The organism is Sphingobium sp. B11D3B, from assembly GCF_025961735.1.
GTDB lineage: Bacteria > Pseudomonadota > Alphaproteobacteria > Sphingomonadales > Sphingomonadaceae > Sphingobium.
The window spans coordinates 3,354,604-3,469,946 of the sequence record NZ_JAOQOF010000001.1 but is presented as its reverse complement, the minus strand read 5'-3'; the positions used below and the strand labels follow the sequence as shown (position 1 = coordinate 3,469,946).

Annotated in this window: 90 protein-coding genes, 2 tRNA genes and 2 pseudogenes (2 of these 94 only partly in view); 36 read left to right on the top strand and 58 right to left on the bottom strand. The window is 64.1% G+C overall.

The annotated features are described in order from the left end of the window. From M2333_RS16065 to M2333_RS16055, 3 genes are all read left to right on the top strand, one after another. A protein-coding gene (locus tag M2333_RS16065; protein WP_264612417.1) for a TonB-dependent receptor crosses the window boundary here: on the top strand, nucleotides 1-1,211 show its 3' portion. It extends 1,027 nt beyond the left edge of the window; only the last 1,211 of its 2,238 coding nucleotides appear in the window; its start codon lies beyond the left edge, outside the window; it ends in the stop codon at nucleotides 1,209-1,211. A 68-nt stretch (nucleotides 1,212-1,279) separates the two neighbouring features. Next, a complete protein-coding gene (locus M2333_RS16060; protein WP_264612416.1) occupies nucleotides 1,280-2,449 on the top strand; it encodes an MFS transporter in 1,170 nt (389 codons plus the stop codon). Between the two features lie 24 nt (nucleotides 2,450-2,473). Further along, nucleotides 2,474-3,250, top strand: coding sequence for a helix-turn-helix transcriptional regulator (locus M2333_RS16055; RefSeq protein WP_264571334.1), 777 nt, complete (start codon nucleotides 2,474-2,476; stop codon nucleotides 3,248-3,250). A 28-nt stretch (nucleotides 3,251-3,278) separates the two neighbouring features. On the opposite strand, the gene M2333_RS16050 is transcribed toward M2333_RS16055, so the two are convergent. Next, a tRNA-Ser gene (locus M2333_RS16050) sits at nucleotides 3,279-3,369 on the bottom strand. 223 nt (nucleotides 3,370-3,592) lie between these two features. On the opposite strand from M2333_RS16050, the gene M2333_RS16045 reads away from it, so the two are divergent. Next, entirely contained in the window at nucleotides 3,593-3,778 is a 186-nt protein-coding gene (locus M2333_RS16045; protein ID WP_264571939.1) for a DUF1328 domain-containing protein, read from the top strand. 9 nt (nucleotides 3,779-3,787) lie between these two features. On the opposite strand, the gene rpoN is transcribed toward M2333_RS16045, so the two are convergent. From rpoN to M2333_RS16020, 5 genes are all read right to left on the bottom strand, one after another. Beyond that, nucleotides 3,788-5,287, bottom strand: coding sequence for an RNA polymerase factor sigma-54 (gene rpoN, locus M2333_RS16040; RefSeq protein ID WP_264577305.1), 1,500 nt, complete (start codon nucleotides 5,285-5,287; stop codon nucleotides 3,788-3,790). Between the two features lie 41 nt (nucleotides 5,288-5,328). Further along, entirely contained in the window at nucleotides 5,329-6,096 is a 768-nt protein-coding gene (gene lptB, locus M2333_RS16035) for an LPS export ABC transporter ATP-binding protein (RefSeq protein ID WP_264612648.1), read from the bottom strand. A gap of 173 nt (nucleotides 6,097-6,269) precedes the next feature. Then, entirely contained in the window at nucleotides 6,270-6,812 is a 543-nt protein-coding gene (locus M2333_RS16030; protein WP_264574928.1) for an LptA/OstA family protein, read from the bottom strand. 11 nt (nucleotides 6,813-6,823) lie between these two features. Then, nucleotides 6,824-7,513 (bottom strand): LPS export ABC transporter periplasmic protein LptC, encoded by a 690-nt coding sequence (gene lptC / locus M2333_RS16025; protein ID WP_264612415.1) that lies wholly within the window; start codon nucleotides 7,511-7,513, stop codon nucleotides 6,824-6,826. Continuing rightward, nucleotides 7,506-8,123 carry a ribonuclease D gene (locus M2333_RS16020; RefSeq protein ID WP_181558577.1) on the bottom strand — a complete coding sequence of 206 codons (618 nt, stop codon included), beginning with the start codon at nucleotides 8,121-8,123 and terminating at the stop codon, nucleotides 7,506-7,508. The genes lptC and M2333_RS16020 overlap by 8 nt, the downstream gene beginning before the upstream one ends. A gap of 268 nt (nucleotides 8,124-8,391) precedes the next feature. On the opposite strand from M2333_RS16020, the gene M2333_RS16945 reads away from it, so the two are divergent. Beyond that, nucleotides 8,392-9,210: a cold-shock protein gene (locus M2333_RS16945; protein ID WP_319801314.1), complete on the top strand. Its 819-nt coding sequence runs from the start codon at nucleotides 8,392-8,394 to the stop codon at nucleotides 9,208-9,210. Between the two features lie 104 nt (nucleotides 9,211-9,314). Here M2333_RS16945 and M2333_RS16005 read toward each other — a convergent pair whose 3' ends face one another. Together M2333_RS16005 and M2333_RS16000 are read right to left on the bottom strand one after the other, a co-directional pair. Beyond that, on the bottom strand, nucleotides 9,315-9,806 hold the full coding sequence (locus tag M2333_RS16005) for a Dps family protein (RefSeq protein WP_181558575.1): 492 nt from the start codon (nucleotides 9,804-9,806) through the stop codon (nucleotides 9,315-9,317). A 162-nt stretch (nucleotides 9,807-9,968) separates the two neighbouring features. Next, a complete protein-coding gene (locus M2333_RS16000) occupies nucleotides 9,969-10,286 on the bottom strand; it encodes a hypothetical protein (protein ID WP_181558574.1) in 318 nt (105 codons plus the stop codon). A gap of 278 nt (nucleotides 10,287-10,564) precedes the next feature. Here M2333_RS16000 and rpmG point away from each other — a divergent pair, with 278 nt between their 5' ends. Then, a complete protein-coding gene (gene rpmG, locus M2333_RS15995; RefSeq protein WP_181558573.1) occupies nucleotides 10,565-10,732 on the top strand; it encodes a 50S ribosomal protein L33 in 168 nt (55 codons plus the stop codon). Nucleotides 10,733-10,857: 125 nt separating this feature from the next. Here rpmG and M2333_RS15990 read toward each other — a convergent pair whose 3' ends face one another. Next, entirely contained in the window at nucleotides 10,858-11,241 is a 384-nt protein-coding gene (locus M2333_RS15990) for a response regulator (protein WP_264612414.1), read from the bottom strand. Nucleotides 11,242-11,324: 83 nt separating this feature from the next. Between M2333_RS15990 and M2333_RS15985 the strand changes: the two genes are divergently transcribed. The 4 genes from M2333_RS15985 (at nucleotide 11,325) to M2333_RS15970 (ending at nucleotide 14,041) form a co-directional block, all read left to right on the top strand. Beyond that, nucleotides 11,325-11,594, top strand: coding sequence for a DUF3572 domain-containing protein (locus M2333_RS15985; protein ID WP_264579831.1), 270 nt, complete (start codon nucleotides 11,325-11,327; stop codon nucleotides 11,592-11,594). After that, nucleotides 11,591-12,229: an HAD family hydrolase gene (locus tag M2333_RS15980; RefSeq protein WP_264612413.1), complete on the top strand. Its 639-nt coding sequence runs from the start codon at nucleotides 11,591-11,593 to the stop codon at nucleotides 12,227-12,229. Before M2333_RS15985 ends, M2333_RS15980 begins: the two co-directional genes overlap by 4 nt. A gap of 42 nt (nucleotides 12,230-12,271) precedes the next feature. After that, complete coding sequence (locus tag M2333_RS15975; RefSeq protein ID WP_264571932.1) at nucleotides 12,272-12,739, top strand: RidA family protein; 468 nt, start codon at nucleotides 12,272-12,274, stop codon at nucleotides 12,737-12,739. Between the two features lie 156 nt (nucleotides 12,740-12,895). Beyond that, on the top strand, nucleotides 12,896-14,041 hold the full coding sequence (locus M2333_RS15970) for a GNAT family N-acetyltransferase (protein WP_264612412.1): 1,146 nt from the start codon (nucleotides 12,896-12,898) through the stop codon (nucleotides 14,039-14,041). Nucleotides 14,042-14,047: 6 nt separating this feature from the next. Here the strand turns inward: M2333_RS15970 and M2333_RS15965 are convergent, their stop codons facing one another. Together M2333_RS15965 and panC are read right to left on the bottom strand one after the other, a co-directional pair. Continuing rightward, nucleotides 14,048-14,344, bottom strand: coding sequence for a sel1 repeat family protein (locus tag M2333_RS15965; protein WP_181558567.1), 297 nt, complete (start codon nucleotides 14,342-14,344; stop codon nucleotides 14,048-14,050). A 111-nt stretch (nucleotides 14,345-14,455) separates the two neighbouring features. Next, nucleotides 14,456-15,298, bottom strand: coding sequence for a pantoate--beta-alanine ligase (panC, locus tag M2333_RS15960; protein WP_264585801.1), 843 nt, complete (start codon nucleotides 15,296-15,298; stop codon nucleotides 14,456-14,458). 110 nt (nucleotides 15,299-15,408) lie between these two features. Between panC and M2333_RS15955 the strand changes: the two genes are divergently transcribed. The 6 genes from M2333_RS15955 to M2333_RS15930 all read left to right on the top strand — a co-directional run bounded on the left by M2333_RS15955 (nucleotide 15,409) and on the right by M2333_RS15930 (nucleotide 22,149). Beyond that, a complete protein-coding gene (locus M2333_RS15955) occupies nucleotides 15,409-16,209 on the top strand; it encodes a division plane positioning ATPase MipZ (protein WP_181558565.1) in 801 nt (266 codons plus the stop codon). Nucleotides 16,210-16,212: 3 nt separating this feature from the next. Next, complete coding sequence (locus M2333_RS15950; RefSeq protein WP_264612411.1) at nucleotides 16,213-16,641, top strand: molecular chaperone DnaJ; 429 nt, start codon at nucleotides 16,213-16,215, stop codon at nucleotides 16,639-16,641. A 41-nt stretch (nucleotides 16,642-16,682) separates the two neighbouring features. Continuing rightward, a complete protein-coding gene (gene pgmG / locus M2333_RS15945) occupies nucleotides 16,683-18,065 on the top strand; it encodes a phosphoglucomutase/phosphomannomutase PgmG (protein ID WP_264612410.1) in 1,383 nt (460 codons plus the stop codon). Nucleotides 18,066-18,340: 275 nt separating this feature from the next. Continuing rightward, a complete protein-coding gene (locus M2333_RS15940) occupies nucleotides 18,341-18,544 on the top strand; it encodes a hypothetical protein (protein WP_264612409.1) in 204 nt (67 codons plus the stop codon). A gap of 49 nt (nucleotides 18,545-18,593) precedes the next feature. After that, the gene (locus M2333_RS15935; RefSeq protein WP_264612408.1) at nucleotides 18,594-21,017 is read left to right on the top strand and encodes a ligase-associated DNA damage response DEXH box helicase; all 2,424 of its coding nucleotides are present in this window, start codon (nucleotides 18,594-18,596) and stop codon (nucleotides 21,015-21,017) included. Between the two features lie 73 nt (nucleotides 21,018-21,090). Then, the gene (locus M2333_RS15930) at nucleotides 21,091-22,149 is read left to right on the top strand and encodes a retroviral-like aspartic protease family protein (protein WP_264612407.1); all 1,059 of its coding nucleotides are present in this window, start codon (nucleotides 21,091-21,093) and stop codon (nucleotides 22,147-22,149) included. Here M2333_RS15930 and M2333_RS15925 read toward each other — a convergent pair. Next, nucleotides 22,105-22,953, bottom strand: coding sequence for a rhodanese-related sulfurtransferase (locus M2333_RS15925; RefSeq protein WP_264612406.1), 849 nt, complete (start codon nucleotides 22,951-22,953; stop codon nucleotides 22,105-22,107). The genes M2333_RS15930 and M2333_RS15925 overlap by 45 nt on opposite strands. A gap of 118 nt (nucleotides 22,954-23,071) precedes the next feature. Between M2333_RS15925 and pdeM the strand changes: the two genes are divergently transcribed. Further along, complete coding sequence (gene pdeM, locus M2333_RS15920; RefSeq protein WP_413716509.1) at nucleotides 23,072-23,797, top strand: ligase-associated DNA damage response endonuclease PdeM; 726 nt, start codon at nucleotides 23,072-23,074, stop codon at nucleotides 23,795-23,797. Nucleotides 23,798-23,935: 138 nt separating this feature from the next. Continuing rightward, nucleotides 23,936-26,812 (top strand): TonB-dependent receptor, encoded by a 2,877-nt coding sequence (locus M2333_RS15915; protein WP_264612405.1) that lies wholly within the window; start codon nucleotides 23,936-23,938, stop codon nucleotides 26,810-26,812. Between the two features lie 80 nt (nucleotides 26,813-26,892). Here M2333_RS15915 and M2333_RS15910 read toward each other — a convergent pair whose 3' ends face one another. Genes M2333_RS15910 through M2333_RS15900 form a run of 3 tightly spaced genes read right to left on the bottom strand, consistent with a single transcriptional unit; the run spans nucleotide 26,893 to nucleotide 28,656 of the window. After that, a complete protein-coding gene (locus M2333_RS15910; protein ID WP_264612404.1) occupies nucleotides 26,893-27,606 on the bottom strand; it encodes a M48 family metallopeptidase in 714 nt (237 codons plus the stop codon). Continuing rightward, nucleotides 27,587-28,012, bottom strand: coding sequence for a YcgN family cysteine cluster protein (locus M2333_RS15905; RefSeq protein WP_264579843.1), 426 nt, complete (start codon nucleotides 28,010-28,012; stop codon nucleotides 27,587-27,589). The genes M2333_RS15910 and M2333_RS15905 overlap by 20 nt, the downstream gene beginning before the upstream one ends. Then, entirely contained in the window at nucleotides 28,009-28,656 is a 648-nt protein-coding gene (locus M2333_RS15900; RefSeq protein WP_413715150.1) for an SCO family protein, read from the bottom strand. The genes M2333_RS15905 and M2333_RS15900 overlap by 4 nt, the downstream gene beginning before the upstream one ends. 111 nt (nucleotides 28,657-28,767) lie before the next feature. On the opposite strand from M2333_RS15900, the gene M2333_RS15895 reads away from it, so the two are divergent. Then, nucleotides 28,768-29,370, top strand: a complete 603-nt coding sequence (locus M2333_RS15895; RefSeq protein WP_264612403.1) for an ankyrin repeat domain-containing protein — start codon at nucleotides 28,768-28,770, stop codon at nucleotides 29,368-29,370. A gap of 315 nt (nucleotides 29,371-29,685) precedes the next feature. After that, nucleotides 29,686-30,360: a tyrosine-type recombinase/integrase gene (locus tag M2333_RS15890; protein WP_264612402.1), complete on the top strand. Its 675-nt coding sequence runs from the start codon at nucleotides 29,686-29,688 to the stop codon at nucleotides 30,358-30,360. Between the two features lie 89 nt (nucleotides 30,361-30,449). Here the strand turns inward: M2333_RS15890 and M2333_RS15885 are convergent, their stop codons facing one another. The 10 genes and pseudogenes from M2333_RS15885 to M2333_RS15845 all read right to left on the bottom strand — a co-directional run bounded on the left by M2333_RS15885 (nucleotide 30,450) and on the right by M2333_RS15845 (nucleotide 61,418). Next, complete coding sequence (locus M2333_RS15885; RefSeq protein WP_264612401.1) at nucleotides 30,450-31,010, bottom strand: helix-turn-helix domain-containing protein; 561 nt, start codon at nucleotides 31,008-31,010, stop codon at nucleotides 30,450-30,452. 67 nt (nucleotides 31,011-31,077) lie between these two features. Beyond that, nucleotides 31,078-33,507, bottom strand: a complete 2,430-nt coding sequence (locus M2333_RS15880) for a tetratricopeptide repeat protein (RefSeq protein ID WP_264612400.1) — start codon at nucleotides 33,505-33,507, stop codon at nucleotides 31,078-31,080. Nucleotides 33,508-33,518: 11 nt separating this feature from the next. Then, the gene (locus tag M2333_RS15875) at nucleotides 33,519-48,341 is read right to left on the bottom strand and encodes an Ig-like domain-containing protein (protein ID WP_264612399.1); all 14,823 of its coding nucleotides are present in this window, start codon (nucleotides 48,339-48,341) and stop codon (nucleotides 33,519-33,521) included. 101 nt (nucleotides 48,342-48,442) lie between these two features. Then, the gene (locus tag M2333_RS15870) at nucleotides 48,443-50,563 is read right to left on the bottom strand and encodes a putative Ig domain-containing protein (protein WP_264612398.1); all 2,121 of its coding nucleotides are present in this window, start codon (nucleotides 50,561-50,563) and stop codon (nucleotides 48,443-48,445) included. 101 nt (nucleotides 50,564-50,664) lie between these two features. Next, nucleotides 50,665-55,044, bottom strand: a complete 4,380-nt coding sequence (locus M2333_RS15865) for a putative Ig domain-containing protein (protein ID WP_264612397.1) — start codon at nucleotides 55,042-55,044, stop codon at nucleotides 50,665-50,667. A 54-nt stretch (nucleotides 55,045-55,098) separates the two neighbouring features. Then, complete coding sequence (locus M2333_RS15860) at nucleotides 55,099-56,310, bottom strand: HlyD family efflux transporter periplasmic adaptor subunit (protein WP_264612396.1); 1,212 nt, start codon at nucleotides 56,308-56,310, stop codon at nucleotides 55,099-55,101. After that, nucleotides 56,307-56,972 (bottom strand): annotated as a pseudogene (locus M2333_RS17025) (ATP-binding cassette domain-containing protein); the annotation flags it as partial. The gene M2333_RS15860 and the pseudogene M2333_RS17025, both read right to left, overlap by 4 nt. Before the next feature lie 237 nt (nucleotides 56,973-57,209). Beyond that, a pseudogene (locus tag M2333_RS17020) lies at nucleotides 57,210-57,983 on the bottom strand (ABC transporter transmembrane domain-containing protein); the annotation flags it as partial. Nucleotides 57,984-58,516: 533 nt separating this feature from the next. Continuing rightward, entirely contained in the window at nucleotides 58,517-59,884 is a 1,368-nt protein-coding gene (locus M2333_RS15850) for a TolC family protein (RefSeq protein ID WP_264612646.1), read from the bottom strand. A 226-nt stretch (nucleotides 59,885-60,110) separates the two neighbouring features. Continuing rightward, the gene (locus tag M2333_RS15845; RefSeq protein WP_264612394.1) at nucleotides 60,111-61,418 is read right to left on the bottom strand and encodes an EAL domain-containing protein; all 1,308 of its coding nucleotides are present in this window, start codon (nucleotides 61,416-61,418) and stop codon (nucleotides 60,111-60,113) included. A gap of 149 nt (nucleotides 61,419-61,567) precedes the next feature. Between M2333_RS15845 and M2333_RS15840 the strand changes: the two genes are divergently transcribed. From M2333_RS15840 to M2333_RS15830, 3 genes are all read left to right on the top strand, one after another. Next, nucleotides 61,568-62,212, top strand: a complete 645-nt coding sequence (locus M2333_RS15840) for a tyrosine-type recombinase/integrase (protein ID WP_264612393.1) — start codon at nucleotides 61,568-61,570, stop codon at nucleotides 62,210-62,212. A 912-nt stretch (nucleotides 62,213-63,124) separates the two neighbouring features. Further along, on the top strand, nucleotides 63,125-64,786 hold the full coding sequence (locus M2333_RS15835) for an FAD-dependent oxidoreductase (protein WP_264612392.1): 1,662 nt from the start codon (nucleotides 63,125-63,127) through the stop codon (nucleotides 64,784-64,786). Nucleotides 64,787-64,863: 77 nt separating this feature from the next. Then, complete coding sequence (locus M2333_RS15830) at nucleotides 64,864-65,349, top strand: DUF3237 domain-containing protein (protein WP_181558549.1); 486 nt, start codon at nucleotides 64,864-64,866, stop codon at nucleotides 65,347-65,349. Here the strand turns inward: M2333_RS15830 and M2333_RS15825 are convergent. Continuing rightward, nucleotides 65,342-65,887 (bottom strand): MarR family winged helix-turn-helix transcriptional regulator, encoded by a 546-nt coding sequence (locus M2333_RS15825; protein WP_264612391.1) that lies wholly within the window; start codon nucleotides 65,885-65,887, stop codon nucleotides 65,342-65,344. The two genes, M2333_RS15830 and M2333_RS15825, sit on opposite strands and share 8 nt — an antisense overlap. A 213-nt stretch (nucleotides 65,888-66,100) precedes the next feature. On the opposite strand from M2333_RS15825, the gene M2333_RS15820 reads away from it, so the two are divergent. From M2333_RS15820 to M2333_RS15805, 4 genes are all read left to right on the top strand, one after another. Further along, nucleotides 66,101-67,495: a spinster family MFS transporter gene (locus M2333_RS15820; protein WP_264612390.1), complete on the top strand. Its 1,395-nt coding sequence runs from the start codon at nucleotides 66,101-66,103 to the stop codon at nucleotides 67,493-67,495. Between the two features lie 125 nt (nucleotides 67,496-67,620). Beyond that, complete coding sequence (locus tag M2333_RS15815; protein ID WP_264612389.1) at nucleotides 67,621-69,744, top strand: TonB-dependent siderophore receptor; 2,124 nt, start codon at nucleotides 67,621-67,623, stop codon at nucleotides 69,742-69,744. 8 nt (nucleotides 69,745-69,752) lie between these two features. Continuing rightward, nucleotides 69,753-70,943 carry a PepSY-associated TM helix domain-containing protein gene (locus M2333_RS15810; protein WP_264612388.1) on the top strand — a complete coding sequence of 397 codons (1,191 nt, stop codon included), beginning with the start codon at nucleotides 69,753-69,755 and terminating at the stop codon, nucleotides 70,941-70,943. Nucleotides 70,944-71,039: 96 nt separating this feature from the next. After that, nucleotides 71,040-72,008: a hypothetical protein gene (locus M2333_RS15805; RefSeq protein ID WP_264612387.1), complete on the top strand. Its 969-nt coding sequence runs from the start codon at nucleotides 71,040-71,042 to the stop codon at nucleotides 72,006-72,008. Nucleotides 72,009-72,422: 414 nt separating this feature from the next. Here the strand turns inward: M2333_RS15805 and M2333_RS15800 are convergent, their stop codons facing one another. From M2333_RS15800 to dndB, 13 genes are all read right to left on the bottom strand, one after another. After that, the gene (locus tag M2333_RS15800) at nucleotides 72,423-73,784 is read right to left on the bottom strand and encodes a DGQHR domain-containing protein (protein WP_264612386.1); all 1,362 of its coding nucleotides are present in this window, start codon (nucleotides 73,782-73,784) and stop codon (nucleotides 72,423-72,425) included. Between the two features lie 2 nt (nucleotides 73,785-73,786). Next, on the bottom strand, nucleotides 73,787-74,275 hold the full coding sequence (locus M2333_RS15795) for a hypothetical protein (protein ID WP_264612385.1): 489 nt from the start codon (nucleotides 74,273-74,275) through the stop codon (nucleotides 73,787-73,789). Nucleotides 74,276-74,428: 153 nt separating this feature from the next. Beyond that, nucleotides 74,429-75,178, bottom strand: a complete 750-nt coding sequence (locus tag M2333_RS15790; RefSeq protein WP_264612384.1) for a hypothetical protein — start codon at nucleotides 75,176-75,178, stop codon at nucleotides 74,429-74,431. A gap of 109 nt (nucleotides 75,179-75,287) precedes the next feature. Continuing rightward, nucleotides 75,288-75,812 carry a hypothetical protein gene (locus M2333_RS15785; protein WP_264612383.1) on the bottom strand — a complete coding sequence of 175 codons (525 nt, stop codon included), beginning with the start codon at nucleotides 75,810-75,812 and terminating at the stop codon, nucleotides 75,288-75,290. Continuing rightward, nucleotides 75,809-77,770 (bottom strand): ATP-binding protein, encoded by a 1,962-nt coding sequence (locus tag M2333_RS15780; protein WP_264612382.1) that lies wholly within the window; start codon nucleotides 77,768-77,770, stop codon nucleotides 75,809-75,811. Before M2333_RS15780 ends, M2333_RS15785 begins: the two co-directional genes overlap by 4 nt. Nucleotides 77,771-77,773: 3 nt before the next feature. Further along, the gene (locus M2333_RS15775; protein WP_264612381.1) at nucleotides 77,774-77,956 is read right to left on the bottom strand and encodes a hypothetical protein; all 183 of its coding nucleotides are present in this window, start codon (nucleotides 77,954-77,956) and stop codon (nucleotides 77,774-77,776) included. 59 nt (nucleotides 77,957-78,015) lie between these two features. Next, on the bottom strand, nucleotides 78,016-79,953 hold the full coding sequence (locus M2333_RS15770; protein ID WP_264612380.1) for a DEAD/DEAH box helicase family protein: 1,938 nt from the start codon (nucleotides 79,951-79,953) through the stop codon (nucleotides 78,016-78,018). Next, a complete protein-coding gene (locus tag M2333_RS15765; RefSeq protein ID WP_264612379.1) occupies nucleotides 79,950-80,642 on the bottom strand; it encodes a hypothetical protein in 693 nt (230 codons plus the stop codon). Before M2333_RS15765 ends, M2333_RS15770 begins: the two co-directional genes overlap by 4 nt. 204 nt (nucleotides 80,643-80,846) lie before the next feature. Continuing rightward, complete coding sequence (locus tag M2333_RS15760; protein ID WP_264612378.1) at nucleotides 80,847-82,025, bottom strand: cysteine desulfurase family protein; 1,179 nt, start codon at nucleotides 82,023-82,025, stop codon at nucleotides 80,847-80,849. Next, on the bottom strand, nucleotides 82,022-82,393 hold the full coding sequence (gene dndE, locus M2333_RS15755; RefSeq protein ID WP_264612377.1) for a DNA sulfur modification protein DndE: 372 nt from the start codon (nucleotides 82,391-82,393) through the stop codon (nucleotides 82,022-82,024). Before dndE ends, M2333_RS15760 begins: the two co-directional genes overlap by 4 nt. Further along, nucleotides 82,374-84,380: a DNA sulfur modification protein DndD gene (gene dndD / locus M2333_RS15750; RefSeq protein ID WP_264612376.1), complete on the bottom strand. Its 2,007-nt coding sequence runs from the start codon at nucleotides 84,378-84,380 to the stop codon at nucleotides 82,374-82,376. The genes dndE and dndD overlap by 20 nt, the downstream gene beginning before the upstream one ends. Nucleotides 84,381-84,390: 10 nt before the next feature. Further along, nucleotides 84,391-85,860: a DNA phosphorothioation system sulfurtransferase DndC gene (gene dndC / locus M2333_RS15745; RefSeq protein ID WP_264612375.1), complete on the bottom strand. Its 1,470-nt coding sequence runs from the start codon at nucleotides 85,858-85,860 to the stop codon at nucleotides 84,391-84,393. Nucleotides 85,861-85,886: 26 nt separating this feature from the next. After that, on the bottom strand, nucleotides 85,887-86,945 hold the full coding sequence (dndB, locus tag M2333_RS15740) for a DNA sulfur modification protein DndB (RefSeq protein ID WP_264612374.1): 1,059 nt from the start codon (nucleotides 86,943-86,945) through the stop codon (nucleotides 85,887-85,889). Nucleotides 86,946-87,092: 147 nt separating this feature from the next. On the opposite strand from dndB, the gene M2333_RS15735 reads away from it, so the two are divergent. Then, nucleotides 87,093-87,404: a helix-turn-helix domain-containing protein gene (locus M2333_RS15735; RefSeq protein ID WP_264612373.1), complete on the top strand. Its 312-nt coding sequence runs from the start codon at nucleotides 87,093-87,095 to the stop codon at nucleotides 87,402-87,404. A gap of 33 nt (nucleotides 87,405-87,437) precedes the next feature. Here the strand turns inward: M2333_RS15735 and M2333_RS15730 are convergent, their stop codons facing one another. The 3 genes from M2333_RS15730 to M2333_RS15720 all read right to left on the bottom strand — a co-directional run bounded on the left by M2333_RS15730 (nucleotide 87,438) and on the right by M2333_RS15720 (nucleotide 90,303). After that, the gene (locus M2333_RS15730; RefSeq protein ID WP_264612372.1) at nucleotides 87,438-88,052 is read right to left on the bottom strand and encodes a hypothetical protein; all 615 of its coding nucleotides are present in this window, start codon (nucleotides 88,050-88,052) and stop codon (nucleotides 87,438-87,440) included. A gap of 525 nt (nucleotides 88,053-88,577) precedes the next feature. Next, nucleotides 88,578-88,982 carry an MbcA/ParS/Xre antitoxin family protein gene (locus M2333_RS15725; protein WP_264612371.1) on the bottom strand — a complete coding sequence of 135 codons (405 nt, stop codon included), beginning with the start codon at nucleotides 88,980-88,982 and terminating at the stop codon, nucleotides 88,578-88,580. 139 nt (nucleotides 88,983-89,121) lie between these two features. Beyond that, nucleotides 89,122-90,303, bottom strand: a complete 1,182-nt coding sequence (locus M2333_RS15720; protein WP_264612370.1) for a hypothetical protein — start codon at nucleotides 90,301-90,303, stop codon at nucleotides 89,122-89,124. A 355-nt stretch (nucleotides 90,304-90,658) separates the two neighbouring features. On the opposite strand from M2333_RS15720, the gene M2333_RS15715 reads away from it, so the two are divergent. The 4 genes from M2333_RS15715 (at nucleotide 90,659) to M2333_RS15700 (ending at nucleotide 96,690) form a co-directional block, all read left to right on the top strand. Further along, nucleotides 90,659-91,447, top strand: a complete 789-nt coding sequence (locus M2333_RS15715; RefSeq protein WP_264612369.1) for a hypothetical protein — start codon at nucleotides 90,659-90,661, stop codon at nucleotides 91,445-91,447. 95 nt (nucleotides 91,448-91,542) lie between these two features. After that, on the top strand, nucleotides 91,543-93,756 hold the full coding sequence (locus M2333_RS15710; RefSeq protein ID WP_264612368.1) for a transposase family protein: 2,214 nt from the start codon (nucleotides 91,543-91,545) through the stop codon (nucleotides 93,754-93,756). Further along, a complete protein-coding gene (locus M2333_RS15705; RefSeq protein WP_264612367.1) occupies nucleotides 93,753-94,805 on the top strand; it encodes a TniB family NTP-binding protein in 1,053 nt (350 codons plus the stop codon). The genes M2333_RS15710 and M2333_RS15705 overlap by 4 nt, the downstream gene beginning before the upstream one ends. Then, entirely contained in the window at nucleotides 94,798-96,690 is a 1,893-nt protein-coding gene (locus M2333_RS15700) for a TniQ family protein (protein ID WP_264612366.1), read from the top strand. Before M2333_RS15705 ends, M2333_RS15700 begins: the two co-directional genes overlap by 8 nt. Before the next feature lie 28 nt (nucleotides 96,691-96,718). Here the strand turns inward: M2333_RS15700 and M2333_RS15695 are convergent, their stop codons facing one another. The 15 genes from M2333_RS15695 to hisG all read right to left on the bottom strand — a co-directional run bounded on the left by M2333_RS15695 (nucleotide 96,719) and on the right by hisG (nucleotide 110,525). Beyond that, nucleotides 96,719-97,618 (bottom strand): hypothetical protein, encoded by a 900-nt coding sequence (locus tag M2333_RS15695; protein WP_264612365.1) that lies wholly within the window; start codon nucleotides 97,616-97,618, stop codon nucleotides 96,719-96,721. 67 nt (nucleotides 97,619-97,685) lie between these two features. Then, nucleotides 97,686-97,991, bottom strand: a complete 306-nt coding sequence (locus M2333_RS15690) for an ArsR/SmtB family transcription factor (protein ID WP_264612364.1) — start codon at nucleotides 97,989-97,991, stop codon at nucleotides 97,686-97,688. A gap of 845 nt (nucleotides 97,992-98,836) precedes the next feature. Further along, nucleotides 98,837-98,912 (bottom strand) — tRNA-Phe (locus tag M2333_RS15685). Between the two features lie 158 nt (nucleotides 98,913-99,070). Then, nucleotides 99,071-99,271 (bottom strand): DNA gyrase inhibitor YacG, encoded by a 201-nt coding sequence (locus M2333_RS15680; RefSeq protein ID WP_264612363.1) that lies wholly within the window; start codon nucleotides 99,269-99,271, stop codon nucleotides 99,071-99,073. Beyond that, the gene (locus M2333_RS15675) at nucleotides 99,261-100,298 is read right to left on the bottom strand and encodes a ribonuclease (RefSeq protein WP_264612645.1); all 1,038 of its coding nucleotides are present in this window, start codon (nucleotides 100,296-100,298) and stop codon (nucleotides 99,261-99,263) included. Before M2333_RS15675 ends, M2333_RS15680 begins: the two co-directional genes overlap by 11 nt. Next, on the bottom strand, nucleotides 100,285-100,857 hold the full coding sequence (locus M2333_RS15670) for a Maf family protein (RefSeq protein ID WP_264587943.1): 573 nt from the start codon (nucleotides 100,855-100,857) through the stop codon (nucleotides 100,285-100,287). Before M2333_RS15670 ends, M2333_RS15675 begins: the two co-directional genes overlap by 14 nt. 50 nt (nucleotides 100,858-100,907) lie before the next feature. Continuing rightward, nucleotides 100,908-101,159: a translation initiation factor IF-1 gene (gene infA / locus M2333_RS15665; protein WP_181558542.1), complete on the bottom strand. Its 252-nt coding sequence runs from the start codon at nucleotides 101,157-101,159 to the stop codon at nucleotides 100,908-100,910. 79 nt (nucleotides 101,160-101,238) lie between these two features. Then, a complete protein-coding gene (locus M2333_RS15660; RefSeq protein ID WP_264612362.1) occupies nucleotides 101,239-102,510 on the bottom strand; it encodes an adenosylmethionine--8-amino-7-oxononanoate transaminase in 1,272 nt (423 codons plus the stop codon). Next, nucleotides 102,507-103,154, bottom strand: a complete 648-nt coding sequence (gene bioD / locus M2333_RS15655; RefSeq protein ID WP_264612361.1) for a dethiobiotin synthase — start codon at nucleotides 103,152-103,154, stop codon at nucleotides 102,507-102,509. Before bioD ends, M2333_RS15660 begins: the two co-directional genes overlap by 4 nt. Beyond that, the gene (locus tag M2333_RS15650; protein ID WP_264612360.1) at nucleotides 103,151-104,293 is read right to left on the bottom strand and encodes an 8-amino-7-oxononanoate synthase; all 1,143 of its coding nucleotides are present in this window, start codon (nucleotides 104,291-104,293) and stop codon (nucleotides 103,151-103,153) included. The genes bioD and M2333_RS15650 overlap by 4 nt, the downstream gene beginning before the upstream one ends. A 140-nt stretch (nucleotides 104,294-104,433) precedes the next feature. Beyond that, nucleotides 104,434-106,545: a sodium-translocating pyrophosphatase gene (locus M2333_RS15645; RefSeq protein WP_264612359.1), complete on the bottom strand. Its 2,112-nt coding sequence runs from the start codon at nucleotides 106,543-106,545 to the stop codon at nucleotides 104,434-104,436. A 450-nt stretch (nucleotides 106,546-106,995) separates the two neighbouring features. Next, a complete protein-coding gene (thiL, locus tag M2333_RS15640; RefSeq protein WP_264612358.1) occupies nucleotides 106,996-107,916 on the bottom strand; it encodes a thiamine-phosphate kinase in 921 nt (306 codons plus the stop codon). A 1-nt stretch (nucleotide 107,917) separates the two neighbouring features. Then, nucleotides 107,918-108,379, bottom strand: a complete 462-nt coding sequence (gene nusB, locus M2333_RS15635) for a transcription antitermination factor NusB (RefSeq protein WP_413716508.1) — start codon at nucleotides 108,377-108,379, stop codon at nucleotides 107,918-107,920. 198 nt (nucleotides 108,380-108,577) lie between these two features. Next, nucleotides 108,578-109,873, bottom strand: coding sequence for a histidinol dehydrogenase (gene hisD, locus M2333_RS15630; protein ID WP_264612357.1), 1,296 nt, complete (start codon nucleotides 109,871-109,873; stop codon nucleotides 108,578-108,580). Further along, nucleotides 109,863-110,525, bottom strand: a complete 663-nt coding sequence (hisG, locus tag M2333_RS15625) for an ATP phosphoribosyltransferase (protein ID WP_264612356.1) — start codon at nucleotides 110,523-110,525, stop codon at nucleotides 109,863-109,865. The genes hisD and hisG overlap by 11 nt, the downstream gene beginning before the upstream one ends. 268 nt (nucleotides 110,526-110,793) lie before the next feature. On the opposite strand from hisG, the gene M2333_RS15620 reads away from it, so the two are divergent. Beyond that, the gene (locus M2333_RS15620; protein WP_319801313.1) at nucleotides 110,794-111,111 is read left to right on the top strand and encodes a GIY-YIG nuclease family protein; all 318 of its coding nucleotides are present in this window, start codon (nucleotides 110,794-110,796) and stop codon (nucleotides 111,109-111,111) included. 51 nt (nucleotides 111,112-111,162) lie between these two features. Here M2333_RS15620 and M2333_RS15615 read toward each other — a convergent pair whose 3' ends face one another. Next, nucleotides 111,163-112,452: an adenylosuccinate synthase gene (locus M2333_RS15615; protein WP_181558533.1), complete on the bottom strand. Its 1,290-nt coding sequence runs from the start codon at nucleotides 112,450-112,452 to the stop codon at nucleotides 111,163-111,165. 367 nt (nucleotides 112,453-112,819) lie between these two features. On the opposite strand from M2333_RS15615, the gene M2333_RS15610 reads away from it, so the two are divergent. From M2333_RS15610 to M2333_RS15600, 3 genes are all read left to right on the top strand, one after another. Next, entirely contained in the window at nucleotides 112,820-113,650 is an 831-nt protein-coding gene (locus M2333_RS15610) for an alpha/beta hydrolase (RefSeq protein WP_264612642.1), read from the top strand. Between the two features lie 89 nt (nucleotides 113,651-113,739). Continuing rightward, nucleotides 113,740-114,105, top strand: a complete 366-nt coding sequence (locus tag M2333_RS15605; RefSeq protein ID WP_264573755.1) for a hypothetical protein — start codon at nucleotides 113,740-113,742, stop codon at nucleotides 114,103-114,105. Nucleotides 114,106-114,217: 112 nt separating this feature from the next. After that, nucleotides 114,218-115,343: the 5' portion of an MFS transporter gene (locus M2333_RS15600; protein WP_264612355.1), read on the top strand. The gene runs 176 nt beyond the window's last position; only the first 1,126 of its 1,302 coding nucleotides appear in the window; its start codon is at nucleotides 114,218-114,220; its stop codon lies off the right edge, out of view.

The following is a 115,343-nucleotide window of genomic DNA, read 5'->3' as shown; positions in this document are numbered from 1 at the left end:
AGATCATCGAGCAGCAGCAGCCCGAGCAGATTTCGATGGAAGCGCGGTTCGCCTCGCCATCGGGCAATCGCTTTGGCTGGCTGATCGGGGCCTACTATCTCGACACGCATGTCACCGCCCGCTCGAACACGGAAAGCGCGGCCGCCCTCACCTACAGCGATCAGATCATCGACACATCGGGCAAGACCGCCGCCGGCTTCGGCCAATTGACCTTTGCGATCGTGCCCGCATTCCGCGTGACCGGGGGCCTGCGCTACACCTGGGAACGCAAGACCAGCGACAGCGAGCGGTACACCATCCGCAATGCCCCCGGGCCGGACCCCGTCATCCCGCTCGTTCCGGTCGGCGCGCCGGCATTTGTCGTCGACCGATCGCTGACGTTCGAAGCCGTCACCTGGCGCGCCGGCCTCGAGTTTGACGCGGGACCGCGCTCGCTGGTCTACGCCAATGTCGGCACCGGTTTCAAAGCGGGCGGCTTCTTCCTCGGCCCACCGGGCGCCAACAGCTTCGAGCCGGAAAAGGTTACCGCCTATACCATCGGCACGAAGAACCGCTTCCTCGACAACCGCCTGCAATTCAATGTGGAGGCATTCCTGCTGGATTATAAGGATCAGCAGCTCGGCTATGTGAAGCTCATTCCCCCGGCCGTAGTTCTGGTGACGGAGAATATCGGCCAGGTTCGCACCAAGGGCGTGGAGGCCGAAGCAGAACTGCTGGTCTCCCCGACCACCCGGATTGGGCTGCAGGCCCAATGGCTGGATGCCCGGGTGAAAAAGCTCGTCTACAACTCGGTTTCGACCCCCGGCCCGACCTCACAATGCCGCACCGCCGGCACCACGGTCGATTGCAGCGGGCTTCGCGCGCTCAAGTCGCCGGAGTGGGTGGTCGCTGCCTCGCTGGAACAAAGCTTCACGCTCGGATCGGGCGACCGCATCATCGCGAACATCTTCAGCCGCTATGAAGGGCCGCGCGAGCTGGATCTGGCCTACACGCCGGAAACGCGCGTTGGCGGATCGACCCGGACGGATGCAGTTCTGACCTATGCGTTCGAGGGCAAGGGCCTGAGCATCAGCGCATTCGTCAACAACATCGAGGATGACGTCGTCGTCAACAATGTGGCGCCAAACCCGGCCTATTCGACCATTGGTGTGGTCGCGACGTCGCTGCGCCCGCCACGGACCTATGGCGTGCGACTGTCGGGAACCTTCTGATTTCACCCGCATCGCTCCAACAGCCCGGCGCAAAAGCCTCGACGCTTCTGATCGTGTCGATCTGCGCGATGGTCTATTTTCTGGACGGGCTGGTCCACACGATCATGGGCCCGCTCGCTCCCGAATTCGCGCCCATGCTTGGCCTTGGTGATGCCGATCTCGGTCCGATCTTCTCGGCCAACCTGATCGGCCAGTGCATCGGCCTGATTGCGTTTCCTCCGCTGGCCACGAAGTTCGGCGATCGGTGGACGGTGGGGCTCACCCTCGCCGGCTTTGGCGCCGCTCAAGCCTTGACGGGCCTCGCGAACAGCGCCGAACAATTGTTCTGGATGCGGCTGATAACCGGCGTCCTGTTGGGTGGCTGTCTGCCGAGTTGCCTGGCGATCGTCACCGCAGCCGCCCCCGTTCAACGCCGCGGCTTGGCGATTACCTCCCTGTTCACCGGCTACGGCCTCGGCGCCACCATCGCGGGCATTGTCGCCATCGCCTTTACCGGACTAGGCGGCTGGCGCGTGGCGATGGGCGCGGTGGGACTGCTCTGCCTCGCGACATCCGTCATCACCATCCTGGTTCTGCGGGACGCCGAGGATGTGGCACCGCAAAGCCACGCGCCCCAACCCAGGGCCAACCCCTTGAACCTTCTGGCGCCCGACTATCGGCTGGGCACACTGATGCTGTGGCTCGTCTTCATTGCCATGCTGACCGTCAGCTACTGCCTCAGCTCCTGGCTGCCGGTTCTGCTCGTCCGCCTCGGCTATGCGCCGGCCTTCGCAGCCTTGGCGCTGTCCATCTTTTCCTTTGGAGGCATTGCTGCAGCACTGTGTATGGGCCTTTTAATCGACCGCTACGGCGCGTTTCGCGTTCTCGTCTCGTCCTTGCTCATCGCAGCAGCGCTCTTCTTCGTGGCCGGCCAGATTGTGGGCGCGTCCTCGGCCTTGGTCCTTCAACTCGTTCTGGCAGCCTGCGGCTTCTTCGCTTTGGGCGCTTATGGCGGCGTGAATGTCATCCTCGCCAGCTTCTACCCACCCCGCTTGCGATCAACCGGCATCGGATGGGCCAAGAGTGTCGGCCGCATCGGGACGGTCGCGGCGCCGGTCCTGATTGGCGCGCAGCTCGAGGCGGGCATTGCGGAGAGCACAATTCTGGCCTCCTTCGCCGTGCCGGCCATCGCGGCAGCGATTGCGTTGACCGCCATGAAGGTGTTCAAGAGGCGTGGAGTCGCGACTGAGGGGGTATAATCCCAGAGGCGGCAGGAGAGCTGAATGTCCTACATCCGCAAGATCGAGGAATGGCGCGCCCCCGTCTCCATGGGTGCCATCTATGAACGCTTGCTGGAAACCGCCGGGACCGACCAGTTCGGCACCGCCGTCCATGATTCGGTGATGACGGTCACCGGTGGGGCGCGCAGAATTTACTTGTTCGAGGCGACGGGCAGAGAAACCAGCGAACTGCAATATTTCTTCGGCGAGCCACGCGTGGAAGCGATGCTGCCAGCCTACAGCCAGCATTATCACAATATCGACCCGGTGTGCGACGCCTATAGCGCAGCGCCATGCGTGAGCGACCTTGCCATCCAGCGCATCCGGCCGCCGGACATCAGCTCCGATGAGTTCCGCAGGCGCTTCTTCGATCAGGCCGGTATCGTTGAGCGCGTCTCGATCATCCAGCGCGGACCACAGGCTTGGCGCGTCATCAATGTCGCGCGCCATCGCTCCACCGGCCTGTTTACGGATAGCGAGCTGGACGCATTGGTGGGTCTGGCCCGCCTGGCGCTGCCGATGCTGCCCCTCAACCGCAGGCGCGCCCTTTCCTGCTTCTCCTCCGCCCAGCACATCGAAAGCCGACTGCGGCACCTCTTCCCAAATCTGACACGGCGCGAGCGGCAAGTCTGCGCCCGCGCAACCGCCGGCATGTCGGTCGAGGCAACAGCGCTGGATCTGGGTATCGCGAAAACGAGCGTCATGACCTATCGAAAGCGCGCCTATCAGCGACTGGGGATCAGCAGCGTGCCGGAATTGTGTGCGCTGGCCGCGCATTGATCTGGGTGATGAAAGCCTCAACGATGAATGGCGGAGCGGGAGGGATTCGAACCCTCGATACGCTTTTGACGTATACTCACTTTCCAGGCGAGCGCCTTCGACCACTCGGCCACCGCTCCGCATGCACTGGAGCCGTGCGCCCTAGCCGGGTCGCGCGGCTTTCGCAAGGTGCCTTTGCGCATCAACATTGACGACGCCGCGCCACTCGTGCGCAGGCACGCCGGCTGGGCGGGTTCGGCCGATTTGCGCCTGGAGAGCGCGCGCGCCCCATCCTCCCCCGCCCAGCCGGGAACCGCCGCCCGGCGCGAGACGTTAAAACCCTGTCAGCAACAGGAGCCCGTCATGATCCGTCTTGCCATCCTCAGCCTGCTCATTGCCGGTGCGGCCGCCCTGATGGGCTTTGGCGGCGTGGCGGGGGCGTTTGTCGGGATTGCGAAGGTGCTGTTCTTCATCGCCCTTGCGCTGTTCGGGATCTTCCTGGTGCTCGGCATCCTTGCCGGGCGCCGCATGTCCCGCGTGCTCGACTAAACGGCGCTGTTATCGCCCGCCCAGGGCTTTCTGGCGGCGCCGCTGCACGGACGATCCCAGCCCGATGGCCTCGCGATATTTCGCGACCGTGCGTCGGGCGATGTCGAACCCGCGCTCACGCAGCAAATCGACCAAGGAGTCATCGGAGAGGATCGCATTTGGCGGCTCGTCGGCGATCAACTGCTTAATGTGGCTCTTCACCGCCTCGGCAGACGCGGCCTCGCCGCCATCTGCTGCGGCGATCGCGCTGGTGAAGAAGAATTTGAGTTCATAGGTCCCGCGCGGGCAGGACAGATATTTGTTGCTCGTCACCCGGCTGATCGTGGACTCGTGCAGCCCCACCGCTTCGGCCACCACACGCAGGGTGAGCGGCCGCAGATGGGCAACGCCGTGGCGGAAGAAGCCCTCCTGCCGCCGCAGGATTTCCTCGGTCACCCGTAGGATAGTGCGCTGGCGCTGATCGAGCGCCTTGATGAGCCAGTTGGCACTGGCAAGGCAATCCGACACCCAAGCCTTGGACGTCTTGTCCCGCGCGCCGCTCGCCAATTGGTGATGATAGCGGCGATTGACGAGGATGCGCGGCAGCGTCGCACCGTTGATCTCCACGGACCAGCCATTACCCGCAGGCGCGATGAGCACATCCGGCACCACGGCGGCAGGCCGATCATTGGCGTAGCGCAGGCCGGGCTTGGGATCATAGCCGCGCAGCTCGCGGATCATGTCCGCCATATCCTCCTCGTCCACCCCGCAAATCCGGCGCAGATGCGCGATCTGGCCCTTGGCGAGAATATCGAGATTGGCGATCAGCGTCGCCATGGCGGGGTCGTAGCGATCCGCCTCTTTGGCTTGCAGCGCGATGCATTCGCTGAGGCTCCGCGCCGCGATGCCGGCGGGATCGAACCCCTGGATGACGGCCAGCACCACCTCCACTTCTGCCAGCGGAACGCCCAGCCGGTAGGCGGTCTCCAGCAGGTCCGCTTCCAGATAGCCGGCATCGTCGATCTGGCCGATCAGCTGCTCGGCGATCATCAGTGCCCGGCCGGAGAGCGCTGCGCCGGCCTGATGCATCAGATGCTCGTAAAGCCCTTGCTCGGGCGCGGCGAAACTGTCGAAGTCCGGGCCTTCACTACCGAAGTCGCCGGATGTCCGGCCAGTGTCCGCGCCGCCCGGCAGCGCGCGGTCGCTTGGGCCATCATCGATGAAGGTCTCGGCGCCGTGATCGACATCCAGCGGCCCGTCCGCCTCGCCGCTGCCCTTGCCGATCAGCACGTCGGCCGGAGCGTCGGGCCCCGATTGCGGCTCGACGCCGTCCGGAAGCTCGGCCTGCTCCCGCGCGGGCAGCGCGATGTCCGTGCCGGCTTCCAGCAGCGGATTGCGCTCCAGCTCGCCGCCGATGAATGCCTCAAGCTCCAGATTGGACAGCGCCAGCAGCTTGATCGCCTGCTGGAGCTGCGGCGTCATCACCAGCGACTGGCTTTGCCGAAGATCGAGGCGAGGCGCCATCGCCATGGGTGGTGCTGCCCCTCAGCCTGTCCGCGACCGGCCCGCCATCACAGCGAGAAACTCTCGCCCAGATAGAGGCGGCGGACATCGGCATTGGCGACCAGTTCCGCGGGGCTGCCGGCAAACAGCACCTTGCCATCGTAAATGATGCAGGCGCGATCGACGATCTCCAGCGTCTCACGCACATTGTGATCGGTGATGAGCACGCCGATGCCGCGCGTCTTGAGATCCTTCACCAGATCGCGAATGTCCGCGATCGAGAGCGGGTCGATGCCGGCGAAGGGCTCATCGAGCAGCACGATGGACGGATTGGCCGCCAGCGCGCGCGCGATTTCGCAGCGCCGCCGCTCACCGCCGGAGAGTGCCATGGCAGAGCTGGCGCGCAGGCGGGCGAGGCCAAATTCCTCCAGCAGCGTCTCCAGCTTCTGTGCCCGCGCCGTCTTGTCCGGCTCGGCCAGTTCCAGCACCGAGAGAATGTTCTGCTCCACGGTCATGCCGCGGAAGATGGAGGTTTCCTGCGGGAGGTAGCCCAGACCCAGGATCGCGCGGCGATACATGGGCAGGCCGGTGATATCGGTGCCTTCCAGCAGGATGCGGCCCGAATCGGGCTTCACCAGCCCCATGATGGAATAGAAGCAGGTCGTCTTGCCGGCGCCGTTCGGCCCGAGCAGCCCGACGACTTCGCCATGGCCGACCTCCAGGCTGACGTCGGCGAGGACGGTGCGCTTGTCGTAGCTCTTGGCGATGGAAATGACCTGCAGGCGATGATCCTCTGCCGCGCCGGCGGTGTCGTCCGCGACTGCGGGATCGCGCATCGTGTCTGCCTCACTCATCGCCTTGTCCTCATTTCCAGATCATCCTGATCGCCGGCCCTGTCGAACCGACGTTCCTCCGCAGCTTCCACGATCTGGCAGGAAAATTGCATGGAGACCGAATCGTTCAAGGCAGCGAAAAAGGCAAGCTTTTTGGCGCCGCGTCCGGCCTTTTCCTACTGATCGCCGCTCTGGCGAACCTGGAACGTGCCGGAGACGCGACCACCCGACTGGGTGGTGCCCGGCGCGCCGCCAGCGGCAGAGCCATCCACCGTCGAGCGGCCACTGGCCAGATCGATGACGAGGCGCGAGCCGGTGAGGCGGTTGCCGCCCTGATTGAGCTGCACATTGCCGATCATGGTGATCAGCCGGCGATTGAGATCGTAAATGGCGACCGAGCCGCTGGCCCGCTCATTGCCGCGCGTCACCACGACACCGCCCGAGGCGTCGAGTCGATCGATCTCGATGCCGCCGGTGTTGTGATAGGCCACGGTGAGGCGCTGCGCCGTCATGGTCATGCCGGCCTGCGTCACCTGCACATTGCCGGAGACGACGACGCGATCGGCGCGATCCTGCACCTCGATACGGTCCGCCGAGAAATCCACCGGCGCGCGCGTGTTGTGCCCCCGCAGAACCTGCGCATCGGCAACGCCGGCAATCGCGACCAGAGTGGACCCGGCCAGGGCGCCGGCAGCGACAAGAAGGAAGGGTCTGCGCATCGACATTGCCCTTAGCGCCCGACCTGCTCCATGCGCAAGCGGGCGTTGCCCTCCAGCGTGACGGTGCGCCCCTCCAGATCGGCCTTGAGATGATCGGCGCGGAACGTGCCGGTCGGCATCCGCCCCTCGACATCGCCCCGGCTGCGCAAGTCCCGCTCCTGCAGGCGAATGTCCACATCGCGCGTGGTCAGCCGATAGCCATTGGCGCTCTGGAACTGGATCGGCCCGTTGACCGCGACCGTCTCGTTCTCGATGTTGTAATTGCCTTGCCGCGCGGTGACCACGGCCCCGCCGCCTTCCATCTGCAGGCGCGCCTCAAGCTCGTTGAGCTGCACGATCGGATCGCGCGAGGTCTTCTGCAACGCAGAGCCGGCACGCAGCGAGAAGGGCCGGCCCTCGCCATCTTCGCCGCGATACAGCGCCTCGGTCACCTTCATTCGCTCGCTCGCCACGTCCACCTTGTTCTTGTCGAGCACGAAGCTGACTTCGGTCTGGTGGGTGAATGGCGCTGCCAGCAGGAAGGCACCGAGCACGCCGGCCGAGAGCGGCAGCACCCGCTTGAGGAAGGTCACCAGCCGATCATGGCTCCCACCCGGCGCGGCCCAGCGCTGCAGCCGGCTGTGCTCGGCCCGCGCCAGCGCCGATGGCGCCAGCTCGTCCTCGGACCCGGACGTCCCGCGCAGGGCGCGCCCTTTACGCATGGGCGAAAATATCTGTCTCCGGCCAGCCGGCGAGATCCAGCAGCGCCCGGTGCGGCAGGAAGTCGAAACAGGCCTGGGCGAGCGCCGTGCGGCCTTCCCGCTCCAGCCTTATGTCCAGTTCCGCCTTCAACTGGTGGAGAAAGCGCACGTCAGACGCGGCATAGTCACGCTGCGCCTCGCTCAGCACCGGGCCGCCCCAGTCGGAACTCTGCTGCTGCTTGCTGATGTCCATGCCCAGAAGCTCGCGGACCAGCTCCTTGAGGCCGTGGCGATCGGTATAGGTACGCACCATGCGCGAGGCGATCTTGGTGCAGTAGACCGGTGCCGCCAGCACGCCCAGATAATGCTGAAGCGCCGCGATATCGAAGCGGCCGAAGTGGAAGAGCTTGAGTCGCGTGGGATCGGCGATCACCGCCCGCAGATTCGGCGCGGCATAGCTGCTCCCCGGCGAGAAGCGGACGAGATGCTCATCGCCCTGCCCATCGCTGATCTGCACGACGCACAGGCGGTCGCGCGGGGTGATCAGGCCCATCGTCTCGGTATCGATGGCAACGGCGCCCGGCGCGAGCACATCGGCAGGCAGGTCTTCTTCATGAAAATAAACGGTCATGCCGCTCCTCTTAGCTGCATGACCGGGCCAGGGAAACCTCCGAAAAAGGCAAGACGGCAGAGCGCCTCCCCAACGCTGCGGATCGGGCCGATGTCGCCCGCGAGCGGGATCGACGTTCAGCGCGGCAATTGCGCCAAAATCATTCGCGCTTTGCGAAAAAGGCCGCTATAGCGATGCTTGGCCGAGTGTGGCCTTGGTCGAGTCCCTGTGCATGTCGTCCGGCATGGGTGCGGATCGAGAGTGGACGAGCGAAAGTGATTAACAGGGCATGAGTTTTGATAGAGGGCGCCGCGGTCGCGGCAGGGACAAGCGGGACAGCTTCGGAGAACCCCAGTTCGACGCCTTTCCGGAATATGGTGGCAGCAGTTACGGTGGACCTCGCGGCGGCGGTGATCGCGGCGGCTTCGGCGGCGGCGGCGGTTTTGGCGATCGCGGCGGCTTCGGCGGCGGCGGTGGCGGCGGCTTCGGTGACCGCGGCGGTGGCGGCGGCGGCGGTTTCCGCAGCGGCGGCGGCGGTGGCGGCGGCTTCCGTGGCGGTGGTGGCGGCGGCGGCGGTCGTGGCGGCATGCCCGCGCAGGTCGTTGGCGAAGGCTCCGGCACGGTCAAGTTCTTCAATGCCCAGAAGGGCTTCGGCTTCATCGTCCGTGACGATGGTGCGGAAGACGTGTTCGTGCACATCAGCGCTGTCGAGCAGGCTGGCCTGACCGGCCTCGCCGAAGGGCAGCAGCTCAAGTTCACGCTGGTGGACCGTGGCGGCAAGATTTCCGCAACCGATCTGGTGATCGACGGCGAGCCGCTCCCGGTTCCCGAGCGCGCTGCAGACCGCGCACCGGCCGAGCAGCGTGGCGGACCGTCGCGTCAGCTCACGGGTGAGCGGGCCAGCGGCACGGTGAAGTTCTTCAACGCCATGAAGGGCTTCGGCTTCATCCAGCGCGATGACGGCCAGCCCGATGCGTTCGTGCACATCAGTGCTGTCGAGCGTGCCGGCATGGTTTCGCTGCAGGAAGGCGACCGTCTGGACTTCGAACTGGAAGTCGACCGTCGTGGCAAATATGCCGCCGTGAATCTCGAGCCCAAGTCCGAGTAACAGGCGACTCACTTCGCAAGAAAAAGGGCCGGGATGAAAATCCCGGCCCTTTTTGTGTGTCCATCGCCACAACTGCAGCGCGGCGATGGCTCAGTCCAAATGGATCAGCCGTTGCGGCTCGTTTCGAACAGGAACCACGCCCGCTGCTCGGCCTGATCGGTCCAGTCGTCGATCAGCCCATCGGTTGCATTGTCGCCGGCGGCCTCGGCCAGTTCCTTGGCGGCACGCAGCGATTCCACCAGCGCCATATTGTCGGCCCGCAGCTCCGCCAGCATGTCCGCAGCGGAGACGAAGTCGTCATTGTTATCCTGAATGCTCTGCTTGCGGGCGATGTCGCCAATGGAGCGCAGCGCAGTGTTGCCGGTCTTGCGAATCCGCTCGGCGATCAGATCCGTCGTCGCAAGAATCTCGGCCGCCTGTTCGTCGAACATCAGGTGATAATCGCGGAAATGCGGGCCGGAGACATGCCAGTGGAAATTCTTGGTCTTGAGGTAAAGCGCATAGCTATCCGCCAGCAGGCCGTTCAGCGCGTCCGCGACGGCCTTGATGGCATTTCCCTTCAGGTCCGTGGGCGTCTTGAGCGCTTTGTCTGTCATGAAAGGCCTCCAATGGTTGATGTGTCTGGCGTAAATTTCGGAACGTCGAACGTTCCCCACGCCCCGCTTATGCCAGATGGAACTCGGAATGACGAACAGATAGGCCCGCACAGATTGATCGACGAAATCAATCAACACTTATGCGCCGGCGCAATGAAGCGATCAGCGACACCCCCGCAGGGCGGCCGCGGCAAGGTAGACGCGCGCAGTCTGGGGCGCAGCCGAATCACCCTGGGCAGCGTCCCGCATGAGCGTGAGATAGGTCTGCGCGACCTGGCGGTGGCCGTTATAGGCCACCACCGACTCCAGCAGGCTGGCCAGTCCTTCCACCGCGGCAAAGTCATGCCGGCGCGCGAACAGCCGCAAATCTTCCAGCCGCTCGCACAGGGAGAAGAGGGACAGGCCCGTGCAAGCCCCCTCCAGCGCCTCGATGCGGCCAAGCATCTGATCGCGAACCAGACGGTCCGAGCCTTGATACATCCCGATTCTCCCATCCCGCCTTGTCCATCGCGAATCGGTTCTTGCCAGCCTCGCGAGTCAGGCTTGTGACAACGGCACCATAAGCGCCCATCGTTAAGCTTCGGTTTTGCAGCGAAGAGCGGCGACTGCGGCGACTCCTTCCCTTGACAAGGGCCGGCTTTTCCCGCATTGGCCGCCGCCGAACGGGTCTCGCCAGAGGCGGAGCCCGTCTTTTGCATGTATGTCAGCGCACCGCACCTGCCCGCAGGGAGGTCGCTCAATTATTTGAGGAATTGGCCATGGCGAAGCCCGCCACAGTGAAGATCAAGCTGGTCAGCACCGCTGACACGGGCTTCTTCTACGTGACCAAGAAGAACCCCCGCACGCAGACCGAGAAGTTCACCTTCCGCAAATATGATCCCGTCGTGCGCAAGCACGTCGAGTTCAAGGAAGCCAAGATCAAGTAAGTGCCACGGCGGGCCTGTCGGTCCGCTCGCTTGTGCATGACGCTTCAGGCTCGGATCGCGCGATCCGGGCCTTTTTGCGTGCGGCTGCGTGACGATGAAGTGGGGCGATAGCGCGCCGGGTAGGCTCAGCTGGCCAGCGCAGTCGGCGCGATCAGCCCATTGACGACGTTCATGAACATGAGCACCGAGATCGGCTTGGAGACATAGGCATTCGCGCCTGCCTCCCGAATCCGCGCTTCATCGCCCGGCGCGGCATAGGCCGTCACTGCCATGATCGGCGTCTCTGCCAAAGCCGCGTCCGCGCGGAAGGAGGTGATGAGATCCAGACCGTTCACATGCGGCAACTGGATATCCGTGATGATGAGATCGGGCTGAAAGGCGGATGCACGGGCGAAGGCCTCCCGTCCGTCCCGCACCGGCTCAGTCTCATGGCCATGCGCGCGGAGCAGATCGCAAAAGAGCTTCATGTTGAGCTCATTGTCCTCGACAACCAATATGCGTTTTGACACGAACAGTCCTTATGCCGATTGACGAAGCCATTTTTGCAGCCGCGCAGGGGAGAACCTCCCGCTGCCCGGCATACAGGTGAACAATGCGGACCTATCCGATCCCTCAAGATGATGAAACCATGGCGCTGCGCCTCGTGGGATGGATTGTGGCTGATTCGGTCCGTGCCGAACGGATGCTCAGTCTCACCGGGCTGGAGCCGGATGCGCTGCGGCAGGCCCTGACCGATCCCGCCACGCTGGGTGCGCTGATGGATTTCGTCATCAATCACGAGCCGGACCTGCTGGCCTGCGCGGAGGCGCTGGCGGTCGCACCGGCCGATCTCGTCGCCGCACGCGAGCGGCTCGGCCGATGAGCCGTCCGCTCATCATCAGCGATTGCGACGAAGTGCTGATGCACATGGTCGTCCCCTTCCGGTCCTGGCTGGAAGAGCAGCACGGCATCGACTTCAGCTTCTCCGGCGGCTTCGAGCGCGCGCTGCGCCACAAGACCAGCGGCGACCTGATCGAGCGCGAACTGGTCTGGACCCTGCTCGGCGCCTTCTTCGAGACGGAAATGCATCGTCAGACGCCAATTCGCGGCGCGGTGGAGGCGATGGCGCGAATCGCAAAGCGGGCGGACATCGTGATCGTCACCAACATCGGCGAGGAACGCGCGCAGGCCCGCGCCGACCAGATCCATGCGCACGGCCTCCCCTATCCGGTGATCGGCAATCGCGGCGGCAAGGGACCGGCGGTGCGCAAGCTGCTGGACGAGCGCAAGCCGGGCCTGAGCATCTTCATCGACGATCTGGGCGCCAATCATGTGTCCGTCGCGCGGGACGTGCCGGAATGCTGGCGGCTGCACATGGTCGGGGAGCCGGAATTCGCCCCCCATGTCGAGCCGGTGCGCGAGGCGCATGAGCGGATCGACGACTGGGACCGTGCCGAGGCATGGATCATGGCCCGCATCGACGAGTATGACGCGATTGCCACCGGGGCGTTGTCCTAGCCGGTCTTGACGCGTCTGCGGCCTCATGCTCTGGCTCCGCCCATGAGCAAGATCGACCAACACCTCGCCGCGGAGAACATCTCCCTTCCGCAAGCAGCCGCCCCCGTCGCCGCTTATGTGGCTGCGGTGCAGACCGGCAACCTGCTGCACATCAGTGGCCAGCTGCCCTTCGCGGCCGATGGCGCCCTGATGAAAGGCAAGATCGGCGGCGAGCGCGATCTCGATTGGGGCGTCGCGGCTGCAGAACGCTGCGCCCTGATGCTGGTGGCGCAGATGAAAGCGGCGCTGGGGGGCGATCTCGACCGGGTCGAGCGCATTGTGAAGCTCGGCGCCTTTGTCGCAAGCACCGCTGAGTTCACCGATCAGCCCAAGGTCGCCAATGGTGCCTCGGAAATGATGGTCCGCATCTTCGGCGATGCCGGCCGCCACGCCCGCAGCGCCGTAAGCGTGCCGGTGCTGCCGCTCGATGCATCGGTGGAAATCGACGCCATCGTGCAGATTCGCGACTGAGCTACCGCGCCCAGCCGGCATGTTGGCGGCCTTGGGCGCGATGGACCTGCAGGCACTGGCAATTTCGCGCCAGACGCCCCATGTTCCGCACGTGCTGCACGACGTCGCTCCGTTTCGCTCTCCGCCGTCATTGGCGCACCGAGAGGCGCCGTCCTCATGAGCGACGCGCTGACCGTCCACCTCACCCAATCCGTCGCGGCGCTGGACAAGGCGCAGTGGGACGCTTGCGCCGGCCCGGATAATCCCTTCGTCAGCCACGACTTCCTCTCCATCCTGGAAGAATCGGGCAGCGTCGGCCCGGGCACGGGATGGTCGCCAGCGCCGATCACCATTCAGGACGGCAGCGGCACGCTGATCGCCGCAGCGCCGGCCTATCTCAAGGGCCATAGTCAGGGCGAATATGTGTTCGACCATGGCTGGGCGGACGCCTGGGAGCGCGCGGGCGGGCAATATTATCCCAAGCTGCAGATCGCCGCGCCCTTCTCCCCGGTGCCGGGCCCGCGCCTGCTGCTGCGCGACGCCGGTAAAGGCCCCTCGCTGATCGCGGGCATCGAGGCGGTGGTCGACCAGAATGAGCTGTCCTCCGCGCACGCGACCTTCATCACGCCGGAGGAATGCGCGCTGTACCGCGCGGCGGGATGGCTCATCCGCCAGGGCAGCCAGTTCCACTGGGCCAATGAGGGCTATGCCAGCTTCGATGATTTTCTCGCCCGTCTCTCCAGCCGCCACCGCAAGGATCTGCGCAAGGAGCGCGCCAAGGCGCAGGCCGGGCTGGACATCCGGCACCTGACTGGCGACGCCATTGAGGAACATCATTGGGACGCGTTCTGGGAATTCTACCAGGATACCGGCAGCCGCAAATGGGGCCGCCCCTATCTCACCCGCGCCTTCTTTTCCCTGCTCGGCGCGCGCATGGCAGACCGGGTTCTGCTGATTTTCGCTTATCGCAACGGACGGCCGATTGCCGGGGCGCTCAACCTCATCGGCGGCGATGCACTGTACGGGCGTTACTGGGGTTGCAACGAGGAGGTGCCGTTGCTCCACTTCGAGCTGTGCTATTATCAGGCGATCGACGCCGCCATCGCGCGGGGCCTGGCCCGGGTCGAGGCCGGCGCGCAGGGCGAGCACAAGCTCTCGCGCGGCTATCGGCCGGTGCCGACCTATTCAGCGCATTACATCCCGCATCCCGATTTCAGGCGCGCCGTGGCGGACTTCGTCGAGCGTGAGGCCGCCGCCGTCGCGGATGAACGCGAATGGCTGGATGAACGCGCGCCGTTCCGCAAGGGCGGAGACGCGGGCTAAAGCCGATCAGGCCGCGACGCGCTGACTGGTCTCGATCGTCCAGGCGCGCGCGAGGCGCTGGGCCTCGGCGATTTCCCGCGCGGTCATTTCCTCGGCGATTTCAGCGCGGCAGGTCTGTGCCTCGCGGCTGCCTGCCTGTGCGGCCAGATTGAACCAGCGATGCGCTTCGACAAGATCGACGGCCAGGCCGCCGGTGCCGCAACTATAGGCCACGCCAAGATCGAAACAGGCCTGCGCATTGCCGAGCGCGGCGCGCGTGCGGCTTTCGATCAGGACCCTGGCATTGTTCATGCTTGTACCCACGAATTCCCCCCAAACACAGGTTCGCGATACCGCAACCAAGCACGCCAGCTCTTGCGAAATGGTTAACGTAGCAGAAGGGATGTTTGCGCCCGGATTTGCTCGGGCATGTCTTCAGGGGTGGATGGGGATATTGTCGATCAGGCGCGTGCTGCCGATCCGCGCCGCCACCAGCAGGCGGGCGGGCCGGTCCAGCCGGGTCATCGGCTCCAGCGTGTCAGCATCGCTGAGCAGGAAATAATCGACCGAATCGAAGCCCGAATCGAGCAGGTAGCGGATCGCCCAGGCCTGCACGGCGGCAACATCCTCGCCGGCGCTGATGCCTTCCCCGGCCCCCACCAGCGTCTCCGGCAAGGCGGCCGCGCGCGCGCGCTGGTCGGCGGTGAGATAGGCGTTGCGAGACGAGAGGGCGAGGCCATCATGGTCGCGCTGCGTCTCGACGCCGACGATCTCGACCCCCAGATCGAGGTCGCGCGTCATCCGCCGGATGATGGCAAGCTGCTGATAATCCTTCTCGCCAAAACAGGCGATGTCCGGCCGGACCTGATTGAAGAGCTTGGTGACGACCGTCGCCACGCCCTCGAAATGGCCGGGTCGCCATTCGCCATCCAGCCGGGCGGAGAGGCCATCGACATTCACATGGCTGGTGAAGCCGGCGGGATACATGGTCGCGACGTCCGGCAGCCACAGGGCCGCGACGCCCGCCTGCGCCAGCATCGCGGCATCGCTCTCCTCTCGGCGGGGATAAGCCGACAGGTCTTCATTGGGGCCGAACTGGGTGGGATTGACGAAGATCGACGCGACGACATGGCTCGCCCGGCGCCGCGCTTCCGCGATCAGCGCCATGTGCCCGGCGTGCAGTGCCCCCATGGTGGGGACGAAGGCAATGCGGCCCGCATCCGCCCGCAACGAGGCGAGGCCGGTTCTGAGCGAGGGAAGGTCACGGAAGATTTGCACGCGGCACGAGGCTCCGATAAGGCCGGCGGAGAAGGTCGGGGCTGGCTTCGCTTGTCCTGACCGGACGGTCAAGAGGCCGTAACCACCCAGGAAGAGTTTCGATCCAACCCATGTCCAGCGCCGCGCCGCATCTCATCGTCTTTGCCAATGAAAAGGGTGGCACAGGCAAGTCCACCACCTGCGTCCACACCGCCGTCGCGCTGGCTGCGCAGGACGTGTCCGTGGCCCTGATCGACCTCGATCACCGGCAGCGCACCTCTGCTCGCTACCTCGAGAATCGCGAGGCGACCGCGCGCCGTCGTGAGGTGGACCTGCCCTCCCCCAGCTACGCCGTCTATGATGGCGACAGCACGGCGGGCCTCAACGAGGCGATCGCCAAGGCCGCCAGCCAGGCGCAGGTCGTCATCATCGACACGCCCGGCCGCGATGATCCGATGGCGCGTTATGCGGCGGCGGCGGCGAACACGCTCGTCACGCCGATGAACGACAGCTTCGTCGACTTCGATCTCATCGGGCAGGTCGATCCTGAGAATTTTAAGGTCAAGCGGCTGAGCTTCTACTCGGAGCTGATGTGGGAGACCCGCAAGACCCGCGCGAAGGCCGACGGCGCCTCGATCGACTGGGTGGTGCTGCGTAACCGCCTGCATCACATGGAAGCCCGCAACCAGAAGCGCGTCGGCGATGCGCTCTCGGAACTCGCCCGCCGCGTGGGCTTCCGCGTCATTCCTGGCCTCTCCGAGCGCGTGATCTTCCGCGAACTCTTCCCCTCGGGCCTGACTTTGCTCGATCGCGGCCATCTCGGTGAGCTGGGCGTCAGCCATCTGGCGGCCCGGCAGGAACTGCGCGAGATGATCGCCGGCCTTGCGCTGCCGATGCTCGGCGGGGCTCCCCAGAAAAAGAGCGCCGCCTGAGGCATGATGCTGCTCGCTGTCGCACTGGGCGGGCTGGGCTTCTGGTTCTGGTACCGCCTCCGCAAGAGCGGGCGCAAGGTGCCGGCGGCCTGGCTGGGCATCGCCGGCACGCTGATCGGCACGATCATGATGACCAAGGGCATGGCGGTGACAGGCGCGCTGGTTGCGACCGTCTCCGGCCTGTGGCTGCGCTTTGGGGACAGTCTGGCAGGCGGGCGCGCGCCCTCTCCCGCTCCGCTAAGCGCGCGCGATCTCAGCCGGGCGGAAGCGGCCGACCTGCTTGGCGTGTCGATCAATGCCAGCCGCGACGAGATCATCGCCGCGCATCGCAAGCTCATCGCCAGAAATCATCCGGACGCCGGCGGATCGCCCGGCCTCGCCGCGCGGATCAATGCTGCGCGTGATACGTTGCTAAAATCGCAAGAAACATAAGCTAGTCGTTTCGCTTTCCTTCGACCTTCTCCGGGACTTTTATGACGCATCAATTCCATCCGACCACGCTGCGCGAGTATGACATTCGCGGCATCATCGATGAAACGCTGGGCGAGGCGGATGCCTATGCCATCGGCCGGGGCTTCGGCACCCGCGTCGCGCGGCTAGGCGGACGGGCCGTCGCGGTCGGCTATGACGGGCGCCTCTCCTCGCCGATGCTAGAAGAAGCGCTGGTGCGCGGCCTCAATGACAGCGGCATTCACGCGGTCCGCATCGGACTCGGCCCGACGCCGATGCTTTATTATGCCGAGGCCGTGCTGGATGTGGACGGTGGCATCCAGATCACCGGCAGCCACAACCCGGCCAATTACAATGGCTTCAAGATGGTGCTCCAGAAAGGCCCCTTCTTCGGCAAGGACATCCAGAGTCTGGGCACGATGGCAGCGGCCGGTGATTGGGTCGAGGGCAGCGCCGGCAGCGAGCAGGTCGACATTCTCGACCGCTATGTCGCCCGACTGATGGAAGGCTTTGACGGGCAGGCCTACAAGATCGGCTGGGATGCCGGCAACGGCGCCGCCGGCCCGGTGATCGACCGGCTGGTGAAGCTGCTGCCCGGCGAGCACCACACGCTGTTCACCGATGTCGACGGAAATTTCCCGAATCACCACCCCGACCCCACCGAGGAGAAGAACCTCGTCGACCTGCGCGCGCTGGTCGCGGAGAAGGGCCTCGATTTCGGCCTCGCCTTCGACGGCGACGGCGACCGGATCGGCGCCATCGATGGCGAAGGGCGCATCATCTGGGGCGACCAGCTTCTTGCCATTCTCGCCGAGCCGGTGCTCGCCGCTGAACCCGGCGCCACGATCATCGCCGATGTGAAGGCCAGCCAGGCGTTGTTCGACCGGGTGGCGGAACTGGGCGGCAAGCCGCTGATGTGGAAAACCGGCCACAGCCTCGTCAAATCCAAGATGAAGGAGACGGGCAGCCCGCTGGCGGGCGAGATGAGCGGGCACATCTTCTTTAAGCACGAATATTATGGCTTCGACGACGCCCTGTACGCGGCCGTCCGCCTGATTCGTGCGGCCGGTACGCTGGGGCGCAGTGTCACGCAGCTGCGCGGCGCCATGCCGGCCATGGTCAACACACCGGAGCTGCGTTTTCAGGTCGACGAGAGCCGCAAATTCGCCGTGATCGAGGAAGTGCTGCGTCGACTCGCCGAATCCGGTGCAACGATCGATGCAACGGACGGCGCCCGGGTGACCACGCCGGACGGCTGGTGGCTGCTGCGTGCATCCAACACACAGGATGTTCTGGTCGCCCGCGCCGAGGCACGCGACGCCGACGCGCTGGACCGCCTGCTGGCGCAAGTCGATGAACAGCTTGCACTTTCTGGCCTGGAGCGTGGTCCGGCCGCTGGGCATTAACGTCAACCAGATGCGTAGACTGAAGAGATCGATTGCAAATTGTGCAATCAACACTCTTCATTTCGCAATTGCAGGAAATTCGTATGTAACGCATACAGTTCCTGCCTTTCAGGCATCCTCTCCTAAAACTTCCAGGCCGTCCTTCGGGGCGGCCTTTTTTTCGGCTTAACGCCCGCCATCCGCCACGCAGCGAGGCGCCGAACCGGCTGCGCGGCCAGCCGCGAAACTCAGGCAGCGCCCATGCGTTTAATGGGTTTGGAAAATAGGAGAGAAACATGGGCAGTCTCTGGAGCCTCATGACCGTTGTCGGGCCAGTCCTGTTCGCCGCGGTGCTGGTCTACGCAATCTGGCGCAACAAGCGCGACACCAAGCTGGGCGACGAAGCGCGAAGCGACCGCGCCGCGAAGGACCTGCGCGACAGTCTCGACCGTGAAGACAAGCGCCGGGATGGTAAGGAGCCCTATTCCACGCGGGCTTGAGTAAACATGGCGGGGCATCCACATTGAAGGCATGGCCCCGCGCGCGCACATGACCTCATCCCTGCCGCCCCTCATCACCGAATGGTTCGACCGGCGGGGTTGGTCCGTCCGTCGCTATCAGCAGGCGATGCTGGAGGCAGCGCAAGCGGGGCGCCATGCTCTGCTCGTCGCGCCCACAGGAGCCGGCAAAACGCTCGCCGGCTTCCTGCCCACGCTGGCCGACCTCGCGGAGGCGCCGACAGAAGGCCTGCACAGCCTCTATATCTCCCCGCTCAAGGCGCTGGCCGTGGATGTGCAGCGTAATTTGCTCACCCCCGTCAGTGAGATGGGCCTGCCCATCCGCATCGAGACGCGCAGTGGCGATACGCCGTCCGATCGCAAGGCCCGGCAGCGGGCCAGACCGCCCCACATCCTGCTCACGACGCCCGAATCGCTCTCCCTGCTGCTGACCTACCCCGATGCGGACCTGATCTTCGCGTCCCTTAAAACCGTCATCATCGATGAGATCCATGCCTTCGCGAGCGGCAAGCGCGGCGATCTGCTCGCCCTGTCCCTCGCCCGCCTGCAGAGCATCGCCCCCGAACTTCGCCGCGTCGGCCTGTCGGCAACCGTGGGCGACCCCGATGCCTATCGCCGGTGGCTGGCGCCGGCCGGCGCGCAGGAAGAAGTAGCGCTGGTCGAAGGCGAGCCGGGCGCCGCGCCGGACCTCACTATTCTCATGCCACAGGACCGCGTGCCCTGGTCCGGCCACAGCGGCAAATATGCGGCGGGGCAGGTGATCGACATCATCCGCCAGCACCGCATGACGCTGGTGTTCTGCAACACGCGCGGTCTCGCCGAACTCATCTTTCAGGAATTGTGGGCGGAGAATGAGGATACGCTGCCCATCGGCATACACCATGGCAGCCTCTCCCGCGAGGCGCGCCGCAAGGTGGAGGCCGCGATGGCGGCCGGCAAGCTGCGCGGCCTTGTCGCCACCGCTAGCCTCGATCTGGGCATCGATTGGGGCGATATCGACTGCGTGATCCAGATGGGCGCGCCGAAGGGCAGCTCGCGCCTGCTCCAGCGCATCGGCCGCGCCAATCACCGGATGGATGAGCCGAGCAAGGCGATCGTCATCCCCGGCAACCGCTTCGAATATCTCGAAGCGCAGGCTGCCTGGGACGCCGTGATGAGCGGCGAGCGCGATGCCGACGATTTCCGCCCCGGCGCGCGCGATGTACTGGCGCAGCACATCATGGGGCTGGCCTGCGCCGGCCCGCTCGATCCTGCGGCGTTACTGGCCGAAATCCGCACCGCCACGCCTTATGATTGGCTGGACGCGGCCCAGCTTGAGGACATTCTCCAGTTCGTCTCCACCGGTGGCTATGCGCTGCGCGCTTATGACCGGTTCCAGCGCCTTGTCCGCACGCCCGAAGGCCTCTGGCGCATTGCCCATCCTCGCCTTGCCCAGCAGCATCGGCTCAACGCCGGCATCATCGTCGACCAGCCGGCGCTCGACGTGCGCTTCAGCAACGGCCGCAAGCTCGGCACGGTGGAGGAGAGCTTTGCCGCGACGCTCAGCCCGGGCGATCGCTTCTTCTTCTCCGGCCTCTCGCTGGAGCTGGTCCGCCAGACCGAGGCCGAGTTGTTCGTCAAGGCGACATCGCAGCAGGCCCGCATTCCCAGCTGGGGCGGCACGCGCATGGCGATGTCGACGCATCTGGCCGGCCGCGTGCGCGCTTTCCTGGCCGACCCGACGCAATGGAACCGCTTCCCGCCCGATGTTCATGAATGGCTGGCGATGCAGGCGGTCCGCTCCGTCCTGCCGCAGCCCGAGCAGTTGCTGGTCGAGACCTTCCCGCATGAGGGGCTGCACCACATGGTGGTCTACAGTTTCGAGGGGTGGAACGCGCACCAGTCACTGGGCATGCTGCTCACCCGCCGCATGGAAGAGCGTGGCCTCAAGCCCGTCGGCTTCGTCTCCAACGATTATGCGCTGGCCGTCTATGGCCTGCAGCCCGTTACCGACCCCCGCCCGCTGTTTTCCGCCGACATTCTCGACCGCGAGTTCATCGCCTGGGTCGAGGAAAGCAGCCTGCTCAAGCGCGCCTTTCGCGACGTGGCGGTGATCTCCGGCCTCATCGAACGCCAGCAACCCGGCGCGCGCAAGACCGGACGGCAGGTGAGCTTCTCGACCGACCTCATCTATGACGTGCTGCGCCGCTATGAGCCGGAGCATCTGCTCCTCAAGGCCGCCTGGGCCGATGCCCGCGCGCGCATGACTGACGTGGGGCGCCTTGGTGAGCTGATCGACCGGGCCAGCGCCACCATGCTGCACAAGCCGCTCGACCGGGTGAGCCCGCTGGCCGTGCCGGTGCTGATCATGATCGGGCGCGAGCATGTGGCCGGCCCCCAGACCGACGACAGCCTGCTCGCGGAGGCCGAATCGCTCGCCCGCATTGCCATGACGCCCGACGCGCCGCCCAGCTAGCGTCGCCCGCGCCCGATCCTTTTGGCGGGACCGCAAAACCGTGATAAGCTGCCCGTCTTGGGAGACCTTGGGGATGGTTTTCGGCTCGACGCTTCGGCTGACCCTGGCAAAGGCTGTAATCACGGCCGCTGCGGCTTTGACCGGGCCGTTCGGCATCGCCAGTCAGATCCCGAGCGCGAGCGACCATTTCGTCATCGCGCCGCGTGGTCCTGAGATACCGGTCGATCCCAGCACCTTCGACCTCAACGAACCGGTCATGCCTATCGGCGGCGATCCGGGACTGCGCATGACCATGCCGGTGCGGATCGGCGAGCGTGGCCCTTATCCGTTCATGATCGACACCGGCTCCCAGCGCACCATCATCGCCACGGAACTGGCCACGCGGCTGATGCTGCCGCCGCTCCGGCCGGTCGAGATCATCAGTATGGCCGGGCGCGTCACGGTCTCATCCGTTCAATTGAGCGATCTGCGCTTTGGCGATCATGCGGTCAGTTCGCTCGCCGCGCTCACCATCGCTCGCGCGGACATGGGGAGCCTGGGGATCATCGGGCTGGATAGCCTCGCGGACAAGCGCCTCATCCTCGACTTCAACCAGCGCCGTATGGAAATCAGCCGTAGCCGCCGCTCATCCGCCGTGCGTGACGAGAAGGACGCCATCGTGGTGCGCGCGCGCAGCCGCTATGGCCAGCTGATCCTGATGAACTCGCGGGTGGACGGTCGTAAGGTAGACGTGATTCTGGACACCGGCGCCGAGCAGAGCGTCGGCAATATGGCGCTGTTCCGCAGCCTCAAGGCCAAGCGGCTGGTGGTGCCGCCAACGCCCACTGTGCTGACCAGCGTCACCGGTGTCGATGTGCCGGCCCAGTTCGCCGTCGTCCGCCAACTCACCATCGGCGACGCGACGCTCGACAATGTGCCCATGCTGTTCCTGGATGCCGCGCCCTTTACCGAGCTTGGTCTGGGCGAGCGGCCCGCCATGCTGCTCGGCATGGGAATGCTGCGCCTGTTCGACCGGATCGCGATCGATTTCGGCCAGCGGCATGTCGATTTCCACCTCGCCGGCGGCGATGCCCGGCAGCGTGGCAGGCTAGACTTCGCCGATACCGGTGCAGCGGACGCAAGCGGGCGCTGAGCCGCCCTCATCGGCGCCTCCGACAAGCGGTTGCCCGCAGGCCGGGCACAGCGCGGCCGGGACGACCCGCTCGCCATGGGTGATCCCGACGCGCTCATCGAACAGGAAGCAGGCGCCGTCCCACAGGCTGGCGGCCTCCTCCACTTCCGCGAGATAGGCAAGGATGCCGCCCTTGAGGTGATAGACCTCCTCGAAACCCTGCGCGCGGGCATAAGCCGTCGACTTCTCGCAGCGTATGCCGCCGGTGCAATACATGGCGATCCGGGGCTTGCGGCCTTCCGCGCGCCACTGCGCCGCCTGCGCATCGAACCAGTCCGGGAAGTCGCCGAAGCTCGCCGTCATGGGATCGACGGCGCCGGCGAACCGCCCCAGCGCCACCTCATAATCATTGCGGGTGTCGATGAGGATCGTCTCCGGATCGCTGATCAGCGCGTTCCACTGCGCCGGCGGCACATGCGTGCCCGCGCCCTGCGCCGCATCGACACCGGGCCGGCCCATGGTCACGATCTCGGGCTTCACCTTCACTTTCCAGCGCGCGAACGGATGCCGCTCCGTGCTGTGCAGGCGCGGCGCCAGCGGCGCGAAGCCCGGCTCGGCGCGCAGGCGCGCGAACAGGCGCTCCACCGCATCGGCCGACCCCGCGATAGTGCCGTTCATGCCCTCCTGCGCGAGGATGATGGAGCCGGAGAGACTCAGCGTCGCGCCCAGTGCGCGCAGGTCGGTCGCCAGCGCCTCCGGGTGGGGCAAGGGCGCGAAGCGGTAGAAGGCGGCGACGGTCAGCAGGGATGCGGGTTCGTGCGACATGGGCGCGCGCCTACACCAGCCGAGCGGGGAGAGCCAGAGCCTGCGGGCCATCGCAAAAGTTCCACTTTTGTTCAACTCCCCGATTGCGCCCTGTGCGCGGCGGCGGCATAGCAGAGCCATGAGGTCGTCCCCGCTCATCGATCATCCCATGTCGCGCGCGGCAGGCTGTGGCCCGTCCTTCAGCTTTGCCGGCCAAAGCTGGCAGGCTTTGCCGCAGGGCGCCCTGTTTTGGCAGGAGCGGGCCGCGCTGATCGTTGCCGATCTTCATTTCGAGAAGGCCAGTGCCTTCGCCCGGCGCGGCCAGATGCTGCCGCCTTATGACAGCCGCGCCACGCTGGATGCGCTGACGGCGGTGATCGCCCTCACCCAGCCGCGGGAGATCTGGTGCCTGGGGGACAGCTTCCACGATGGCGGCGCGCACGAGCGGATGAGCGGCGAGACGCGCGCGCGGATCGCGCAGCTGACGGCCACCTATCGCTGGACCTGGATCACCGGCAATCACGATCCCCTCGGCGCCTCGGGCGTTGATTCGCCCCTGGGGGGTGAAAATCGGGCAGAAGCGCTCGTCGATGGCGTCATATTGCGCCATGAAGCCATGCCCGGAGAGGTGCGACCGGAAATTTCCGGACATTTTCATCCCAAGTTGCGGATGAGCCTGCGCGGGCGACATATCTCGCGGCGCTGCTTCGTGAAGGGCGGCAGCAAGATTATCGTACCCGCCTTCGGGGCGTTCACCGGCGGCCTTGACGCAGCGTCACCGGCAATCGCCTCTCTTGTCGGCCGGAACAGCGAAGCGCTTATCGCGCTGGAGGATCGGCTGCTGCGTTTCGCTCTTTGGCGATAAGCGGCCTCCGCCGACTGTAACCCTTATGCAACAAACCGATGAATCCCGGAAATGAGGGAGTTGCGCCCCATGGCTATTGGCATATGCTCTCGAATAACCGGCACAAATGCCGGACCGGACAAACGTGCAGGAGAGCGAATGATGCCCAAGCCATCCCTCATTGCGTCTGCCAGTGTTGCCGCACTGCTATGCGCCCTTGCGACCCCCGCCTTTGCTCAGGACGCCAGCGATGCTGCGGCGCAGAGCGGCGATGAAGGGAATATGGGCGAAATCATCGTCACCGCCACGCGGCGCGCCAGCCCGCTGTCGGATGTGCCGATCGCCGTCTCAGCCGTGACCGCCCAATCGCTGCAGAACAGCGGCGCGAACGACATTCGCCAGCTCAACCAGCTTGCGCCCTCGCTGCTCGTCTCCTCCACCGGATCGGAAGCCAATGGCGCCGCGCGCATCCGTGGTGTCGGCACGGTGGGCGACAATCCGGGTCTGGAAAGCTCCGTCGCGGTGTTCATCGACGGCGTGTATCGCTCCCGCACGGGCGCGGGCTTGACCGATCTCGGCGAGATCGAGCGGGTGGAAGTGCTGCGCGGCCCGCAAGGCACGCTGTTCGGGCGCAATGCCTCGGCCGGTCTGCTCAACATCGTCAGCAAGGCGCCGGAATTCCAGTGGGGCGGCAGCGCGGAAGCCAGCTTCGGCAATTATGAAGCTTGGCGGCTCGCCGGCCGGATCACCGGCCCGCTCAGTGAGACCATCGCCGCCAGCATCGACGGCGTCTATTCGCGGCGCGACGGGTTCCTGAACATCGTGGATGCCTCGGGCGCCAAGATCGGCGACACCAATGACCGCAACCGCTATTTCCTGCGCGGGCAGCTGCTCTTCGAGCCCTCGGATGCGCTCTCCGTCCGCCTGATCGGCGACTACACCAACCGCGACGAAAGCTGCTGCGGCGCCGTCTATATCGATACCGGCGAGGAAGTGGGCAGCTCGCCCACCAATTATACGCAGAACGCCAGCAACCGCATCGTCACGATCCTGAGCGCGCTCGGCACGCGCTTCCCCAATGGCCCCACGCCCTATGCCCAGAACCCCTATCAGCGGAACATCAGCATCACGCCGGGCCGGGACTATGTGAGCAAGCTGGAGGATTGGGGTCTCTCGGGCGAGATCAATTATGATTTCGGCAATGCCAAGCTGACCAGCATCACTGCCTATCGCGACTACAAGTCATCCGACTATGGCGATTATGATTATTCCACCGCCGACCTGCTCTATCGTGACCCAGGCACCTTCCGCCAGTTCCGCACCTTCACGCAGGAATTGCGCCTGCAGGGCTCGGCGCTGGGCGGCATGCTCGACTGGCTGGTGGGCGGCTATTACGCCAATGAGAAACTGACCCTGCGCGACAATATCCGCTTCGGTGCTGATTATGGCCGCTTCGCTGCCTGCCGCCTGATGGCCGGCACCGGCGCCGCCAGCAACCTCTCACCCGCCCAGCTGAGCCTGTGCGCTGCGCCGATTGACGGCAACGCGCTCACGCCGGACGTGGGCAACCTGATCAGCGCGACGCAAGCCAGTCTGAATGCTGGCCTTTATGCCTCCATCTACGCCCGGGCGATCAGCCAGGGTGCCTCGCCGACGGTGGCCAATGCGACCGCGACAGCGCAGGCGGGCGCGATTTCGGGCGGCCTCGGCACCGGCCTCACCGCGCTGGCGACCATCCCCAACGGCGCTGGCGATACCGACAGCCGCTATTATCAGCGCAGCGAGAACTGGGCGCTGTTCACCCACAACATCATCCACCTGACCGATGCGCTCGATCTGACCCTGGGCGTGCGCTACACGCGCGAGACCAAGCGCTTCTCGGGCGATCTCAACAATAACAACGCGACCTGCGCCGCGTTACAGGCCTCCGCCCTGCCGGGCATCGCGACCAATCCGGCGCTCGGCTCGGCCGCGCAGCTGGCCGGCGGCATCCTGACGCTCGGCTGCTTGGGCAATGCCAGCACCGGCCTCAACACGCTCGACCTGCAGGACCGGCAGACCGAGGGCAAATTCTCCGGAACTGCCGTTCTCTCCTACAAGGTCGGCGGCGGCCTGATGGTCTATGGCGGCTATTCGCGCGGCTATAAGGCGGGCGGCTACAATCTGGACCGGTTCGAGTTGGGCAATACCGGGGTCGGCACCGGCATCGCGCCGATCACTTACTTCTCGCCACGCAGCAATGCCGATGCGGCGAGCCTCGCCTTCGGCGCGGAGACGGTGGACGCTTACGAGATCGGCCTCAAATATGCGCGCCGCGAATGGGGCTTCAACCTCGCCGCCTTCCGGCAGGCGTTCAGCAACTTCCAGCTCAACACCTTCAACGGCACCAGCTTCGTCGTCCAGAACATCAATGGCTGCGATGGCGCCAAGGCCGCGAACGGCACCTGCGCCGAGACCAAGCCCGGCCTCATCAGCCAGGGCGTCGAGATCGAGGCCTATGTCCAGCCGGTCCGCTCCCTGCGGGCCACGGCGGGCGTGACCTATACCCGCGCCAAGTTTGCCGACCAGCTTGTCGGCAATGCGGATGGCTCGGTGCCGCTCGATCCTGCGTTGTTCCTGCTCGAAGGGCAGGATAACAGCAACGCGCCGCGCTGGGTGGCGACCAGCAGCATTGCCTGGACACCGGAGCTGGGCGGCGGCTTCAGCGGCCTCGTCTATGTCGATAACCGGATCACCGGCGACTATAACACCGGCTCGGACCTCTATCCGGAAAAGGCGCAGGATGGCTACATCGTCACCAATGCCCGCATCGGCCTGCGCGGTCCCGGACAGGCCTGGGCCATCGAGCTGTGGGCGCAGAACCTGTTCGACAGCGATTATAGCCAGGTCGCTTTCAACAGCCCGCTGCAAAGCTCCAGCCCCAATCACCAGTCGCGCGCCCAACTGGGTCGGTTCGGCGCCATGTCAAACCAGCTCTTCTCGGCCTATCTCGCCGAGCCGCGCACTTATGGCATCACGGTGCGCAGCCGCTTCTGAGCGGGCATAGCCGGAACGACGGAAGGGCGCGGTGCGAGCCGCGCCCTTCGATGTTTTTCACAGATCAAGAACGCGGTCGCTCAGGCGGTATAGCGATGCAGGCTACGCCCTTCAGCGCGCAGCCAGGCGCGGGCCGCATCCGGACAGACCGGCGAAATCGCCCGCACCAGCGCATGGAATTCGGGGCCGTGGTGCATATGCTCGAGATGCGCCACCTCGTGCGCCACGGTGGCCAGCCGCACATGGGCGGGCGCCAGAATCAGCCGCCAGCTGTAGCGGATGTTGCCGTCCACCGAGCAACTGCCCCAACGCGCGCGGGGATCGCCGATCGCCACCTGCCGCAACGGCAGGCCGTGCCGCGTGGCGAGTGCCTGCGTTTCGGTCGTCAGTGCCGTTCGCGCCTGCGCCTTGAGCCAGCGCAGCGCTCGTGCGCCGGCCAGATCGGCAGGTCCGCCCACCAGTAGCTCGCCCTGCTCGGCCAGCACCTGCCGGGTACGCGCGCCGGTCGCAACGATGCGCAGCGGCCTGCCTTCAAAGGGCACGAGCGCGCCATCGGCCAGCGTGACAAGCCCGCCATTGCGGCCCCGCTGCCCCTCGATCCACGCCCCTTGCGCCCGGACCCAGTCCAAGGCGCGCGGCAGGGACGCACGCGGGGGAATGGTCAGCAGGGCACGGTCGCCCAACTCATCGAACCGCAGCTTCATCCGCCGCGCCCGCCCATGGCGCATCACGACGACAGACAGCGCCGCCCCGTCCGCCAGCGTGAGCCTGTGCTCAGAGCGCGCGGTCGACAATGTGATTTTCCAGATCGCCCGCGATCGTCTCGGAGATCGTCCAGCCGCGAATGCTCTGGCCGGCACGATGCACCGCCTCGCGATCCCCGCAGATCAGATAATGCCAGTCCGGCAGGGGCTCGTCATGGGCACGCAGGCGATAGGCGCAGGTCTGCGGGAGCCATTCGATCTCCTGCAGATTGGCCCGGCTCAGCCGCAGGCAATCAGGCACGAACGCGCGGCGCTGGCGGTAATTGCTGCACTGGGCGGTGTTCCGATCCAGCAGTCGGCAGGCGACATTGGTCGGGTAGATGCGCCCGGTGTCGGCATCCTCCACCTTGTGCAGGCAGCATTTGCCGCAACCATCGCACAGCGCCTCCCACTGCGCGCGGTCAAGCGTTTCGAGAGGCTGCTCCCAGAAGCTCATCGGACATAGTGGACGAGGAAATCGTGCACGCCCTTGGCCACCGTCTCATCCGCGGAAGCCAGTTCCTCGACCGGCACAAGCGCGATGGGCTTGCCATCCGGCCCGAACAGGAACGGCGTGCGGGTGTGGTTGACAAGATAATCCTGCTTGGCGGCCTGATCGCCCTCCTTGCTGGCGACTACCACGAAGTCCGTCTTCACCTTCTCGATCTGCTCGGGCGTGCCCGTGAGGCCGATGAGCCGGGGATGGAAATGCGCGACATAGCCTTTCACCACATCGACGGTGTCACGCTCGGGATCGACGGTGATGAAGATCGGCTGGATCTTGGCCGCAACCTCGGGATGGTCCTTCTCCAGCATCCGGTAGCCGAGCATGATTCGGTTGAGATCGAGCGGACACACATCCGGGCAGAAGGTGTAGCCGAAATAGACGAGGCGATATTTACCCTGGAAATCCGCCCAGCGCACGCTCTTGCCGTTCTGGTCGGTCAGCGTGAAATCGCCGCCGATCCGGGCGCCGACGAGATTGCCCTCGGCAGGAAGCGACTCACTGCCGCCGGCCTGGTTGCCGCCGCTCTGGCCCTGGCAGGCGGCCAGCGCCAAGCCGATGGAAAGCGCGAGAATTTTTTTGCAGGCTTTATTCATGACAGGGCCAGCCATGCCCTGCTATTGGAGCCAAGGCAACTGCTTGAGACGAACGCAAGGCGAAGGGGGCACAGGGTGAAGATCGAACGGCGCAGGGGAATGTTGGTCCGCATGGGCAGCCCACTGGCGCTCGCGCTGGCGCCGCTGATCGGCGCGGTGACGGCACAGCCCGCCATGGCGCAATTCTCCGACAGCTACCGCTTCCTCGAGGCGGTGCGCAAAGGCGATACCCCCAAGATTGCCGAAGTGCTCGAAACTCCTGGCGTCACTCCGATCAACACCAAGGATCGCACCAGCGGCGAGACCGCATTGCTGATCGTGGTCGGCCAGCGCAGCGTGATGATGACCAATTATCTGCTCTCCAAGGGCGCGCGCGCAGACCTGACCGACAATAACGGCCGCACGCCCCTGATGCTCGCCGTGGAACGCCGCTTCGTAGAAGGCGCACAGCTGCTGCTCGCCCACAAGGCCGATCCCAACCAGACCAACAGCAGCGGCGAAACCCCGCTGATCCGCGCGGTGCAGATGCGCGATATGGAGATGGTGCGGCTGCTCGTCACCAACGGCGCCGACCCGCTGCGCCGCGATCGCCTAGCCGGCATGTCGGCGCTCGATTACGCAAAGGCCGGCGCGCCGATGAGCGGCCTGATCGATCTGCTCAACAGCGCGGAAAAGCCCAAGGTCAGCGGCGCCGTGCAGGGTCCGCGCCTCTAGGCCACCCCTGACGCTCACAGGCCAGGCTGCTTGGTCCGGCCCGCATGGCAAGCGGGACCGGGTCGACAGGCCATTGGGATATTACGCCATATTGGATGCTTCACCGCACGGCTTTGGCCGCGCGACGCGGCCGCGCGCATCCCGTCCGCAGATCAAGTGTTATTGCATCCATTTCGGATCGGCGGGACCTTCCGCCCAAGTCCAGATTTGTTACTTGATGGTTAACGGAACGATAATTTGAGCAGCATCCGTCATGCTCCAAATCATGACGGAACTGTTCCAGATTAGTATGATCATCAACGGGGGACGAAATCGATGAACTGGTCTGTATTCGACGAATATGGCTGCCGAAAATATTTGAACCAATCCGAAATGAGCTGCTTCCTCGATAGTGCAAAGACTGCCCCGCCTTCCGTCCATGCCTTCTGCCGCTTGCTCGCCGAAACCGGGTGCCGCATTTCGGAGGCGCTCTGCCTGACCTTAGGGCGGATCGACCCCGCCGCCTGTGTCGTCATCTTCGAAAGCCTCAAGAAACGGAAGAGAGGCATTTTCCGCCGCGTGCCGATCTCACCGGGGCTGGTGCGCCTGCTCACCGATATTGCCGGCAGTGATCGCGCCGCCCCCCTCTGGCGCTGGTCCCGCACCACCGCCTGGCGCCACGTCCACGAGCATATGGACCGGACGCATATCAAAGGCCCGCAAGCCTGCCCGCGCGGCTTGCGACATGGTTTTGCCGTCGCCGCGCTAGGAGCCGGCGCGCCGCTCAATCTCGTGCAGTCATGGCTCGGCCACGCCAATATCGAAACCACGAGCATCTATGCCGTGGCGGTCGGCCCCGAGGAGCGTGAGATCGTCGAGCGAATCTGGAGCCGCATCCGCGCCGGCGACCTGGCACCGCGCCGCGTCCCATCCTCCAACCACCGCAATGCCGGATCGCCAGCAGCCCGGCGCAATGCCAGCCCGGCGGCATCCGAGCATTATTTCTTCTGAACACCACAATCTTAGCCCCTCCTCTTCAGAGGAGGGGTTGGGGTGGTGCGGCAACCGCCCCGTCGCACCCCCGCGCGATGCATGTCCCCTCAGGACGGACTCTTGATCCGTCCCAGGCTCGTCTCCTCAAGGGCAAGGCGGGAGATGACGTCCTTGATCAGCGCCGCACAATCGGCCGGTACGCAATAGCCGCGCCGATAGAAGGAGACGATCGGGTCCGGCATATTCTTGTTGCGAAACGCCTTGCGCAGCTCGGACACGAACACCTTGATCGAGCTTTCTGCAAATCCCAGGCTCGCCCGCAGTTCATGCGGCGCGTGGAACACATCCGGATTGGCCATCAGCCACATGAGCAGGCGCACAGCGCTGGGGCTGCGCAGATTCATATGCGCCTGCAGCATCCGCAGGATTTGCGTGTCGCCCTGCCGCGCGGAACGGCGGGCATCGCCTTCTCCCGTCCGGCTGTCGATCAGGTCGGTCGCAGAGGCGTGCTCCATCTTCTCGATGGCTTCCGCCAGCGCGCGCGACCAGATCAGCCGCGCATAGGCCGATTCCATCGTCCCCAGCCGCCGCACCATCAGCGCGATTCCGGCGGCCGATCGCGGTACGGCGGCCCCTACGCTCTCGAAGTCACTATCGAATATGGTCATAACCCTGCCCCCAGCATGAAGCGCGAGGCCGCTCCATTCGTCTCCCCGGTTTCCAACTCTTCGCGGGTCATGCCCCCCCGGCCGCGAAGTCGGTCCACATACGGCGATAAGCGTCTTCCAGCTCGCGCGTGTATCGATCGATGTCGCCGGCCGGCGATGCGGCGAAGCGCGTGCGCAGGCTGCGCTTTTCCTCCAGCAGCGCGGCGCGGTCCGAGGCAAGGCGGACGGCGATCTCCACGAACGCATCCTCGTCCTGCGCCACCCATTCGGGCCGGCCGATGGCGCTCATCAGCCCCGCGCCCATGCGCTGCACGAAGCTCTCGCCCGCCAGCGTGATGACGGGCGTGCCCATCCACAGCGCCTGACAACTCGTCGTGCCGCCATTATAAGGGAAGCAATCGAGCGCGATGTCGATGTCGGCATATTCGGCCATCATCTCATCGAGGCTCGATGGGCCGCGAAACTCCAGCCGGTCGGCGGCAACACCCGCGTCCACGAACAGATCGCCGAAGCGGTTCACCGCCACCGAATCCAGGAAGCTCGGCCCCTTGAGCACCAGCCGCGATCCCGGCGTGGCGACGATCGCCTTGGCCCAGAGGCGGATGGTATAGGGGGTGAGCTTGGAGACGTTGTTGAACGACCCGAAGGTGAGCCGGCGCTCGAGATGCGTCTTGCCATAATCGGGGAACGGAAACTCCCGCTCGGGCGCATAGCAGAACACAAAGCCCGGCACATGCTCGAGCCGCTCGGTGTAGAGATGGGCATGGTAGGCGGGCGAAGTCACCGGATCGCTGATCAGCCAGTCCATGTTCGGAATGCCGGTGGTCGAGGGATAGCCCAGGAACATCGCCTGCACCGGTGCCGCCCGGCGGCCGAACAGCGGCGCCCGATTGCGCCCGGTGTGGCCGATCAGGTCGATCAGCACGTCGATGCCGTCGTCCTCGATCATCTGCGCGAGGCGCGTATTGCTGATGCTCGCGGCATCGCGCCAGCGATCGACATGGCCGCGCGCCTGGCGGGTCATGTCGTCGGTCAGGGGGCTCAGCGAATAGACGGTGATCTCGAACGCCTCGCGATCATGCCGCGCCAGCACCGGCCGCATGAACAGGCTGACCGGATGCTCGCCATGCATGTCGCCCGTCACATAACCCACCCGGAGGCGGCGACTGCGCTTCCCGGCATCGGCAGCGCCGGCCCCGGTCGAGCGATCATTGGCAAACGAGGTCGCCACCCGCGCACCCTCGGCCAGCGGCGCGAACAATGCCTGATGGAAGTCGCGGGTCTCCTCCGCCGTCATCGTCTCGCTGTAGAGCGCCGCCATCGCCGCCGAGCCACGGAACGGCGATTCCGGCCCTTCCTCCTCGCCCAGCTCGGTATAGATATCGCGCGCGGTGTCGACATCGCCGCGCTTGCCGGCAATCGAGCCGCGCATCGCCCGCAGGTCAGGCGCGTCATCACCGGCCAGCTCATCCACCTTGGCGAAACAGGCCTCGGCCTCCTCGGTGCGCATCCCTTCGATGAACACCTTGCCCAGATTGAAGTGACCCCGCCAGTTGTCCGGATCCTTCTCGATCCGCGCGCGGAGCACCGCATCGCACCGGTCGAACTGGTTGTGCTTCATCAGCGTGCCGGCAAATCTGATCTCATCGTCTTCGTCGAGGTCCGTCGCCTCCAGCTGAGCGAACAGCGGCTCGGCCTGCTCGGTGGCGCCCATCTGCATGAGCGCATCGGCCAGATCGATCCGCGCGGCGTGGAACGCCGGATCGGCGGTCAGCGCATGGCGGAAGCCCTCGACCGCGCGGTGCCATTCGCCCCGCTCTGCCCGGCCGAGCCCCATGCGGTGGTGGATATCGGCATGATCGTCCGGCCCCGCGCAATCCAGCGCCTTGAGCCAGGCCAGCACCGCCTCATCCTCCCGCCCGACCTGTTCGAGCGCACGGGCGACGCTCAGATGCGCGCCATAGCGCGAGGGCGCTGCCTCGGCGGCCCGGCGATAGAAGTCGAGTGCTTCCTCCAGCGTGCCATGGTGGCGGCAGACATTGCCCGCCTCCAGCCATGCCGTGAAGTTGTTGGGGTCGCGGCGCAGCACATCGCTGAACAGTCGCCGCGCCTCCTCATATTCGCCCTGCCGCACGGCGCAGCGGGCCAGCTGAATGGTCGCCGGCACGATGGCCGGGCCATCCTCCTTCTCCAGCGCGAGCGCCTGCTCGAAGGCGGCCTGCGCCTTCTCCCACTTGCTCTTGTCGTAGAGCACATTGCCATAGTTGAACCACACGGCCGCCGGTGCCTCCGGGCTCTCGATCGCCCGGCCATATTGCACCAGCGCCTCATCGTCCCGGCCAAGCTTGCGCAGCACCTGGCCGTGATTGCCGAGCAGCACAGGATCGTCCGGCTGCTCGGCAAGCAGTTGTTCGTACAGCCCGGCCGCGGTGGCCCAGTCGCCGCGCGACTGGGCCTTGACCGCCTGCTCCGGATCGGGTCGCTGGCCCTGGAACATGGACCGCGACCTCAGGCTGCGAGGACGGTCGTGGTGACCGCGTTGTCGATCAACAACTGAACCGCAGCCCCGTTGTAGTTGTACAAGCTGTAGCTGACACCGCCGTCGGTATAGTCCTGGCCGCTGTCCACCCACAGGCCGGCTCCGACCAGTTGCACCGAGTCTCCGGCATCGCCGTCGATCATCAACTGCTGTTTCCCAGTCGCGCCGGTGATGGATTGGAACGCGTTGAACGCGCTTTCGTCCGTATCATGCAGGTTGAGCACATCGGTCAGGTTCAGCTTCAGGGTATTGTTGCTCGCACCGGTGATATCGATCTTCTCGATGCCCTTGATCACACCGTCCTTCAGGGTGGTGAGGTTGAGGGTGATGATGCCTGTCCCTTCCAGCGCCAGCGTGTCGATGCCCTGCCCGCCCTGAATGCTGGACCCGGATTGGCCAAGCTTGGCGACATTGTCCGCATCGAGCACGATCCGGTCATTGCCCGTGCCGCCATAGAGCACGTCGATGCCGCCCTTACCGTAGAGGATGTCGTTACCAGCCCCGCCAATGAGGGAGTCGTTGCCCGTGGTGCCGGTGAGCGTATCGGCCGCGGCGGTCCCCATCTGGCTGACCTTACTGGTCGAGAATACACCCGAAGTCGAACCATAGACGACGAAGGCAGCACCGTTATCGGTCAGGCCATTCACATCCGCATTGCTGCTGCCGATGATCAGGTCAGCCAGGCCGTCGCCATTGAGGTCGCTGCCGGCCACCGCGCCGAAGGTGAGCGTACCGGCCTGATTGCCCTCGATGACGAACCCTTGGGTATTTCCGGCAACGCTTAGTGCGGACAGATCCACTGGGCTGCTGTCGGTCTTACCGAAGACGACATAGACCTTGCCCGCGTCAACCCCGAGGCTGGTATCCGCCTGCCACGACCCTATTGCGAGGTCAGCCAGACCGTCGCCATTCATATCGCCGATCACCGACACCCGGTTATGATAATCATACGCGCTTGAGCCGTTGATGACGAACCCGAGCGTGTTCCCGGCGGCCGTAAGCTGGCTGACATTCACCCCTGCGCCGCTGGTCTTGCCGAACAGCACGTAGGTTCTGCCTGCGTCGGTGGCGGAGGGGGTGTCCCCCACGCGCGCCTGGACCACAATATCTGACAGACCGTCGCCATTGATGTCGCCGGCAGCAGTCCATTGCACGGTATTGTCACCCAAACTCGAGCCGCTAATCGCGAAACCGAGCGTGTTGGTCGCTGCGGTCAGCGCTGTAAGGTTAAGCGGTGCTCCACTGGTCCCCGTCCGTCCGAAGACCACATAGCCCCCGCCGGCATCACCCACACCATTCGGGTCGATGATTGCCGAGCCAACCAGGAAGTCGGCCAAGCCGTCCCCGTTCACATCGCCAAGGCCGTTCACCCTCATGCCCAACTGATCGTTGGCGCTTGAGCCATCGATGATGAAACCGAGCGTGTTGGTCGCAGCCGTGAGCGCCGAGAGACTGAGGCTGCTGTTGTTGGACCGGCCATAGACGACATACACGCGTCCCTGCGTGCTTGCGCCTGTTCCAAGCGCCCCCACCAACAGATCGGCATAACCATCGCCATTGATGTCGCCAGCGGCAGAAACCGATGAGCCGACATATTCACTCGAGGTTCCACCCAGCAGCTGGAAGCCCGCGGACACGGCCGTGGACAGGCTCGATACGGCGACCGTTGCGCCCCCAGTCTTGCCATAGACGATGTACGCAGCGCCCGAGAGCGTATTCACATTATCCACGCCGGTGGCACCGACGATGAGATCGCCAAGCCCGTCGCCGTTCACATCGCCCGCACTAACCGCATTGGCAAGATAATCGCTCGCCGACGAGGCCAGAATGGCGAAGCCCGCCGTTCCAGTTGCGACATTGTATATGCTGTCGATCACGCTGCCGTAGATGTTGTTGGGTCCGCCAAAGACGACATAGGATTTCGAGGCGGTCTGGTTGGCGCCGCCGACCGAAACCACGAAGTCAGCATAGTCGTCTCCGTTCACATCACCCGCAGCGCTGACCGATGCCGCGAAGGACTCGGTGCCGCTGGAACCGGCGATCATATAGCCCAGCGAATTGCTGGCCTGCATGATCGCGCTCGCCTGGATGACGGGCGTCACGGTGAAGCTGTTGGCACTGGGCGAGGAGAGATTGCCCAAAGCGTCAACCGCATAGGCCTTGTACGTGCCGCTGGCCAAGCCAAGCAGGCTGAGGTTGGTGTCGGTTCCGGCCGCCGTGATGGCGACCGAGTTCCAGTATTTGCTGTCCTTGCCGGTGATGTCCGCCAGCGTGGTGACCGTGGGAATGGCCGTGGTGTTTACCAGATAGAGCGTGCCCACTTCGGTCGAGCGGACGACGGCCAAGTCCGTGCCGCTTCCGCTGACGCTTGTGTCCGCAAAGCTCGGCGCCGGAGCAGCATTGTCCTGCACCGTCACGGTGACCTGATTGTCCACCAGCAACTGCACCGCAGCCCCGGCATAATTGTAGACGCTGTAGCTGCGGGTGCCGTCCTGCACGTCCACACCGCTGTCGAGCCAGCTACCGACGAGCTGAAGGGCATCGCCGCTGTTACCATCGACCATCATCTGCTGCTTGCCGACCTTGCCGGTGAGCGCCTCGAACTCGTTGAACGCGCTCTCCTCCGGATCGTGCAGGTTGAGCACGTCCGTCAGGTTCAACTTGAGCGTATTGTTGCCCGAGCCGGTGAGGTCGATCTTCTCGATGCCCTTGACGAAGGCATCCTTCAGTGTGGTGAGATCGAGCGTAATGCCCGCTCCGTCCAGTGCCAGCGTATCGGTGCCGAGGCCACCCTGGATGCTCGCGCCCGAGACCCCCAGCTTGGCGACATTGTCCGCGTTGACGATGATCCGGTCATTGCCCGCACCGCCATACAGCACGTCCGCGCCGCCGTTACCGCGCAGCACGTCGTTGCCTACGGCACCCACAAGCGAGTCGTTGCCGGACGTGCCGATCAGCGTGTCGGCTCCGCTGGTTCCCATCTGGCTGACCTTGGCCGCGTTGGAAAATACGCCCGAGGTCGAGCCATAGATGACGAAGACGCCGCCGCCCTCGGTATTCCAGTAGTCGTAATAGTTCGCGCCAATCATCAGATCGACCAAGCCGTCGCCATTGAGATCGCCCGCCGACACGGACTTGCCCAAAAACGCACTCACCTGCCCCGTGCCATTGATCGCAAAACCTTGCGTATTGCCGGCCACCGAGAGGGCGGAAAGGTCCACGGCGCTGCTGTCCGTCTTACCGAAGACGACATAGGCCTTGCCTGCATCTGTGCCGCCGTTCGAATCGGAAACGCTTGAGCCGACCAGCAGATCGGCCAGCCCGTCGCCGTTCATGTCGCCGATCACCGAGATGCTGGTCGCATTATCGTCAGTGCTGGACCCATTAATGACGAAGCCAAGCGTGTTGCCGGCTACGGACAGGGCACTGGCGCCAACGCCAGCCCCGTCCGACTTGCCGAAGACTACGTAGAACTTGCCTACATTCGATGCAGACGTATCCGCATAAGCGGCGGCAAAGGCCAGATCGGACAGGCCGTCACCATTGATGTCGCCGGAACCCGCGATGGAAAAGCCCAAATTATCGCCTGCACTGGACCCGCTGATCATGAAGCCTCGAGTGTTCGTGGCAGCCGTCAGGGCAGACACGTTCAGGGTCGCGCCGCTGGTGCCCGTCTGGCCGAAGACGACATAGGCCGCGCCGGAATTGTTGCCGGGGGTATCGGCCGTAAAAGATGAAACGATGAAATCGCTCAGGCCGTCGCCATTGACGTCTCCCGCGTCGCTGACCGTATATCCCAACTGGTCACCCCCACTCGACCCTTCGATCATGAACCCCAGAGTGTTGCTGGCCGCACTAAGGTCTGAAAGCTGGATCGTGCTGTTATTGGAACGACCATAAACGACGTAAGCTCGCCCCGTGTCAGTCGCCGTTCCGTCCTGCGCGAAGGCACCGACAACAAAATCGGCGTAGCCATCGCCGTTAATATCGCCTGCAACAGAGACTGAGAAGCCTGCGCGACCATCCGCGTTGCTGCCGATCAGAACAAAGCCGTTCGATTTTGTCGCGCCGACCGCACCGGGAAGCTGCGCGAGATCGACGAAGGTTCCGCCGGTCTTGCCATAAACGATATAGGCACCGCCGGCCAGGTCATTGGTATTGTCGCGGCCGTAGGCGCCGACCAGAAGATCGTTCAGGCCGTCACCATTGACGTCGCCGGCATTGGACACGGAATGGCCTGCATATTCAGCATATTGAGAGGCACTGATGTAGAAGCCCAGCGTGTTGTTGCTGGCTATGAGCGAACTGACATTATACGGGCCACTCAGATTGGTCGGGCCGCCGAAGACGACATAGGCACGGGCCCAGTTGCCCGTTGCCGTAGAGCCCACGATGAAGTCACCATAGCCATCGCCGTTCACATCGCCGGCGTAATCGATTGAGTTACCGACGAACTCGTTGGTCGACGAACCGAAGAAGCCAAAACCTATCGAATTCGACGCTTGAAAGACGGCGCCGGCCTCAACCACGGCATTCACCGTGTAGGTATTCGCGCTAACCGCAGAGATGTTCCCGGCATTATCGACCGAATAGGCCTTATAACTTCCGCTAGCCAAGCCAAGCATTTGCATGGTCGTGTTACTGTTTGCGGTGGTTATGTTGACGGAGTTCCAATATTTCCCGTCGATGCCAGTAATGTCCTCTAGTTTCGTCACCGTCGGGATCATCGCCGTATTGACGATATAGACCGTACCGAGTTCCGAGGACTGCACCGTGGCGCTGTTGGTGTTTGCACCACTACCGGTGCTTAGAACGACGGTCGGATTGACGGTATCGAGTACGAAGGTGCTGCTGGCGCTTGTCGCCGAGATGTTGCCCACGGCGTCGGTCGCTGTCGCCGTGACGGTGACAGTGCCGTTGCCCAGCGTGGTGAGCTGGGACGCATCGAGCGTCACCGCCTGTGCCGAGCCGGTGCCGATCACCGTCCGCACCACAGGGCCAAGTGTGCCGGCGAACGTCACAGTGACCACCGAACCGGCCTCGGCCGTCACGGTAACGGCACCTGCGGCATTCAACGCCTCGGCGCTCGAAGCACCGCCCGTGAAATAAGACGGCAGGGTGATAACCGGCGCGGTCGGCGCGACGGTATCCAGCAGGAAGGTCAGTGGATCGGCGGTGGTGACATTGCCTGCGGCGTCCGTCACCTGCGCCGAGACGAGCACATTGCCATTGCCCAGTGTCACGAGATCGGCCGCCGTCAACACGATCGGTTTGGCGGTTCCATCTGCGGCAACCGTCTTGGTGACGGGGCCGCTGTTACCGATGAAAACCACCTGGATCGTGCCGCCATTTTCAGCAGCCACTGTAACCACGCCGCCCGCGGCTACCGCCTCCGCAGAGGAAGCGCCATCGGCGACTCCCGCTCCGAGCGCGATGACCGGCGCTGCCGGCGCCACCCGGTCGAGCGTGAACTGACGGGTCGGTGAGGCGGCAGAAATATTACCCGCGGGGTCCCGCGCCAACGCCGAGAAGGTGATGGCACCGTCCGCAAAGCTGGCCACGTCGGTCGCCGTGAGGACGACATCCTGTGCCGCGCCCGTGCCGACCAGCGTCTTGGTGATCTCGATCGAGCCCTGGATGAAGGTCACGGTAACGGTCGCGCCCTGTTCGGCGGTCACCGTTGCCACCGTGCCGGTCGCTAGTGTCGTGTTCTTCGATGCCGTGCCAGAGAGCAGCAGCGTGGGGCTGGTCGGGGCCACGGTGTCGATGGTGAATGTGCTGGTGGCGGCTGCCGACTGGTTGCCGACCGCGTCCGTCACGAAGCTGGCGACCGACACCGCACCGTTGCCCAGCTTCACCACATCGTTCGCGGTCAGCGACACCGTCTGTGTGAGGCCGTTGCCGGTGAACGTCTTGGTGACGCTGTTGGCTCCCGCTGTGAAGACGACCGTGACCAGCGCGTTGGCCTCCGCCGTCACCTTGACCACACCCGTGCTCGCAAGCGCCTCGAGGGCGGTAGCGCCACCGGCGATGCCGTCCGAGAGGGTCATGGTCGGCGTCGCCGGTGGCGTCCGGTCGAGCACGAAGCTGCTGGCCGTTTCGGCCGACTCGTTGCCCGCCGGATCCTTCGCCTGCGCGGTGACGGCAATCGTGCCATCACCCAGCGCCTGCAGATCAGCCGTGGTCAGCACGACAGCCTGAGGCGAGCCAGTCGCCGTCAGCGTCTTCACGATACTGTTCGAGCCGTTCGAGAACACCACCGAGATGCTGGAACCGATTTCGCCGGTGATGCTGATCACACCGCTTGCCGCAGTGGCCTCCGCCGCCGAAGCGATGTCGGCGACGCCCGTGCCGAGCGTGATCGTGGGTGCACCCGGCGCTGCACGGTCCAGCGTGAACTGGACCCCCGAGGCAATAGACGAAGCGTTGCCCGCCGGGTCAGTCGCCACGGCCGTGATGGCCACGGTGCCATCGCCCAGGGCGACCACTTCGGCCGCCGAGAGCGCGACGCTTTGTGCGGTCCCAGTTCCTGTGAGGGTCTTCACGACCGTGTTGCTGCCACGCGCGAAGGTGACCTTCACCACGGCGCCGGCTTCCGCCGTCACCGTCACCACGCCCGAAGGGGCCGCAGCGCCGGTGGACGACTTGGTGGCATCACCCAGCAGCGCCAGCGTCGGCGACGTCGGGGCGACCATATCCAGCGTGAAGCTGGCGGTCACCGGCGTCGAAGCGTTGCCCACTGCGTCCTTGGTTACGGCGGAGACCGAAATCGTGCCATTGCCCAGCAAGGTGAGATCCGATGCCGAGAGCGTCACCGGGTTCGGACCACTTGCGGCCACGATCGACTTTTGCACGGTGGCGCTGCCGTTGGTGAACGTCACCGTGACGGTCGTGCCGACTTCCGCCGTCACCACGACGGCGCCGGTCGCAGCTCTGGCTTCCGCCAGCGTGGCGCCATCGCTCATGCCCGCGCCCAAAGCGAGCGTTGGCGAAACCGGCGCGATGCTATCCAGCGTGAAGCTGCTGGTGCTGGCCGGAGAGGTGTTCCCGGCGGCATCCTTGGCGCTAGCACTGACGGCGATCGTGCCATCCCCCAGCGTCGCAAGATCAGCGAGGCTGAGCACCACGGCCTGCGCCAATCCCGTGCCGGTCAGCGCCTTGGTGACGCTCTTGCTGCCGTTGGTGAATGTCACCGTGATGGCGGCGCCGGCTTCCGACTGCACCGTGACGACACCGGTGGCCGCCGTAGCTTCCGCCGCCGAGGCGATGTCGGCCACGCCGGTGCCCAGCACGATGACGGGCGCATTGGGCGCGACATCGTCGATGGTGAAGCTGGTCGTGGCAGCGGTCGAGAGATTGCCGACTGAGTCTTGTACCTGGACGGAAACAGTCACCGTGCCATTACCCAGAGCGGCAGCGTCCGCGGCAGACAGGAGAACCGTCTGCGCCACGCCGGTGCCCAGAAGCGTCTTGGTGACGACGTTGGCCGCGCTCGTGAACTTGATCGTCGCCGTGGCACCCGGTTCGGTGGTGACCTTGATGACACCGCCCGCTCCGGTTGCCTGCGCCGTCGTCTTGGCGGGCGAGCCCACCAGCGCGAGCACAGACGGGTTGGGCGGCGTCATGTCCAGCAGGAAGGTGCGGCTGGCTTCGGCCGATTCATTGCCGACCGCATCCGTGGCGACCGCCGACACCGAAATCGTCCCATTGCCAAGCACCGTCAGATCCGCCTGAGTCAGCGTGACGGACTGGGTGAGACCGGTGGCGACCACATTCTTCACCAGGGTGTTGGAGCCGTTGACGAAGGTTACGGTGACCAGCGAGCCAGCATCGGCTGTAACGGTCGCGACGCCCGTTTCGGCAAGCGCCTCGGACATAGAGGCACCGTCGGCAATGGCCGCGGCGAGCGTGAGGGTGGGCGCATTCGGCGCGACCCGATCCAGCGTGAACTGCACCGAACCGCCGCCAGCGGAGACGTTGCCCGCCGTGTCAGTCGCCGTTGCCGTGACGTAAACGGAGCCGTCACCAAGGGTCGCCAGATCCGTGGTGCTGAGCGTCACGATCTGCGGGGCGCCGGTGCCGGTCATGGTCTTGGTCACGACATTGGCGCCATTGGTGAACGTCACGGTCACAGCCGAGCCGAGTTCGGCCGAAACCGTCACGGCCCCTGCCGAGCTGCTTGCCGCCGCAGCGGACTTCTCCGTGGAGCCAACCACCGTCAGCGTCGGATTGTTGGGCGGGGTCATATCGAGCGTGAAGGTCCGGCTCGTCGCCGCCGAGTCATTGCCGACCGTGTCACGGGCCACTGCGGACACCGAGATGGTGCCGTTGCCGAGCGTCGCCAGATTGGCGGCGGTCAGCGTGACAGCCTGGGCCGAGCCCGTGCCGGTCAGCGTCTTGGTGACGCTGTTCACGCCATTGGTGAAGGTCACGGTGACGGCAGCGCCAGTTTCCGCCGTGACGGTCACCACGCCCGTGGCGGCCTTGGCCTCGGCGAGCGTCGCGCCATTGGAGACGCCGGCGCCGAGCGCCAGCACCGGCGCCGTGGGCGGCGTCCGATCCAGCACGAAGCTTGCCGGTGTGGCTGCGGCGGAGGTGTTGCCGGCCACATCCTTGGCAATGGCGGAGACGGAGATCGTTCCGTCGCCGAGCGCTGCCAGATCGCTGGCCGTCAGGACCACAGCCTTTGCCGTGCCAGCGCCGGTGACCGTCTTGGTCACGGTATTGCCGCTGCGGGTGAAGGTGACAGTCACCGTCGCGCCGTCCTCCGCCGCGACGGTTACGACGCCCGTGCTCGCCGTGGCTTCCGCCAGCGAGGCGGTATCCGCCACGCCTGCACCCAGCTCGATGACGGGGGCAGCAGGCGGCGTATTGTCGATGACGAAGGTCGCATTGCCGGACTGCGAGATGTTCCCCACTGCATCGATCGCGGTGACGGACACGGCAATGGTGCCGCTGCCGAGCGATGCGACGTCGCCGGCTGTCAGCACAACGGATTGCGCCGCTCCCGTACCGGTCAGCGTCTTGGCCACGCTGTTGATGCCATTGGTGAACGTCACCGTGACAGCCGATCCATTCTCCGCCGTCACCTGAGCGACGCCGAGCACATTGGCAGCCTGGGTGCTGGTCTTGGCCGAAGCGCCGATCAGCGAGACCAGCGGAGCCGCCGGGGCAACCGTGTCCAGCGTGAAGCTGGACGTAGCGGCCGTTGAGGCGTTGCCCGCCTCGTCGCGGGCCAGGGCACTGACCGAGATCGTGCCGCTGCCCAGCGTCGCCAGGTCGTTTTCGGTCAGGACCACCGCCTGCGCCGCGCCCGTGGCCGCCACTTCCTTGACGATCTGGTTGCTGCCATTCTTGAACGTGACGCTCACCGTCAGCCCGGCCGTGGCGGTGACCAGAGCCACGCCCCCCTGCGAGGAGGCTTCCGCTGCCGACGCACCGTCTGCGATGCCGGTGCCGAGCGCCAGGGTCGGCGCACTGGGCGCCACTCGATCCAGCGCGAACTCGAGCGGCGTGCCCACAGGCGAGGCATTGCCGGCCGCGTCCGTTGCCGTGGCGGTTACAGAAATGGCGCCATCCCCCAGCGTGGTGAGGTCAGCCGCAGTGAGAGTCACCGCCTGAACCGCACCCGTGGCAACCAGTTGTTTCGAGACTGTCCCTAGCGACCCGGCAAAGGTGACCGTGATGGCCGACCCGCCTTCTGCACGCACGGTGACCACACCGGTGCTCGCGAGCGCTTCGGCCTGCGTCGCACCGCCGGCAACGCCGGCACCGAGGGCGAGAGTTGGCGAAAGGGGCGCCTGCCGGTCCAGCGTGAAGCTGGACGTCGCCGAGGTGGAGACGTTGCCGCTGGCATCGCTGGCGACAGCTGACACCGCCACAGCGCCGTCACCGATCGTCTGCAGTTCCAGCGCGGTGAGGACAATCGTCTTGGGTGCCCCATCGCTGACCAGCGTTCTGGTCACGCTGCCGACAGACCCGCTGAAGGTCACCGAGACGACGGCACCGGGCTCAGCGGAGAGTGTGAGAATGCCGGTCGGGGCCGTCGCTTCCGCTTCCGTTGCGCCGTTCGCAGCAGCAGTGGCCAACGTCAGCGTCGGTGCTTCCGGTGCGCCAGCGTCCAGATTGAACGTCAGGCTCTCGAGCGAGGACTGATTGCCCGCCAGATCGGTGACGACCATCGAGACCTGGACGACGCCGTCACCCAAGGCCGCGATTTGGGCTGCCGTCAGCGTCACGGCCTGTGCCGTGCCGGTGCCGATCAGATTGACCGTTTCCGTGCGGCCCGAATAGCCGTTGAACGTCACCTTGATCGCCGCGCCGTTTTCGGCAGCGGCAAGCACGACGCCGTCGACCGAGAGCGCGTCAGCCGAAGACTTGGTGCTGCCGCCGACCAGCGTGAGGCCAGCAACCGGCACGGCAGTGTCGAGAATGAAGGCCGCCTGGGCCGGATCGGATTGGTTGCCGGCGACATCCGTGGCGACGGCCGTCACCTGGATCTGTCCATCGCCCAGTCGGGCCATGTCGCCAGCCGTGAGATGGATCACCTGCGAGGCGCCGTTGGCCGTGATGGCCTTCACAACCTCATTGCTGCCATGGGTGAAGGTGAGCGTGACGATGGTGCCGGTATCGGCCTTCACCAGCACGGCGCCGGCGCTGGCCTCGGCTGAGGTCGCACCGCCATTTTCCACACCCACGCCGAGCGTGAGCAGCGGAGCCGCGGGCGGCACCGCATCCAGGCTGAAGTCGAGCGTGGCGGGCGCCGAAGCGTTGCCGGCCACGTCCAGCGCAAGCGCGGTCACGAGAATGGGGCCATCGCCCAGCGTCACGAGATCGCCGGACGTCATCGCAATGATGTCCTCACCGCCGCTTGCTGCGGCAATGACCTTGACGACCGTGCCGCTCACGCCGGTGAAGACGAGGCGGACGCCGAGGCCCGCTGCAGCTGTCACCGTCAGCACGCCGTCGGTCGACAGGGCGTCGGCCAGCGACTTGGTCTCGCTCCCCACGATTTGCAGCAGCGGCGAGTCAGGCAGCGCCGTCATCAGGGTGAAGCTGGCCGTACCGTTCAGGGAGGTGTTGCCGGCTGCATCGCTGGCCACGGCCATGACCGCCACCGGACCATCGCCGATCTGGGCCAGTTCGGCAGCCGAGAGGAGAACCGCCTTCGGGGCACCGGTGCCGGTCATCGTCTTTTCCACGACGCCGTCGGCGCCGGTGAAGGTCACCACCACGGTGGACCCGGCTTCCGCAGTGACGCGCACGATACCGCCGCTCGATGTGCCTTCATCCAGCGAGGCGCCATCGGCGACGCCCGCGCCCAACGTGACCGTCGGGGCGGCAGGCGGTGCTGTGTCGACCGTCAGGCTCATCATCGACGCGGCGGAGAACTTGCCGCTTACGGCATTGAACTGCCGGACAGCCAGCAGGGTCGCCCCGTCCAGATTGCCGATGTCGTAACTCCAGCTTTCGCCGCCATCGAGGCTGTATTGCAGCGCAGTGTCGCTCTCCTGGCCACCGACCACCAGGCTGGCGTCATAGGTCACGCCATCCGTATTCGAGACGCCGGTATCATTTCCGAGCGAGAGGGACAGCGACGTCAGGGTGATCGAGGGATCGAGCGTGAACTCCTCCAGCGTCGCCGGCGAGATGTTGCCGGCCACGTCGGTCTGGCGCACCATTACCGAATTGGGCCCGGGATTGGCCGTGAAGCTCTTGCTCCAGGTCGCGCCACCATCGACGCTGAACTCGATCAGTGCACCCGACTCCTGCCCGGTGATGCTGAGGATTCCGGTATATTCATTGCCTTCGACGACGAGCGCATCGGGCAGACCCGTGTCCAGAGCGAAGCTGAGCGCGGATGCTGCAGACACATTGCCGGCGCCATCCTTGGCCGTGGCGGAAACGGCGACAGTGCCGTTGCCGAGCGTGATCAGCTCGGCCTGCGTCAGGCTGACCGAGACCGCCGAGCCAGTGCCCTGCACGAGCTTCGTCACCGTCCCGCTGGTGCCGTTGAACACCAGCCGCACGCTGGTGCCGACATCCGCCGTCACCGCCATGGCGCCCTCGGTGCCCGTCGCCTCCGCCGCTGTCTTCTGCGCATCGCCGATCAGGTCGAGAAGCGGTTCGCTTGGGGCCGTGGTGTCGAGCGTGAATGCGCTCGTCGCGACAACCGACGCATTGCCGGATGCATCGGTCGCGATAGCGGAGACCGCCACCTCGCCATCACCCAGAATGGCGAGATCCGCAGCATCGAGAACGACCGCCTGCGCGGCGCCGATCCCGAATACGGTCTTCACCACGCTCCCCTGCGCGGTCGCGAAGGTCACCGCGACGGACGTGCCGAGTTCGGCCGCCACCTGCACGGCGCCGCCGGAATAGAGCGCTTCCGCAGCGGTCGCGCCGTTCGCGACATTCGCAGCGACGGTGATCGCGGGCGCCTCCGGCGCGACCGTATCGAGCGTGAACACCAGCAGCACGGGCGGGGAGAGGTCCGCACCGTTCACTTGGCGAACGTGGACATGGTTGAGCCCTTCCACCGCCGTGAAGGCGCTGGTCCAGCTCTGCCCACCGTCGATGCTGTACTCCACCGCGGCACCCGCGCTCACGCCGGATACCTGCAGGCTGCCATTGCTGGTCAGCCCGTCAATGGCCGAGAGGCCGCTATCCTGCGCCAGCCCGACCGACAGCGCGGGCAGCGCCGTCACCAGATCGAAGCTCAGCGACTGCGGCGCCGAGGCATTGCCCGCAGCGTCCACCTCGCGCACCTGAACGGCATTGGTCCCGGCCCGCGCCGCGAAGCTCTGGCTCCAGCTCTGCCCGCCATCGATGCTATATTCGATGGTCGATCCGGCTTCCTGACCGGTGATCGAGATAATCCCGCTCTGCGCATCCGCGCTGGCGACCATCGCGCTGGGCGCGACGGTATCGAGCGTGAAGGCAACCGGCGTCGCCGCCGAAACATTGCCCGCAGAATCAGTCGCCGTGACCGACACGGCAATCTGGCCATCGCCCAGCGTCGCAAGATCTTCCGCCGTCAACACGACAGCCTGCGCCGTCCCGTCGGCGCTCAGTTGCTTGGTGATGCTGTTGGTGCCGTTGGTGAACGTCACCGTCACGCTGGACCCGGCCTCGGCGGTCACGAGGACCACGCCGTTGGAAGACGTGGCTTCCGCCGCCGTCGCGCCCGTGCCGACGCCCGTGCCCAGAGACAGCACCGGTGCGCCCGGCGCCTCGCCGTCAATGGTGAAGCTGAGGTCGCTCTGCGCGGACACATTGCCAGCGGCATCGGTGACCTGCACGGAGACCTGCACCGGGCCATCGCCCAGCTCGGCCAGATCGGCGGCGCTGAGCGTGATCGCCTGCGCGGCGCCTGTGCCGGTGACGGTCCGCACGATCACGCCGTTGGCGCTGCGGAATTCGATCTGCACGGTCGCCTGATTTTCAGCCGTCAGCGAGAACACGCCGTCCGCAGAGAGCGCCGCATCGACGCCCTTGATCGCATTCCCGACAAGGTTGAGCGTCGCGGCATCCGGCGCGCCGGTATCGACGCGGATATTGGGCGCCTGAATCGCCGGTGACGTCAGCACGACGGGCAGGCCGCCGTCGCCCTTGAAGTCGTCCGTGGTCGCGGTGCCGAGCGCGAGGCTGTCCGCCTTAAGCGTGATGCCGTCGCCATCATAGAGATTGCCGGCCAGCGCGGCTGTGAACTCCAGCCCGCGCACGCCAGCGGCCGTTGCGCTGGTGCCGGTTGCCGTCAGCAGCACTTCCTGCCCGCCGATCAACGCCACGACCGTGACGGTCTTGCCTTGCGCCAACACGACCGGCTGAGAGAAATTGAGCGTGAGGCTGAGCGTGTCGCCAACCTTGAACCAGCTCGGCGCGGCCGGCTGAGCGATGGACTGGATCGCCACGTTGAGGCCGGGCGTCACCGTGGCGGGATCGTAGCCGGACAGGTCGGCGAGGGCGACGGTGGCATTGGCTTTGACCGCTGTGCCCGCGACCTGCGAGCGCACCGCGCCATCGGCGAAGACGAGCAGATCGTTCAGCGTGTTGCCCGCTGCCGACACCGTCACGGTCTCGACGTTATCGCCCACCGTGCGGGTTAGCGTCATACGCGAGCCGCTCACCGTCTTGGTGTAATCGCTCCACCGGCCGCGGAAATAGATGACGTCCGTACCGCCACCCAGCGCCGATGCATCGATGGTCGTCCCATCTGCCACATAGACGACATCAACACCGTTGTTACCGAGAATCTGGAAAGTCACGCCCGGCTTGGAGAGGGAAATGGTTTCACCGTTGGCATCGAAGGACACGACCTTGACGGTGGCGGACAGGTCCGCGCCCGGCGCCGCAGCACCGGTCGGCGCGGTCGAGGTCTCGCCGGACGGCACCGGGAGCGGGTCGCCCTTCGACACATAATTGTACAGCGCGTTGGTCGCGACCGTGCCGTCCGCGAAAATCAGCGCGTCGGGCGTCGTGGCCGAGTTGGCACTGGCGAGATTGACCGTCTCGACCTTACCTTCGACCGTGCGCGACAGGGTCAGCGTCGCACCGGTCCGCGTTACCGTATAATCCGCCAGCGATCCTTCAAAATAGATGCGGTCCGCGCCCGCACCTGTGCTCAGCGAATAGGTCGCGCCGGGACGGATGAAGATGGCGTCCACAAAAGAGGAGCCCAGAAACTGAATTTCTTGCCCATCCAGAGACAACGTTCCGTAATTCAGCTCGAAATCGATGAAGTTTCCACCATTGGTGGTGTTCATGATGATATATTTCGACGTGATTGCCATGACCTTTGACTCCGGAAGAGAATTTCAAAAAAATTCTGCTAGAAAATGTTCTCGAGGAAACGCGTTAAGGCGGGCCAGATTTCGATCTGGCCCGTCATGATTTAACCGCCTACAAAAAGAGCTGTTTGTGACTGTAGGAAAGCCTGCGCAGCGGCCGGCGAATCTTGCCACTCGCCACCGATATCGAGATCGATCCAGGCCTGACTACTGTTTGGGAATGGCGCAGTTGCGCTGTAGGTGCCGAAGTCGACGCGCGTGTCATTCGGGTTGGCGGCATCGCCGCTTCCGAACGAGGTGCTTGCCAGATCCCACCCACTCGTTCCGTTGTGCTGGTTGTCCAGATAGACGAGATCGTCAGCGCCAAAATTGGTCGCGCGGACCCAGAAGTCCCAGGTACCGACCACGCTCGAATCGTCCCTGTCCGTCACAATCAGCGCATAACCATCCGCGGCAAGGCTACCGATCGACGTGGCAGCCGAGACCGCCGTGTTGCCAATACCGTCGAGGCCGACCCATTTGTGGCCTGCGGTCAGAGAGCCATCCGCCACCATGGTCTGCGAAGCCGCAGCGCCGGTAACGAGCGCGGCTCCGGTGCCGCTGGTGTTGGGCGTGACGGTCGAGAAGGTCGCGCCGCTGAGCAAGGCCGCATTGCCGAGACCCGAGGTCGCGCTAACGAGCAGGCCCGCATCGATCTCGACATGATAATTGTTCGAGAAATCGAGATCATATTTGGGATTGATGATCAGCTTGTCGCCCGAAATGGTGAGGACATCCGCAATGGCGACGGTCGCACCGTTCCAGGTCGCCGAGACCTCGCCGTCGACGACGGTGACGACCAACGTTTGTGTGTTATCGATCGCTTCACCCAACGAGCCGGAATATCCCGCCTTAGCGGACGTGTTGGCATCGTTGACGATCTTGATCTCATAAACGCCGTCGACAGCGGTCAGAGCGATGTCCTCGCTCGAGGTGAAGACGAGGTCGGACCGCACATCAAGGTTGGTCACGCCATCGACATTGGTCGAAAGCAGCGGCACAGGATGCGCTTCGATGGTAAAGTCGTCGGATGCCGACAGGCTCCCATCCGAGGCCGTGACGCGAACGGTGATCGGACTGGCCAGTGCCGGCGCGGACGTGGACGAGAAGGTGCCGGTCGCGCCATCGAAGCTCAGCCAGGACGGCAATGCGGAAAGATTGCCCTGCGCATCGACCAGCTGCGCCGTGTAGGTCAGCGCATCGCCATCCGGGTCCGTGAAACTTCCGGCCGCGATGCTGTAAGTGAACGCCTGCCCCTCGACCGTCATCTGATCCACCAGTGCCTCGGCAAGCACCGGCGCCTCGTTGAGACCGGGCGTGATCGTTGTTGCGTCGTAGCCGGAGATGGCCGCAATCGCGACGTTGGCGTCCGCCTTCACAGCCGTGCCGGCAACCTGTGAGCGCACGGCGCCGTCAGCAAAGACGAGAAGATCGTTGAGCGCATTGCCGGCGGCCGAGACGACAACTGTTTCGAGCTGACCGCCAACCGTCCGGGTCAAGGTCATCTTCGAGCCCGAGACCACTTTGGTGTAATCGGCCCAGTGACCACGCATGTAGACAATATCGGTGCTGTTTCCGAGCGCCGACGCATCGACCGTCGCACCATCAGAGACGTAAACGACATCGACGCCGGCATTGCCCAGCACCTGAAATTTCATGCCCGGTTTGGACAGCGCAATCGTCTCGCCGGTCCCGTCGAAAGACACGACCTTGACCGTCGCGGACAGGACTGCCGCCGGCGCGGCCGGTCCGCTCGGCGCGACAGATGTTTCGCCGGACGGTACCGGCAACGGGTCACCCTTCGAGACATGATTGTACACTGCATTGGCTGCCACGGTGCCATCCGAGAACACCAGCACATCAGGGGTCGTCGCGGAGTTAGCGCCGGCGAGACTGACCGTCTCCACTTTGCCCTGAGCCGTCCGCGTCAGCGTCAGCGTCGCGCCAGATCTGGTGAGCGTATAGTCGGCCAGTGCCCCTTCAAAATATATGCGATCTGCGCCCGCACCCATGCTGAGGGAATAAGTCGCGCCCGGTCGGACGAAGACGGCATCGACCAGGGCCGAACCGAGAAACTGCATCTCCTGCCCGTCCAGCGAAAGCGTACCGTAATTCAGGCCGAAGTCGATAATGTTGGAATTATCGGCAGCAGTGCTCATAATGATATATTTTGAAGTCGTAGCCATGTTCTTGCCCCCTACGAAAGTAAAACTGAAGCTTTCGTCTTTCGATTATCCCACAAGTCCCACTGTTCAGGGCCGGATGCTCATCCGGCCCTGATGGATATTCATCCGCCCACGAAAAGCGGCGTCGCAGATTGGAAATAAGTCTGAACAGCGTCAGGCGTTTCACGCCATTCACCACCAATATCGAGGTCGATGTACGACTGGCTGCTGTTCGGGAACGGCGCCGTCACGTTGTAAGTGCCGAAGCCGACGCGCGTATCGTTGTCATTGGGCGAATCGCCACTGGCAAAGGATGTGGTAGACAAATCCCAGCCCGCAGTGCCGTTCTGCTGATTATCGAGATACACCAGATCGTCGGCACCGAAGTCGGTCGCCCGCACCCAGAAGTCCCAGGTGCCGATGTCAGCGGAGGCGTCGCGGTCACTGACCACCAGCGCATAGCCCGCGGCAGAGAGGCTGCCGATGGACGTGGCCGAAGCAACCGCCGTGTTGCCGACGTTATCGATCCCCACCCACTTATGGCTGGCGGCCAGCATGCCGTCTGCATGCATGATCTGCGAGGCCGCTCCGCCCGAGACCAGCGCTGCCCCCGAACCGGTGGTGTTGGGCGTGACGGTCGCGAAGGTCGCACCGCTCGCCACCGCCGCGTTGCCAAGGCCAGAGGTCTGCCCGATGAACAGTCCCGCGCCGATCTCGACATGATAATTGTTCGAGAAATCGAGGTCGTAGACCGGATCGATGATCAGCTTGTTGCCAGAGACGGAGAGTACGTCGTTGACGTTCACCGTCGCGCCGTTCCACTTGGCGGAAGCCACCCCGCCGCTGACAGTGACGACCAGCGTCTGCGTGTTGTCGACGGATTCCCCGAGCGTGCCGGAATAGCCCGTCTTCGATCCGCTGTTGGCATCATTGACCAGCTTGATCGTGTACGTGCCGTCGACCGTCGTCAGTGCGATATTCTCGCTCGCGCTGAAGACCACGTCGGACCGCACATCCAGATTGGTGACGCCATTCAGGTTGGTGGAGAAGACCGGGACCGAGGCCTGCGAGACGGTGAAGTCGTCCGAGACCGACAGGCTGCCGTCCGATGCGGTCACCCGCACCGTGAGCGGGCTGGCGAGCGCCGGCGCGGACGTCGAGGAGAATGTGTGGGTCGCCGCATTGAAGGTCAGCCAGGACGGCAAGGCCGACAGGGCGCCGCCGCTGCCCACCAGCTGAGCCGTGTAGGTCAGGGTCGTGCCGGCATCCACGTCGGAGAAGCTGTTGGATGGCACGGTGTAGCTGAACGCTTGCCCCTGCACGGTCGCCTGATCTGCGAGCGGATGCGCGACGACCGGCGCTTCATTGACGTTAGCCAGGTTCACCGTGACAGCCTGCGACGTCATGTTGCCCGCCAAGTCCGTCATGTTGACGTTGATGGTGTAGCTGTGGGCCTGCGTCTCGTAATCGCGCGGCGCGGTAAAGCTCAGCGCCCCTGAAGAACTCAGCGTGAACAGGCCAGCATCGCCGCCCGGCGCCAGGGCCCAGCTCACCGCTTCGCTGGCGGAGAGGGTCCCCACCGCAGTGGCGTTCTCGTTCACGGTGAGCGTCGCGCTGGTCAGGGCAGGCGCCGTGCTGTCGACAACGAACGGCAGCGCCCCGTAGGTCACGAGCTGACCTGAGTCCGAAGAGACCGGCTCGCCGGACACCAGACCCGTCACGTCCGTGAAGTTCAGTGCCAGGATTCGCACTTCTGTGGTGTCCGTCACCGGCACTTGAGCCGTGAACACCAGCTTCGTCGGGTCGTTCAACGCGGCCGTGGCGGCTCCGTCCAAAGTGGCTGTCGCAAGATATGTGTTGGTCGCAATGAACCGCAGCACAACCTCGGGAACAGGGCTCGACGGATAAGTGACCCCCTCGCTGAGCGTGACCGTGAACGTCACGGTGCTCGCTCCCATCGCAACTGCCTTGTCCGCGACGATTTCTGTCACGACCGGCGCGCTCGCGATCGACAGGGTAAAATCGTCGGTGGCTGTGAGGCTGCCATCGGACGCTGTCACGCGGATCGTGATCGGGTCGGTCAGCGCCTGGGCGGCCGTCGAGCTGAGGGTGCCCGTCTGCGCATTGAACGTCAGCCAGCTCGGCAAGGCCGAGATATTGCCCTGCGCATCCACAAGCTGCGCAGCGTAGGTCAGCGTATCGCCGTCGACATCGTAAAAGGCGTCGCTGGGGATGATGTAGCTGAACGGCTGATTGGCCGTGGCGACTTGATCGGCGAGCGGATGATCCAGAACTGGCGCTTCGTTGACATTGCCGACGTTCACGGTGACCGCCTGAACGCTCTGATTGCCCCAGAAGTCCGTCGCTGTAACCTCGATCGACCAGCTGGCGCGATCCTCATAATCGAGGGTCTGGACCGTCTTGATCACGCCGGTCTGTGGATCGATGGTGAAGAAATCTGCGATATCATAGGCGGCAAAGGGCGCGGGACCGCTGCCCCAGGCGATCGAATAGCTCGTCTTGCCCGAGGGATCGGAGGCGGTGGCGGTGTAGAGTAGTGTACCGGGGGCCGCCGTCTCAAGGACGGACACGCTGACCGTGCTGCCGCCGCTGAATGCCGGCCCGGTCGTGTCGTTGATCATGCCGAGCTGCTGCAATTGGGCCTGCGGCAGCGAGGCATTGGCCAAGGCCGGATTGACCTGGGTGACATCGTGAAAACCCTGGATCAGAATGTCGGCGAGCAGCTGGCCCTGAGCCTGTCCCAGATCGGCCAGCGTCGTGTTGGCACCGTTGGCGGTGGTGGTGATGGCATCGACGATCTGCTGGATCGCCTGATCCAGCGTCAGGCCTTCACTATGCGCCCAGCCCTGAAGCGCGGCGAGGTAGACGCCATAGACATTGGCGTTGGCAGCAGTGTTGGCGCCCGTGCTGTCGATCACCAGCTTCATCAGTTGCGCGGTCAACGGCGTGTCGACATTGTCGGTGAATAGGGTTCCGACGGTCGCATTGGCCTTCGCCGCGACATCCGCGGAGAGATTGGCAAGGTTGGTGGCGCCACTGGTGGCAAGCCCCGACGACATGAGACGCGTGGCGACTTCCGTAAACGGGCTGATGTTGATCACGACATCTTGGCCCGCCGTCACCGTGGCAACGGCGCGGAGCATCACATCGATATCGGCCTGAGTGCCAGTGGCTTCGTTGAGATAGCCCTGCGCATTTGTCGTCGGGTCCGTGGCGGCGACCAGCACGAGGCCAGTATAGCCCTTGAACGCCACGCGGAACGCGCCACTGGCATCCGTGACCGCAGAACCGAGCAGCGTACCATCCGCCTTATAGGCCTTGATCTCGATGCCGGCGATCACCGGGCCTGCAGCGACCGTGCCGGTGATGTAGTTGCTGCTGTCGATCGTAACCGGGCGAGAGCCGGTTGCGGAGATGTTGCCTGCGGCGTCGGTTGCCTTGGCGGTGATGCTGGTGGCGCCATCGGCGGGCAGTTCGTTGGCAGCAAAGCTGGCGGTCCAGGTGCCGTTGGCGGCGGTGGTGACCGTCTTGGTGGCGGTGCCCCAGGTGACCGTGATGCTGGTGCCGGCCTCGGCGGTGCCCGAGACGCTGACCGGGGCCTGGGTTTCGGCCTGGTTGACCAGGTCGTCACCGGCGACCGCGTTGATGACCGGTGCGGCGGCGGCGGTCTTGTCGACCGTGATGGCGTTGGCGATCTTACCGGCCTCGCTGGTCTTGCCGCTGGTTGCATCCTTCTGACGGACCTGAACGGCGCCGGCGGCGTAGCTGCCCTCGGCCAGCGTGAAGCTGGTGCCGGTGCCGGCCGTCCAGGTCGAGCCGCCATTGGTGGAGTATTCCCAGGCGTTGGTGCCGGTGATGGCGGTGACGTCGATCGTGCCGTCCTGGGTGATGAAGTCGGTCGCCGAAGCGCCGGTATCGGTCTTCAGCGCGAGCTTGGGCGCAGCGATGCTCGCCTCGTCGCTGCCGCCGCCGAAGATCGCGAACCCGGCGCCGATCGCACCGGCGGCCCCCAGCACATAAAAGGCGGGCGTGGAGAAGAAGCTGCCCGATCCGCCGCCAGCGCCGGCACCCGCAGCACCCTGGGCATAGACGCGATCGGCCCACTGGCCTTCACCGGCCGGACCCTGCGTACCGGCCGAGGCCTGTACGGCGCTTTCGGGCTGGTCTGCGTCGGCCTGCGCGGCGTCGGCATCCTTCTGGTCGCCATTCTGGGCGGCGTCGTCTTCGTCGTCCTTCTTGTGCTTCTTGAGCTTTGCCTTCTTGGGCGCGGCGCCGTGCGCGGCCAGAGTGGCGTGTGAGGCCGCGGGCGCAACCGGTGCGTGACCGGCGGCGGAGGGAGCCGGTGCGGCTTGGGCCGGTGCAGCTTGGGCCAGAGCCGGGGCCTGCTCGGCCGGAACGGCTGCGTTTGCCGGAAGCTCTGCCTGCATCTGGGCCGGCATCTCGGCCTGCATCTGGACCTGCGTCTCGCTCTTGTTGGTCATGTCATTGGCTCCCTGTATTCCAAGCTGTGTCTTCAAAGCTGTGTGCGGTTGAGGTCAGCGCTCGCCGAGCGCCTCATCGACGGTTTTGGTGATGGGTTTGGTGAGGTAGGTGAGCACCGAACGCTTGTGGGTGCGCACTTCCACGGTGGCGGTCATGCCGGGGCTGACCTGGATGGGCTTGCTGCCCGCGTTACCCGCGCCATGATCCTTCAGGCGGATGTGGACGCGGTAATAGAAGTGCTCGCTGCCCTGCGGCCCGGGTTCGCTCAGCGCATCCGGGCTGATGTAGACGACCTCGCCGGCAAGGCTGCCGTAGATGCTGGGATCATAGGCATCGAGCTTGACCTGCGCGGACTGGCCGACCTTGACCGAGCCAAGATCGGCCGGGCTGAACTTGGCCTCGACGATCAGTTCGCTGGTCGTGGGCAGCATCTCCATGATCGCATCGCCCGGCCGCACCGAGGCGCCCAGCGTGGTCACGTTGATCTTGCGGATCTGCCCGTCATGCGGCGCGCGCAGCTCGGTAAAGCCGAACACCGCCGAGCGCTCGCGCAGCGCCTCTTCCTGCGTGGCGAGATCCTCCTCGGCCTTGGTCATCTCGGCCTGGGCGTCCTGGAAGTATTTGTTGCGGGCATTGACGATCTGCCCGTCGAGCTCAGCGACCGCGCGCTTGAGGCGGATCACCTCGGCCTGCCCGACGTCGCCCGCCGCCAGCAGCGGCTGCGTGATATCGAGCTCGGCCTGGACGAGCCGCCGGCTCTGAACGAGCGCGCCAATGCCCTCGTTGAGTGCCTGACGGCGCCGGTTGAACAGATCGGTCTGGTTCCTGCGGAACGCCGGATAGGCCTCCAGCTCGGGCGGGAACACCAGCGCCTGCCCGTAAACCTCGGCCCGCAGCCGGGCGAGCGTCGCCTTGAGCGCGGCCACCTTGTTGCGGCTGTCGTCATAGGCGGCCGAGGCGCGGCTCTGGTCCATGAGAGCCAGCAGCTGACCCTTGCGGACCATCTGCCCTTCCTCGACCTTCATCTCGGCCAGCACGCCGCTGTCCGCCGCCTGGATGACCTGCGTGCGCGCCAGCGCGATCACCTGTCCCCGGGCGCGAGCCAGCTGGTCGATCTGCGAGACGCTTGCCCAGATCAGCAGCGCCACGATGCCAAGGCCAGTGATCACGATGAACCAGCCCCCCGGCCCCAGCGGAAGCCGGGCCAGCTGCTGGCGCACGCTGCCCAGGCCCGCGCGCATCGCCCTTGGATCTTCCATCTTCATGCCACGCTTCCCTTGTGATGCTCAGCTTGCGCTGCCGGACCCTGCCGCAGCCGCTCGATCACCGCGTCGCGCGGGCCATCCAGAGCGATGCCCTGCGGGGTGAGGACGATCAGCCGGTCGATCAGCTCGAGCAGCCGCAGCTTGTGGGTGACCAGCACCAGCGTCTGGCCAGGCTGGATGGCGGCGCGCAGGGCCGAGAGGCAGCGCTCCTCGGTGCCATCGTCCATCGACGAGGTCGGCTCATCGAGCAGCCAGACCTGCGGGCGGGCCAGCAGCAGCCGCGTCAGGCCAATGAGCTGGCGCTGACCGCCCGACAGGCCCCCGCCGCCCTCGGCAATGCGCAGATGCACACCCTCCGGACGCCCGGCGAGGAAGCCGGCGAGACCTGTCGCCTGGATCGCCGCGACCAGCTCTTCATCGCTCACATAAGGCAGACCCATGGTGAGGTTGTCGCGCAGCGTGCCGCTGATCATCCGTGCCTGCTGGGGCAGATAGCCGATCAGCTCGGCCCGCCGCTCGCTGGCGATATGCTGCAGATCCAGGCCATCGAGCAGCACATGCCCCCGCTCGGGCTTGACCAGCCCGGCGAGCAGCTTGAGCAGCGTGCTCTTGCCCGATCCCACCGCGCCCAAAATGCCGACCCGCTCGCCCGGCGCGATGGTCAGCGCCGGCAGCTTGAGCGGGGCAGGCTGCGAGGCCCAGGCGAACTCCAGATTGGCGACCTCGACCCGGCCCTGGATCGCATCGGGCACCAGCGGCGCATCGATGCCGTCATTGTCCTGCTCGGCGGCATAGAGCCGCTCGAGATTGTCGAGCGCCACCTTGGCATTGGCGCCCTGCACCAGCAGCCCAGGAATGGCGTTGACGGGGGTGAGCACCCGGCCCGAGACGATCGAGCAGGCGATGATCGCGCCGACGGTCAGGCTGGTGGTCGTCGCGGCGAGATAGGCGCCGGTCGCCACCATGCTGACATAGCTGATCTGCTGGACCAGGCCCGAGATATAGCCGGCCGTCTCGTTGAGATGGCGGATTTCGGTCATCTCGTCGGCGGTCCGCCGCGAAAGGTCGTTCCAGCGATTGCGCATTTGCCATTCGCCGCCGCTGGCCTTTAAAAACTCGGCGCCCTGGATGGTCTCGACCAGCAGGCCATAGCGCTGGTTACCGACCAGATTTTCCCGCGCGCTGTGCGCCTCGATCGCCCGGCGCGAGCGCAGCCCGGCAGCGACCGCCACCACGAACGCCAGGGCCGGCACCGCTGCCACGAACGGCCCGCCGATCAGGAAGATGACCGCCAGGAAGAACAAGGCGAACGGCACGTCGGTGAACAGATAGAGCTTGCGCGCGACGATGAACGCCCGCACCCCCTCATAGCCGCGCACCTGCGCCGCGAACGTGCCCACGCTCGGTGGATATTGGTCGAGCCGCGTCGAGAGCATCCGCTGGAAGACGTTTATCGCCGCTTCCAGATCGATGCGATGCACCGCCTTGTCGACTATGGCCGAACGCGCCAGCTTGAGCGCGAACTCAATGCCGATGGCGATCGCCGTGCCGACCGTCAGCACGATCAGCGTCGAGACACCGCCCTGCCCGATTACCCGGTCATAGACCTGCATCGAGTAAAGCGAGGTTGCCAGCACCAGGATGCTCGCCAGCGTCGAGGCCAGCGCCGCCATCACCACCCAGGATTTGTCGACGGCCATGATCGCCTCGAACACGCCCTTGGCGGTGCGCGCATGGGCGATCTCGCCACGCGGGGTGACCCCGGCGAACATCGTGCCTTCGGGCCATGCCGCCATCCGCTCGCGGCCCTGCGGCCCCTCGCACAGCCAGGTGCCGTCGCTGCTCAGGCTCAGCACCATGCGATAGCCGGCGCCGGGCACCAGCGCGATCATCGGCAGGTCCGCTTCATGCGGTTCGCGCCGCCAGCGCGAAAGCTTGAGCCGCAGCGTCTCGCACAGCGCCAGCGCTGCGCGCGCCGCAATGCGGCTTTCCTCGCCCGATGCGCCAGCACTGAACAGCGCGCGGATGCGGCGACCGTCGCGCCGCGTGAGGCCGCCCTGGCACTCCAGCGCCGTCGCCAGGCGCCCGCCCAGCCAGAGCACGCCATCGGCAAAGGGGGTCGCGGGCGGCGGCCCCATGAAGAGGACGTCCTCGGACGCACTCTCAGGCGCGCCGGCGGGAGTCTCGGCCGGTGAGGGCCCTGCAATCAGTTCCATGGGAAGGCCCCTTCCTTGAGGCGCAAGCGGTAGCGGGCGATCAAAAGCTGGACCTGCGCATCGCTCAGGCTCCGCTCGATGTCGGTCTGCTCTCGGGTGACATTGAGAACGTCCAGCCAGCTGCGCTTGCCGGCCAGGAACATCCGGTTGTAGGATTCGAAGGTCTGCTGCTGCACGCCCCGGCTGACCTGCAACTCGCGCACCAGGCTGCGCGCCGCGCGCCAGCTCGCCAGATCCGCCGCGACCTCCGCCGTCAGATCGGCCCGATAGGCATCGCGGGCATTGCGCGCCGCGCTCTCCAGCGCCTGTGAGGCCCGAATGCGCTCCACCGAGGCGAGCCCGGAGCCGAAGGCGAACTTCACGCCCACCACCACCCGCGTGTCAGGCAGCGAGGACGGATAATATTTATCGTCGGCAAAGCGCTGTTCGGCCCGCGCATAAATGGTCGGCATCATCGCCCTGGACGCCACCCGCGCCTCGGCCTTCGCCACCCCGATCTCCTGCTCGGCGCGCAGCAGCGCCGGGTTGGTCTCGATGGTACGCGCCAGCAGATCCTCGCTGCGCACGTCCAGCGGCTCATCGCCTGCCGCCACGTCGAACGCGATCCGCGCCGGATCGATCGGCCGCCCGGTCAGCTGGCTCAGCGCCTCGGCCGCCGATTGCTCGATTGCCTGATAGTTGGTCAGCGTGTTGCGCGAGAGGCTCAGCCGGGTGAGCACCAGATTATGATCGACCGGCGCGGACAGGCCCGTGGCCACCCGCCGGCGCATCATGCCTTCCAGCGCTTCCAGCCGGGCAATGTCGGCCGCATAGACCTGCGCGCCCAGACGCGCCGCCACGAACCGGCCATAGCTGTCGATCACTCGCAGCGCGACCTGGTAGCGCGTCGCGTCGATCGCCGCTTCCGCCGAAGAGAGCCGCGCCTTGGCGGCATCGACGTTCGCGCCGATCCGTCCGAACGTCCACACAGGCTGCGTCAGCGTGCCCGTGACGACATAGCCCCGCCGCCCCCGCTCGCTCTCGAACGCCGGCTCGGGAAAATACGCCCAGCGCGCGCTCGCCACTTCATAAGCCGAAGCCCGCGCGCCATCGGTCTGCGACAATACCTGCGGATTGTTCCGCGCGGCCTGCGCCATCAGATCATCCAGCGACAGAGAGGACGGCTCAGAGACCGGGCCCGGCGCTGCGGCCACAGCCACAGGCGCGCGAACATCGCCCTGCTGCGCAAAGGCCGTAAGCGGAGCAACAAGCACCGCCCCCAGCACCGCGCAGCCGATCAGCCCGCCCCCGCGCCCTGCGGGACCGCGCAAACCACGACACAGCGTCGCAGCGCGCCTCGTCCCAACCCCCTCAAACATCGAACTCACCCCGAATATCCTGATCTTGTGCCGACATCGCCAACCACCCCGCGCCAAAGCTACGAAGCGACCCGCACAACCAGTTGAAGAAGAAGCCACCACAGCAGCAAACTGACCGGAGCACCCAGGAGAATGCCCCGCGCCAGCGAAGGCTGGACCGCTTCCGACGCAGCCCAAGGATCACCGAGGGGCGTGCCTGTCCGGGCGCGAACATCCGCAAGGCCGCTCATCCGACCGCCCTCCGCGTTTCGGACCAGCCGGCTTGCGGCTGATCGAACAGCGTCAGCACGTTGGTGCCGCCCATAGGACCGGACCAGGAGCGGACGACGGAGGGATAGCCCGTGTGATAGCCTTGCAGCCACACAGCACCGGCGCGCAGGGCCAGATCGGCCTCCGCGCGCGTTTCCACGCCCTCGACTACGACATCGCGGACAAAGCTGCCCGCCAAGCCGATCAGATGATGCAGCGCAACGCGATCCGGCTCGGAACTGGCGGCCCGGCGCAGGAAGAAGGCGTCGATCTTGATAATATCGGGCTGCAGCGCCAGCAGCGAACGCAGCGAGGCATGGCCGACGCCGAAATCGTCCAGCGCGACCCGCACGCCGAGCTTGCGCAACCGCGCCGCAAAGCATGTCGCCTCGCCAATATCCGGATAATGCGCGGTCTCGGTGATCTCGATGACCAGACGGCGCGCGACGGACGGCATGTCGCGCAGGCGCGGCATCAACTCATCCCACCACCCACCGGGACAGGCGCTGTGCGCGGAGATGTTGGCGCCCAGGCACACGTCGGGATCGCGTTGCAGTTCCTCGATCACCGTCGAGACCACATAATGATCCAGCACGCCGACCATGCCCAAGCGCTCCAGAGCGCCGATGGCAGGGCCGGCTGTCTCCTGGCGCCCATCCTCGAGCATCCGCAGCAGACATTCATGATAGAGCACAGCATCGCCCTGCGCGCCGCTGCGCACCGGCTGCCAGACTGGCAGCAGCCGCCCGTTCGCCAGCGCCGAGAGCAGGGACGCAGCCTGCGCCATGTCGGCCCGGTAACGCTGCGCCCAGTCAGCCTGCGTATCGATCGCGTTGCCGTTGAAGCGCTGGGTCGTCAGGCGATGCGCCAGATCGTCCCGCGCTGCGCCAAGATCGGCATCGGAATGAACATCCGGCAGCAGGGACCAAGCTGCACTGACGGCGAGCCGCAGGTCGGCATTGCCATGAATGAGCGGACGGCCAGCGACCGCGACCGCAAAGCGCCGGGCGAAATCCGCACATGCCGCGTTCGTGAAGGCTTGCCCGAAGGCCGTCGGCGACCAGACCACCGCCGTAATCAGGTCATCGCAGACCGGCATCACGACGCCGTCGCCGCCGAGCACTTCACCGAGAAGACGAGCCAGCAGAGCGCGCGCGCCTTCACGCACAGCTTCGCCATAAGCCTGAGCAAGGTGGGACAGGTTATCGATCCTGAACCCCACCATCACGAGCTCGGGTGCCGGCCCCACCCAAAGGTTAACCGGCACCCCGAAATCGCCTGCCATCCGTCGCGCCAAATCCAGCATCCCAAACCCCTCTGAGTCCGTGACAGAATACTGAATACTGTTTCAAATGACTGTTTTTGCATCCTTTTGCACTGCGAAAACGCCGAGATGACGGTCCTGTCATCGGCTCTCCAAGAGGGAGATGCGGGATGCTGAACATGGTTTACGGCAATGAAGGGCAGCGCAAATATCTGACCCAGGAAGAGCGGGCCGCCGTGCTCGCCTACGCCGCACGCGAAGCGCCCGAGACCTACACCTTCAGTATGGTGCTCGCCGTGACGGGATGCCGGATCTCCGAGGCCCTGGCGCTTAGACTTAGGAGCATCGATCTGCGCTCGCAATGCATCATCATCGAAAGCCTCAAGAAACGGAAAAGGGGCATTTACCGCGCCGTTCCGGCCCCGCTGGATCTGGTGAAGCTGATCCACAAGGTGCATGGCCGAGGCAATGACGCGGACGACAGCCTGCTATGGACATGGTCTAGAATGACAGCGTGGCGAAAGGTCAACGCAATCATGCAGGCGGTCGGCATCAAGGGAATGCAGGCGACGGCCAAGGGTTTTCGACACGGATTTGGCGTATCGGCCATCCACTCGGGCGTGCCGTTGAACATGGTGCAGAAGTGGATGGGGCACACCGACATCAGCACCACCGCCATCTACACCGGCGCCGTTGGGCGGGAGGAGCTGGAGATTGCGAGCCGCATGTGGGGAAGCAGACCACGCCAGCGGAGTCGGCGCCAGATCGGCCTGAAGGGAGTGACGACCGCGCTCGGAAGCGCATTGCAGTCGTGAATGGGCAGAAGGTTAAGGGCGTTTGCGCTCTTGACCTTCCCCTTGCCGGTCAAGGAAAATTCAAGAAATACTCTATATTTTTCAAGCGGTAAAATGACGCAGCCAAGCTGCTGTATCGGGCTTAATCCGCGCTAGAAGCCGATCGATAATTAAATAATTTAATGGATTTCGTTGAAGCTGTTGCCAGAAGATACAGTATTCAGTATTTTGTAACGTGTAATTTTATTCATTTTCAATGCCTTACCCGTTTTATGTTGTCATCATCCGACTTTAGACCTGCATGGTGCGACCCAGCAATGCTGCGCTGCAAAAAACCCTTAACGACCGGCAGATTTGGGGGGCTGACATGGCTCAAATGAACCCTGCCTTTCCCGCATGTCGAGCGCCGTATTTCAGAAGCAGGTCGGATACACGAGACTCCTAACAAATCAGGAATTTCCAGTAAAATTAAATAGAATTAATTATAGGTTAAATATTGTATAATAACCATTATTGTTGACTATTTTAAACGTTTCCTTTTTCAATCATCAATCTCCTGCCTTTCCAAGATTCCCTTACGTCCGTGGCCATTTTTTCGGACGCCCTGCTTATGCGAGCCAGCAATCAGCGCCAAGCTCTTCTCGGTCGTCATTCGCCGGACAATGCCGCTTCGGCCTGCGGAACTGGAACCGAGTCCCCTTGCCGCTGTCAGGAAGATGACGATGCTGGAGAGGCGAATCCCTTGAATCGCTGTCGCCGGACTGATCTTTCCCCAAGCTCGATGGCCCCTGAATGGCCGTGCGGGCGTCGGGTTCCCGGCTCCACTTGCCTTTGGGGCTAACCCGCTTCAACGCTCTGGAGAGACGAACAAAAAGAAATTGATCCCGCTTCCGCATCTGCTATCGGTTTCGTTGATTGCTCAACGAGGGGCGGATGACTGACACCGAAGTTCTGATTATCGGCGCTGGGCCCGTGGGGCTGCTGCTCGCGCTGGACCTGGCGTCTCGCGGGATCCAGGTTGTCGTCGCCGAGATGCGCCCAGCCGGTCAGCCACCCAGCGTGAAATGCAACCATGTGTCCTCGCGCACGATGGAAACGCTGCGCCGCCTCGGCCTGTCGCGGGAGGTGCGCGCGGTCGGCCTGCCGCACGATTACCCTAATGACATCGTGTTCCGCACCCGGATGACCGGCACCGAACTCGCACGCATCCCCATCCCGTCGCGGCGCAACCGCTATCAGGACAGGAGCGGCCCGGATGGCTGGTGGCCCACCCCCGAACCGCCGCATCGGGTCAACCAAATCTTCTTCGAACCGATCTTCTTTGCCCATGCCGCGCAGCACCCGAACATCACGCTGCTCAACGAGACCCGGTTCGACAGCGTGGAGGACGAGGGGGGAAGCGTGCGCGCGCTGCTGATCGACCTGCCCACCGGTACGTCCCGAGAAATCCTCTGCCGCTACATGGTCGGCTGCGACGGGGGCAGTTCAGCGGTGCGCAAGCAGATCGGCGGAAAGCTTGAGGGCGATGCCGTTGTCCAGCGCGTGCAATCCACCCTGATCGACGCGCCCGAACTTCTCGATGCGCTGGGCAGTGGCCCGGCGTGGATGAACTATAATTACAATCCCGATCGCGCCGGGACCGTACTGGCCATCGATGGCGAGCGGCGGTGGCTCGTCCACAATTATCTGCGGCCCGATGAGGAGACGTTCGAGGAGGTGGACCGGGACCGGTGCATTCGGCACATCCTGGGCGTCGGGCCGGACTTCCCTTTCACGCAACTCTCCAATGAGGACTGGATCGGTCGGCGACTGGTCGCCAACCGCTTCCGCCAAGGCCGCGTCTTCATCGCCGGCGATGCCGCGCATCTGTGGGTGCCTTATGCCGGCTATGGCATGAACGCCGGCATCGCCGATGCCATGGACCTCTCCTGGATGCTCGCCGCCACCCTGCAAGGCTGGGCGCCCGAGGGAATCCTCGACGCCTATGTCGCAGAGCGCAAGCCCATCACCGAACAGGTTTCCCGCTTTGCGATGGGTCATGCCAGCGGCGCCATCAAGGAGCGCAACACCTTGCCGCCGGAGATCGAGGACGACACGCCTGAAGGCGAGGCGGCGCGGCGGGCCGTGGGCGCGGCTGCCTATGCGCTCAATGTCCAGCAATATGCCTGCGCCGGGCTGAACTACGGCTATTTCTACGATGCTTCGCCGATCATCGCTTATGATGGCGAAGCCGCGCCCGCCTACACCATGCACGACTTCACGCCCTCGACCGCGCCGGGGTGCCGCGTGCCGCATTTCTTCCTCGCGGATGGGCGCTCACTCTACGACCTTTGCGGGCCGGGCTACACGCTGATCTGCATTGAGGACGAGGGTGAGGCCGCGCCGGACGTCGAGCCGCTGGTTGCAGCGGCGCGTGCTTGCGGGATGCCGCTCGAGGTTCTCGCCGTGGATCGCGTGCTCGATAACGTGCCAGAGGTTTACCGGCACCGCCTGCTGCTGGCCCGGCCGGACGGCCATGTCGCATGGCGCGGCGATGCCATCGACGATGCAGCCTCGCTCGTGGATCTGCTGCGCGGCGCACGAATGGCAGCGTGAAGCACGACCTTAGGGGGTCGCACTGTCGCCCGCCTGCTCTATAAGTTGATCTATCAACACAAGCCGCAAGGACATCCATGACTGACGATCCCCTCGCCCTTCGCTACGATCATGTTTTCGACATCCGCATCAATTTCGACAAGCGCTGGGCGACTGGCGCCATCCATGCGGGCGGCCCCAATCACGGCTACACGTCCGTAGGGGAAGGCAGCACCGTCGAGGGGCCGCGGCTCAATGGCAAGCTGGTCGATTATAGCGGCGCAGACTGGCCGGTGGTCCGCACCGACAAGGTGGTGGAGCTCAATGCCCATTATATGATCGAGGCGGATGACGGCGCGCTGATCTATATTCGCAACCTTGGCTATGTGCACGGTCCGCTGGATTTGCCGGATGGCACCAAGACATCGTCCTACTTCCGCTGCACGCCCTATTTCCGCGCGCCGGACGGGCCGCATGGCTGGCTCAACCGCACCGTGATCGTCGGCGTCGGGCAGCGTCGCCCGAAACTGACGCCGGACGACGCGCCGGACCATTCGCTGTTCCGCTATTACGCGATCATTTAACCGCGTCGGTCGACACCGGTTGCGAAAGCACGACCAGCTGCTCGCCGATCTTGGCGAGCAGCTGGTTGAGCGTCTCACACTCCTTGTCGGAGAGTTTCGCGGTCAGCAGTTCGTGGAAGGCTTTCCGTTCGGCCAGCGCCGCGCGGTATCGCTCCAGCCCCACGGCAGTCATCTTGAGAATGGGCGCCCGCCGGTCATGGGGGTTCTCCATGCGCAGCGTATAGCCCTTCTCTTCAAGGGTGCTGACGGCGCGGCTGACTTCAGCCCGGTCGACCCAGGCCATCTCGGCCACCTGCCGCACCGTTCCCCCCTGGTGCATCGTGGCGAGCCGCGCCATCACCCGCCATTCCGCATAGGTGATGTCCTCAATCTCCGCGAGATTGCGAATGGTCAGCCGATCCATGATCTTGGCGATCAGCGTCATCCGGAACGTCGGATAGTTCAGCTCGTCAAGGTTCCAGCCGGGGAGCTGGACCTCGTCCGCCGGGCCTGCTTTATGACCGCTCACCTTCGACTGCACTTTCTCATCGCTCATCATTACAATCGCTGCCCCCTTGCCCGGCCCAACCCCCAGGGGTCAAGCTGCGGCCTCCGTGCCCCCAAGCCACGTCGCGAAACCCTACCACTGCAACAATTGCGCGCCAAAAGCAATTCATTGAGTCATCAACAGTCTTGCGTCGCCGACTGGCCGGTCTATACCGTCTGCGCGCCGGCAAGCGCCCTTCGTTCCACCCCCTATTGCGCAGGCCCCATGACCAACGACGCCTCGACCACCCCATCGCAGCGACATTATGGCCCCGGCTATCGCGCCATGCTGCTGGCGCTGATCATGCTGGTCGCCGCCTTCGCCTATATCGACCGGGTGATCGTGCAGACGCTGGGCCAGCCGATCAAGGAGGATCTTGGCCTCACCGATTTCCAGCTCGGGCTGCTGGGCGGGCTCGGCTTTGCCATTCTCTATTCGACGCTGGGCTTGCCGATCGCGCGCCTTGCGGAACGACGCGACCGGATCACGATCATTTCCGTCTCGGTGGGGCTGTTCTCGCTGATGAGCGCGCTGTGCGGGCTGTCGGCAAATTTCTGGCAGCTTTTCTTGTGCCGGATCGGCGTCGGCATCGGCGAGGCGGGCGTGCAGGCACCCAGCACGTCGCTCATCGGCGATCATTTCCCACCGCATCAGCGCGGCTTTGCAATCACCATGATGCGGCTGGGCTCCCCGCTCGGCTCGTTCATCGGTGCGCTGGCGGCGGTGTGGATCGCCAAGGACCATGGCTGGCGGACCGCGATGATCGCGGTATGTGGTCCCGGCCTCGTCGTCGCGCTGCTGTTCCGCCTGTTGCTGCGCGATCCGCCCCGCGGTCTGAGCGATGGCCTGAGCAACGGCGCCCGGCCGACCAGCAAAACCGCGACGCCGCCCCCGCCCCCGCCCCCGCCCCCGCCCATGGGGGAGGTCATGAGCATGATGGCGCGCAAGGCGGTGTTCCGCAATCTGCTCATCGGCCTCGCCCTCTCCAGCATGGCGCTCTACGCTGGCGGCGCTTTCACGGCCCCGTTCTTCATGCGCGTCCATGATCTGTCGATCACGCAGGCCGGCGTCTATGTGGCGATCATCTCGTCCACGGCGGCCACGGCCGGCATGGTGCTGGGCGGCGTCGGGATCGACTTCATCGCCCGGCGCGGACAGCATTGGTATGCGCTGCTGCCCTTTTGCGGCATCGCCACCAGCGTGCCGCTCTATCTGATCGGCTATTCGCTGGGCAGCCCGCTGCCGGCGCTCGTCTGCCTGACGGTGGCCGGGGTCTTCCTGTTCTTCTATTCGGTGCCGACGCTGGTTGCCCTGCAGAACCTCGTCGCGCCCAACGCGCGGACGACGGCCGCCTTCATCTACTTCTTCATCGCCACGCTGGTCGGCGTTGGCCTCGGCCCGCCGATCATCGGCCTGGCGAGCGACATCTTCGCCGGTCTGGCAATGCCCGGCTTCAAGAGCGTCTGCACGGCCCCCCGCCTGACTGGCGCCTGCGCGACAGCCTCGGCCTGGGGTGTACGCCACGCCCTGCTGGCCAGCATCGCGCTCTATGCGCTGGCTGCCTTCCACTATTGGCGCGCGGCCTGCGCGCTCAAGCGGGACGCCAGCCTATCGGCCTGATCGGACGTAGCCCTAAATCCTGAACCGAGCGCAATCCTCCTTTTCTTGCGGCAAGGGATTGCATCGCCCGAACAATCGACATAGTTGCGACTTACTCGCATTATCGATTCATTCAGGGGGCTGTCTTGTCTTTTCTTCGATCCGTTCTGCTCGCGTCCGTGGCGCTGTCCGCTGCCCCGGCTATGGCCCAGATGGAAGGCGGACCGGCGGAGGCTGGCGCGGATGGCGAAGACACGATCATCGTGACGGGCCGCGTGCAGCGCCTGTACCGCGCGGATGAGACGACGGTCGGCAAGGCCGCCGAAGACCCCATGAACATTCCGCAGGCCCTGCAGGTCATCAAGTCCGAGCTGTTCGCCGATCAGGGCGCGCGCGACGCGACCGATATATATCGCAATATCTCCGGCGTGAGCGCTTTCAGCTATGCCGGCGTCACCTTCCGCGGCTTCCGGCAGGACCAGTCCTTCTACGATGGGCAGCGCGGCAACCCGTTCATCGGCTTTTCCGTGCCGCAACTGTTCAACATCGAGCGAGTGGAAGTGCTCAAGGGCCCGTCCGGCCTGTTCTTCGGCCCCGGCTCGCCCGGCGGCATCATCAACTATGTCTCCAAGACGCCGTCCGACAGGCGCGGGCTGCGTATGGTGGTGACCGGCGGCAATTACGACCGCATCGGCATCTCCGCCGAGGCGACCGGGCCGATCGATGCCGAAGGGATCGTCAGCTATCGCGTCGGCGGCTTTTATGAGTCCATGGACCCTTACCGGCTCAACACCCAGAACAAGGCGCGCATTGCCGACGCGGGAATCGCGATCAAGACCAATGAAGGCGGCAAGCTGACGCTGCAGGCGACCATCTATGACAATAAGCTGCGCGCCAATCGTCTGCGCGGCGTCCTTGTGGATAATACCGGCAACTTCCTCACCGACATTCGCTGGAATGCCAATGAGCCGACCGACTTCCTGCACCTGACCAGTGAGGCCTATCAGGCGCGCTATCAGACCGCGATCGGCGAGCGGGTGACCTTCGATGCCGGCATGCGTTACTTCACCGCGCGCGAGGTCCAGCAATATCATGAGCCGCGGGGCCTCGTCGCCGGCAATCTTGTCCGGCGCGAGTTCCGCGACCAGATCCGCCCGGTCGATGGCCTGTCCTTCATGGCCAATGCCACCGCGCGCGTCGATCTGTTCGGCATGGAACATAAGCTCCAGGCAGGCGCCGACTGGTATAACGAGACGAACATCCTCAACTCCCGCATCCTGCAGACCGGCATCAGTTCCCTCAGCCTCTCGAACCCGGTCTACGGCGCAGGCAAGGGTGACGCCGCCCGCGCCGCGCTGCTTAATTTCGACATAAGCGACACACGCTCGAAACGGCGCGGCGCCTATTTTCAAGACCAGATCAGCTTGACCGACGCATTCCTGCTGGTTGGCGGGATGCGCTACGACTGGTTCCAAGATAAGGTGACCACCACTAAGGGCACCGACACGGAACGATCATCTTACACAGACAGCGCCCTCACCTTCCGCACAGGCGTAATCTTCAAGCCTCGTCCAGACATTTCTACCTATGTGAGTTGGTCGGAAAGTTTCGAGCCGCAGAGCGGCGCCAGTCAGAATGCCAATGCAGGTGGCCCCTTCGCACCGGTGACCGGCAATCAAATCGAGGGCGGCATCAAGACCGCGCTGTTCGACGGGCGGGTTCAGGCCAATGCCGCTGTTTATCGGATCGTGCGGCGTAACATCCTGCAGGTCGACACCGGCCTTCCGCCAAAGAACGGCGTTGATCAACTTGTCCCCATTGGCGAAGTGACCAGCAAGGGCTTCGAGATCGACCTCGCGACGGACATCACGCCGAACTGGGTGCTATTGGTCAATTATGGCTATAACGATGCCCGGATCACCCGCACAGCCGAGAAACAAGCCATCACCAACGCCTTTGGCACGCGGTTCGCCAATGCCCCGCGTCACAAGGTCGGCTTCTGGACGCGCTATCAGGTGCCCGTCATCGACACCGCTTTCGCGTTCGGTGGCGAGCATGTCTCCCGCCGCATCAGCCTATCCGGGCAGACGGTGAAGCCCTACACGATCTTCGACGCCTCGATCACCAAGGGGCTGGGCTTTGCCGAGGTTCTGCTGCGGGTGGATAACATCTTCGACACAGTCTACGCCGCCTCGGGCTTCAGCGCGCAGAGCGGGCACTTCCCGGGCGAGCCGCGCACCTTCCTCGCCGAGTTGCGGTTCAAGTTCTAAGTCCCTCGATGAAACCCGCCCGGCAACCCAAACCCCGCTCGATCTGGTGGCGTGTCCATAGCTGGGCGGGGTTGAAGCTATCGATTTTCCTGACCTTCATTCTGGCGACCGGCACGCTGGCGGTGTTCGCGCATGAGATCGACTGGCTGGTGACCCCGGCGATGCGCGTCACCCAGCAAGACCGGCCCGCGGCAAGCTGGGGTGCCATAGCGCAAGCAGCGGCCCGCGCGGAGCCGGAGGGGCGGCTGCAGATGGTCCACGCCCCGCTCGATCCCTGGTTCGCCGCGGAGGCGTGGGTGGACATGGGCAAGGGTTCGCCTCGCCGCGTCTATGTCGACCCCTGGGAAGCGCAGGTGACCGGCACCCATGGCTGGGCCAATGTCCACCGCTTCCTGCGGCAAGTGCATCGCCACCTCATGCTGCCCACCAAGATCGGCATCCCCATCGTCAGCGCGCTCTCGCTGCTGCTGCTCGCGTCGCTCGTCACGGGTATCGTGACGTACAAGAAATGGTGGCGCGGCTTCTTCCGCGCGCCAAGACGTGGGGACTCACGACGCTTTCATGGCGACCTGCACCGCCTTGTCGGCCTGTGGAGCCTGTGGTTCGTCGCGCTCATCACGCTGACCGGGCTCTGGTATCTGGTCGAAACGCTCGGCGGTCGGGCGCCGGTGCCGGAACTGCCCGAGATCGCCGCCGCCACTGCGCCGCCCCCGACCGGCGCCGCGCTGGATCGACTGGTCGCGGTCGCCCATGCGGCCAAGCCGACACTCTCGATCAGGGAAATCCGCTTCACGCCGGACAATGGCGTCATCTTCCTCGGGCAGGATCAGGCCTGGCTGGTGCGGGACCGCGCCAATGGCGTCGCCGTCGATCCCGCGACCGGCCGCGTGACCGCCCTGCTGGATGGGCGCGACCTCGACGTGCATCAGCGCATCTCGGAAATGTCCGACCCGCTCCATTTTGGCGACTTCGGCGGCCTGCCGACCAAGCTCGTCTGGTTCCTGTTCGGCGTGCTGATGACCGGCCTCGCGGTCACCGGGACAATCATCTACGCCCGCCGGCTGCAGAAGGCCGACGGCATGGAGGGCGGCGCCCTGCGCGCGGCCTGGGCCGGCATGGGCGTCTGGGCCTATATCGCCACCGCGCTCATCCTGCTGGCGCTGGTGCTGACGCCCGGAGCAATCGGCGGCGCAAGCTGAAGACGACCTGCATTGCCTAACAATTTTATGTAGCCAATGCCCGCCCCGCGCGGCACTGTGCGCCCTATGAAGATCGTGAGAACAAGGGCGTTGCGAGTGAAGGCTGTTCGGAAAATCATCCTCTCCGGCATGATGGCTTTAGCGGGCGTCGCTGGCCTCAGCGCCTGCGCGACCAGTGGTCTGCCAAAGGCAGTGTCGAACGAGACGCCCCTCGGCTCCGGCCCTTTTCCGGTGACCCCGTCCACCGATGCGCGCCTGCCCGATCACACGATCTATGATCCCCTGCGGGGGCGCACGCAGCCAAAGCAGAAGCTCCCTATCGTCGTGTGGGGCGTTGGCGGCTGTCTGGACAAGGGCACGTGGTTCCGTTGGTTCCTCAGCGAGATCGCCTCCCACGGCTATCTCGTGGTCTCCAACGGCAAGATCGGCGCGCTGGCGGATCAAAGCTGGCGGCCCGAGCCTGCCCCCAACCAGGGCCCGCCCGATCCGGCGGCGGCACCGCCCGCCCCGACATCGGCCCGGCAGCTGATTGCCGCCATCGACTGGGCCATCGCCGAGAACAGCCGCGCCGGCAGCCCCTATCAGGGCCGCATCGACACGGCGAACATCGCAGTGATGGGCATGTCCTGCGGCGGCGTGCAGGCGATCGAGGCGGGCGCCGACAGGCGCGTAACCACCACCGTCGTGTGGAATATGGGCCTGTTCCCTGACGAGTCCGGCCTCAATGCCACCGCCGGCGGCAAGGCGCTGGTCAAGGCCGACCTCGCCAAGCTGCACGGTGCGGTCGCCTATATCAGCGGCGATGAGATGGATGTCGCCTTCCCCAACGCGAATGACGACTTCGCCCACCTGCCGAACATCCCGGCCCTGCGCGCCTATCGCAAGCAGACCCCGCATGAGGGCACCTATTGGGAGAAGAATGGCGGCGAGTTCGGCAAGGTGGCTGTCGGCTGGCTGGACTGGCGCCTCAAGGGGGATCCACAAGCGCGCGCCATGTTCGTCGGCACCGATTGCGGCCTGTGCCGCAACCCGCGCTGGGTCGTGCGGCAGAAGAACCTGAAATAGCGCCGGCGCCCGCTTGCGACGGTCGCCAGACTTTCAGTAATCGCCCACGTTTAAACACCTGAAATTAAGTCATTGAAATTAGGTGATTTCTAAGTTTGCACTCATTGGGGCATACCCGCTTAAGAGATATGAGTTTGGAGCGGTTACGCGCTTAAGATGTAGGGAGAGCGCTAGAAGCGCAGTTTTCCGAGACTAAGCAGATTTCACTGCCAACCTCCTCACACTGCCCCAGATTTGTGCTGCGGCACCTCAGCTTCTGGTCGCCGCTGGCGATAACCGACGTTCGATCAGGCGGTGACCCGGTGTCGCCTTCGTCGGACAGTCCTGACTGGCTACTTTGTAGCGAGCGCCATTGAATGCAGCCATACGTTCAGCCGGGCCGGCCGCAGGTGTTCGGAAATATTGAATAATTTCTTAGGTTTCCAGGAATTGTTCATCGCCCTCTGGCAACTGATCCGTCCCCAGAAGCCCCATGCGAACTCGGAGAATGCGTCGAATTGCAGTGCGATTTGACCCGGACGCATTCTGAAATCTCACGTTTGCGAAATCCACGCCGGCAGCAGGCTGCAACCGGGCAAGGAATGCCTCTTCGGTCATGTCGCCTTCCTCGAACATGGGCTTGGCGATCTCCCGATAGATATCGAACAGTGCCTGAACACCGACGGTTTTCCGGATAAACGAGTTGGGCTGGGCATCAGCCCAGAAGAGGGTGTCGCACGCGTTCAGGAAATTACGTGTCACTGCGTACAGGAACGCATCGTCTCCCGCGATGTAGACGTCTCGAAGTGGCGGCTTGCCCGGCGGAAGAGCGCTGCGTTTGGTGGCAGCTGCCTTTTTGAGCTTGTTGGCATCCTCTTTCGGATTGGAGCTGATCAGGCGAACGATGCCACCGACGATAACAGCAAAAGAAATTTTCATCGTCGATTTTGCGATCGCTGCGGCCGATGCGAAATCGTTGACCGGTGCCACAGCGACCCGGCCTTTCATCTTCGAATCCGGGTCGGTGGCAACCCGCCTGGCCAGAAACACAGCTAGTTTTTCGGGGCTCCACTGATCCTCGGGCTCGTCCGCGAGATTATAGCCGAACAACTCGTAGGTGAGGCTCTTGTCGACCGCCTTCTGGTTCGAATTGATCGTCGCGAAGATTTGTGCCTGCATCGATTTTGGCAGATCGATGAACACCGAGCATAGCAGGCGATCATTGAGCCGCGCCGGGTCGGCTCTGGCGAAGGCGAACAGGCGATGCTGGCCGTCAATGACCGCGGCGAGCTTCTCGCTGGTCGGGATGGTCAGGAAATATTCTTCGCCCTCTGCCGCAATCTCGAGGCCGGCATCGGCAGCCAAGTTCGCTTCCGCTCCGGCTTGAGGGCCTTCAGCTGCCTGGGGCGGCAGCACCTGCTCGATCGACCAGCGCTTGGCAAGTTCAGCCTGCTCCTGCGCTTCGTCCCCCTGTTCGTCATCATCATCGACATCGATATCGCCCTCGATGCGCGTCGATGTGCTGTGCATATTGGCGGCGAGAATGATCGAGTTCGGAAAGCTGGCATCGACGCGATTGATGTAGCGGGCGATCGCGTCCAGCCTGCGCGGGTCCGACAAGCGCTGCGCGCCATCGACGTCATAGCCGCCGGTCAGCGGGTTCAACGTGGCGCTGACCACGTCGCTGAACGCGACGTCGAGAAGGGTTCGCGCGGTCAGGACCACAGCGAAGAACGTGCCAACGGGTTGGTCGACACGCAGGGCGGGCACCCGAAGCGGATAGATGGTCTGGGCCATCGTCAAACCTTCACGTTCGCGGCGGGCCGTCCAAGCGGCCGCATAGGGTTGCCGCCGGTTGAGGCATCGTCGCGGACCTCATCCTGGAAGATATCGTCTTCGCCATTGGCGAGCACCCAGGCCAGGATCGCGGGGACGAGACAAATGAGGCCGCCGACGAGCGTGCCGGTTTCATGCGCCTCGCCAAATACCATGAGATACATCGCGAAGATCATCACAACAGTGAACAGGATGATGGCCGCGACAATGCAAAGCTTGTCCCGGCTGTAGAGCAACTGCATCGCCGCTGGTCCGGCGACCGCGAGGCCAGCCGTCGCAAGCGCGAGTTGCAAAGGGTGAAGGTCCGGATCGGCACCCGCCACGGGCGGAATGAAAGCATAACGATAGAATTCTATCCAGACTGCCAGGCCGCCGAGCAGTACGATGCCCACAGCCAAAAAGGTCCAGAAGGAGACCTGCGCCCGCGGCCGTGTCCAGCGTCGATGCAGCAAGTACCACGCTGGCGAAACGCCCGACGCGCTATCAATATCATCCTCCAAAAGCCCCTCCCGATTCCGCCCAGCTTGCGATCATCAAAGCTAGCCGACCTGTCGCGCAATTGAAACGACGTCCGAAACGGTCGGTCCTTTCGTGTAAATCGCCTGTCATCGTCGACTTTGCATCTTCGGCCAGGACGTCACGCCGCCCAAAGCGACATGCGCGGGCAGAGAGGGCGGACCGATCCGCATACGGCCGTCGAGCGCCAGCGGCACGCCTGGAATATGGGGCAACAGCGCCGCCACGCGGCTCGTCCGAATCCCGCTCGTCCGGGTGATGAGCAAGCTGAACATGAAGGAATTGATCATGACGCAGCGCGTGACGAGGATGTCACTGACATCGACGCCGGGGATCTGCAATGGCCCGCAGCGTGCCGCGTGCGGATAGATCTTCCGAGTTGTGCCCTTGTCCGGGTCCATCATATTCGAAGGCGAAATCGTCGCCACATAGGCGACCACGAACGCGGGCGAGCACGGATGTTCGGCGAGTATCGCCTCGCGATAGCGGCTGAGCAGCACGACATCCTGACCGGTCAACCGTGCAGAATTGAACGAGACCTTCAGCAGCCAGCGCATCAACAGGCCATAATCGTAATTGAACGGAACGATGGCGCCCGCCTCGACGAACTTGGAGAAGCGGCGATCGAACAGCTCGCAGGCATGCGCATCGAGCGAGCTCAGCGGGCCGTTGTTGCACCTGGCGCATACATCCGAAATGGTGAGATCGCCGGCAAAGGTTTGGTTCGCCTTGGCGGAAAATTTTACCCCAAAATCACCACGCTTTAGGAAGCCGTTCGGCCAGATATGCTCCTTGGTGAGCGGCGGCGGCGCGTCGCAATATGCGCAGGTTTTGGCCATTGTTCTACGCTGTCCGCCGGTCTGGATGCGGTTCGCGACGGCTCATGCCATCTGACGGACGCGAACGGGGAGCATCGTGTTGAATGCACGCTGCGCGCATTCCATCCGCTTATGAAGCCGGCGGTGTCGCAGCCGTCTCGTCCTCTGTGTCTTCCGGCTCTTCCGCACCGCCGTCCGCCGGATTCCACCGCTGATGATAGGCCACCAGAAAATCCTCGAGCGTCCGGGGCTTGGGAATCTCCTCCCGGATCAGCTCAAAGCCCCGCGCGGCGTAGCGGCTGAGAAGCTTGGTGCCTTCTTCCTTGAGCTGGGTGCCGCCATTGCCGACCTCGATCAGGTTACGGACCTCGCGCTGGATCGCCTCCTTGGTGGTGGGAATACCCTGACGGCGCATCTCGGCCTCCACCAGCATGCCGGCTATGACCGGGGCGAACGGCTTGTACGGGGCGGTGTAACCCTTGTTGAATTCCGCGGGCTCCAGCTCGGATTCCGGGGCCAGCCTGCCATCGTCCAGGCCAACCATCAGACATAGATAGAACTGGTCGAAGTCGGTTTCGAACCGGGCGCCGCCATCGGAACGGCCCTGGATATCCTTGAAATAGGCCCGCATGTCCTTGGGTCGGCGCAGCGTCATGCGGCTTCTCCCACGTTCTGAGTGGGTGCATCGTCGTCGTCCTGAAAGGTCTTGAAGGCCTCCTCGCCATCGCGCTGTTCGGCCGTTCCGTCGGGTCCACGGACCAGCGTGATGAAGCGGGCATCAGGCCGGCCATAAAAGGCCTCGGCGAAATCCTGACGCTCGGTCGAGATCACGAACATGATGGTCTGCTCGAACAATTCGGGCACGACCTTGATCACCTCCCGCCGCATTTCAGCGTCGAGCGGCACCGCAGGACTGTCGATGATGAATGGCAACCGGTGGTTCGCGCTTTCGAATAGCGAAGCGAGAAAGGCGTAGGCGATCGACAGGCTCTGGCCTTCGCTGACATTGTCCTTGCGCGCCAGATTGCGCGCGCTGAGTTCAAGCGCGCTGCCGATGCGCACGACTTCGAGCCGCTCGGCCGGCACCAGCTGGGCCAGCTTGACATTGGTCGCGGTGCGGACCTTTTCGCGCAGGAGGCTGAGCGCCTCCGTCTCGATATTGTTCAACACCTTCTGCGCGATCCGCGACTGCAACAGCAACTTGTGGGTGTCGGTTGCGGTGTTGTACCGCTCGTCGCACTCCGCGACATGAGCCTTGCACTTGGGGATATTCTGCTCCCAGCCCAGGCCGTGGTTCAGCTGGTAGGTGGCGTCCGTGCTGTCGAGCCGCTCGAGCTGCTCATCCAGGCGTCCGATTTCGCGCTCATGCTTGTCGGCTTGCTCCTTGAGCGCCGTAAGCTCCTCGCCGCCTGCCGCGATATAGGTCGCCCGCTTCGCATCGAGCTTCTGCTTGATGCGATGGCGCTCCCGGATTCGGCCGACCAGCGTGTCGACGGGCTGTTGCAGGCGCGCGGGATCCTCGTCGGTCGTTCTGACCAGCGTTTTCATGCTGTTGATCACGCCGGATTCGTCGGCCGCCATGAACGTCGCGGCCTTGGTGAGAATCTTCTCACGGATCGGCGGGGTGATCTTCTCGTCGCAGACGCAAAATTCTCCGTCGGCAAGCTCCTGGAAGAACTCGGCGGTCGCCGCTTCGGGCAGTTGCAACGCCTGGAGTTGTGAACTCAATCCCTGAAGCCGGCCCAGTGCCCGAGGGCAGGACAGGAACGGCGATTGCAGCGACGTGCGCAGCTCGTTCGCCTCGCCGAGGATCACGAGGTCGGCCTTGCGCAGATTCTCCTCCAAGGCATCGAGCTCGCTCGCGGCTTCCTCGTTCTGGCCGATCCGGTCGCCGATTTCCTTGTTGATCCGATCGCGTTCGGCCTTGGCATGATCGCAGTCGCCAACGATCAGGGCGCGCTTGTCCTCCAGCCCTTTCAGCTTCTGCCGTGCCGCCTGGAGCGCGTTGTTGAGCCGCTCGACATGGCGCTTGTCGCGTGCCTGGGTGACTGCGGCGACACGGCTCTGCTGTTCGTCGAGCAGCCGCTCGATCGTCGTGCGCAGGGTTTCGAGACGATCGATCCCGTACAGGGTGCGAATGGCGCTGCTGGCGCGATCCGAACTGTGGCTGCGAATCTTGCGGGCGAGTTCGCCGTCGAAGACGAAAAGCTCGGCGAATTGCGGCGTGATGAGGCTGCGAACCTCGCTCGGCAAGGCGTGGGTGTCGAGCAGGCCGCCATCGGCCTCGCTGGCGCGCGCCGTGCTGAAGCTATGCTCGCCCGAACCATAGTCGAAATACATGGTGATGACGTGCAGCCGGCCGTCGATCAGGATGCGCAGCTCGAACGAGCCCATCGACTCCCCATCTTCCGGCCGCAGGCCCTTGACCGTGTCGGCGTCCAGCTTCTGGCCGGTCAACGCGGCCCGGATGAGCGACATCGTCGTGGTCTTGCCGCCGCCATTGTTCATTTGAACCAGCGTCCATCGCGGTGGCGTCAGCGACAGATCGATTTCGATATCGCGCAGATTGCCTCTGATGTTGTGGCATCGCCAGCCGGTAACACGCAGCTGCATCGCTTAGGCCCCCGTATCGCTATCGATGTCGATCGCAGCGACGAGGCCCGCCACGTCCCGATCTTCCACCCCGCCTTCGGCCGCGTTCCTGATCAAGGCGCGCAGCCTGGACTTGAATTCATCCGGTTGGTTGGTGGCTTCGAGGACAGCATTCGTCGCATCGAGAAGCTCGGAAGGTACTGGCATTCTGACGTAATCCCCCCAATTCGATAGTCGTGCGCGCGCTGCGTCCGCAGATATTCATCCTATCTGCTCGCGCGCGTCTTTGCGAGTGCTCGTAACCAGTCACGCCGCGCCTGATCGGCCGTCGGAGGCCCACCGGCATCCTCGTCGATATCGTCGTCGCGGATGAAGTCGACGACGACCGCGCGCTTCGCTGGGTTTGTCGCATCCTTGCGGAGACAGCGCCCCAGCCGCTGGACCGTCTCGAGACGTGATCGCGCCGAGGAAAACAGCACGATCGAGTTGACCGACTGGATGTCGATCCCCTCTGAAATACGGTGACAGGTGATCAGCGCGTCCAGCCCGCCGCGCGCGAAGCGGACCAGGTTCGCCCGGTCATCCTCGGCATAATAAGTATGATATCTGGGCGCGACCGGCAGAATGATGTCCTGCACTTCGAGGCCATAGGCGGCGTTATCGACGAACAGGATCGCACGGTTCAGACTTTCCGGATGCTCGCGCAGATAGTCGACATAGGCGGGAAGCTTGCTGCGCGACGTCTTGGCCACCTGCGCGATGTCGCGGTACATCGTCTCGATGCCGGGATCCTGTCCGGCCCGCACCTTGCCATGATAGCTTGAAATCGCGCGCCGGACGGCGGCCTTGTCGTCGTCGGAGAAATCGTAGCTCAGCTCGACATAGTCGAACTCGCAGAGGATTCCCCGCTCGATCGCTTCTTCGAGGCCGAAGCGGAAAATGACCGGGCCAATTTCCTGCTCGATAAAGGCCGAGCCGTCCGCGTCATATTCGCGCTCCGGCGTCGCGCTGAGACCAAGCCGATAGCGGTAGGGCCTTAGCTTTCCAGACAGTTCGGCAACAAGCGCCGGTGAGCCCAGGCCATGGACCTCATCGCAGATCAGCAGCGTCTCTGCCGGTGTCGACCGAGGCAAGCGGGCGAGCGTGGTGCCAAGCGTCTGCCGTGACGCGAGCAGGATCGCGCCACGCGGATTGTTGCGGAACGCCAGCCCCTCATGGTGCCCGCCATAGGAACGATGCACGACGAAGGCGTCGAGCTTGACCAGTTCGGCATACCACTGATCGAGCAAGTCGGTGCCGGACATCGTGATGATGCTCGATTGGATGCTATCCTTCTGCTCCAGCAGGCTGAGGATGCGCAGCGCAGTTCGGGTCTTGCCGGTGCCCGTCGCCATTTCGAGCACCCCGGCGCCCACTTCCATGAAGGCAGCGATCGCTTCATCCTGATGGCGCCAGCGAAGATCCGATTCCTGCGGTTTCGGCGCGGATTCCGGTGTGCCCCGCCCGGCGGCCGAAGCCAGCGCCTTCAGACCTTCCCGAACGGCCTCGGGGAGTGCGACGACCCGGATTTGCGGCATCTGGCCGGTCCAGATCTGCTCGAAACGCGCGGCATGACTGGCGATCCGCTGGGCGTCGGTATCGCTCAGCCAGCTGTAGAACAGGCTGATCGCCTCGAAATTGGAAAAGGCCTTCACGCTGTCGTTCTGCGAGCCGTGAAAGGCAACCCTGTTGCCGAAGGCATCCTGGAATATGCCGAACTTGTCGTGGAAATCGCCATTCAGACCTCCCACCGGCAAGGCGAGCTGGAAATCGAGCACCTGATCCGCGACCATGCGGCCCAGGCTCGCGACGTCCTCGCTCACGCCCGACGCGACAAGCGCCTGGAGCTCCTGCTCTAGCGCAGCGCGCAGGGCGTCATCGGCTCTCGCCTCGGTCCCCGCGCGGATCGCTTCCCAGTCGGCCTTGCTCAAATGGGGGCTGACGAGAAAGCGGGCGCGGCCGCCGGCAGCGGCAAAGGCGGAGATGCCGCGCGACACCATCCGCAGCCAGCCGGAGGTGAAATAGCCGACACCGCGATCATAGCTGACCGCGGCGCACAGCGCCGGCTCGTAGAAATCCCGGATGATGCAATCGGTCGAGGTCTGGAGAAGCAAAGGCGTCTCCAGCGCACGCAATCCCTGTCGCTTGCTCGCGTGATCCATCATGACCGCCGCTCGACCCGGTTCGAATCCAGGAACGCGAGAAATGCCAGCCGATCGGGGGTCGGTTGGAAAAACTCGAGCGACAAGATGCTGCGCAGCGCATCGAGCAGCAGCTTCACCTCGCGGCCGGTGAAGGAAAACCAGTCGGTGTCGGCATCATGCTGGACCGCGTGGATGTGAACGCGGTTGCGCAGCTGGCGCAGCGTTCTGAGATGGCCATAGACCGCGTGGTCGAGCGTTCCGAGCAGCAACCTTTTTTCGGCGCGCTTCACCATGGCGTCGAGCGTCATCTCCTCGACCTCGGCCTGTGCGAGCTCGCGCTCGACGATGTTGACGATGCGGAGCGTCTCGCCCGCTTGCACGAACGACGGCGCGGTCAGCTTTTTCAGCTCTTCCCATTTGCGGGTGCGCGCCCCACCCGACGTGCAGAGCAGGTACCACAAGATCGCCTCGACCACGCCCATGCCGACCACCACCACGGATTTGCAGGTCTGGCTGTGCAGCGTGCGCTGCAGCTCCGAATGTTCGAGTTCGCCGAGCAGGTGATCGATATATTGGAGCGAGTAAGCGATGTTGCGCACATAGGCTTTGTGGTGCTGAATCGCGCTGTTCGCCGGCAGCCCGCGGTTCAGATAGAGGTGGAGGGCATCGACATCGACGATGCCGGCAGGGGAGTCAGCGGCGCTGGTCACCGCGAACCGACGGTTGCTATGGAAAAGCCAGCCTCCCAAACGGCCCAAGCAGCCTGCCGATCGATACCGTCACTTTTCCGCCGCACTCGGCACACCCCACCTGACAGGCCCATCGCCTTCCCGTGGCGGAAGCTAGCGGGAGCCCTTCCGCAATGCCATCGAAACCGGCATCGAAAGACCGGCGCAGCCCGTGGGACTGCGCGTCTAGGCGGCAAACCGCCTCAGCGCGGCGACTTCGGCAATCAGGCTGTCGGCGAACAGGGTTATATCGTCGACCGTCGTGAACCGGCCGGGCGAGACGCGGAACGCCTGGCGCGCGCGCGGCGTGTCGCCGAAAATTGCCAGCAGCACATGGCTGGTCTCGACCTTGTCGGTGGCGCAGGCGCTCGACGCGGAAAAGCTCGCAATGCCGTTCAGCTTGTGCATCAGAGCCAGCGGCTCGATGCCGGGAATCGACAGCGAGACATTGCCCGGAATGCGCTCGGTCGGATGGCCGTTGAACTGGGCATCGGGGATCGCCGCCGCGATCCGGTCGACAAAGGCGGCGCACAGCGCGCGCAGGCGCGCGGCCTCGGTCGCGCCCAGCTTGGCGGCAAGCTCAAGCGCAACGCCCATGCCGACGATCAGCGGGACATTGAGCGTGCCCGAGCGCAGCCCCTTTTCCTGGCCGCCGCCATAGACGGTCTGGGTCAGCCGGGCGCGCGGTGAGCGAGACCGCACATAGAGCGCACCGATGCCCTTGGGGCCATAGGCCTTGTGCCCCGAAATGCTGGCGAGATGGATATTCTCGGCTGCGACATCGACCCGCCGGTGCGCCATCACCTGCGCCAGATCGGTGTGAAACAGCACATCGCGGGCCGCGCAGACTGCTCCGATCGCCGCGATCGGCTGGATCGTGCCGACCTCGTTATTCGCGCCCATCACCGAGACCAGGCCGGTATCGTCGCGCAGCGCGGCGGCCACCGCGTCGGCGCTCACTCGGCCGAATTCGTCGACGCCGAGGATCGTCAGCTCGAAGCCTTCGCGCGCGAGCTGGCGGAACGATTCGAGGACCGCCGGATGCTCGATCGCGGTGGTGACCAGATGACGCCGCTCGGCCCGCGCCCGCGCCGCGCCCAGGATCGCAATGTTGTTGGCTTCGGTGCAGCTGCCGGTGAAGACGATCTCATTGTCGCGCGCGCCGAGCGCGGCTGCCACCTGGGCGCGTGCTTTCGTCACCGCCGTCTGCGCGCGATTGCCATGGAGATGCTCGACGCTCGACGGGTTGCCGAACACGTCCGTAAAGTAAGGCAGCATCGCCGCGAGAACCTTGGGGTCGACCGGCGTCGTCGCATTATGGTCCAGATAGATCGGATCGGCGCCCCCGACGCCGTCGCCGCTCATGCCGCCAGCGCCAGCCGACCGACATCGGCCGGCGACTTGGCGCGCACCGAGAGGGTGGCGACACCGCGATGGATATGCGCCTGGAGCAACGCGATCAGCCGGTCGTTGTCGAGCGGCCCGGCGCCGGTCTCATCCTCCTCGACGAAGCGCAGCAGCGACGCGATCAGCGCGTTATATTCGCCGGTCAGCGTATAGGCGTTAAATTCCTGACCCTGGTCGTCGGGCGCCAGCGACGCGGCCGGCCCCTCTTCGAGCGACAGCATGATCGCGATCCGGCAGAGCAGATTTGGCGTCAGCCCGGTCCGCTGGCGGATCGAGCGCAGCCGGCTCGACGCGTCGGACGAAATCTTAAGCTTGTTGAAGCGCAACGCCGTCCTCCCCGTTATGTGCGTCGTCGAAATAGCCCGGCGTCGCGGTCGTGGCGCCGCGCACCGGATCATAGTCGAGCCGATAGGTGTGGCTGATGCTCGGACCCAGGCGTTCGAGCAGCGCGTCATCGACCTCGGTATCGGTCGACAGGACGATCACCTGATGGCTGGCCTCCGGGAAATAGCGCTCGACCAGCGTGTTGCGATGTTCGCTGTCGAGGCGCGCCAGCGGCGTATCGATGATCATTGGCAGCGGGCGCCCGCTGGTGCGCGCCAGCGCCCACAACATCGCGATCGCATAGACCTGCTTCTCGCCGGCCGAGAGAGTCGACTTGCGGATCTCCCGTCCCGCGCGGTCGATCAATGTCGCATCGAAGCTGGTCCGGTCGATCCGGACGTCGGCGACGAAATTGCCCTTGCGCGCGAGATGGTTGAACCGGCTGACGAACTCGGTCTGGAGCTGGGCGAGCTTGCGGTCGAGCAGCTGTTCTTCATATTGCTGCAGAGCGCGGCCCACCCGGTTGGCGAGCTCGGCGCGTTCCTCGCCCGCCGCCGCCTCATTCTGCGCGTCGAGCATGCGGCGGCGCTCGCGGTCGAGCGTGGCTCGCTGATATTCGAGAATGCGCACCTCTTCCTCTCGCGCTTTCAGCTCGGCTTCGACCGCGCCCATGTCCTTTTCGGCGAGCAGCAGTTCGTCGAGCACGACGCCAGCCGCCTGACCCGAGGCGCGCACCAGATCGGCTTCGATCTCGCGCAGCCGCCGCGCCAGCGCATCCAGCTCGGCCACCAGTAGCGACGCACGCGCCGCCACCGTCTCGCGCACGTCGGTAAGCTTGCCCAGCAGCTTGCGCCGTTCTCCGGTATCGAGTTCGCTGACCGAAGATTCGGGCAGGTCGACCGGCGCGGCGGCATCGGCCGCGAGAAACGCCTCCAGATCGTGCCAATGGGCACCGTTCCATTTCGCCGACCGCTTGGGGTCTCCCGTGGCGCGCCAAGAGAGCAGCCGCTGGCGGAGCGCCGCCGCTTCGGCGCCGATGCCAGGCTCGCTGGCACGCGACAGCGCATTGGCGAAGCGCTTGGTCAGCTTGGGCGCCGCTGCGAAAGGCAGAAGCCCGCCAGCCAGTTCACGCATTTCGGTCTCGCGGCGCATGATCTGCTCGCGCACTTCCTTGCGCGCGGCCTCGATCGAGGCGCGTCGGCTGGCGGCATCGCCGCCTTCAGCGACGAAGCGCTGGCGGACATTGCTCGCGACCCGCGCTTGCGACATCTGCCGCGAGCGAAGCTCGGCGACGTGCTCGGCCTTTTCGACGATCTGGCGGTCGAGCGCGGCGATTTCGCGCACGGTCAGTTCGAGCTTGGCGGCGGCATTACCCCCTTCGCGCCGGTTGCGGCGCGCGAGGTAGAGGCCGAGATCGGTGCGTAAGCGGCCGACCAGCTCGATCCCGAGTAGCCCCCGCACGGCTTCGGCCAGCCCTTCATCGGGATCGTCACGGGCGATCTCAGCGATCTTTTCGCCGTCGAAGAAGAACAGCTGCGACACGCCGGGCGGCACCAGCTCCTGCAGGAAGCTGTGCCATTCGTCGCGCGGCACGGCGTCGACCGGGGCGCCGTCCTTCTCGAGGCTTAGCGTTTCGACGACCTTGCTGCCCTTGACGGTCCAGCGCCGGTTGACGCGGTAGCGCTGTACCACACCGCCCTCGGCATAGTCGAATTCGAGGCCGACCGACGCTATGTTCGCGGTCTTTCCGTCGAGCCCGGCATGCACTCGGCCGCGCAGATGATCCTCGTATTCGGATTGCGCGACCCGAAAGCCGAGCGCCCGCCGGCCATAGAGCGCCAGCCGCACCGCTTCGAGCAAGGTCGTCTTGCCGGCACCGTTGCGGCCCCCGAACAGAATGACCGGACGCCCGCGCTGCGGAACGAGGTCGAGCCGCTGGCGCCCAGCATAGAGACCGAAATTTTCCAGTTCGATCGAACGGAGAATCATCGCGTCGCCCTCATTCGCCGTCGAACGGAAGTTCGAGGTCGTCATCCAGGATCAGCGCTTCGCCATCCGGACCGACGCCGATGGCGCGGCGCCGGGCTTCGACCAGCACGTCGAGATCGCGCCATTCGAGCTTGAACGCTTCCTCGATCCTTGTGTGGACCGCATGCCGGCGCTTGAGGCCGTGCGAGGCGCGCTCGATATCGAGCAGCTTCATCACCAGTTCGGTCGGTACGTCATTGTCGGCGCAGACCGCATCGAGCAGCTCGCCATCGTCGGCGGTGAAGGCGATCGCATCCTCGGCGACCCAGTCGAGTTCGCGGCCAAGGATCTCGCGCACCAGCCGCGGCACCGTGTCGGGCCAGTCGCCGCGCTCGGTCCGCCATAGCCGGCGGATTTCGTGGAGCTCAGCTTCCTGGATCAGCACCGGGGCCTCCCCGATCGGCGCGTCGCGCCGCACTTCATTCTGGATGTGCAGCAGCTTGGAAAGCAGCTTGCGGCAAAAGTCCATCGTATAGGGTCCGGGCATCACCCGATCGGTCTTGCCGATGAAGGAGACCTGGCCGGTGCGCCTGCGGAAATCGCGGAACTCGTGCTTGCGCTCGGGAATCTGGGTCTCGGAGAGCATGTCGCGATATTCGAGCAACGGCGTCAGCCATTCCTCGCCGGAATCGATCATCGCCTCCATCGCCTTGTCGCGCTCGACCACGGTGCAGACCCAGCAGCCGAAGCGCGAATTGCCGCAGGACGGTGTCGTCGTATCGACGACGAGCGGGCATTCGCCCGACGCGGCGTTGCGATACATCGCCACGAGATCGCGATTGTCATTTCCCCAGGGGGACTGGTTCTGGAGCAGATAGGTCCAGACCTCGTCAGTCGAGAAATCCGCGATCGGCGCATAGACAAAGGCATTGAGCAGCGAGCTGTGCTTCGACAGGCGCGAGCCTTCGATCTTGTGCAACGACATGACCTGGGCGCGGGTCGCGGATTCCTGTGAGCGGACCCCGAGCACCATCACCACCTCGCCGAACTCGGCAACGCGGCTCTTGATGAAGTCGTTGGCCGGCTCGATCTTGAGTCGCTCGGTGCACCAGCGGAACCGCCGCGACGGCGCTGGATAGCCGCGGCCGATCAGATTGACCCAGAAGCTGCGCCCGACCTCGGGCACGACCTTGTGGGTGACGATCGGCATGTTCTTTTCGATCGCAGCCTTGGCGATGCGTTCGAGCGATACGTCGATATAGCGCGACACGACCGGGGTCTCGACCAGCGTGTCGGAGCTGATCACATAGATTTGTTTGGTGCGTTTTTCAGGCGGGAGAGCCTCGATCGCGGTCCAGATGATCTGGAGCGCGGTGGTCGAATCCTTGCCGCCGGAATAGCCCACCACCCAAGGGCGGGAGTCGGACAGATAAATCTCGCGCACCTCGTCGTAGATGCGCGCCAATCGCGTATTTTTGCCGTCCAACCCGTCTTCACTCATACCATCATCCGTCCCTTGGAGCTGTGCTAACCGATTTGCCGCGCGCCGTCAGTTCCTTCCTGCGCAAGCGACCGAGAAATCAGCTCGGCAGTGAGGACCACGCTGGTCCGCGACCGATTGATCTTGCCGCCGACGAGCGCGCGGCCCTCCCAAAGCGCCCGGTTTGCGCGCGACCAGTCGACATCGCGCAGGCCGACCAGCATCACCGGCCAGCCGTTGGGATTGTCGTTCATCGCCCGCGCGCCGGCGATGGCGATCGCCTCCAGCGCGACGCCGTGGGCATGAATCATGTCACGGCGCAAATCCGCCGGGGACGCTTCGCGCCGCGCTACGGCCAGCCAGTCGGGCATATTAGCGATGACCACGTTCCAGAAGGCAACGACGTCGTCGGCCCGCTCCGGCGTCGCATCGAGACCCGCCTCGCTAACCAAAGTGGCCACGGCGGTATGAAGGTTGCTGAACGCGAAAAGCTTGCGCGATCCGGCGGGCAAGTTCGAGCGGGTGAAGTCGGTCAGGTCGCGCAGGAGCGGGATTGCATCGGCGACGGCACGGGTCAGGCGCGCGCCCTGGTCGCGGCTGTCGTAGAACAAGCGGAGCGACCGCGCCGGCTTGACGCTGTGCTGGTTGAGATCGACGAACATCTGCTGCGATCGTTCGAGTCCTTCATCGGGAAAGATCGCTACTGCGATCGTCTCGTCTCCCAGATGCGGACGCTCGCGTAGCGCCTCGACGATCCCCGCGCGGCGGTGCTGGCCGTCGTTGATCAGGATCGTCGCGGTCAAGTCCACGACGAGAACCCCGACCGAACGTGACGTGCTGTCCGTGCCCAACGGTTCGAAGCGGAACCCGCCGTCAATCGACGCGGCCAACGCCGACAGGACATATTCGCGAGGATGGTCGGCGATATACTGGGCGATTGCCGGCACGCGCCCCTTGTTGAGTTCGCGCTGGGCGCGGAGCTCGGGCGGAAGCTCCTCCTCGTCGAAGCAGAACAGGCGGCCGACCGAGCGCAGCGGGACCATGATCACATAATAGGCTCGGCCGGCCTGCACCCCGCGGATGGCCGCAAATCTGTAGGAATTCATAGGCCGCCGCCCTCTGCGCCGGTGACAGAAAAACGCTTCTACACCCTCATATCGCTTGGGAAACTATAGTCACAGGTCAGAATATAGTCAATATACCGGGGATATATATACCGTGGACCTCGTTCGGTTTTTTCGCAATGTGAGCGCATGGCTACTCCTGCGATTCTCTCAGAATTTGGAAATCAAGTCCGCGCTATGAGGCGAGCGAAAGGCTATTCGCAGGAGACATTTGCATCCTTGGCGAACATCGATCGTGGAGCGTTCGGAAAAATCGAGCGGGGCGAGATCAATGCGGGCCTGATCTCGATTGCCCGGATCGCGGTGGCGCTTGAATTGAGTTTGTCAGAGCTTTTGCAGGCTATCGCCCTCCAGCCCGAGGAGATCAAAGCCATACCGAGAGCAGCACGCGGGCCGAAGCCGATAGGTATGCGACGCCACCCCTTCATCACAACCGACTGAAGGCTCCGCCACGCGCCGTTTTGGATTATCGCGCTACTTTTTCTTGCCCTTCGTGAGCCGTTTGGGAAGCTTGGTTTCTGTCGCTTGTCCGGCAAGGCCCGGCTTCAACAAGCGGAATTGCCTTCCAACTGCATCTCCCATCATGGCGATTACCTCCTCCATGTCGCGCCCAAGCATCCTGCTGCGTTTCCGCTTGAACATGAGGTGGTAGAAGCTCGACCAGAATATCGCAGAGTCATCGAATTGGATCTTCTTGATCGGCCCCAGAACGGACAAGCAGCCTCCGTGACCGAAAATGGCTGAAGCAAGGTCGACAGTCGCAGCCTTGCATGTTGAGAGGAAAAGCCGTCGTCCGTCAGCCAGTGCGGGCCCGACAATTTTGGCGAACTGCTTGGCATTAAGCTGATCGAGCGTGAGTGATATCAGATTATGGTTGCCATGGACTGAAATGTGCAGCCAGCGGTAACGTCGTTCCCGAAACTCCTCCACAAAGCGGATCAGCTCCTGTTCTGTGCGAACGTAGCGATAGATTGGTTTGCTACCGGCCATCCTCAACACGCGGGAGATCACCTCCCCTTCGCGGTGGTCGGCCTCATCCTCAAGGTCCAAGGACTCTATGATAAAAAGCTTGGGGACAGTGTTCGCCATATGAATAAGTTAGTCGCAGAAATTGGTATTGAAACATCAATTGTATTCACGGGAACGAGAATCCGTTTACTCCCGTGGAGCCTTCGCAGGTCAGATTCTGACCGAACGGCCGCTATCGGGAAGCTGCGTGGCGAAGTCGAGCGTCTGACTAGAGGGCGGAAGGCGCCGAAATCTGCCGGGCCAAGTGGCTGTAGGCATGCCAAGCCGAAAGCTCCGAAGCCGGCGAACTCATCCGCTAAGAACGGACGTTCGCGGCACTAGACTGAGCCCGTTTGATGGATCCTACGGGCGCTCAACAAAGTACACACGGCACGGCACCCCATTTGGGAATCTGTCTGCCTCATGCTGGGGATAGCCATTCGCGAGCAACCATTCGTCAATGGTAGTTCCTTCCGCCGCCTCAAACGGCTTGGGAAATCCATAATAATAGCCGTTTGGAGGATCGATCATCCGAATGCGCATGATGCCTGCTTTCCTGTGTTATCGCCTGAAACGCCCGTCACCGAAATCCTGGGATAATCAGTGCTACAAAAAGATGATTTCATCGTCTTCATAGGGCTTGAAGTCGACATCGACCCGGGGGGGCGACATGTAGACACCGAGGCAAGCGGCATCCAGGAACCGCCGCGCAGTCATGAGGGCATCTTGCGTTCCGGCGGTGACTAGAGACATTGGCGGGTTGCCGCCAAAGACGCGCTCATCGTTCGGACGTCGCAACCATCCGGCGGCCGTCTCCCCTTCGCCGAACAGGATTCTCACAGCCCGATAGATGCCAAGGAGCGCAGAAATGCGCGTGAGAGTGTCGACTGAGAGAACGATCTCTTTGCCCGCCTGCGCCCGCTTCTTCCAAACGCGATAAGTCGACGTCGCAGGATAGCCGAGGACCAGTCGGCACTCTTGCAGCGTCAGGCCCCATTCGATCGCGATCATGTGGAATGTCCGGAGTGCCGGCCCGCTCAGGCGACGCCGATTTGATGTGGCGAAGAGAGAAATGTCTAGACGCGGGAGGGCCGGCTCGTCTTGGCTGCTCATCGAACCTGTCCCCAACACCGCCTCGCTCCTACATCACCTAAAGTTGCGATTGCTTGAGTGCCGGGAGGTAACCTACCGCATCGACGACCTCGGCCGCCAATGGTGCCGGCAATACCGAGGCGAAGACGTCACTCAACGCAGTGCCGATCGCGCTGATATTTGCTTCGCGCTCGTCCTCATCCTGTGGTGCGGCACCGACACCAAACGCATCACGGATCTTCTCATTATGGATCGTAACTTGCTCGTGGAAAGCTTCCATGATGGAGATTTCGGGGCGCTGTTGAATGTCTTCGCCAGCTCTCTCGGCCGCGCCACTCGTATTCTCGCGAAAGATGAAAGGCCCGAGCCTGTTGCCAATAAGCCGCCTCAGGACCGATCCGTGACGCCGGCCGCCAATGACGCAACGACCTTCGATGCCCAGTCGGGCAGTCACCTCCTCAAAGTCTGAGACGCGCTGCTCAAGCCCCGGCGGCACGACCCATTCTATGGCCCTTATGGAGGGCGCGATACGAAGGTTTGCTGGCAACCAGCTGACATGGCTTCTTATGACCGACGCAATCAAATGGCCGAGCCCTGCGCCGACCCCTTCATCGCCCGAAAGCTCAAGGCCCAGGATCGTGCGGCTTTGCTTATCGATCAGGAAGGTCGCGACAGCGTAAAAGCCGCTGGCGGCCACATCGAGACCGCACTGATCGATAACGAGATCCTGCCCGACCGATATTCTTGAGGCTGCAAATTCGATCAGTGGTGACGTGCGCAGCTCAGAGATGCGCGTGCGCACGGTGGGCTCGGAGGGCACAAGCGTCTTGCCAAATTCACTTATCAAGCTCCGATAGACGACGGCCAGCTTGGCCTCAGGGTCAACTTTCAGGTGGTCGATCAGAGCTTGATCGACATCCGGATGAAGACCTGTACGGGCTGACGACCGCTGCTTCACGCGATGGTTGGGAGCCAGGCCGATCGCAGGCCCCAGCTTCCTCATCTTGGTGAGTAGATGGCTCACATTGCGCGGCGACATTGAGAGCTCTGCGGCGGCAGCTGCGGTCTTCTCCATCGAATGAGGTGGTGTCGCCTCATAAGCCGCGAGGACGCGCAAACGCGTGTCGAACATATCCCGTTTCGTTGGAGGGATGAGGGCCACGACGTTCAGCTGCTCGCGGAGATCAAACCTCCCCTCGCAAAGCCCCTCGATGAGCCGCTGGCGTTCCGCGTCGGTCATTAAATCCCCAAAAAATCGTTTGATAATCGACGGTTATAGACAAAACGTTATTTTGTCAATTTTTCTGTTGCCAACCGTCAATCGACCCGTATTTTAAATGTCATAAGGTTTTTATTGCATTCCAAGAATAGATTGCCGGGTGAAAGCCTTATATAAGAAGGAAGTTTTTGATTAATACGACAAGGGATAAGTTATCTAAGACATATATATAATCACTCTTACCTCATTGCCATATCCTGAAATCGATCTTTTCGAATATCGAAAGGAAACGAAACTTTGCGGCCAAACTATAATTCAATTTATTTTTTTAAACCGCCTTAATTTGGCGAATATCCCACGAAAGGGGGAATATTCAATGAATAATTCGCAGGAAACGATCGACTTGATCGATCATGATATCCGACACGAGATCGACACCATCAGAGCCGAGATGACGGTGGATCGGGTTGTTTTCCCTCTTAACGAGGGAGAAATCCGCAATCCGCTCAATGGCGCTAGGCTTGTTGAGACCGATGGCTATCCATCGAAGCGCTATCGTCGCTCCTTCAGCACTGAAGCGAGCGTTGAGCGCAAGATTACGCACCAAGCGGAGGTGCTCACGAACTACATCGCCTATCGCACTCAGCCGCTCCGCATTGAGGTCACCTGGAGGGGAAAGCGCTACTCCGCGATCCCTGATGCGGCCCGGGTGATGATCGGTCGCATTCCTGAGTTGATCGAGGCGAAATATGATTTCGCAGCCTTTGACGAGGGGAAGAACCTTTTCCAGCGGGCGATTTCTGAATGCGGAGCGGAAGCATTGGGGTGGGATTACACCCAGCTCACGCATAGCAATCTCGGGAACGAGTACTTCATCGAGAATGTCACTGACATCCAGTATTATCGCTTCAATCACGTGACACTTCGTGAGCAGCAGATCGTCAACAAGGTTCTACGCCGTCACGATCTGATGCTGTTGGGCGACTTGGCAGATGAAATCTCCAGCTGCGCGGTCCGTGGGCAGACGACGCTTTATGCGATGATGGTACGTCGTCTCCTCTCGATCGATCTCAATCGCCCGCTCTCACGCAGCAGTATCGTGCGGCGCGCGCCGGACTTACCTCAGACGCCTTACCGCATCTGGCTTCCGCCACACGCTAAGTAGCGGCCGCCGATACTCTTCAAACCCGTCAACCTAGCCCCTGAATCTCGTCGTGAGATTCAAGTCGGCTGGTCACGCCTACCGAACCGGAATTCTTTATGCACGATATCAACCAACCGACCGGCGTCCTTCCCGACGCGTTTACGATCAATTCGACCTTCAAGATCGATGACCAGCTCATGATGTACAAGGGCGACCTAGGGGACGATGCGCTCAACATCATCGACGTGAAGTCCGGCAAGATGCTTTACGTGACGAACCCGGAGACCGGCCTCAAGACGGTCGCCAACCGAGTGTGGCTGCTTCACACAATCGCCAAGGGCGCGCTCGAAATGGTAAGCAGCGATGTCAGCAAGCATCCGCGCGTTGCCGACGACCTGCGCGAGCTTGATCTTGAAGAGCTCAAGGCCCTCGACCCAATGGCGCCGGCGCGCGTTGGGCTCCTTTTCCTGCTCGCCAGCGAAGGGATTGTGTCGAATGATCCTGCGCTGGGCGGCCATATCAAGCGCATATGGTCCGCCAAATTCACTAGCTATGGGCTGTGCCCGGCGACGTCAACGGTCCGCACCTGGCTCCGCCGAACCGACCCAGAGCGGCCGCAGCTTGCCGACCTCGTCTCCATGACAGGGCGCGTCGATCGCCCCAAGCGTCTCGACCCTGAAGTCACTAGGATCGTCGAAGACAAGGCGGTTTGGTATTGGCTCGATCGCGGCCGCAAAATCGAGGACGCATTTTCAGCGGCTGTTGCGGCGGTGAAGGAAACCAATATCGAGCGGAAGGCGAAAGGCCTGGAAGTCCTGAAAGCGCCGTCTCGGGAAACGATCCGGCGCGAGGTTCGCGGGATCGAAAGCCGGTCTATGTGGGTTCAAAAATTTGGCGAAACCGCAGCCAAGCGGCATTGGGATGCTGCCCGTGGATCGATCACTGCCAAACGCGCCCTCGAGATCGTACAGATCGATGACACCGTCCTCGATTGCATCGCCTGTGTGGATGCGGAGCATCGTCTTCCGGCAAACCGGCCTTATCTGTGCATCGCGATTTGTGTCGCAACCCGGTGCATCGTCGGATGGGTGCTCTCATTCTCTCCGCCCACTGCGAGCACTGTGGCCGAATGCCTTCGTCGCATGGGGACCGACAAATTCGACCTCTCCCCAGAATGGATCGAGCGATACCCGGTCCTGCGCGAGATAGCCGGAAAGCCCAGTGTCCTTTATTCGGACAACGGCAAGAACTACATCGCGATTTCTACCGTCGAAGTCCTCCGCGATCTCGGAATTACAGTCCGCCGCGCGCCGATCGGTGCACCCAAATCGAAGGCTAATGTCGAGAGTTTTTTCCCGACGCTCAAGAAATGGCTTCTGGAAAAATTGCCAGGGCACACTCTCGATCCCAAGACGCTGCGCGAGCTAAATCTTAACCCCGAGGTAAGGGCAGTTCTCCTGATCGAAGAGCTGGAAGCCCTAATTCAGGAGTTCATAAACACCTATCACATTTCGTTGCATTCCGGAATCGGCACACAGCCGGCGGCGGCCTGGCTTCGCTCGATTAAGGCGCATGGCAGGTTGATGCTGGACGTTCGTAAGCTGAATATCCTGACTTGGCTCACCGAACATAATCGCAGGCTCACCACTGGCGGCATCCGCTTCAAGGGGCTGACCTATCGGAGCACCCGTGAGGTCAACGAGTTGCTCGAGGCGAACCTGCCGGGCGAGACCATGAAATCTCGCCTAAAGGGGACCGCTGCGTGCAACGTCCAGATCAAATATAACCCTGAGAATCTAAGGAGTATCCTGGTTCGCAACCGGCAGACTGCGGCCTATGTAGAGGTACCCTGCTTACAGCAGCGCTATGCGGATGGTCTGACTCTCCACCAGCATGAACAGCTGCAGGAATGGGCCAAGAACCGCAATCTCGAATTCAATTCGGAAGAAGAGCGCATTCTGGCGCGCCACAACCTGAATCTGTTCATCGAAGCGACGATCCCTGGCATGACGGGCCGTCAGCGTCGCGCAGTGGCGCGTTTTACGGAAGGTTCGATCTCGAAGGCCGAGCGCCATGAGGCTGAGATCGCGCATACTGAGGCGACTAGCAGCGGCATGGGGCCAGTGCTGGAGCAGGATGACGCTGCAGCCGAGCGCACCGACGCTGAGACGCCGATCTGCATGCCTGCCAGCGGCAAGGTCGCTCAGGGCGGTAGCCATGACTCGGATACCCGCGAGATCCAAGACGTCGATCCCGACTTCGGCTCCGACGACGACCTGTGGCAATCACCGCCGGATGACGACCTGAACTTTGAGGAGGACTATGCATGAGCAAGCTCCTCAAGTCGGCAATTAAGACTCCGAAGGGCGCGGTGAAAGTCATTGCCACCTTCTGCCCAGCCGAACTCAAACCCGCGACCGGCACCGCCGGTCGCGAGGTCACCCTTGAGCAACTGAAGGCGACGGCCGCCGCCATCGGCAAGGTAAACGATATCTATCTACAGCATCCCGCCCATCGCGAGATCTTCTCGCGAATCGATTTCCTGCGAGAGCTTGGTGCTTCCAGCAATGGCATGACGCGGGCGGTGCGGGTGACCGGCCCCTCATTCGCAGGAAAATCCACGGCTCTTGCCCAATATGGGCAAATCCTTGAGCGGCGTGGGCAGATGAAAGACGGCCGTAAGACGGTCGTGTACGTCAGCCTCGATCGCGCTTGCACCACCAAACGCCTCATCGCGAGTTGCCTAGAGGCCTATGGCGATGAGTATTCTGACCGGGCGGTCGAAGGTGTCCTGCGCCAGCGCCTCTATAAATGTATCGCGCGCTTCCAGACTGAGGTGCTGATGATCGATGAGATTCAGCACATGGATTTCCGCTCATCGGAGCGCGACGACGCGACCGACATGCTCAAACGCTTCCTTGACGATCGCAAAGCCTCATTGGTTCTGGCCGGCAATGAAAATGCTCGCGCGTTCCTCGAGAGTAACGTGCAACTTTCCAACCGGATGGTCACGCCCTGTGACATCAATCCGTTGGACCGTAGGAACAGCGCCGACGCGAAAGTCTTCCGCGACTTTATCAAGCGTCTGGATGACCAGATTGTCTCGGCCGGCGTTATGCCTGAGCCTTCGAACCTCACGGATCGGCGGATCTTGCTGTGCGCACACGAGGTGAGCCAAGGTCTCCTGGGTCGAGCCAAAAACCTTGTCCGGGTAGCTTTGGAGAATGCCCTTAACCGTGGGGCTACGAGAATGGAGCCACATGATTTTGCGGTTGCGACGCGCGAGTGGGCGATGCCTCTCAAAATCATCTCTTATAACCCGTTTGTTAGCGGAATTCGGACCTCTGCTGCCGATTATAGGGAGGCCAGCGATGTTTGATGCCGCAAAATGGATGGCACCCGAGCCGGGCTCGGGCCGAGTGCTCTTTCCGCTCGCACCCTTTGCGGGGGAATCTTTGCTCGGACTCGTGGCGCGGGTTGCCCGGGACAACCTTCACAGCTCGATTGCCTCGATCACAAATACGGCAGGATACCCGCATATCCATTGCTACGATTTGGATCGAGCCAATCTGGACAGATTGCCTGCGTTGGCGCGGACGCTAGGCGTCGACATTGCGGAGCTCGAAGCCAGGTCTCACCCTGTCGTCAATACTCCCGGACCCGCGGCAGTGGATTTTTTTGGGGCGCGGGTCGTCGCGTGTGATCTGAAGACGAGGGTCCGCAGATTTTCGCCGACGACAGTCTCTGATGAGCCATTCTACCGTGCAATCTGGCAGCACCGGTTGCTGCCCTATTGCCCAGTGTCACTCGAACTTCTGATCAGTAGGTGCCCGGGCTGCGGTCGCGGATATGGTTGGTACCATACGTGCGAGGTGGGCACCTGTGAACATTGTGGCTATCGCGCGGTGCCGTGTGACACCAATCGCGTGCCCGACGAGTATCGGGACGCCTATCGACGAATGGCAAGCTTACTCGACCCATCCGTCCCGGCTCGCCCGTATCAGCATGTCGACCTCAACCGGCTGGGGAGAGGTGAGTTGTTTGAGATGGGGTTGGCTCTCGGCGCAGCGCTTGCCGACTTACCGGACCTTCCCAGGGGCAATCTCTATCAGTGCGAACCAGCGCAAATCGCGATGATCCTGTCGCTCGGTGACGAGATTATGTCTAACTGGCCAGGTAGCTTGGAGCGAACGGTCGCGGGTCGGCTCAATCAAGCTCCAGTCGCTGAGCACCGGTTGATCCTCCAACGCCTAAAGCGTGTCTGCTATCATTCGAAAAGTTGGCCTGAGATAATAGCCATTCTGCGAGCAGCCACGCCAAAATTCTTCGGCACGCTCCGCAGCGTACATCAAGCTATTATCCCTGAACGTGTCATGGGCACCGACGTGGGCAAGGCACTTCGGATCTCCGCCGGTCGCTTTGCGCAATTGAAGCGGTCTGGGGCGATCACGGCAGTCACAAAATCAGGTAAGCAGCACCGCTTCGAAGACTTCAACTCGTCTGATGTAAACAGGCTCGCCGACGCTTTTTGCGGAAGGCTAAGGGCAGCGACCGTCGCAGAACGGCTCGGAATCACTTTCCACGGCGTCGAGCAGCTGATCTGCCTCGGGTTGCTGGAGTGGGAGAACGATCCAGCTCTCCTTTGCTTGTGGAACAAAGCCTTCACGACCAAACTCTCATTCGCGTCGTTCGTTTCTACGCTGGAACAGAAAAGCACCGTCCCGCACACTAAAGACAGCGCATGGCGGCCAATTAAGCACGTTCTGAAGAGGGTTGGCCGACGTGAGAAGCCCTTCGGACCCGTCATGCGCGAAATGATTGAGAGAAAGCTGCCCTTCAACATCACAGAAGGGTCCGCGAGGCTTTTTGACCGGATCAGGGTGCCTTCGGACACATGCCGACTAGTTGAATCTCTTCGATTTGATCGAAACGATTATCCTGATTTTTTCTTTGAGGACGTTATGCCGAGGCGAGATGCGGAATCGGTGCTGAACATTACAACCCGCGTGAGCGCCAAGGCACTTGCTGGACTCTCTGACAAAGGACAACCGATACCCATCAAAGGCGTATTATCGCTTGCCAACAAGTACATTTCTTCGGGCGAGATTAAAGAACGTTGGCTCGGCGCCTCTGCGGTCCGACCAAGCAGCTACCTGAAGAAGGCCGGCATTTTGGCGAACAGTCCCGCTGGCTGGCTTCGCAATGAAGTTGAGCAATATTTCAACGCAGCTTCGCAAACACGATCGAACTCACGCAGCAGGTAGGCTCGGCACTAATTGTACTGCAAGCTCGCTAGGGCTCAAGCGAATGGCGATGAATCAGCTGAGCAATCACGGTGGCCGCTGCCGTATAACTCACGCCCTCGGACGGAGGCAGGCGATCACGAAAACGATTGTAGGAATCGATCTCACCGATGGCTCGGCCATATAGACTCCGGAAGCCGAAACCCGCCACATAGCCATCGGTTGAGAAGGAGACGGACTCAGCATCGATAGAAACACGAAGTTCATCATCAAACGCCGCTAGGGCCCTAGTGCAACACAGGCGCAACTTCTTGCCAACGCCGAATCGGCTGGCAGATGGGGCGAACTCACAGACGTCGGGGGCGCTGGGGCGCCCCGCAACAAGGCGATGGGAAATTAGTGCGCCTTCCCTAACGTCAAAAAGACCGATGATATGCGCAACTTCATCAGTGCCGTCATCGGTGCGAATCCAAAGGTTGAGAGCACAAGCGTCCAGAAGATAATCGCACGCGCTTTCGAAAGTTCGCTTCAGTCTCGCGCGGCTGGCGATGTCATCGACGCGCAACTTGATGGTTTGGGTCGAGACGTAAGGCAGCTTAGCTCGCAGGCGCTGGCCGACCACATTACTCACTATCTCTCGCTCAGTCGCGCTAGGGCCAAGATCGACCATGATTTTCTGAATGAGCGCCTCACAGGCTGGATCGATCCGCCGGCGGTCTCCCTTTTGCTTTGCGACGATAGGTGCTCCGGCCAGGTCCGCCCGATATTGGGCGAGAAGGCCGTAAAAACGACGCATGGAAATGCCTAGTTTTGATGCTCCTTCTTCCATAGCAGCGAGGCTACCCTCGCCTGCGGCCTCATAGTCGGTAAGCGCTATGTGACGTCGGATTGTCTTAGCCCAGTGCATGGGCTTTTGGATGGCAAGCCGGTCGACGAGAATCTGATCCAATTTCTTTCTCCACCTTTGGGCGAAGCAAGAAATCAAACCTTTTGGCTAAGTGTGCCCTTGAGCGGCGTCATCCAACCTTTGGTGATCCGTTAGGCTTCGGAGTGAAGGCCTCAAGGAAAGCAATCAAGGATCCCAGAACATCCTGATTGACCTTATAGATGACCGACTTTCCCACCCTCTGAGCGGTCACCACGTGGGCACGCGCCAGCACACCAAGATGGGTGGAGGTCGTGTTCTGGCGCGCGTTCAGGCGGCGCGCGACCTCGCCCACCGGCAGGCCGTCGTCGCCGGCCTCCGCAATCACGCTGAAGGTCGCAAGTCGCGCTGGCTGGGCCAACGCGGCAAGGGCCTCGGAGGCCGATTCACGTTCCATGCTTCTGCCTAACAGACGCTCTTCATGGGCACCAACGCAAATGGTACTTCCTGACGATTATATATCATTATCTCGTGATATGTTGATATATAATCGTCAGGAGGCTACGTAAGTGGGCGGAAAGGTGCGAATCGAGGTCTTGAGGAGCGAGAAAAATGGCAGGCAATCGTACTAGCTACCCCGCGAATGACGGGTTCCGTAGTGGCCCTACTGCGAGGCGATCGGGCCAAATTTTGGCTGTCTCTTGGGCGACGCCGCACCGGCCTCGCCAATGCCTGCTCCAGTTGCCAGCGACGGAGAGCAGGCGCCTCTACACCGCAACGCTCGTTCACGGAACAGAGGATGAAATGATCCACGGCTTCTATGCCGTGGTCGACACAGTCGTTAGCAGTTTATTTCGGAAGCTCCTCGATCGACACGGACCTGATGCAGCCAGCGAGGCGATCTTCAGGTGCGGTTTCGATCCAAGTGACCCAATTGTCGTCTCCTTAGTGTCGGACGCGATCTCCGACATGCTCCTGCTAATCGACGCCCAGCCTAACTCCACTCTGGGCGAAGGCTTGGAGATCGAATTCGAAAGCAGATTTCGCCTCAGCTGATTGGGGAGCCGATCTTCCGACGCCGGCGCGCCCTGCACGAAGTGCCAATGACACTTCCGGCAGACTTTCCATTCGCACGTGATTGCACCGTGACGATGGCGCATATCAAAGCGGGTCGCCGATTTCCCCCGTTCAAGAAATCCGTCACATTTTAGGGGTCAGCATTTCCTTAGACCGTAGGAACGGCTCTTTAGCGTGCAGACCACCCGTGCTCTAATGGGTGGGACTATTCAGATGCTGAGAAAGTGGTGCCCGGGGACGGAGTCGAACCGCCGACACTGCGATTTTCAGTCGCATGCTCTACCAACTGAGCTACCCGGGCACGGGGATCGCCTCTGGTGCAAGACCCGGCGAAAGAGCGTGCGCTATAAGCATGGTCGCGGGGGCATGTCCAGCCCCGTTTCGCCCTTTTCCGTTCAAGAAAGTGACGGGAGCCGAAGATGCGCATTCCGCCCGCATTTGGCGGGCCTTGCGCGCCGGTCAGCCCCGCGAACCGTCCTCACTGGCGGGTCCGACGCTGCCGCCTTCGCCATCCTCGTCATCATCGGTACGGACGGGGACGCGATAGCCCTCGTCCATCCAGCCGATCAGATCACGGTCGCGGCAGCCGCGCGAGCAGAAGGGGCGAAATTCCTGCACGCTCGGCTGGCGGCACAAGGGGCAGACATTCTTAATGGGCATGATGCGCCCCCAGCGGCAAGGCGTCGTCGATGCGCAGGTCCAGCGACCCGCCGCGCCGGCGCTCCAGCAGCTTTATCCAGTCCGGATGAGTGCGGATATCCTTGGCCACCGCAGCCGGCACCGTCAGCACGACCGGCCCGCCTCCTCCGCCGGCCGTCTCTTGCCGCTCGGCCGCGCGCAGCGCCGCCATGCTCGCCGCGCGCACCGGATCGGCGCGCAGCAGTTCCATGAGCGAGGGCCGCTCGCGCTTGCGGATGATCTGCACGAAGCCAAAGCCGTTGACCGCCGTGCGTTCGAAGGGCTGGGGAAGATATTTGTCGATCTGCGCCGCCGCGATCAAGCGCTCGTCCTTATTGTTCATCGTCGGCAGATCGATGCCGATGGAGCCGGATATGCCCATGCGCGCAATGGCCTGCGCCGCGAGCTTGGCGCCCTTGGGGCCGAGCTGGGCGGGCGGCGCGGCGCCGTCGACATCGATGAGTGTCATCGCCGGCGTCGGGAAGATGCGCAACGCGGCATCCTCGGCGCCGACCTCACCGCTCATCGCCTCGGCCAGCAATTCGCTCCAGCCGGCCGCTTCCATCCGGTCGGCCTCATGCGCGGGGCATGGCACGATGGGCACGCCGCTCGCCTGCAGGCGCTGGAGCAGGCTCGGCCCGGGACCGGCCTGTACGCCGGGCTGCGCGATGCGCCCCTTGGCCAGCTTCTCGCGCGCTTCGTCCAGCCCCGGCTCGGCGATGGCCTCGCGCAGGATCTCGACGCGCACGGGCGCGCCCTCTGCGACCTTAGGCGGGATCGGCTCGATCAGGACCATCTCGCCGCTATCCAGCCGCGCGATGCCGCGCTTGCGGGCGATGAGCGTGCGCACCAGCCGCCCGGAATGAATGCCGCCGGCGCGGGCGCGCTTGTCTTCCCGCTCGATCTGCGCCTCGACGATCCGCCCGCCCCTTACCAGCGCGGCGCGGGCCTCGCCAATGCCCTCTTCATAGAGCCAGTGGAGCGTCGTGGGTGTATCAGTCACAAGAATAGCCTGCTGAAAGGAGGAGCGTGCGCGTTTCGTGGAGCGGCAGGCCGATCACGCCGGAGGGGCTGCCGGAGAGGACGCGAATCAGTCCCGCCGCGCGTCCCTGAATGGCGTAGCCACCCGCCTTGCCGTCCCACTCGCCGCTGGCGAGATAGGCGTCGATCTCCTGCGGATGCAAGCGCTTGAAGGTGACGGTGCTGGTCGAGAGCTTGTGGCGCGCCTTGCCCTCGGCATCGATCAGCGTGACCGCACTCAGCACACGGTGACGCCGGCCGGAAAGGAGCGTCAGGCAGGCGCGGGCCGTGGCTTCATCCTCCGCCTTGGGCAGAATGCGCCGCCCGCAGGCCACCACCGTATCGCCGCTCAGCACCAGCGCGCCGGGATGACGTGCCGCCACCGCCGCGCCCTTCTGCGCGGCCATGCGCGCGGCATAGGGCGCCGGCAGTTCGGTCTTGCCCGGCGTTTCATCGATGTCGGCAGGGTCCACGCCATCGGGCGTCACGCCGATCTGGGCGAGAAGGTCCAGTCGGCGCGGCGAGGCGGATGCGAGAATGAGGCGCATGGAGTCGCCTGTCCGGCTATCGCGGGGCGGAGGCGCCGCCGCGCTGCCGATCAGGGCTGGCCGGGGCCAGGGCCGCCGCGGCCGGGCATGTAGCGATAGGTGATCCGGCCCTTGGTCAGGTCATAGGGCGTCAGCTCGACCAACACTTCGTCACCCACGAGCACGCGGATGCGGTTCTTGCGCATCTTGCCTGCGGTGTGACCGAGGATTTCGTGATCATTTTCCAGACGGACGCGGAACATGGCGTTGGGCAGCAGCTCAACCACCTGCCCGCGCATCTCGAGGAGTTCTTCTTTGGCCATAATCTTCCAGTTTTTCGCGAATGGCGCCCCATAGCCGCAAAAGCGCGGATTGGGAAGCGATTGAGCCGTCCGGTGAATTTCAGCGCGTGTGCCAGTTCGGGCGGGTATCCACCGCGTCCGCAATGACGGAGAAAGCCTGCGCAATCTCGGCCGGCGTCGTGCAATAAGGCGGCATGAGATAAATGGTGTTGCCGAGCGGCCGTAGCAAGAGCCCCCGCGCCAGCGCATGCGCCCGCAAGCGGGGCGCGACGTCCGACAGATAGCCGCCATCGGGGACCACCATGTCGATGGCCGCGATGGTGCCAATCCGCCGGGAGTTATGGAGGCGGGGATTGCCGGAGAGCGTGGCCAGCCCTTCATCAAGGGCCAAGCCCAGCGCGGCGATGCGCCCCGGCACATCCTCGTCCCGCCAGATCGCCAGATTGGCATTGGCCGCCGCGCAACAGACGGGGTTGGCGGTGAAGCTCGATGAGTGGAAGAACATCGCCGCGCGGTCCGTGCTGCGGTGCGACTCGAAAATTGCTGCGCTGGCCAACGTCGCCGCCAGGGGGACCGCGCCCCCGGTGAGCCCCTTCGCCAGACAGAGGATATCCGGCGCCACGCCGGCCTGTTCGCAGGCAAACAGCGTGCCGGTTCGGCCCCAACCGGTCATCACTTCATCGACGATGAAGAGGACATCATGCTGCGCACAAATTTCGGCAAAGGCACGGAGTGTTTCCGGGGGATAGAACAGCATCCCGCCGGCCCCCAGCACCAGCGGCTCGACAATGAACGCAGCGGGCTTGTCGCCCGTCCGGCACAGCCGTTCCAGTGCATCGAGACTGGCCTGCGCCTGCCCTCGCGCGGGGAAGGGCACCGTCTCCACGTCGAACAGCAGCGGTGCGTAAGCGCGATTGAACACGCCGCGCTCGCCCACCGACATCGTGCCAATGGTATCGCCATGATAGCTATGCTCGAGCACCAACAGGCGGTGCCGCGCCTCGCCGCGATTGTGCCAATGGCCGAGCGCCATTTTGAGTGCCACCTCGACCGCGGTCGACCCGCTATCCGAGAAGAATACATGATTGAGGCCAGCCGGCGTCAGCGCCACCAGCGACCGGGCCAGCGCCTCCGCCTGCGGATGGGTGTAGCCCGCAAAGATCATCTGATCGAGCGTGCCCGCCTGCGCCGCAATGGCCGCCGCGATGCGCGGTTCGCAATGGCCGTGGGTGATGACCCACCAGCTTGAGATCCCATCCAGCAGCCGATGGCCGTCATCGCAGGTCAGCCACGCGCCGCAGGCCGAGACGATCTGCGGGATCGGCTCGCCAAGCCCATGCTGGGTAAAGGGATGCCAGACCGGGGAGGTCATGACGGCCCACCCAGGGCCATCCGCACGGCAGCCAGATCGATATGCGCGTGCATGGCCTGCCGCAGATGCGCCGCATCGAGCGGGTCCAGCATCGGCAGACGGCCGAAGCTGCGCACGCCCGTCAGCGCCGGCACGATCGCCTCATTATCAGGATGTACCTCCCCGACGAAGATCAGCCCGGCAATGGCGATGGACCGCGCTTTCAGCGCCTCGATGCTCAGCAGGCTGTGGTTGATCGTGCCGAGCCCCGTCCTCGCGACGAGCAACACCGGCGCGCCCCAGCCCGCGAACAGGTCGATCATCAGCATCGACGGATCGCGGCGGACGGGCACCATCAGGCCCCCGGCCCCCTCGACGATCAGGGGACGCGCAGGTGGGAGGGTTAGACGGGACGGGTCCAGCACGAGCCCTTCCCGCTCGGCGGCCAGATGCGGCGAGGCCGGGAGCGCGAGCCGATACGCCTCCGAGAGGCACTGGCCCGGCGCAACGCCGAGCGTCACGGCATCCGCACTGTCCGTGCCATCGGCCGTGCCGGCCTGGATCGGCTTCCAGTAGGAGGCGCCAAGAGCCGCAGCGAGACCGGCCGCAACCACCGTCTTGCCGATGCCGGTATCTGTGCCCGAGACGATGAGGGCGCCGCTCATGCCGGCACCTGTCCGAGCGCTTGCTGCAAGGCTTCCCCCAGTTCTGCGATGATCTGCTCATCGACATTCAGCGTGAGCGACACGCGCAGGCGCGCGGTGCCGCGCGGCACCGTGGGCGGGCGAATACCGCGCACATCGAACCCGGCCTGCTGCAGCAAGGCCGCAACCTGCATCGTCCGCGCATCGTCCCCCAGCACGATGGGCAGGATCTGGCTGGCAGGCGCGGGAAGCCCCAGCGGCGCGCATAAATGCTGCGCAGCATGATCGATCAGATCGCTCAGGCGCGCGCGCAGATCGTCGCCCTCCAGACTGCGCGCCAGCGCGGCCCGCACCGCAACCGCCATCAGCGGCGAAGGCGCCGTCGAGAAGACGAAGCTGCGCCCGCGATTGACCAGCAGATCGATGATCGGCCGCGTGGCCGTCACCAGCGCCCCCTCCGCGCCCAGCCCCTTGCCGCAGGTGTGGAGCGCAATGACATTCTCCGCCGACTCAAGATGCGCGCCCAGGCCCCGCCCGCCCGGCCCGTGAACGGCGGTCGCGTGCGCCTCGTCCAGCACCAGCATCGCATCATGCCGCGCGGCGACAGCCGCAAGGTCATCGACCGGCGCCCTGTCACCGTCCATGGAATAGAGCGTTTCGGCGACGATCCACACCCGCCCCGTGCCACCCTCGCGCCGCCAGCCGGCAATGGCGTCGGCAAAGGCGTCGGCATCATTATGCTGCGCCAGCACGGAGCGCGCCTTGCCGAGCTTCATCCCGTCATGGGCGCTGGCGTGAATGAGTGCATCCGCGACGACAAGATCGCCCGGTCCCGGCAGGCCGGCAAGAATGGCGATGTTCGCGGCAAAGCCATTGGCCAGAAACAAAGCCGCCTCGCTGCCGAATATCTGCGCGGCCTGCGCCTCCAGCGCCTCATGCTCCGGGGCATTCCCGCGCAGCAGCCGCGACCCGCCCGAGCCGACCGGCACGCCCCGCGCCAGCGCATCAGCCACCGCAGCGGCAATCGCCGGATCGCCGGCGAGGCCGAGATAGTCGTTGGACGCGAAATCATGGCCCGCGCGCGACATGAGCCGTCGCCGGCGTACGCGACGCTCCAGCGCGTCAAGCTGGGACTGGAAGGAGGCAAGCGCAGAAGACATGGCCGGCGCTATAGCGTCGGCGCCTCCGGCTCGCCAGCATCGCGGAGAGGGCCCATCGGCCAAGACGTGAAAAGCCCGCCCGGACAGGATCCGGACGGGATTTCCTCCTCTCCCGTTTCCGGGATTGTGCGCCGGGATCTTTACATCGCCCCGTGCGCCAGTGCGGCGAGCAGAAGCAGCGCCACGATATTGGTGATCTTGATCATCGGGTTGACCGCCGGACCGGCCGTATCCTTGTAGGGATCGCCGACCGTGTCGCCCGTCACGGCAGCCTTGTGGGCCTCCGAGCCCTTGCCGCCATGATGGCCATCCTCGATATATTTCTTGGCATTGTCCCAGGCGCCGCCGCCACTCGTCATCGAGATCGCGACAAACAGCCCAGAAACGATCACGCCAAGCAACAGCGCGCCCAGCGCCGCGAAGCCCTGCGCCTGCCCGGCCACGGCGGTGATGATGAAGTAGACCGCAATGGGCGTCAGCACCGGCAGCAGCGAGGGAATGATCATTTCCTTGATCGCCGCCTTGGTCACGATGTCCACGGTTCGGGCATAATTGGGCCGGGACGTGCCGGCCATGATGCCCGAATCGCTGCGGAACTGCTCACGCACATCCTCGACCACCGCGCCCGCTGCCCGGCCCACGGCAGTCATGCCGAATGCGCCGAACAGATAGGGCAGCAGCGCCCCCAGCAGCAGACCCACGATGACGTAGGGATTGCTCAGGGAGAAATCGACCGCGATGTCCGGGAAGTAGATTTCCAGATCCGCCGTGTACGCCCCGAACAGCACCAGTGCCGCCAGCGCCGCCGAGCCGATGGCATAGCCCTTGGTCACCGCCTTGGTGGTGTTACCCACCGCATCGAGCGCATCGGTGCGGTGGCGCACATCATCGGGCAGGCCCGCCATTTCCGCGATGCCGCCGGCATTGTCGGTCACCGGGCCATAAGCATCGAGCGCGACGACCATGCCGGCCAATGCGAGCAGCGAGGTAGCCGCGAAGGCCACGCCGATGATCCCGGCGATCTGGTAGGTCGCGATCACCGCGATGGTGATGACCAACGTCGGCAGCGCCGTCGATTCAAGGCTGATCGCCAGACCCTGGATCACATTGGTGCCATGGCCCGTGACGCTCGCCTTCGCGATGGACTTGACCGGGCGATAGTTAGTGCCGGTGTAATATTCCGTAATCCACACCAGCAGGCCGGTGACGATCAGGCCGATCAACATGCACCAGAACAGCGCCCTGCCGGTATAGCCACCAGTGCCATCCAGCCCCGCGCCGATCGCCACATCCATGTCGCCCAGCACGCGCCAGGTGACGTACCAGATGCCGCCGACCGAGAGCACCGCCGTCATCCAGAAGCCCTTGTAGAGCGCACCCATGATGTTTTGCGATTTGCCCAGCCGCACGAAATAGGTGCCGATGATCGAGGTGATGATGCAGATGCCGCCGACGACCAGCGGCAGTGACATCAGCGCCATGAGTTGCGCGGAGGGCGCATCGACCAGTAGTGCGATGGAGACCATGGTGAGGCCGAGCGTCACCACATAGGTCTCGAACAGGTCGGCCGCCATGCCCGCGCAGTCGCCGACATTGTCTCCGACATTGTCCGCGATGACCGCCGGATTGCGCGGATCGTCCTCGGGAATACCGGCCTCGACCTTGCCGACGAGATCGGCGCCCACATCGGCGGCCTTGGTGAAGATGCCGCCGCCCAGCCGCGCAAAGATGGAGATGAGCGAGGCGCCGAAGGCCAGCGCCGTCAGCGCGGCGATGATCGAGCGATCATTGGGCGCGAGGCCGCCCGGCCCGGTCAGATACCAGAACGTCCCGGCGATCGAGAGCAGGCCCAAGCCCGCCACGAGCATGCCGGTAACCGCGCCGGACCGGAAGGCCAGCGTCAGCCCGCCCTGCAGGGATTCACTCGCGGCCTGCGCGGTGCGGACATTGGCCCGCACGGAAATATTCATGCCGACATAACCGGCGACACCCGAGAGCACCGCACCGATCAGGAATGAGACGGTGGAGAGCAGACCGAGCGTGAAGAAGAGAATGATGGCGACGATGACGCCGACGATAGCGATGGTGGTATATTGTCGCCCGAGATAGGCCTTGGCGCCTTCCTGAATGGCACCCGCAATTTCCTGCATCCTGGCACTACCGGCCGGCGCGCTCAGCACCTGGCGACTGGTCACCAGACCATAGATCACGGCAAGCAGGCCGCAACCAATGGCGATCAAGACCGAGGTCATATCGCGTTCTCCCCTGTGACGGTGCCCGGGCGTTGACCGCCCATGTTCGGCTTTGGAGCGGAAGGTAAAGCGCTCTCCCGTGCCGTCAAGCGGTTAAACGGAAGGGGCGGGATCGGGACTATGCGTCCGTTCGCATCGAGCGAAGTCGAGATGCCGCAAGCGCCGCCCTGCTGTGTCTCGACTTCAGCTTACAGCTGAAGTTTATCCTGAGCGCCCGCCCTGCGGGCAGTCGAAGGGCTCGACACGAACGGGGCATCAGCCTTGCAATCGGCCCACGGCCGCGTCCACCTCCTAATCCGTTCGTCCTGAGTAGCCATTGAGCCGGTCGAAATGCCGTATCGAAGGACCGCTCAGGGCGCGATGCTTCGATACGGCTCTTCGATACGCGCCACGGCGCTACTCAGAGCCTACTCAGCACGAACGGAGGCAAGAGCGACCGTCAAATCCCTCCTAGCCGTGTTCGTAGCCCAGCCGCGCGGGCAACGGCACTGCCTTGCCATCTAGGCGCAGCGTCAACCCCTCGCCATGCTTGAACCGCCCGACCTCCAGCAGTCCGCGCGGCGGCGCCAGCGTGCCGGGCAAGGCAACGAGTAGCACATAATCATCGCCGGCCGTCGCAGCAGCCAGCCGCGCCTCGATGCCGTTCCCGCGCAGCGACACATAGGCGTCCGACAGCGGCACCTGATTGATCTCCACCGCGCAATCGCTGGCCAGCGCCATGCGCTGCGCGTCGATCAGCAACCCGTCGGAGACGTCCATCATCGCATGGGCCTGGGACGAGAGCGTCTGCCCGAGCGTGATGTGCGGCGTGGGCACCCGATAGGCACGGATCAGCTCCGCCGGCTCCTTCAGCCCCTCATCGAGCAGCCCCAACCCGGCGCCAGCATCGCCGATCGGGCCGGAAACGAACAAGCGGTCTCCCGGTCGTGCGCCGGTGCGCGCCGGCACCTGTTCATGCGCGGGCACCTCGCCCATGGCGGTCAGGCTGAGCACGCGCGGCGCGCCCGCGGGCAGCTTTACGGTATCGCCGCCAATGAGGTGCATCCCGAAGCTGCGCAGCGCCCGCCCCAGCCCATCGAGGAACCCCTCGTCCCAGCCGGGCTGACCGGTCAGTCCATAGTTCAGCAGGCAGGAGACCGGCACGGCGCCCTTGGAGGCGAGATCGGAGAGATTGACCGCCGCCAGCTTCCAGCCGACGGTCTCGGGTGGATCGTCGGCGCGGAAATGCACGCCTTCGACCATCGTGTCGCTGGTGATGACGAGTTGCTGCCCCATGGTGGGCATCACCGCGACATCGTCCATCAGGCCGCGCGCCGCGGGGTCGCTCGCCATGGCGCGCAGACGGCGGAGAAGGTCCGCCTCCGCGCTCATCTTAGCTGCGCACGCTCTTGGCGATGCCGTCGAGCAGGCCGTTGACGAAGCCGGCCTCGCGCTTGTCGTAGAAGGCGTGGGCGACATCGACATATTCGCTGATGACGCTCGCCGTCGGCACGTCGGCGCGGGCCAGCAGCTCATAGGTGCCGGCGCGCAGGATCTGCCGCATCGGCTTGTCGAGGCGCTCCATCGACCAGCCCTTGGCCAGCCGATCGATGATATGCTGGTCGATCTCTTCGCGACGCGCATCTACGCCCTTCACCACATCATCGAAGAAGGCCTGTTCGGCGGGGTGATAGGTCACGTCCTCAATGGTCGCGCCGAGGCGGTGCTGATGGAACTCATGGAGCAGCATCGGCAGCGGCGTGCTTTCCATCTCCTGCTGGTAGAGCGCCTGCACGGCCGCGAGCCGCGCCGCAGAGCGGGACTTTGATTTCGTTGGCTTCATTGCGTCCTTCATATCGGTTCGGGCGCGCGATGGATACGGGATTTCCCAACTACCAACCGTCACCTGGAAACTCTAATTCCGTTCGTCCTGAGCTTGTCGAAGGGCTGTCCTGAGCGACTGCTTGCAGCAGTCGAAGGGGGCTGTCCTTCTTTCCGAACAAGATCGAAGAAAATACGGCCCTTCGACAGGCTCAGGGCGAACGGTCTATATTTAATCCTTATTCAGCCGCACCGCCACGCTGGCCGCGTGGGCCGGCAGCCCTTCCGCCTGCGCCAGCGCCAGCGCCGCAGGGCCGATGGTGCCAATGGCGCGCGCGTCGAGTTGGAGGAAGCTCGTGCGCTTCATGAAATCCAGCACGGAAAGCCCGGAGGAGAAGCGCGCGCGGCGCCCGGTCGGCAGTACATGGTTCGGCCCCGCGACATAATCGCCGATTGCCTCGGGCGTCATCCGGCCCATGAACACCGATCCGGCATGGCGCACCTTGTCGAACAGTGGCTGCGGATCGTCCACGGCCAGTTCGAGATGCTCGGGCGCCAGCCGGTCGACCAGCGGCAGCGCGACCTCAAGATTCGGCACCAGGATGATCGCGCCATTGTTGGTCCAGCTCACCCGCGCGCGGGCGCCCGTTTCCAGCCGATTGAGCCAGCCCTCCACCGACGCAGCCACGGCCTTTGCAAAGGCCGCATCATCCGTGAACAGGATCGACTGACTGGTCTCGTCATGCTCGGACTGGCTGAGCAGATCGGCGGCGATCCATTCGGGATCGTTCTTGCCGTCCGCGACGACCACGATCTCGCTCGGCCCGGCGACCATATCGATGCCGACCACGCCGTAGACCTGCCTCTTGGCTTCCGCGACCCAGGCATTGCCCGGCCCCACGATCACGTCCACCGGCTTGATCCGCTCCGTGCCATAAGCCAGCGCCGCCACCGCCTGCGCACCGCCGACGCGCCAGATTTCGCTCACGCCAGCGATGTGCGCCGCCGCCAGTACGGCAGGGTTGAGCTGCCCGCCCGGCGTCGGCGACATCATCACGATGCGCTCGACCCCCGCCACCTTGGCCGGAATGGCATTCATCAGCAGCGAGCTGGGATAGGCAGCCAGCCCGCCCGGCACGTAGATGCCCGCCGCTTCCACGGCGTTCCACCGCGCGCCGAGCCGCACGCCGGCCACGTCGGTCCAGCCGGCATCTTCCGGCTTCTGCTTTTCGTGATAGGTGGCGATCCGCTCGGCGGCGAGGTTGAGCGCATCGCGCAGCGGCGCATCGATCTGCGCATAGGCCGCAGCGCATTGTTCGGCACTGATCGACCAGCCCTGCGCATCGAGATCGAAACGGTCGAACCGCGCGGTCAGGTCGGCCAGCGCGGCGTCGCCCTCGCCTCGCACGCGCCGGACGATATCGCGCACAGCCTGTGCCACATCCTCGTCTGCCTCGCGCCGGGCGTTGACCAGCGCCTCGAACTGCGCGGCGAAACCCGCGTCCCGTGCATCCAGCTCAAGCGGCACGGCTGGCCTCCACGGCAGCACGGAAGCGCTCGACCATCGGCACCAGCTCGGCAGCGCGCATCTTCATCGCCGCCCGGTTGACGATGAGCCGCGCGGAAATGTCCATGATCTTCGCGGTTTCAACGAGGCCATTGGCCTTCAGCGTCGCGCCGGACGAGACGAGATCGACGATCCGCCGCGCCAGCCCGAGTGAGGGCGCCAATTCCATCGCGCCATTCAGCTTCACGCACTCGGCCTGGATGCCCAGCGCCTCATAATGCGCGCGGGTGAGATGCGGATATTTGGTCGCGACGCGGACATGGCTGGCAGCCCCCAGCACCTCGGGCACGGCATCGGCCGGCTCGGCGATGGACAGGCGGCAATGGCCGATATCGAGATCGACCGGCGCATAAAGCTCGGAATAGCCGAACTCGGCGATCACGTCCGACCCCACGATGCCGACCTGGGCTGCGCCATGCGCGACGAAGGTCGCCACATCGAATGCGCGCACGCGGATGATGGACAGGCCCTCGACATTGGTCGCGAACCGCAGCGCCCGGCTTTCCTTCTTATGGAACTCCGCCTCGGGCTCGATGCCCGCGCGCGCCAGCAGCGGCAGGGCCTCTTCGAGAATGCGTCCCTTGGGAATGGCGAATGTGATGGAGCGGCTCATAGCCGGCGCGCTTTAGGCCCTCACGCGCGAAACTGCAATTGCGGGCCGCATTCGCTTCTCAAGGCAACGGATTGGCGCCCGAGGCATTGGTCAAAGAGATAAGAAGGAGACTGATGACATGGGTAAAGGTATCTTGCTGTGGCTGATCGGGATCCCGATTCCCATCATCATCCTACTTTATCTGCTCTTCTGAGGGCTAGCATAAACAGGTCGCATAACCGTTCGCCCTGAGCTTGTCGAAGGGCTGTCCTTCCTTCACGATCCACCCATGTCGTTCTGGGTTTACATGCTCCATTGTCATGGAGGCGCATTTTACGTCGGCCACACTGACGACATTGAATGTCGCATCCATCAGCACCAGGCCGGCGAAATTGCTGGGTTTACCCGAGACCGGCGACCCTTGAAGCTCGTCTGGTCTGAGCAGTTCTCAACCCGGATTGAGGCGCTGGAAATGGAGCGAAGACTGAAAGGCTGGTCACGGGCGAAAAAAATGGCTCTCATTCGCAGCGATTGGGAGGCAATCGCCCGACTAGCCCAAGGCCAGAAGAACAGCCCTTCGACAAGCTCAGGGCGAACGGATGGGTAGAGGTCCCCCTAACCACCGGAAACCTCTACCCACGCGCTAACGCGTTAATTTTCAATCCTCGAACGGATCGCGCACCAGGATCGTGTCCTCACGCTGTGGCGAGGTCGAAACGCTCGCGACCGGGCATTCGATCAGCTCTTCGATGCGGCGGATATATTTGATGGCCTGCGCCGGCAGGTCCGCCCAGGAGCGGGCGCCGACGGTGGTGCCTTCCCAGCCATCCATTTCCTCATACACCGGCTCGACGGCTGCCTGATCGGCCGCGTGCGCGGGCAGATAATCGATGATTTCGCCATTCAGCCGGTAGCCGGTGCAGATCTTGATCGTCTCGAACCCGTCGAGCACGTCGATCTTGGTGAGGGCAATGCCCGTGACGCCCGAAAGCGCGCAGGTCTGACGGACCAGCACCGCGTCGAACCAGCCGCAGCGGCGCTTGCGGGCCGTGACGGTGCCAAATTCATGGCCGCGCTGGCCGAGGCGCTCGCCGGTCTCGTCCACCAGCTCGGTGGGGAACGGCCCGGAGCCGACGCGGGTGGTGTAGGCCTTCACGATTCCCAGCACGAAGCCCGCCGCACTCGGCCCCATGCCGGAGCCCGAGGCGACCGTGCCGCTCACCGTGTTGGAGCTGGTGACGAACGGGTAGGTGCCGTGATCCACATCGAGCAGCACGCCCTGCGCGCCCTCGAACAGGATGCGCTTGCCGCCCTTGCGCACATCGCGCAGGCGCTTCCACACCGGCTCGGCAAACTGCAGCACGAACGGCGCGATCTCGCGCAGATCGGCGATCAGCTTGGCACGGTCGATGGGCGGCTCGCCAAAGCCGGCGCGCAGCGCGTCATGATGGGCGCAGAGCCGATCCAGCTGCGGCTCCAGCGAATCAAGATGAGCGAGATCGCAGACCCGGATCGCACGGCGGCCGACCTTGTCTTCATAAGCCGGGCCGATGCCACGGCCCGTGGTGCCGATCTTGCCCTTGCCGGCCGCCGTCTCGCGTAGGCCGTCAAGATCGCGGTGGATCGGCAGGATGAGCGGGCAATTGTCGGCGACGGCGAAATTGTCGCGCGTCACATGCACGCCCTGCCCCTGCAGCTTCTCGATCTCGGCCTTGAGCGCCCAAGGATCGAGCACCACGCCATTGCCGATGATGGAGAGCGTGCCAGTGACGATGCCGGAGGGCACGAGACTGATCTTGTAAACCTGCTCGCCGACGACGAGCGTATGCCCGGCATTGTGACCGCCCTGGAAGCGCACGACGCAATCGGCGCGGCTGGCCAGCCAATCGACAATCTTGCCTTTGCCTTCATCGCCCCACTGGGCGCCGATCACGGTTACATTTGCCATGGATACACGTCTCCGCCTGCCAGGCGGATCGCGACCACCCTTCGACAGGACTCGGTGGTCGGACTGGATCAAAGCGGGCGCGCCATCGCACCCGGTCCGGGGCGCCCGTTAGCCGCTCGATGGACCTTCCGTCAAGGCAGGTGCGGCGAGCAGGCATGTCAGGAGATGGGACCATTCACCCACGGCGAACATCCGTTCATCGCATTGTAAGGCAAAGTTCCCGATCAAAAGGCCTGGCATTTTGAAAGTCAGGCTCATGATTCGCTCTCATTTACCTCGCGTCACGCTCATCGCCGCCATCGCGGCCACGGTCGGCGTCACCAGCCTGCCCGCCGATGCAAGCCTGCGCGATCGCATTCGCGAGCGCATGGCCGGGCGGATGCAGCAGGATATCGCAGCCGACAAGACGGTGGACGGGCGCGAAATGGCCTATGGGCGCGACCCGGCGCAGACCCTCGCCTTCTGGCCCGCTGTTGGGCAGAGGTCCGCGCCGGTGCCACTCGTCCTCTTCGTGCATGGCGGCGGATGGCAGCATGGCAACAAGACCAATGCCACGGGCCAGCGCAAGGTCGCGCATCTGACGGCGCAGGGCTATGCGCTCGCCTCCATCGACTACCGACTGGTGCCGCAGGCGACGGTCGAGCAGCAAGCGGCGGATGCGGCCAGCGCCCTCGCCTATGTCATCGCCCACGCAGACAAGCTGAACATCGACCCCCGGCGGATCGTGCTGATGGGGCATAGCGCGGGCGCGCATCTCGTTGCTTTGGTCGGCACGGACCCGCGCTATCTGCGCGAGGCCGGTCTGGCACCAGATGCAGCCGCCGGCATCGTGGCGCTGGATGGCGCCGCATATGACGTGCCAGCGCAAATGAAGTCCGGGCCGCGCATCATGGGCAAGACCTACACGGAGGCCTTCGGCAACGATCCGGCCCGGCAGAAGGCTCTCTCTCCGACGCTGCACGCCGCCGCACCCAATGCGCCGGCCTTCCTCATCTTCCATGTCGACCGCGAGGATGGCACCGCGCAGGCCCGCGCGCTGGCCGAAGCTCTGCGCAAGGCCGGAACGCCGGTGCAGATCGACCGGTTCGAGGGCAAAGGCCTGCAGGGCCACATGGAAATCAATCGTCGGCTGGGCGACCCGGATTATCCCGCCACGCCGGTGCTCGACAAGTGGCTCAAGGCGCTCTTCTCGCGCTGAGCGCGGCATAAGCCGGCGATAAAGGTCGCAATCGTGGCCGCGCCGGCTTATCATGCCCGTCCCAGCAAGAACGCCCCGGAGATAGACCCATGCGTGTTTTCCTGATCGGCCTGGCCACGCTCTCGCTCGCTGCCTGCGGCGGCGGCGCCAGCCAAGAGAATAGCGCAGGCGCAGCCAACAATGCCGCGCTGGCCAGCAATGCGATGGACAACGCCGCCAACGCAATCGACCATGTCGCGGCCATCGAAAATCTCTCCGAAACGCAGCAGCAGGCGGTCTTCCTGCGCGCCATTCGCGATGCCGATATTTCCTGCCGCGACGTCACGAAGGTCGAGCGGCTCGAGCCGGAAGGCGGCGTGCCCACCTGGCGCGCCCAGTGCGATCAGGGTGATGCTCATCTCATCATGGTCCAGCCGGACGGCAATGCGCAGGTCATGTCGCGCCCCACGCGCTGATCGCGCCCTGCCGGCGGGGTCGTCAGTCAGGCCATTGCACTTTGCCGATGAGTCTCTAGCATCCTGAGCGGCCGGACAATCAAGCCGCAGGGGACGCGTCATCAGCCTGATATTGAGCGAGAGCAAGCGGCTGCGCATCGGCAGCATGATGACCTTCTATGTGGCGCAGGGGCTTCCGCTCGGGCTTTTCCTGACCGCGGTGGCAGCCTGGCTTGCCTCCAACCAGATGCCGCCTGCCGCCATCGCCTCGCTGGTGGCGACCGCCTATCTGCCGTGGAGCTTCAAGTTTATCGGTGCGGCGCTCATGGATCGTTATGCCTATCTGCCGATGGGGCGGCGGCGCGCCTGGCTGATCGGCTCCCAAGCCGTCATCCTGATCGGCCTCACCGTCGCCGCGATTGCTGCGCCGGGGCCGCAGGATCTCGGCCTCATCACCGTGCTCGGCGTTCTCATCTTCTCCGGCGGCGCCATTCAGGACGTGGCGGTCGATGGCCTCGCGGTCGATATCCTCCCGGATGAGGAACAGGGAACAGCCAGCGCCTTCATGTTCGGCGGACAGGCGCTGGGCATGGCCATTGGTGGCGCGGTGGGGGGCTATCTGCTCCAGCATTATGGCGCGGCGATCGCCTTTGCCGCCTTCCTTCCCTTCAATGCCGGCTTCCTGCTGCTCGCTCTTGTGCTGCGCGAGCGGCCGGGCGAGAAGCTGCTGCCATGGACAAAAGGCCGGGCCTCGGCCGAAGCGCTGAGCGCCCACGGCCTGCCCTGGCTGCGCATCCTCGCCATCACCTTCCGCTCGATGATCAAGCGCGACAGTCTGGTGCTGCTCGCCGCCAGCGTGCTCGGCCGCGCGGTGGGCGGGGCATTCACTGCCTTCTGGCCGGTCTTCGCCACCACACAGGCGAATTTCAGCACCAGCAGCTATTCGGGGATGGTCGCCACGGTCGGCCTGTTGGTGTCGATCTCCTGCATGGGCGTCGGCTCCCTTCTGGTCGGAAAGATCGGGCCGCGCCGCGCGACCGTCATCACCTATGCCGGCTATGCCGTCATGTCGCTGGTCTTCCTGCTCTCACCCGAGGTCGCGATGATCGGCACCGTCTTCGTGCTGCTCTCCATCGGGCGCGAGGCGACGGACATTCTGACGTCGATCAGCTCCAACCCGCTGCGGATGCGCCTGTCCGACAAGCGGGTCGGCGCCACCCAGTTCACGATCTATAATTCGCTGTCCAACCTGCCGGTCG

Coding starts and splice junctions, on each gene's coding strand:
- M2333_RS16060 (WP_264612416.1), top strand. CDS start 1,280: ATGGTCTATTTTCTGGACGGGCTGGTCCACACGATCATGGGCCCGCTC.
- M2333_RS16055 (WP_264571334.1), top strand. CDS start 2,474: ATGTCCTACATCCGCAAGATCGAGGAATGGCGCGCCCCCGTCTCCATG.
- M2333_RS16045 (WP_264571939.1), top strand. CDS start 3,593: ATGATCCGTCTTGCCATCCTCAGCCTGCTCATTGCCGGTGCGGCCGCC.
- rpoN (WP_264577305.1), bottom strand. CDS start 5,287: ATGGCGATGGCGCCTCGCCTCGATCTTCGGCAAAGCCAGTCGCTGGTG.
- lptB (WP_264612648.1), bottom strand. CDS start 6,096: ATGCGCGATCCCGCAGTCGCGGACGACACCGCCGGCGCGGCAGAGGAT.
- M2333_RS16030 (WP_264574928.1), bottom strand. CDS start 6,812: ATGCGCAGACCCTTCCTTCTTGTCGCTGCCGGCGCCCTGGCCGGGTCC.
- lptC (WP_264612415.1), bottom strand. CDS start 7,513: ATGCGTAAAGGGCGCGCCCTGCGCGGGACGTCCGGGTCCGAGGACGAG.
- M2333_RS16020 (WP_181558577.1), bottom strand. CDS start 8,123: ATGACCGTTTATTTTCATGAAGAAGACCTGCCTGCCGATGTGCTCGCG.
- M2333_RS16945 (WP_319801314.1), top strand. CDS start 8,392: ATGAGTTTTGATAGAGGGCGCCGCGGTCGCGGCAGGGACAAGCGGGAC.
- M2333_RS16005 (WP_181558575.1), bottom strand. CDS start 9,806: ATGACAGACAAAGCGCTCAAGACGCCCACGGACCTGAAGGGAAATGCC.
- M2333_RS16000 (WP_181558574.1), bottom strand. CDS start 10,286: ATGTATCAAGGCTCGGACCGTCTGGTTCGCGATCAGATGCTTGGCCGC.
- rpmG (WP_181558573.1), top strand. CDS start 10,565: ATGGCGAAGCCCGCCACAGTGAAGATCAAGCTGGTCAGCACCGCTGAC.
- M2333_RS15985 (WP_264579831.1), top strand. CDS start 11,325: ATGCGGACCTATCCGATCCCTCAAGATGATGAAACCATGGCGCTGCGC.
- M2333_RS15980 (WP_264612413.1), top strand. CDS start 11,591: ATGAGCCGTCCGCTCATCATCAGCGATTGCGACGAAGTGCTGATGCAC.
- M2333_RS15975 (WP_264571932.1), top strand. CDS start 12,272: ATGAGCAAGATCGACCAACACCTCGCCGCGGAGAACATCTCCCTTCCG.
- M2333_RS15970 (WP_264612412.1), top strand. CDS start 12,896: ATGAGCGACGCGCTGACCGTCCACCTCACCCAATCCGTCGCGGCGCTG.
- M2333_RS15955 (WP_181558565.1), top strand. CDS start 15,409: ATGTCCAGCGCCGCGCCGCATCTCATCGTCTTTGCCAATGAAAAGGGT.
- M2333_RS15950 (WP_264612411.1), top strand. CDS start 16,213: ATGATGCTGCTCGCTGTCGCACTGGGCGGGCTGGGCTTCTGGTTCTGG.
- pgmG (WP_264612410.1), top strand. CDS start 16,683: ATGACGCATCAATTCCATCCGACCACGCTGCGCGAGTATGACATTCGC.
- M2333_RS15940 (WP_264612409.1), top strand. CDS start 18,341: ATGGGCAGTCTCTGGAGCCTCATGACCGTTGTCGGGCCAGTCCTGTTC.
- M2333_RS15935 (WP_264612408.1), top strand. CDS start 18,594: ATGACCTCATCCCTGCCGCCCCTCATCACCGAATGGTTCGACCGGCGG.
- M2333_RS15930 (WP_264612407.1), top strand. CDS start 21,091: ATGGTTTTCGGCTCGACGCTTCGGCTGACCCTGGCAAAGGCTGTAATC.
- M2333_RS15925 (WP_264612406.1), bottom strand. CDS start 22,953: ATGTCGCACGAACCCGCATCCCTGCTGACCGTCGCCGCCTTCTACCGC.
- pdeM (WP_413716509.1), top strand. CDS start 23,072: ATGAGGTCGTCCCCGCTCATCGATCATCCCATGTCGCGCGCGGCAGGC.
- M2333_RS15915 (WP_264612405.1), top strand. CDS start 23,936: ATGATGCCCAAGCCATCCCTCATTGCGTCTGCCAGTGTTGCCGCACTG.
- M2333_RS15905 (WP_264579843.1), bottom strand. CDS start 28,012: ATGAGCTTCTGGGAGCAGCCTCTCGAAACGCTTGACCGCGCGCAGTGG.
- M2333_RS15900 (WP_413715150.1), bottom strand. CDS start 28,656: ATGAATAAAGCCTGCAAAAAAATTCTCGCGCTTTCCATCGGCTTGGCG.
- M2333_RS15895 (WP_264612403.1), top strand. CDS start 28,768: ATGGGCAGCCCACTGGCGCTCGCGCTGGCGCCGCTGATCGGCGCGGTG.
- M2333_RS15890 (WP_264612402.1), top strand. CDS start 29,686: ATGAACTGGTCTGTATTCGACGAATATGGCTGCCGAAAATATTTGAAC.
- M2333_RS15885 (WP_264612401.1), bottom strand. CDS start 31,010: ATGACCATATTCGATAGTGACTTCGAGAGCGTAGGGGCCGCCGTACCG.
- M2333_RS15880 (WP_264612400.1), bottom strand. CDS start 33,507: ATGTTCCAGGGCCAGCGACCCGATCCGGAGCAGGCGGTCAAGGCCCAG.
- M2333_RS15875 (WP_264612399.1), bottom strand. CDS start 48,341: ATGGCAATCACGTCGAAATATATCATCATGAACACCACCAATGGTGGA.
- M2333_RS15870 (WP_264612398.1), bottom strand. CDS start 50,563: ATGGCTACGACTTCAAAATATATCATTATGAGCACTGCTGCCGATAAT.
- M2333_RS15865 (WP_264612397.1), bottom strand. CDS start 55,044: ATGACCAACAAGAGCGAGACGCAGGTCCAGATGCAGGCCGAGATGCCG.
- M2333_RS15860 (WP_264612396.1), bottom strand. CDS start 56,310: ATGAAGATGGAAGATCCAAGGGCGATGCGCGCGGGCCTGGGCAGCGTG.
- M2333_RS15850 (WP_264612646.1), bottom strand. CDS start 59,884: ATGTTTGAGGGGGTTGGGACGAGGCGCGCTGCGACGCTGTGTCGTGGT.
- M2333_RS15845 (WP_264612394.1), bottom strand. CDS start 61,418: ATGGCAGGCGATTTCGGGGTGCCGGTTAACCTTTGGGTGGGGCCGGCA.
- M2333_RS15840 (WP_264612393.1), top strand. CDS start 61,568: ATGCTGAACATGGTTTACGGCAATGAAGGGCAGCGCAAATATCTGACC.
- M2333_RS15835 (WP_264612392.1), top strand. CDS start 63,125: ATGACTGACACCGAAGTTCTGATTATCGGCGCTGGGCCCGTGGGGCTG.
- M2333_RS15830 (WP_181558549.1), top strand. CDS start 64,864: ATGACTGACGATCCCCTCGCCCTTCGCTACGATCATGTTTTCGACATC.
- M2333_RS15825 (WP_264612391.1), bottom strand. CDS start 65,887: ATGATGAGCGATGAGAAAGTGCAGTCGAAGGTGAGCGGTCATAAAGCA.
- M2333_RS15820 (WP_264612390.1), top strand. CDS start 66,101: ATGACCAACGACGCCTCGACCACCCCATCGCAGCGACATTATGGCCCC.
- M2333_RS15810 (WP_264612388.1), top strand. CDS start 69,753: ATGAAACCCGCCCGGCAACCCAAACCCCGCTCGATCTGGTGGCGTGTC.
- M2333_RS15800 (WP_264612386.1), bottom strand. CDS start 73,784: ATGGCCCAGACCATCTATCCGCTTCGGGTGCCCGCCCTGCGTGTCGAC.
- M2333_RS15790 (WP_264612384.1), bottom strand. CDS start 75,178: ATGGCCAAAACCTGCGCATATTGCGACGCGCCGCCGCCGCTCACCAAG.
- M2333_RS15785 (WP_264612383.1), bottom strand. CDS start 75,812: ATGACGCTGCGCCGACCCAAGGACATGCGGGCCTATTTCAAGGATATC.
- M2333_RS15780 (WP_264612382.1), bottom strand. CDS start 77,770: ATGCAGCTGCGTGTTACCGGCTGGCGATGCCACAACATCAGAGGCAAT.
- M2333_RS15775 (WP_264612381.1), bottom strand. CDS start 77,956: ATGCCAGTACCTTCCGAGCTTCTCGATGCGACGAATGCTGTCCTCGAA.
- M2333_RS15770 (WP_264612380.1), bottom strand. CDS start 79,953: ATGATGGATCACGCGAGCAAGCGACAGGGATTGCGTGCGCTGGAGACG.
- M2333_RS15760 (WP_264612378.1), bottom strand. CDS start 82,025: ATGAGCGGCGACGGCGTCGGGGGCGCCGATCCGATCTATCTGGACCAT.
- dndD (WP_264612376.1), bottom strand. CDS start 84,380: ATGATTCTCCGTTCGATCGAACTGGAAAATTTCGGTCTCTATGCTGGG.
- dndC (WP_264612375.1), bottom strand. CDS start 85,860: ATGAGTGAAGACGGGTTGGACGGCAAAAATACGCGATTGGCGCGCATC.
- dndB (WP_264612374.1), bottom strand. CDS start 86,945: ATGAATTCCTACAGATTTGCGGCCATCCGCGGGGTGCAGGCCGGCCGA.
- M2333_RS15735 (WP_264612373.1), top strand. CDS start 87,093: ATGGCTACTCCTGCGATTCTCTCAGAATTTGGAAATCAAGTCCGCGCT.
- M2333_RS15730 (WP_264612372.1), bottom strand. CDS start 88,052: ATGGCGAACACTGTCCCCAAGCTTTTTATCATAGAGTCCTTGGACCTT.
- M2333_RS15725 (WP_264612371.1), bottom strand. CDS start 88,982: ATGATCGCGATCGAATGGGGCCTGACGCTGCAAGAGTGCCGACTGGTC.
- M2333_RS15720 (WP_264612370.1), bottom strand. CDS start 90,303: ATGACCGACGCGGAACGCCAGCGGCTCATCGAGGGGCTTTGCGAGGGG.
- M2333_RS15715 (WP_264612369.1), top strand. CDS start 90,659: ATGAATAATTCGCAGGAAACGATCGACTTGATCGATCATGATATCCGA.
- M2333_RS15710 (WP_264612368.1), top strand. CDS start 91,543: ATGCACGATATCAACCAACCGACCGGCGTCCTTCCCGACGCGTTTACG.
- M2333_RS15705 (WP_264612367.1), top strand. CDS start 93,753: ATGAGCAAGCTCCTCAAGTCGGCAATTAAGACTCCGAAGGGCGCGGTG.
- M2333_RS15700 (WP_264612366.1), top strand. CDS start 94,798: ATGTTTGATGCCGCAAAATGGATGGCACCCGAGCCGGGCTCGGGCCGA.
- M2333_RS15690 (WP_264612364.1), bottom strand. CDS start 97,991: ATGGAACGTGAATCGGCCTCCGAGGCCCTTGCCGCGTTGGCCCAGCCA.
- M2333_RS15680 (WP_264612363.1), bottom strand. CDS start 99,271: ATGCCCATTAAGAATGTCTGCCCCTTGTGCCGCCAGCCGAGCGTGCAG.
- M2333_RS15670 (WP_264587943.1), bottom strand. CDS start 100,857: ATGCGCCTCATTCTCGCATCCGCCTCGCCGCGCCGACTGGACCTTCTC.
- infA (WP_181558542.1), bottom strand. CDS start 101,159: ATGGCCAAAGAAGAACTCCTCGAGATGCGCGGGCAGGTGGTTGAGCTG.
- M2333_RS15660 (WP_264612362.1), bottom strand. CDS start 102,510: ATGACCTCCCCGGTCTGGCATCCCTTTACCCAGCATGGGCTTGGCGAG.
- bioD (WP_264612361.1), bottom strand. CDS start 103,154: ATGAGCGGCGCCCTCATCGTCTCGGGCACAGATACCGGCATCGGCAAG.
- M2333_RS15650 (WP_264612360.1), bottom strand. CDS start 104,293: ATGTCTTCTGCGCTTGCCTCCTTCCAGTCCCAGCTTGACGCGCTGGAG.
- M2333_RS15645 (WP_264612359.1), bottom strand. CDS start 106,545: ATGACCTCGGTCTTGATCGCCATTGGTTGCGGCCTGCTTGCCGTGATC.
- thiL (WP_264612358.1), bottom strand. CDS start 107,916: ATGAGCGCGGAGGCGGACCTTCTCCGCCGTCTGCGCGCCATGGCGAGC.
- nusB (WP_413716508.1), bottom strand. CDS start 108,379: ATGAAGGACGCAATGAAGCCAACGAAATCAAAGTCCCGCTCTGCGGCG.
- hisG (WP_264612356.1), bottom strand. CDS start 110,525: ATGAGCCGCTCCATCACATTCGCCATTCCCAAGGGACGCATTCTCGAA.
- M2333_RS15620 (WP_319801313.1), top strand. CDS start 110,794: ATGTCGTTCTGGGTTTACATGCTCCATTGTCATGGAGGCGCATTTTAC.
- M2333_RS15615 (WP_181558533.1), bottom strand. CDS start 112,452: ATGGCAAATGTAACCGTGATCGGCGCCCAGTGGGGCGATGAAGGCAAA.
- M2333_RS15610 (WP_264612642.1), top strand. CDS start 112,820: ATGGCCGGGCGGATGCAGCAGGATATCGCAGCCGACAAGACGGTGGAC.
- M2333_RS15605 (WP_264573755.1), top strand. CDS start 113,740: ATGCGTGTTTTCCTGATCGGCCTGGCCACGCTCTCGCTCGCTGCCTGC.